We start from the raw sequence: 115,343 nt of genomic DNA on the forward strand, positions 1-115,343 counted from the left end.
TTAGCAGAGCAAGATTATCGCCTTTCAGGTGTTTTTCTGAAAAAGTTTGATGAGCCTAAACCAACTGTTAAACAACAGTCGAAAATCATCGGCAAAAGTGAAGATGGAGGGGTCGACTTTAGAATATGAAAAAAGAAAATCGTAAAGAAGCTGTCGCCTTATCATTTAATCCTGAACAATCAGAAGCACCAAAAGTCATTGCGAAGGGAAAGGGGCTTGTTGCGGACTCTATTTTGAACAAAGCACAAGAAAGTGGTGTGCCAATTCAAGAGGATCCAAATCTAGTACAGTTATTAGGACAGTTAAATCTAAACGAATCTATCCCTGAAGAACTGTATCAAGCTGTAGCGGAAGTATTTGTATTTATTTACAAAATAGACCAAATAAATGGTAAAAATAAATAAAAAAAAACACTGATTTTTTATGCGAAAATCAGTGTTTTTTTACATTAACTTAGAAAAAAGACGTATATCGAATGATATTTTAGTATAAAATAGATTGTGGACAACTTTTTGAATATTTAATACAATGGAGAAGAAGTAGCAATGCTTTACAATTGAGATGGGAGGCAATTTGATGAATATCCATGAATATCAAGGTAAAGAAATTCTTCGCCAATACGGGGTGGCGGTTCCGAAAGGACGCGTAGCTTTTTCTCCAGAGGAAGCAGTGAATGTGGCGAAAGAACTGAGCTCAGATGTTATGGTAGTAAAAGCTCAGATACATGCGGGGGGTCGAGGTAAAGCAGGCGGCGTTAAGATTGCGCGCAACCTTGAAGAAGTACGTGCTTATGCAAAAGAGTTATTAGGAAAAGTTCTTGTAACCCATCAAACAGGTCCACAAGGTAAAGAAGTGAAACGACTGTATGTTGAAGAAGGTTCAGACATTAAGAAAGAATATTACTTAAGTTTAGTCGTAGACCGTCAAACATCACGCGTTACATTAATGGGTTCCGAAGAAGGCGGTATGAACATAGAAGAAGTTGCTGAAGAAACACCAGAAAAAATCTTCACAGAAGTAATTGATCCAGTGGTAGGTTTAACAGGTTTCCAAGCACGTCGTTTAGCGTTCAATATCAACATTCCAAAACACCTAGTAAATAAAGCTGTGAAATTAATGCTTGGTATTTACGAAGCATTCATTGATAAAGATGCATCAATTTTAGAAATTAACCCACTTGCTGTAACAGGTGATGATGAGGTAATCGCATTAGATGCGAAATTTAACTTTGATAGCAACGCATTATACCGTCATAAAGATATCGTTGAGTTACGTGACTACGATGAAGAAGATGAAAAGGAAATTGAAGCATCAAAATACGATTTAAGTTACATCGCATTAGATGGTAACATTGGTTGTATGGTAAATGGTGCTGGTTTAGCTATGGCTACTATGGATACAATTAGTTACTACGGTGGTTCACCGGCTAACTTCTTGGACGTTGGGGGCGGTGCTTCTGCTGAAAAAGTAAAAGAAGCATTTAAAATTATCCTTTCTGACCAACAAGTTAAAGGTATTTTCGTTAATATCTTTGGTGGGATTATGAAGTGTGACGTAATTGCTGAAGGTGTAGTAAAAGCAGCTTCAGAATTAGGCTTAGAAGTACCGCTTGTTGTGCGTTTAGAAGGTACAAACGTAACAAAAGGTAAAGAAATTCTAAATGAATCAGGCTTAAATATTACTGCAGCTTCATCGTTAGCAGATGGCGCAGAAAAAATCGTAAAACTTGTTGGATAAGAGAGGCGGACTATAAAATGGCTATTTTTATTGATAAAGATACAAAAGTGTTAGTTCAAGGGATTACAGGCTCTACAGCTCTTTTCCATACGAAGCAAATGCTTGAATATGGAACAAAAATTGTAGCTGGTGTTACACCAGGTAAAGCAGGTACAGTAGTTGAAGGTGTTCCGGTATTCAATACGGTTTCAGATGCAGTTGCAGAAACTGGTGCAAACGTATCCGTAATCTATGTACCAGCACCATTCGCAGCAGATGCAATTTTAGAAGCTGTAGATGCAGAATTAGATATGGTGATCTGTATTACAGAACATATTCCTGTAATCGATATGGTAAAAGTGAAACGTTATATGGAAGGCAAGAAAACACGTTTAATCGGACCAAACTGCCCAGGTGTTATTACAGCAGATGAGTGTAAAATCGGTATTATGCCAGGATACATCCATACAAAAGGTCATGTAGGTGTTGTATCTCGTTCTGGTACATTAACGTATGAAGCAGTACATCAATTAACTGAAGCTGGAATTGGCCAAACGACAGCAGTTGGTATTGGTGGAGACCCAGTAAACGGTACAAACTTTGTAGATGTTTTAAAAGCATTTGAAGAAGATCCAGAAACATATGGTGTTGTAATGATTGGTGAGATTGGCGGTACAGCTGAGGAAGAAGCAGCTGAATTCGTTAAAAATCACATGACTAAACCAGTTGTCGGTTTCATCGGTGGTCAAACAGCACCTCCAGGAAAACGTATGGGTCACGCAGGCGCGATTATCTCAGGTGGTAAAGGTACAGCAGCTGACAAAATCAAGGCTTTAAATGAAGCAGGTATTGAAGTTGCACCAACACCAGCAGCAATTGGTGAAACATTTATTAAAGTTATCAAAGAAAAAGGTCTATACGAAAAGTGTAAAACACATTAAGATATAAATAGATGAGCTAGTTATTTTAGCTAGGAGTAAACAGGAATCTTGCGCAAGCGGTTCCTGTTTTTCATTGCTAGAAATCAGGTCATCTTTATATGAAGAGGAGGCGAATACCATGCAATTTGACGCGGCACTTCACGCACTACATTATGTGCGTCAGTACCCACTGAATCGCTTGTACCCCCTATTACAAGTAGATCCAGAACTTGAAACCCTCCCTCATATGAAACCCTCACAACTTGCATACTATTTTCAAATTACATTAAAACAAGCAATACAACTTCATGCAGAGTTCCATCAAGTTTACCAAACAGACTGGCATGCTTTTTATGCAAAACAGCAGATAGTCCCAATCCCATTTTATAATGAACACTATCCTATTTCTTTACTAGATGTGTATGATCCACCCGCGATGCTTTACTGTAAAGGTGACATAACGTTATTGCAAAAATATCAAAAAGTCGCTATAGTTGGTTCAAGAAAAGCTACCAATTATTCACAAAAATGTTTAACAGCTATCATACCACCCCTTATTTCGCAAAATATCGCGATTGTAAGCGGTTTAGCGAGAGGGGCAGATAGAATGGCTCATGAGACAACAATCGCTCATTTAGGCAATACTATAGCTGTTTTAGGAAATGGTTTACATTATCACTATCCGAGGGAACATAAAACATTGCAGCTAGAAATGGAAAAAAATCATCTCGTTTTAACAGAATATCCACCGCATATGCCACCTCAAAAGTGGCAGTTTCCGAAAAGAAATCGCATCATTAGTGGATTAAGTGATGGTATTGTACTAACTGAAGCAGAATTAAAGAGTGGAACAATGAGTACAGTTGAATATGGTTTGGATCACGGTAGAAATATTTTTTCAGTTCCTGGAGATATTTTCTCCCCCCTCTCTGCAGGTCCGAATAAGTTGATATATGAGGGCGCAACGCCTGTTTTACATGGGCAACAAATAATAGAAGAAATGAAGAATAATTCATCACGAAAATGAAAAATGGTTGCAAAACTTGATTTTCTGTTATACATTTTGCAACAGGTAATTGTTTTCAAAATATGAAACTTCACCTCTACAAGGGGGCAAACACATGTCGGATTATTTAGTTATAGTGGAATCGCCCGCAAAAGCAAAAACAATCGAGCGATATTTAGGAAAAAAATATAAAGTAAAAGCTTCCATTGGTCATGTGCGTGATTTACCACGTAGCCAAACAGGAATTGATACAGAGAACAACTATGAACCGCGTTATATTACAATTCGAGGCAAAGGCCCTGTCTTACAGGAATTAAAAACAGCTGCTAAAAAAGCAAAAAAAATCTATCTCGCAGCCGATCCAGACCGCGAAGGAGAAGCGATTGCTTGGCATTTAGCAACTGCTTTAAATATTGATATTGAATCAGATTGTCGCGTTGTTTTTAATGAGATTACAAAAGATGCAATCAAAGAATCATTCAAACATCCACGTCCAATCGATTTAGACTTAGTTGATGCACAACAAGCACGTCGTATTTTAGACCGTCTTGTTGGATATAATATTAGTCCTTTACTATGGAAGAAAGTCAAAAAAGGTTTGTCAGCAGGTCGTGTTCAATCAATTGCACTGCGTCTGATTATTGACCGCGAAAACGAAATTAAAAACTTCCAACCAGAAGAATATTGGTCAATCGAAGCTTCTTTTGAAAAAGGCAAAAAAGTATTCGATGCAGCATTCTATGGTACGACAAGCGATAAAATTAAATTAACAAATGAAGCCGAAGTTCAAAACATATTAAAACAAATCAAAGGTGAAGATTTTGAAGTAGCAAAAGTTCTAAAGCGTGAGCGTAAGCGTAATGCAGCGCCGTCATTTACAACCTCTTCTTTACAACAAGAAGCAGCGCGTAAATTAAACTTTAGAGCAAAGAAAACGATGATGTTAGCACAGCAATTATACGAAGGAATTGACCTTGGTAAAAAAGCAGGTGGCATTGTCGGGTTAATTACCTATATGCGTACAGACTCAACGCGTATTTCAGAAACAGCGAAAAAAGAAGCGCATGAATACATTCTCGAAAATTATGGTGAAGAATATACAACACCTGTTGAACAACAAGCGAAAAAATCTGAAAAGGCACAGGATGCCCATGAAGCGATTCGTCCAACATCAACAATGCGTCATCCGGATACATTAAAAACAGTTTTATCTCGTGACCAACTTCGTTTATACCGTTTAATTTGGGAACGATTCATCGCCAGTCAAATGGCTTCTGCTGTATTAGATACAGTAACAGCGGACTTACAAAACGGTGATTTACTATTCCGTGCAACTGGTTCACAAGTGAAATTCCCAGGTTTCATGAAAGTATATATCGAAGGTTCAGATGACCAAAAAGAAGAAAAATCTAAAGATAAGTTATTACCACCGATGGAACAAGGCGATCTTGTTAAAACGGTTGAAATTGAACCGAAACAACATTTCACGCAGCCACCACCACGTTTTTCAGAGGCACGTCTTGTTAAAACGTTAGAAGAGCTAGGTATAGGGCGTCCATCTACGTATGCACCAACATTAGATACGATTCAAAAGCGTGGTTATGTCACACTTGAAACAAAGCGCTTTGTACCAACAGAGCTAGGTGAAATTGTGCATAGTCTAGTGCTTGAATTCTTCTCAGACATTGTGAATATTGAATTTACAGCGAAGATGGAGAATGATTTAGACTTAATTGAAGAAGGAAAAAAGCAGTGGGTAGAAGTCATTGATGCATTCTACAAAGAATTTGAAAAAGACTTGAAACATGCGGAAGTAGCAATGGAAAAAGTCGAAATTAAAGATGAACCTGCAGGGGAAGACTGTGAACTATGTGGTCATCCGATGGTATTCAAATTAGGTCGATACGGTAAGTTCATGGCATGTAGCAACTTCCCAGAATGTCGTAACACAAAAGCGATTGTGAAGGAAATTGGTGTGAAATGTCCAACATGTAAAGAAGGCGAAATTGTTGAGCGTAAGAGCAAAACAAAACGTATCTTCTATGGTTGCAATCGTTATCCGGACTGTGACTTTGTATCATGGGATAAACCAATCAGTCGTCCATGTCCAAAATGTAACGAAATGCTTGTTGAAAAGAAAATCAAAAAAGGTGTTCAAATTCAATGTACGTCTTGTGACTACAAAGAAGAACCGACACAATAAAACAAATGAAGGAGTCGTTTTTAAACGGCTTCTTTTTCTATGCTGGAAACAATCTTTCGCGTAAATAACACTTTCAAGCTAAGCTATTTTTATGATACAGTAAGCAAGAACATTTTATTTTAAGAAGTAGAGAAAGTAGGTCGTACAATCCATGACATATGTAAATGTAATTGGTGCTGGTTTAGCAGGTAGTGAAGCAGCATGGCAAATTGCCAAACGTGGTATTCAAGTAAAACTTTATGAGATGCGTCCAGTAAAACAAACACCGGCACATCATACAGATAAATTCGCAGAGCTTGTATGTTCAAACTCATTGCGCGCAAATAACTTAACAAATGCAGTTGGCGTAATTAAAGAAGAAATGCGTAAACTTGATTCAATTATTATCGAAGCAGCAGATTCTTGTTCAGTACCAGCAGGTGGCGCTTTAGCAGTTGACCGTCATGAGTTTGCTGGCTATGTAACAGAAAAAGTGAAAAATCACCCGCTTGTTGAAGTGATTCATGAGGAAGTAACTGAGATTCCGAAAGATGGTATTACCGTAATTGCAACAGGTCCGTTAACATCACCAGAACTTGCAAAATCTATTCAAGAGGCGACAGGACAAGACTATCTATACTTTTATGATGCAGCAGCTCCAATCATTGAAAAAGATAGCATTGATATGGATAAAGTGTATTTAAAATCACGCTATGATAAAGGCGAGGCAGCATACCTAAACTGCCCAATGAACGAAGAAGAATTTAATGCTTTCCAACAAGCTTTAATTGAAGCAGAAGTAGCACCTTTAAAAGAATTTGAAAAAGAGAAGTATTTTGAAGGGTGTATGCCAATTGAAGTAATGGCAGCACGTGGTCCGAAAACGATGCTATTTGGTCCAATGAAGCCAGTAGGTTTAGAAGATCCTAAAACGGGCAAACGTCCACATGCCGTTGTTCAACTTCGTCAAGATGACGCAGCTGGAACACTATATAATATAGTAGGTTTCCAAACGCATCTAAAATGGGGCGAGCAAAAACGTGTATTCCAAATGATTCCGGGTCTTGAGAATGTTGAAATTGTTCGTTATGGTGTCATGCATCGTAATACATTCATCAACTCACCAAAAGTATTAGCACCGACATATCAATTAAAATCACAACCGAACGTGTTCTTTGCAGGTCAAATGACAGGTGTTGAAGGATATGTAGAGTCAGCTGGTAGTGGTCTAATTGCAGGGATTAATGCGGCGCGTATGGCAATGGAACAAGATTTAAAAATCTTTCCTGCCGAAACAGCGCTTGGTAGTATGGCGCGCTATATTACAGAAGCAGATTCAAAACACTTCCAACCAATGAATGTAAACTTCGGTTTATTCCCAGCACTTGGTGAAAAAATTCGTTCAAAACAAGAACGCGGCGAAAAACATGCTGAACGTGCTTTAGCGAGCATTGAAGCATACATTGAGTCCGAAAAATTGTAAAAAAGTCCACCTAGTACGGACATTTGTTTGTATTAGAAAAAAATTTGATAAAGCCGAGCAAAGTTGATATACTTTGTTAGGCTTTTTTATTGTGTTTTTGACTTGTGTGCTATTTAATGGTATGTCCTTTTTTAGTACAGTTCACGAAAACGTCGTAAATCTACAGAAAATTAGCATAGTCAATATAATTTGAAGTGCTTTGACTTTCTTTTATTTTCTGATAATGCGAAAATAAAAGAAAGTATGGAAAATGAGGTGTTCAAATGCGTATTAGTCAACATGAAGCACTCCAACAATTTATTACATATATTCAGTTGGAGAAAAACTATTCTTCTCTAACATCTGAAGCGTATCAACAAGACTTACAAGAATTCTTTTCATTTTTAAAACAAGAACAAGTAACTACGCTAGAAGAAGTAGAATATGTACATGCGCGTTTGTTTGTCACACAACTATACAACGAAGAAAAAGCAAGGGCGACAATCTCACGAAAGATTTCGTCTATTCGTTCGTTCTTTCGCTTTTTAAACCGTGAGTTTCAGTTGAATGATGCATCTTTCCAATCGCTTTATCATCCTAAAAAAGAAAGTCGACTACCACGCTTTTTTTATGAGGAAGAATTGAAAATGCTATTTGAAGCAAACGAAGGGGAAACACCTAAAGAGAAAAGAGAACTCGCAATTTTGGAGTTATTATATGCAACAGGCATTCGCGTAAGTGAATTAACATCGATTCAATTAAAAGATGTTGATTTTTCATTAAGTATTTTACGCGTAATGGGGAAAGGGAGAAAAGAACGATATGTTCCTTTTGGACAATTTGCACACGAAGCTTTGCAACTGTATGTGACCGATGCGCGTCCTATTTTAATGAAGAAACAGCAACATGATTCGCTTTTCGTTAATATGAGAGGTGAGCCACTGACTGCTCGTGGTGTACGATATATTTTGAATGAAATGGTAAAAAAAACAGAATTAACGACGATTTATCCACACATGATCCGTCATACATTTGCCACACATTTATTAAATCAAGGGGCAGACTTACGTACAGTGCAAGAGCTACTTGGACATGCAAGCTTATCATCTACACAGGTGTACACCCATGTCACGAAGGAACATCTTCGCAATACCTATATGAACGCTCATCCAAGAGCGTAAAATGACGAGGAGTGAGCAATATGGAATTACATGCAACAACGATTTTTGCAATCCAACATAAAGGGCAGAGTGCAATGGCTGGTGACGGTCAAGTAACACTCGGAAATTCAGTTGTAATGAAGCATACAGCAAGAAAAGTAAGACGATTGTTTAATGGACAAGTACTTGCTGGATTTGCAGGTTCTGTAGCAGATGCTTTTACGCTCTTTGAAATGTTTGAGGGTAAATTAGTTGAGTACAATGGTAACTTACAACGTGCAGCTGTAGAAGTAGCCAAGCAATGGCGTGGCGATAAAATGTTACAAAAATTAGAGGCGCTTTTACTTGTGATGAACAAGGATACTTTATTACTGGTATCTGGTTCTGGAGAAGTAATTGAACCAGATGATGGAATTTTAGCAATCGGTTCAGGTGGGAATTATGCGTTATCAGCAGGTAGAGCTTTAAAACAATATGCAGGTGAACAAATGACAGCAAGAGAAATTGCAGAGGCTTCGCTGAACATTGCTGCAGATATTTGTGTCTTTACAAACCATAATATTATTTTGGAGGACTTAGACGTATGAATGAACAAACACCAAAACAAATGACAGAGTACCTCGATCGTTATATTGTCGGTCAAACGAATGCAAAAAAATCTGTAGCGGTTGCATTACGTAATCGTTATAGAAGACAACTACTATCTGAAGAAATGCGCGAAGAAGTTGTACCGAAAAATATTTTAATGATTGGACCAACAGGTGTTGGTAAGACAGAGATTGCACGACGAATTGCAAAATTAGTTAAAGCACCTTTTTTAAAAATTGAAGCAACAAAATTCACAGAAGTCGGCTATGTAGGACGCGATGTGGAATCGATGGTGCGTGATTTAGTTGAGGTGTCTGTTCGCCTTGTAAAAGAAGAAAAGCGTGCAGAAGTAAAAGAAGAAGCAGAAATATTAGCGAACGAAAAAATCGTGAAATTACTTGTACCAAGTCTCAAAAAGAAAAAGCAAGCAAATACGGCTAATCCATTCGAAATGTTATTTGGTGGTCAACAACCTCAAGAAGAGACAACGGAAGATGATCCACAAATTCGTGTTAAACGTTCTCAAGTGGCAGAAGATTTAAAAGCCGGAAAACTTGAACAAGAGATTGTAACAATCGAAGTGACAGAGCAACCTTCCAATATGCTAGGTGCTTTTACAGGTATGCCGGGTATGGATATGGGTGGTAATAATATTGGGGACTTACTGTCAAATATGATGCCATCACAGAAGAAAAAACGTAAAGTGACAGTGGAAGAAGCACGTCGTTTATTAACAATTGAAGAAGCAAATAAATTAATTGATGAAGATGAAGTATCGGCAGAGGCTGTTCGACGCGCAGAACAATCAGGGATTATCTTCATTGATGAAATCGATAAGGTTGCTGTAAAAGGTAATAATGGTGGTCCTGGTGTGTCACGTGAAGGCGTACAACGTGATATTTTACCAATCGTTGAAGGCTCAACTGTGAATACAAAATACGGTAGTGTCCGTACAGACTTTATGCTATTTATCGCAGCAGGTGCATTCCACATGTCAAAACCGTCTGATTTAATTCCAGAATTACAAGGACGATTCCCGATTCGCGTTGAATTAGATAAACTGACAAAAGAAGATTTTGTACGTATTTTAAAAGAACCGCATCATTCACTGATTACACAATATAAAGCACTTTTAGCAACTGAAGGTGTGGAAATTGACTTTACAGATGAAGCGGTTGATAAGTTAGCTGAAATTGCTTCAAAAGTAAATCAAGAGACAGATAATATTGGTGCACGCCGTCTGCACACTATTTTAGAAAAGTTATTAGAAGAATTATCATTTGAAGCTTCAGATATCTCACCGGCACATATTGATATCACGCCAGCTTATGTGGAGCAAAAATTAGGTGATATTGCTGAGGACAAAGATTTGTCAGAGTTTATCTTATAGTTTATAATGTTAATTGAACAAACAATTAAAAAACTTTTGAATTTTCTGTAAATAACAGAAAATTCATGGGAGGACATAAATCAATGAATTTATTAGAAAAAATCCGTAAAATTAACTCGATGTTACAAGCATCAGCTGGTAAAGCGGTTAACTTTAAGGAAATGGCGAATACTTTAGGAATGGTAATTGAAAGTAATGTATTCATCGTTAGCCGTAAAGGTAAGTTATTAGGTATTGAAATTAATCAACAAATTGAGAATGAGCGTACTGCAAAAATGTTTGAAGAACGTCAATTCCCAGAAGATTATACAAAAAAACTATATGATTTTAGCGAAACTGTATCGAATATCGGTGTTGACGATGAACATACAGCATTCCCAGTTGAAAATCGTGATGTATTTAAAAACGGTTTAACAACAATCGTACCAATCAATGGTGCTGGTGAACGTTTAGGTACATTAATTCTTGCACGTATTGATAACCGTTTTGAAGATGAGGATTTAATCCTTGCTGAATACGGTGCAACTGTAGTTGGTATGGAGATTCTTCGTGAAAAAGCAGAAGAAATTGAAGAAGAAGCGCGTTCAAAAGCTGTTGTGCAAATGGCAATTAATTCATTGTCTTACAGTGAATTAGAAGCAATTGAACATATCTTTGAAGAGTTAGATGGTTCTGAAGGTTTATTAGTTGCCTCTAAAATTGCAGATCGTGTAGGGATTACACGTTCAGTAATCGTAAACGCATTACGTAAGTTAGAGTCAGCAGGTGTAATCGAATCACGTTCTTTAGGTATGAAGGGAACATATATTAAAGTATTAAACGCAAAATTCCTAACAGCATTAGCAGAAATTAAAATGCGTTAATTAAAAGAATAAAAGCTTGAGGCGCAAACATGTTGTCTCAAGCTTTTTTTATTCCAAAGATATACAAATTTTTATTTTTGCGTTATATTTTGTTAGAAGGTAGAAGAATGGATTTTAAAAAAACAATATATCCCTTTAAAGTTCATATTTTCAATATTAAAATATGTATTTTTTGTGAAGTTAAAAAAAGGGATAATAAATAATAGTTGATATACCAACCTTCTTTATTGTTTTTTTTGATAATTATTAAAATTTCTGAGATAAAAAAGCGAAAAAATATACTTTTTGAAAAAGCTTTGAAATGTTATAGTATTCACTTGAGGACGAGGCAACAGTAATTTTCTCATATCTTACAAATCGAAAAAAATTCGTCTAGTAAAAAAGTCTTTCTAATTTTATGATGAGGTTTTTCAAACAATTTAATTTAGAATTTGAAGATTATTTTTAATTGTTTCTAAACGAATTGAAAAGGACTTAAGATGGGTGTATAAAGTAACATGGTGATAGTGTAAACTTCTGAAAACAACATTGAGATGATGGAAAAACTTTTGTATGCAATAAAACTAGCTCCTAAACAATAAAATAAGTATTTATACCTATTCTAATGTATCTAATATCAATAGACACTTTGGATTATCTTTATTACAATTATAATAGCTAAAGAAAAATTTCCTACGTAAATGAAAAAGTAATGAGGTGAGTTAATTGGATCTTTTTGGGGGAACAATTAAAAATCTGGAAAATGGATTAAATTATGCAACGGTCAGACAAAAAACAATTGCACAAAATATCGCAAATGTAGATACACCGAACTATAAAGCAAAATCAGTTAGTTTTAAAGATTTACTACAAGAAGCAAATAATGAAGTTTTAACAGCAAATCGTACAGATGCAAGACATATTAACTTCACTGGTGAATCGACAACACCAGGCGTATATAGTTATGCAAATTTAAAATACCGTCAAGATGGTAATGGTGTTGACATGGATACAGAACAAGCTAATTTAGCTAAAAATGCAATTTACTATAATGCTCTAATTGAACGAGTAAGTAGTAAGTTCAATACGTTACAAACTGTGCTCAAAGGAGGTAACTAGAAATGTCGATTTTTCAAAATTTAGATACGACTGGTTCAGCCTTAACAGCGCAACGTTTAAGAATGGATGTTATTTCATCGAATATGGCAAATGCTGAAACAACTCGCGCACGTCAAGTGAATGGTGAGTGGGAACCATATAGAAGAAAATCAGTTGTCCTGACAGCGCAAGAAGGTTCAGGGTCTTTTGCGAGCCATTTGAATGCAGCGATTGGCTCAAGTAGTAAGTCAGCAGGAAATGGCGTAAAGGTAACACGAATTTCAGAAGATAATGAAACACCTTTTAAATTATCATATGATCCAAGTAATCCAGATGCTGATGAACAAGGCTATGTGAGATTACCAAACATTGATTCTTTAAAAGAGATGACAGATTTAATGTCAGCAACACGATCGTATGAAGCAAATGTAACCGTATTTAATGCAAATAAAGCAATGTTAACAAAGGCTCTTGAAATAGGAAAATAATAAAAATAGAAGGGGTGAATCCGATGGATGTTTCACAAGTAGGTCTTACACAACCGATTGCACCAACATTGAATCAAGCTGCACCAACCAATCAAGTTGAATCAAAAGTAAGTTTTGGAGACACATTGAAACAAGCGATTAATTCGGTAAACGAAGTACAACAAAAATCCGATTTAATGACGAATAAACTAATTGCAGGCCAAGAGGTTGAATTATCAGATGTTATGATTACTGCTCAAAAAGCAAGCGTCACATTAAATACAGCATTGCAAATTAGAAATAAAGCAGTAGAAGCTTATCAAGAAATTATGCGAATGTCTGTTTAATTTGTAGCAAAGACGTATTTAACGTAATCGGAGGCCAAACATGATATGAATGAAAGAATAACCAAACTAAGAACCGATTTGACTAAATTTTGGAAGAGTAGGTCAAAACGACAAAAAGGAACAATGATTGGTTTATTAGCAGCCATTATTATTGGTGCAGCACTCATTACATACTTTATGACACGTGTAACGTATTCACCATTATATTCAAATTTGACAGCGGCAGAAGTGGGTCAGATCAAAGCACAATTAGATACACAGGGTGTGAAGTATGAAATTACTGCAGGTGGTACAGCTATTTCAGTACCATCAGACAAAGTAGATGAATTGGTAGTAAACTTAGCTGCTCAAGGTCTTCCAAAGAGCGGTGAAATTGATTATTCATTTTTCTCACAAAATGCAAGTTTTGGTATGACGGATAATGAATTTAATGTTATTAAAGTAGCATCTATTCAAACTGAATTAGCGAATTTAATGAAAAACATCGATGGCGTTAAAGATGCTAAAGTTATGTTGAATTTACCAGAACAAAGTACATTTGTTAGTGAAAGTGATAAAAATAAAGATGCGAGTGCTTCTATTGTTTTAAATACAGCACCTGGACAGCAGTTTAGTGAAGAACAAATTCGTACATTATACAACCTAGTGGCTAAAAGTGTGCCGAATCTAAGTACTGATAATATTGTCATTACGAATCAATACAATGAATATTTTGATTTAGCAGGTGGCGATGCTGAATCATCGAATGTAGCGAATGCAGGAAATCAATTGGCAGTTAAAAAACAAATTGAAAGAGATTTACAACGCCAAGTACAAGGTCTACTAAGTAATATTATGGGTAACGGAAAAGCAATTGTAACCGTTACTTCTGATATTGACTTTACAAAAGAGAATCGTGAAGAAAATTTAGTTGAACCAGTAGACAAAGAGAATATGTCCGGTATCGAAATTAGCGCTCAAAAAATCAATGAAACATATACGGGGAATGCAGCTGGTGCAACTGGAACACCAGAAGCTGAAACAAATACAGATAATTTTACAAATTATCAAGAAGGAACAAGTAATGGTAATGGTGATTACGAAAAAACTTCTGAAACAGTGAATAAAGAAGTGAACCGAATTAAACGTCAAATTGTAGAAAGTCCTTATCGTATTCGTGATTTAGGTATTCAAGTGGTGGTTGAACCACCAACAGCTGATGATCCAGCCTCATTAGATCCAGCAACGCAAAATGATATTAAAACGATGCTTGATTCAGTTGTTCGAACATCGATTGATAAGAGTTCGGCAGGAACATTATCTGACGAAGCAGTTGATCAAAAAGTAACCGTTTCTGTGCAACAATTAAACGGTAAACCAGATACAACACCGAATACAACACCAGCAATTCCTTGGTGGGTATGGGTAATCGGTGGTATTTTAGTTGTTGTGATTGCATTATTAGCATTCTTCATTATTCGCTCACGTCGTCGTCAAGATGAAGATGAATACGAGGAGTATGATGAAGAATTTGATGAGATTAATGTAGATGATATATCAGATGAAAAAGAGACAGAAGGCACTGTGAGAAGAAAACAACTTGAAAAAATGGCGAAAGAAAAACCAGAAGACTTCGCTAAGTTACTTCGATCATGGATTTCTGAAGAATAGGAATGGGAGGTTAATGCAGTGGCAACAAAGAAAGAGAAAGAATTATCTGGCAAACAGAAAGCTGCACTCTTGTTAATTTCTTTGGGACCTGAGGTGTCGGCATCGGTTTATAAACATTTAAATGAAGAAGAAATCGAACGTTTAACATTAGAAATTTCGAGTGTAAAGCGTGTTGAACCCGAAATTAAAGAAGAAATTATAGAAGAGTTTCATAATATTGCATTAGCGCAAGATTATATTTCACAAGGCGGTATTGGTTATGCCAAAACCGTATTAGAAAAAGCGCTTGGAAACGATCAAGCACAGGCGATTATTAATCGCCTAACTTCTTCTTTACAAGTACGACCTTTTGATTTTGCTCGTCGTACAGATCCAGCGCAAATTTTTAACTTTATTCAAAATGAGCATCCACAAACAATCGCTTTAATTTTATCTTATCTCGAACCACAACAAGCGGGAACGATTTTATCGTCGTTACCACAAGAAGTGCAGGCAGACATTGCGAAGCGTATTGCAACGATGGAATCGACTTCACCAGAAGTAATTAGTGAGATTGAGTCTGTTTTAGAAAGAAAGCTATCGTCTACAATGACACAAGACTACACAGAAACGGGTGGCGTAGATGCAGTTGTAGAAGTTCTGAATGGTGTAGATCGTCAAACAGAAAAAACAATTTTAGATGCACTCGAAATTCAAGATCCAGAACTTGCAGAAGAAATCAAGAAGCGCATGTTTGTATTCGAAGATATCGTCACATTGGACAACCGTTCGATTCAACGTGTTATTCGTGATGCAGAAAATGCTGATTTAATGTTAGCGATGAAAGTATCGAGTGAGGATGTAAAAAGTATTCTATTTAAAAATATGTCACAACGTATGGCAGAGACATTCCAAGAAGAGATGGAAGTTATGGGACCTGTTCGTTTACGTGATGTTGAAGAAGCACAAACAAGAATTGTTGCGATTACAAGACGTTTAGAAGACGCAGGCGAAATTATTATTGCTCGTGGCGGAGGAGATGACGTCATTGTCTAGAATTATTCGTTCCACAGCTGAAGAATCCAATATACGTGAAATTAAAATTCGTAAATTTTCTTTTACAGAAGAATTGGAAACAGGTGAAATAGAAGGGAATATGTCTGTGCCCTCTATTTTAGATGAACAAAATCGTATTCGGCAAAGCTTTGAAGAGGAAGTAGCAAGTACGCGTGCACAAATGGCACAAGAACAACAAGCGCTTCAAGAAAGCTTGGCACAACAACGTCAAGATTGGGAACTAGAAAAACAACAATTACAACAACAGGCATATGAAGAAGGTTTTCAAAAAGGTTATGCAGATGGCGAGATGAAAATTCGTGAAGACCTGCAACAAAAAGTAAATGAAGCAAATGAATTAGTTCATGCAGCCGTTGAAAATGGAAATGTATACTTACAAGAACAAGAACGTATTATTTTAGATTTAGCAATTGAATCTGCAAATCGAATACTCGGACGCAAAATTGAAGAAAATCCAGATGTGTTTTTAGATATTGTGAAGCGTGCATTAATAGAAGTAAGAGAATCTGAGTTTATTAAAGTATTTACTTCAAGTACATACTATTCATATGTAACAAGTAAGCGAGATGAACTCGAAACACTGTTACCACCGAACTTATTATTCACAGTGTTTGTTGATGATCAATTAGACGAAACAGCATGTTATATCGAAAGTAATCATGGGCGTATGATTGTTACGCTAGATGAACAGTTAAATGAATTAAAAAAAATATTATTAGCAATTTTAGAAAGTGAGGATTGAACGTGAATGAAAGCAGTCGACTTATTAAAACGAATTACCGAAGTACCGACGTTTAAAAAGTACGGTCGTGTGTCAAGAGTTGTCGGCTTAATGATTGAATCCAATGGACCAGCTAGTTCGATTGGGGATGTCTGCAAAATTCACGTACATTCTTCTCATACAGGTCATCAAGAAATTTTGGCTGAAGTTGTCGGTTTTAAAGATGACATCGTTGTTCTAATGCCATTTACATCATTAAAGGATATCTCGATTGGTTGTTTGGTAGAAGGTACGAACCAACCACTTGAGATAAAAGTAGGTCCAGAACTCATCGGGAAAATTTTAGATTCGATGGGGCGACCGATTGACGGTTCATTATTACCACGAGGCTTAGCTACGGTACAAACGGAAGGAGAGCCACCTAATCCGTTAACAAGACCACCAATTAATGACACATTAGAAGTTGGCGTAAAAGCGATTGATGGAATGTTGACGGTTGGGAATGGTCAGCGTATCGGTATCTTTGCTGGCTCTGGTGTTGGTAAAAGTACATTATTAGGTATGATTGCACGCAATACAAAAGCTGATTTGAACGTTATTGCGTTAATTGGTGAGCGTGGTCGTGAGGTGCGTGAATTTATTGAGCGTGATTTAGGGCCTGAAGGTTTAAAACGTTCCATTGTGGTGGCTGCAACGTCAGACCAGCCTGCATTGATGCGTATTAAAGGTGCTTTTACAGCAACAGCTATTGCAGAATATTTTAGAGAACAGGGCTTAAATGTAATGCTCATGATGGACTCTGTTACACGTGTAGCGATGGCGCAGCGTGAGGTTGGACTGGCAACAGGGGAACCCCCAGCGCAAAAGGGTTATACCCCTTCTGTTTTTGCGATTTTACCAAAACTCTTAGAACGAACGGGTACAAATGAAAAAGGCTCAATCACAGCTTTTTATACGGTCTTAGTAGATGGTGATGATATGAATGAGCCGATTGCTGATACTGTACGAGGTATTCTTGATGGACATATCGTATTAGACCGGAATTTGGCAAATAGAGGGCAATATCCTGCGATTAATATTTTAAAATCAGTTAGTCGTTTAATGAATCATATTGCAACACCTGAACACGTAGTAGCCGCAACAAAATTGAGAGAACTTTATTATACGTATATGAAAAATGAAGATTTAATTAATATTGGTGCATATAAAAGAGGCTCTTCACAAGAAGTTGATCAAGCGATTCAATATGAACCAATTATTACGTCGTTTTTAAAACAAGGTTTTATGGACCCCGTTTCAATGGAACAAACTGTGAATGAATTAACGAATCTTGCAAGAGGTGTTATGTAGTGGCGAATGCTTATCAATATCGTTTTAGTCAAGTAATGGACATAAAAGAGCAAGAAAAGAATGAAGCCGAAATGGCTTATAAAGAATCAGTTACTTCTTTTGAGGAAATAGCTACACATATGTATGACGCATTAAAAAAGAAAGAAGACTTACTCGCATTTCAACAAGAAAAAATGCAATCGGGACTTAGTATTTTAGAAATGCATAATTATGCGAACTTTATTGATAGTATGGAAAAAAAGATTGCTGATTTACAAGAAAAAGTTATTCAAGCACGTTCGAAAATGCAATGGTTTGAAGAAAAACTTTTAGAAGTATCGCTTGAATTTAAAAAATATGAAAAAATGCAAGAGCGTGATTATGAGGCCTATCAAAAAGAAGAAGATCGTTTAGAAATGATTCAATTAGATGAGATTTCGCAAATTGCATTTTATAACAAGGAAGTATGGTGAAGTCATGGCAAAGAAACCTGTAGCGTCTAAAAAACCGCGTAAAAAACAGTCTGTGATGGATCCGAATGAGCAAAATTCTGAACCAAAAGGACCTGGGAAATTACAAAAACTATTCTTTTGGGTCATTATTCCTGTACTATTTGCATTGGCCGTTGGATTAATTGTAGCGGAAGTAACAGGTACGAACGTATTTGAAAAAGCAAAAACACTCGTGGGGAAAAATTCGGACCAAACAGAGCAAACAACAGAGCAATCAATTGAAGATTATAATAAAGAAATTGTGAAGTTGCAGGCGCAAGTAAAAGAAAAAGAAGCTCTTGTAACGAAATTACAATCACAAATTGATGCCAATAAGACAGATACATCAAAATTAGAAGTAGAGAAAAAGCGATTAGAAAAAGAAGTCAAGAAATTGCAAGATGGTAAAGCAGATAATAAAACTGACTCCACACTTTTAACGAAAACATACGAGCAAATGGCTCCTAAATCAGCGGCAGCAGCGATTTCTGCAATGAAAAATGAAGAAGCATTAAGTATTTTAAATAATTTAAAGCCTGCAACACTGGCACCAATTTTAGAGAAAATGACACCTGAAAAAGCAGCTTATTATACAGAAGCAATGTCTAAAGGTGAAAAATAAAATGGTTTGAAGGGAGGTGAATATATGGTAATGGTCGGGTCTTTAGATCGTGTTGCAATAGGAAAGTCAGATGCGAAATCGGTTGCGAAGTCTAGAAGCAATACAACAGATTTTTCATCTACACTAAATAAAGCGCAACAAGCGTCAAAAAACGAAACAAATCAAAGTACTTCTTCAAAAAGCGGTGTGACAACTGCACAAAAGCAAAAAAATGAGGTTCAAACACTCGTAACAAATACAGAAAGTCAAAAAAATAAAGTAGAAGAAATAAAAGAAGATGTAGTAAATGAGCAGTCTTCATCTCAACTAACACTTGAGTTTTTATTACCCACTCAAAAAGTAGATGAACAAGTAACTAAAGTAGAAGAAGTTGATTTTTCATCTTTACTACAAGCAACGTCTGTTCAGCAAATTATTGAGATGATGGGTGGACAATCTTTAGTTGAAGGCGAACAATTAAATTTAGATCAAGTAGCAAAAGCTTTAGGGATGCAAACACAAGATTTACAAAATTTAATTACCAAGCTCATAAATACAAATCAACAAACACAGCCATCAGGGGCTAACGATTTGTGGACAGAGTTAGGAAAAGTAGATCAAAAAGTAATGGCCGCTCTACAACAAATTGCTGCTGCAATTAATGGGCATGGAGATGCAAAATTAACAAAAAAAGAAGCGCAACAAGCAGTTGCTTTGTTTAAGTTAATTGATTTAGCAGCACCTAAAACAGATTTGACTTTAAAACAAGAATCACAAGCAGCACAAATGAAGAATTGGTTATCAAATTTGGCAGGACAAATTTCTGAAAAGACGGCTGAAAAAGAAACCATGTTACCTTTTGCGAAAGCAACCATTCGATTCTCAGCACCTAAAGCAGTAGAAGTACCTACAAATCAAGTTACGACTGCCGCAACGTTACAAAGCACAAAACCTTCTGTTGTTACAATACAATTGCCAAGCAACGGAACTTCACAAGCACAATCTGCTAAATTCGTAGAAGAATTTCAGAATGTACTAAATCGTGCTCAATTTGCAAGTAATGCAGCTGGAACAAGATTATTAATTAAGTTGTATCCAGAACATCTAGGAACGATTCGAATTGAATTAGTTCAAAAAGATGGGATGTTATCTGCTAAACTTTTAGCTTCTAACACAGCAGGAAAACAAATGATTGATAGTACATTACACCAGTTAAAACAAGGTTTTGTAAATCAAAATATCCAATTGGATCGCCTAGATGTAGCGCAGGCACTTACAGAACCAAATAAGAGTGATCGTGGCAATCAATTCGGGCAACAGTCATCTCAATCACAGCAAACTGAACAGGATGAAATAAACGAAGGTAAACAAGACGAGTTGAAAAGTTTTGAGGAAATATTAGCAGAAATGGAGGAGTAGGCAATGGCAGACATTAAGGGAATTACAGCGGACTATTATCTACCTACAACGGAAAAAAGAACAGGTAATAGTAATCTAGGTAAAGATGACTTTTTAAAAATTCTTATTACACAACTACAAAACCAAGACCCTACAAGTCCGATGGATGATAAAGAATTCATTGCGCAAATGGCTCAGTTTTCTTCATTAGAACAAATGAGTAATATTGCGACGAATATGAATAATTTGACTGCTATAACGCAGCAATCGCAATTAATTCAATTCAATTCATTCATTGGTAAAACTGTGACATGGCATGAAGCTTCAAAAGAGTTAGATGAAGCAGGTAAGCCAATTGTGAATACAGGAACTGAGAAGGTAGTCAAGGTTCAATATGATGGTGCAGAAGCAAAATTTGTTTTAGAGAGTGGTAAAGTAATTAGCGCTTCAAATATCTCAGAGGTAACAGGAGCAGCAAATGCTGGTGGCTCTAATTCATTGATTGACGCGAGTATGTTAATTGGTAAGAAAGTAAGCTTTTTAGATGATGAGGGGAAAACAATAACAGATACAGTAACCTCTGTATCAAAAAAAGATGGCAAAATTCAATATGCTTTATCGAATGGTCAAATAATTACAGCAGACCAAATGACAGCTATTTCAGCTTAATCGAGGAAGATTTTGAATCCTATTAGAATTGTCCAACCACCCATCATATATAATAATAAGCTTACACAACAAAAAAATAATGAAACAGCAAATACGCAGTTTCAAAATTTACTAAATGAAGCACAACAAAAACTCAAAATTAGTAAACATGCATCACAGCGAATTACACAACGTAATATTAACATCAGTGATGTGGAGTGGAATAAGATTGAAGAAAAGATGCAAGTTGCTAAAAGTAAAGGTTTAAATGAATCCTTATTTTTAACACAAAATGCAGCTTTAATTATAAATGTAAAAAATGCGATTGTTGTAACTGCATTGAATCGAACAGAAGCCAGTAATCAAATATTTACGAATATTGACAGTGCTATTTTAATTTAAATCTGGCGGGACCTTGTAAAAGGGCGCCTTCTGTACTATCGACTGACTGAGATAGTACACTTGAAAATCGAAGGGAGAAAATCAATTATGTTACGTTCTATGTATTCAGGTATCAGTGGTTTAAAGAATTTCCAAACTAAGTTAGATGTCATCGGGAACAATATCGCAAATGTTAACACATATGGCTTTAAAAAAGGTCGTGTTATTTTCAAAGACTTAATTTCACAAACTGTTGCAGGTGCCAGTGCCCCAACAGATAATCTAGGGGGGACGAATGCAAAACAAATCGGTTTAGGATCGAGTTTGGCTGCAATCGATACAATCCATGATAAAGGTTCAACACAAAGTACAGGACGTACGCTAGACGTCGTAATTAACGGTGATGGCTATCTATCATTTACAGATGGAGATAATACGTATTATACACGTGCAGGTAACTTATATTTAGAACGCGATGGAACACTTATCGCACCAGACGGTAAAAAATTAGTTTCTGCAGACGGGAACCAAATTCAAATTCCTGCTGATGCTACGAATTTGACAATTGGTCAAGATGGTACAGTTTCTTATACGCAAGCAGGAGCAATTGTAGCCGCTGGTCAAATTGGTATCACACGCTTCCCTAACCCAGAAGGTTTAACAAAAGTGGGCGGTAACTATTACCAAGTGTCGAATAACTCAGGGGATCCATCAGATACAAAAACACCTGGAGCAGATGGTAATGGTACAATTGAATCTGGTTTCGTTGAGATGTCAAACGTTGATTTATCAGAAGAATTTACAGAAATGATTGTTGCACAACGTGGTTTCCAAGCAAACTCTCGTATTATCACAACATCAGATGAGATCTTACAAGAGTTAGTTAACTTAAAACGTTAATTTTTGATATTGTTTAATTAAAAAGGAGGGGGGCTGGGCTGGCTCTATCCAGACTAGCCCTATATTCCTATGATTCATGTAACAAGATTAAATGGAAAAACATTCACTTTAAACGCATTATACATAGAATCGGTCGAGGAGTTTCCTGATACAACCATCACGTTAACGACCGGACGAAAATATGTTGTGTTGGAAAAAGCGATGGAAGTAGAAAAACAAATAGTCGCATTTTATAGACAAGTACAACTCCTATCAAACCCGCATTTAAGAGGTGAAAATGAAGATGAAGAAGAATAAATTATTAACCATTATGCTTATAATTTTAGTATCTATTACATTGATTGGTGTGGTTGCGCTTGTTGTAGTAACACAGCTTTCAAAAGATGGTGGTGCTAATGCTGAACCAACTATCGACGAAATAATTGAACAATCTGTAGATGTACCAGAGATTAGTACAAATCTAAATGACCGTCGTTATGTGAAATTATCTTTAAAAATTCAAACTGATAGTAAAGAAGCAGCTGAAGAATTAACAAAACGAGATTTTCAAATTAAAGATATTCTTGTAGAAGTTCTTTCAGATATGAGTAGTAAAGATTTACAAGGTACAAAAGGTAAGGAATTATTAACGAATGCATTAAAAGCTAAGTTTAATGGCTTAATGCAAAACGGGGAAGTACAAAAAGTATATATCACCTCATTTGCAGTATCGTAATCGATGAATTAAACAAGAAGAGGAGGTGAGCAGATGGCTGGAGATGTTTTATCACAATCCGAGATTGATGCGCTCTTATCCGCATTGTCGACAGGAGAAATGTCAGCAGATGATATTAAAAAAGAAGAAGAAACAAAAAAAGTAAAAGTATATGATTTTAAAAGAGCTTTACGTTTTTCAAAAGATCAAATTCGTAGTTTAACTCGTATTCATGAAAATTTTGCTCGCTTATTAACTACATTCTTCTCTGCTCAACTTAGAACATATGTACAAATTACAGTAGCATCTGTCGATCAAATACCTTTTGAAGAATTTATTCGTTCTATTCCAAATATGACATTAATTAATGTCTTCGAAGTACCGCCTTTAGATGGAAATGTCTTGATGGAGATTAATCCTAATATTGCCTACTCTATGTTGGATCGTTTAATGGGGGGAGAGGGGTCAAGTCATAGTAATGTTGATAATTTAACAGAAATTGAAACAAAAATTATGACGAATCTTTTTGAGCGCTCTTTTGATAATTTGAGAGAAGCATGGGTAAATATAGCGGATATTGATCCAATCATGACGGAATTAGAAGTTAACCCACAGTTTTTACAAATGATTTCACCAAATGAAACAGTGGTTGTCATTTCTTTCAACTCTATTATTGGTGAGACGAGTGGTATGATTAATATTTGTATTCCTCATGTTGTATTAGAACCTATTGTACCGAATTTATCTGTACGCTATTGGATGCAAGCTAATACGAAAGAGGTATCGCCAGAACAAAAAGCAATTATCGAAAATAGTGTAAATAAATCTGTACTGCCATTAGTTGCTGAGTTAGGTACTGCACAAATAAGTATCGAGGATTTCTTATTATTAAGAGAATCGGATGTTTTACAGTTAGATAAATTAATTACAGACCCACTTTATTTAAAAGTAGATGAAGTTCCTAAATTTATTGTGCAACCTGGTAAAGTGAAAAAGAGAATGGCTGTTCAAATTTTAGAGTCTCTGGAAGGAGGAGATGGTGATGATGAGTGATGAGATGTTATCACAAGAAGAAATTGAGGCACTATTACGTGGTGAATCATTAGATAAAAAATCAGATGAGGATGTTGAAGATCCTTTAAACAGTAACTCAGAAGAATATAAAATAGAAGACTATTTAGATGACATGTCACGCGATGCGCTAGGTGAAATAGGAAATATTTCATTTGGTAGTTCTGCTACAGCATTATCGTCGCTTCTTGGTCAAAAAGTTGATATTACAACACCTTCACTTAGTATGATTAATCGTAATAAGTTAGAAGAAGAATTTCCGCATCCGTATGTGGCTGTACAAGTCGAGTATACAACAGGATTAATGGGAATGAATTTATTAGTTATTAAACAATCAGACGCTTCGATTATCGCAGATTTAATGCTTGGAGGAGATGGATTAAATCCTGCAGAAGAATTGAATGAGATTCACTTAAGTGCTGTACAAGAAGCGATGAATCAGATGATGGGGTCGGCAGCGACGTCAATGTCTACAATCTTTAATAAAAAAGTGGATATTTCACCACCTTCAATTGATTTGATGAATTTTTCAAATAATGAAGGCACTGAAAATATTCCAGATGATGACTTATTAGTAAAAGTTTCGTTTAGATTAAAGATTGGTACACTAATTGATTCAAATATAATGCAATTATTACCTTTAAATTTTAGTCAAAACTTAGTAAAATCATTGATGAACCCTGATGCGGAAGAACCAGTTGAATCTGTTGAAGAACAACCGACTCCAGAGCCAGAGCAGCAAATAAGCCCACAAGCTTCAGCAAATGGACAAACTACTTCACAAGAGCAACAGGTACAACAACCGATGTATCAACAACCTGATCCAATGCAACAAGCACAACAACCAATGTATCAGCAGCCAATGCAGCAGCAACAGCAACAACCGATGCAACAGCAACCGATGCAACAGCAACCGATGCAACAGCAACCGATGCAACAGCAACCGATGCAACAGCAACCGATGCAACAGCAACCGATGCAACAGCAACAATCTGTACAACAGCCACAAATGAATGTACAGCAAGCGCAGTTTGTTGATTTTGAACAGGCTAATTTAAAACAAACTGAAGCGCGTAACTTAAATATGTTGATGGATATTCCATTACAGGTAACAGTAGAATTAGGTCGTACGAAGCGTTCAGTAAAAGAAATTCTTGAATTAGTAAGTGGTTCAATTATTGAATTGGATAAATTAGCAGGTGAACCTGTAGATGTGTTGGTAAATAGTCGTCTAATTGCAAAAGGAGAAGTAGTTGTAATTGATGAAAACTTTGGGGTTCGAATTACGGATATCTTGAGTAAAGAAGACCGTTTAAATAATTTAAGATAGATTTTATTGGAGGAATATACAGATGGCAAAAAAAATATTAATTGTAGATGACGCAGCATTTATGCGTATGATGATCAAAGATATACTAACAAAAAATGGTTTTGAAATTGTAGGAGAAGCAGCCGATGGTGCACAAGCAGTTGAAAAATATGCAGAATTAAAACCAGATTTAGTTACAATGGATATTACAATGCCAGAAATGGACGGAATTGCAGCCTTAAAAGCAATTAAAGAAACAGATCCAGGTGCTACAATTATTATGTGTTCAGCTATGGGACAACAAGCGATGGTAATTGATGCAATTCAAGCAGGTGCAAAAGACTTTATCGTAAAACCATTCCAAGCAGATCGCGTAATTGAAGCAATTCAAAAAGCGTTAGGTTAAATTCAATGTTCAAGCAATCATTCAAAAAACGCTATTTATTGGCTTTAATCGTAATGATTTCTGTATTCTCTTTTTCAGCATGGAGCACACCTGTTGCTTATGCTGAAAAAGATGGTATGGTAAGCGATAATTTCGAGCAAAATAACAAAGAAAATCAAAATAAAGCTGAAGTAAATAAGGCGGACTCATCTGAAGATTCGACAATTAGTTCTGGGATGACTGCATGGGAATACTTGAAAATTTTGTTAGCCTTAGCTTTTGTTGTAGGGCTTTTATTCTTTGTGCTTAAATTAGTCAATCGTAATAATAAAAAGTACCAATCGAACCAAATGTTACAAAATTTAGGTGGAGTATCTTTAGGCCAACAAAAATCAGTGCAATTACTCAAAGTGGGAAATTCGCTATTTTTAGTGGGTGTTGGTGAAGATGTTCAAATGATTAAAGAGATTACAGATCCAACAGAGCAAGAGGCTTTAATAAAAATGCATGAAGAGAAGCATAATCTAGCTGTACAAACACCTTATATCGCTGAAATGTTTCAAACAGTCAAAGATAAATTTTCAAAGCAGCCTGTAGAACCAGCTACAAGCGATTTTAAAGAAGCATTAGATGAAAAACTTAACAAAATAAAAAAGAATCGTCAGCAACAATTAGATGATTGGAGTCAAAAGGAGAAGAAAGACGATGAGTGATTTACTTCAAGCTTTTTCCGATGGTAGTGGCTCAACCGTCTCAACTTCTGTGAAATTAATGCTGTTGTTAACTGTTCTATCATTGGCACCGAGTATTTTAATTTTAATGACATCGTTTACGCGAGTTGTTATCGTACTATCCTTTGTTCGAACATCTTTAGCAACACAACAAATGCCACCGAACCAAGTCATTGTCGGTTTAGCCTTGTTTTTGACATTTTTTATAATGGCTCCTACATTCCAAGAAGTAAATAAAGAAGCACTACAGCCGTTATTTAAAGAAGAAATTACATTAGATGAAGCATATGATAAAGCAAGTGTTCCATTCAAAGAATTTATGAGTAAACATACGCGTCAAAGTGATTTAGATTTATTTTTAAGTTATGCAGGTGAAGAACAGCCTAAATCTGTACAAGATATCTCTTTAACGACGCTTGTTCCAGCTTATACTCTCAGTGAATTAAAAACAGCATTCCAAATGGGATTCATGATTTTTATTCCATTTTTAGTTATTGATATGATTGTCGCCAGTGTTTTAATGTCGATGGGTATGATGATGTTACCACCGGTTATGATTTCATTACCATTTAAAATTTTATTATTTGTACTTGTAGACGGATGGTATCTCGTAATGAAGTCTCTATTACAAAGCTTTTAAAGAAAGGGGAAGGATTATATGTCACAAGAGTTTGTTATATCAGCAGCTGAAAAAGCAATCACAGTTATTTTAATGGTTTCCGGCCCCTTACTATTAGTTGCTTTGATTACGGGATTACTGGTTAGTATCTTCCAAGCTACAACACAAATTCAAGAGCAAACACTTGCTTTTGTACCTAAAATTGTTGCTGTATTAGTTGCCTTAGTTTTCTTTGGTCCTTGGATGTTAACGCATATGTTATCTTATACACGTGATATTTTTGCAAATTTAACGCGGTTTATAGGGTGAGTATATGACAGAGATTATACCTAAGCTTCCGGTATTCTTTTTAGTTCTAATTCGTTTAAGTGCCTTTTTTGTGACAGTACCTTTCTTCTCATATAAAACAATACCTGTAAAAGATCGCATCTTTTTAGCTGTAGTTCTTGCTTGGATTATGAGTTATACGATGGAAGAAACGGTTATTAAAATTGATGATGCTTACGCGATGCTTGTTTTAAAAGAAGCGGTAGTAGGACTTTCACTTGGTTTACTTGCATATATTATTATATCGGCAGTGCAAATTGCTGGTAGTTTTATCGATTTTCAGATTGGCTTTGCAATTGCTAATATTATTGATCCAATGACAGGGACACAAAGTCCGTTAATTGGTCAGTTTTTCCAAACAATTGTACTTTTATTATTAATTACAACAAATGCACATTATATGTTGCTAGATGGAATATACTATAGTTATGAATACATTCCATTACAAAGTGTATGGCCGAACTTTGGTGATCCGGCAGCAAGTACATTTATTATGAAGACATTTACAGCCGTATTTGCAATTGCTTTTCAAATGGCAATTCCAGTTGTTGCAACGGTATTTTTAGTCGATTTAGCTTTAGGGATTACAGCAAAAACAGTACCACAATTAAACATTTTCGTTGTAGGTTTTCCGATAAAAATTGGTGTTAGCTTTATCATTATGATTGTTACAATGGGCGTTATGGTAGCAGTTATGCAAAAGCTATTCCGCGTGATGTTTGAAGCAATGCGAGATTTTATGGTGATATTAGGTGGTGGATAGTCAATGTTTTTAAAATTAGATCTACAGTTTTTCGCAGGTGAAAAAACAGAGAAAGCAACACCGAAGAAAAGGCAAGATGCACGAAAAAAAGGTCAAGTTTTAAAAAGTCAGGACGTAACCAGCGCGTTTGTCTTGCTTGCCATCTTTATGTACCTCTTAATAATGGGGTCATATTTAAGAGAAAATTTATTAACATTTTTTAGAGAAACATTTACGCATACCGTGTTAATTGAATCGATTTCTGTTGAGTCGGTTATGGAAATGTTCAAAGATATTTTAGTCGAAATGGCTATAATCCTCTTACCTATTATGGCAATAGCAATGATTGCCGCAGTTGCAGCGAACTTTTTTCAATTCGGTTTGCTTTTCACAACTGAAACGTTAAAGTTTGATTTGAAAAAAATTGATCCTATTAAAGGATTTAAACGTATTTTTTCAATGCGTGCGATTATTGAATTGCTTAAATCAATTTTAAAAATCTCTTTTATCGGAACAGTTACAACAGTTATTATCATTTTAAATTTGAGTGATGTACTTAGTTTATCGTTTAAGACACCAGGAGATTCTTTAACTACAATCGCTAAGTTGACGGTATTAATGGGATTAACAGCAAGTGTTGTATTAGCATTTATCGCTGTTTTAGATTATTTTTACCAAAAATTTGACTATGAAAAAAATCTGAGAATGTCGAAGCAAGATATTAAAGATGAATATAAGAATACAGAGGGAGATCCCCTCATTAAATCAAAAATTAAGCAACGCCAACGTGAAATGGCGATGCGTCGAATGATGCAAGAAATACCAAACGCAGATGTCGTTATTACGAACCCGACACACTACGCAATTGCATTAAAATATGACGATGTGACAATGGAAGCACCAAAAGTAGTTGCTAAAGGTACAGATTATGTAGCGCAAAAAATTAAATTAATTGCGAAAGAGCATGATATTGTGATGGTAGAAAATCGACCATTAGCTCGTGCAATGTATGATCAAGTTCAAATTGATCAACGCATTCCAGATGAGTTTTTTAAAGCAGTTGCTGAGGTACTCGCATATGTTTATCGTATTAAACAAAAAATTTAGGGAGGTACAACAATGAAAATTCGCGATATCGGTGTTTTAAGTGCAGTCATCATGATTGTCGCAATGCTTGTAGTACCTTTGCCACCTTGGTTAATTAGTTTTTTAATCATTGTGAACTTAACATTGGCCTTACTCGTATTACTAACTTCTATGACGATGAAAGAAGCTTTACAGTTCTCGATTTTCCCATCCCTACTACTATTATTAACCCTATTTCGATTAGGTTTAAACGTCTCTACAACACGAGCTATTTTATCACATGGTGACGGGGGTAACGTGGTAGAAACATTTGGTACATTCGTTGTCGGCGGAAATATTCTTGTTGGTCTCGTTGTGTTCGTCATTCTCGTAATTATTCAATTTATTGTTATTACGAAAGGGTCAGAGCGTGTTTCAGAAGTTGCGGCTCGTTTTACATTGGATGCGATGCCAGGGAAACAAATGGCCATTGATGCTGATTTGAATGCGGGATTAATTTCTGAAAAAGATGCACGCGAACGACGTGAAAAAGTAAGTAATGAAGCAGATTTCTATGGTTCAATGGATGGTGCGACAAAATTCGTAAAAGGTGATGCCATTGCTGGTATTATCATTGTATTAATCAACTTAATCGTTGGGATGATTATTGGGATTGTTCAAATGGATATGGATTTTACAGAAGCAATTACACATTTCTCTACATTAACTGTAGGTGATGGTCTTGTTTCTCAAATTCCAGCTTTACTTATTTCAACTGCTACAGGTATTGTGGTAACACGTGCTGGGTCAAAAGGTGACTTAAGTGAAGATATCACAGGTCAGTTATTATCAAACCCTAAATTGTTATACATAGCAGCAGCTACAATTTTACTTCTTGGTTTTGTAACACCGATTCAAATTATCTTTACAGTTCCGGTAGCGGCAGTTGTGGCATTTATAGGCTACCGTATTCAAAGTATGAATAAAGAAACAGAAGAAGCTATTGAAGAAATTGAAGAAGAAGTAACAACTGATAACTTAAAGAGCCCAGAGAATGTGGTCAATTTATTAAATGTAGATCCGATTGAATTTGAATTTGGTTACGGATTAATTCCATTAGTAGATGCATCACAGGGTGGCGATTTACTAGATCGTGTTGTGATGATTCGTCGTCAATTAGCGTTAGAGTTAGGTATTGTCATTCCGGTAGTGCGCATTCGAGATAACATTCAATTGCAGCCGAATGAATATCGAATTAAAATTAAAGGGAATGAATTAGCAAAAGGTGAATTATTATTAGATCACTATTTAGCTATGAGTCCTGGTGATGATGATTCAATTGATGGAATTGATACAATTGAGCCTTCATTTGGTTTACCTGCTAAATGGATTAATGAACAAGTAAAAGAAGATGCAGAAATGTTAGGTTATACAGTAGTCGATCCGCCTAGTGTCGTATCAACTCATTTAACTGAAATTATTCGTGCGAATGCCTCTGAACTATTAGGTCGTCAAGAAACAAAACAATTAATTGACCACTTACGAGAAACTTCTCCAATTTTAGTTGAAGAATTAACACCTACACCAATGAGTATAGGGGAAATTCAAAAAGTATTATCTAAATTATTGGATGAAAATGTATCTGTACGTAATTTGCCAATTATTTTTGAAACATTAGCAGATTATTCGAAATTAACATCAGATGTAGATGTGTTAACTGAGTATGTACGTCAATCTTTAGCACGTCAAATTACGACACAATATGCTGGAAATCAACAAGAATTGAAAGTATTAACGGTTTCAGCAAAGATTGAAAAAGCGATTGCAGATAGTATTCAACAAACAGATCATGGGAATTATTTAGCGCTCGACCCACAAATGTCACAAGCCATTTTAGAATCGATTGCAGCTGAATTAGAGCGTGTATCATTTATTGATCAGTCACCGGTTATTTTATGTTCACCAGCAGTAAGAATGTATGTACGCCAATTAACTGAACGTTATTTCCCACAAATTCCGATTTTATCTTATAATGAATTAGATGCTTCAATTGAAATTCAAAGTGTTGGAGTGGTGAATGTAGAATGAAAATGAAGAAATATATAGCTCAAACAATGCCAGAAGCCATGAAAAAAGTTAAAAATGATTTAGGAGATGACGCAGTTGTCGTCAGCTCCAAAGTCATTTATACAAAAGGTTTTTTAGGTCTATTTAAGAAAAAACAATTTGAAGTGCTTGCAGGTGTTGATGCGGTTGAAGTAGCCGATACAAGCCCTGATTTAGATGTGTTTGAAAAACAACGTGATTTTGAAGAAAAATACGCGTTGAGTCAACAAAACGAAGCGATTCAAAAGCAATTAAATGAACTGAAGAAAATGATTAAGCAAACATCAGTTCAGCAAACGGTTAATCATATCCCTGCGATTATTCACCCAATTTATATGCACTTACAAAAGCAAGAATTGAATGAAGAACTCATCACAGAAATTTGTGATGAGCTTTTTGACATCGTGCGAAATGAGCCGGCTACAACATATGAGCAATTATTAATGCATGCACAAGAATCAATGTATAAGAAATTATCGAAGTACCCAATGGGTGGCGTTAATTTTGAACGGAAATTTGTAAATATTTTAGGTCCAACAGGTGTAGGGAAAACAACAACAATTGCAAAAATTGCTGCGCGTGCCGTATTAGAAAAAAAGAAGAAAGTGGCGTTTATTACAACAGACACGTATCGCATTGGAGCAATTGAACAGTTAAAAACGTATGCCAATTTATTGCATGCGCCCGTAGAAGTTGTTTATACAAAGGAAGACTATGAACGTGCAATTAAGCAATTCTCAGGTCATGATCTCGTATTGATTGATACGGCGGGGCGAAATTATAAAGAAGCGAAATTTATCGCCGATTTAGAAGAATTAATTGATACAAAACAAAATGTTCAAAATTATTTAGTACTCGCTTTAACGGCGAAACAGCTTGATATGGCAATGATTATTGAACAATTTTCGACATTTGACATCCAACAAGTCATTTTTACAAAGATGGATGAAACAAATACTATTGGCTCAATGGTGAATTTAATGGTTAAATATAATAAAGGACTTGCTTACTATACAGATGGTCAAGAAGTACCAGAGAATATTGAAGAAGGCTCTGTGTCTAAACTCGTGGAATTAATTTTTCAAGGAGTTGAATCATAATGGATCAAGCAGCCCTATTGAGAGAAAAAATGCAACAACAACAGACGACAGTTTGTAAAACAATTGCTGTCGTCAGCGGTAAAGGCGGTGTGGGAAAAAGTAACTTTACTACAAACTTTGCACTTACTCTAGCACAACAAAATTATCGTGTCCTAATTGTAGATATGGATATTGGTATGGGGAATATCCATATCTTATTAGGAAAAACAGCTAGAAATAGTTTAACGAACTATTTACAAGGAGAGTGTTCCATACAAGAGGTTATTCATCAAGATGAAAAGAATTTAGATTTTATCGCTGGTGGTTCCGGAATGTCTTCGTTATTACAATGGTCAGACTTTATGTTTGAGCGTCTTATTTTTGCTTTTAATGAGCTACAAAAGAACTACGACTTTATTCTCTTTGATATGGGAGCGGGTGCTACAGAATGGTCATTGCAATTTATGATGTCTGTCCATCATATCGTAGTAGTGTCTACAACAGAACCGACATCCATTACAGATGCTTATTCCATGATGAAGTATATACATATGAAGGATGAAGAAAAAGATTTTTACCTAGTATGTAATCGTGCATTATCAAAAGATGATGGACTCTTAACGTTGGAAAGGCTGAAAACAACGATGTCTCGTTTTTTAGCAAAAGAGGTATTAGAATTAGGAATGATTCCAGAAGATTTACAAGTTCGTAAAGCAATTAATCAACAGATTCCTTATAAAAAACGATATCCTACTTGCCAAGCCTCGAAAGCAATGGACGGAATTGTCGAACGCTATTTGACGAATGATATAAATAATCCAATTCAATTGACGCAAGAAAATCAATTTATTTCAAAATTAAGAGGTCTATTTTCTAAAAGGAGGTCCTGAGTCCATGAAAAAATTGCTCATCGTAGATGATTCAGCCTTTATGAGAAAACTAATTACAGAATTTTTTTCAGAAAATGCATATATAGAAGTGGTTGGGACTGCACGTAATGGTAGAGATGCTTTAGAAAAAGTGAGAATACTAAATCCAGATGTTTTGACAATGGATGTTGAAATGCCAGAAATGACAGGTGTTGAGGCCGTAAAGCAGTTAATGATTGAAAATCCAAAACCAGTCGTCATGCTTTCATCTACTACGACAGCAGATGCAGCTATTACGATGGAAGCAATAGCAAATGGTGCAGTAGATTTCATTGCCAAGCCAAGTGGTACAATTTCACTTGATTTAGACAAAATTAAGGATGATTTAATTGAAAAAGTCATTGCTGCATCAAATATACCAATAGAGAAGTTACGAAGAAAAGAACGTATATCAAAAATACCAATCAAGAAACCGATATTTGAAAAACCTATAATAGTAGAAAAGAGAAGACAAGAAAAGACAAATCAAGTTTGGCATAAAAACCATAAAAAAATTATTTTGATTGGTACATCTACAGGTGGGCCAAGAGCACTTCAAGAAGTTTTAACACGATTACCAAAAGATATAAAGGCACCCATCCTAATCGTACAGCATATGCCACCAGGTTTTACAAAATCTTTAGCAAAAAGATTGGATCAATTATCCGATATAACAGTTAAAGAAGCAGAGCAGGGTGATTTATTACAACCAGGCACAGCTTATATTGCACCTGGAGGTTATCAAATGACCGCTAGAAAAGTAGGTATGACATATTCAATTCATATTGATGAACATGCTCCAGTCGTAGGTGGGCATAAACCAGCAGTAGACGTGTTATTTGATAGTGTAGCTACATTAACAGACATTGATTGTATTGCTGTCATTATGACTGGTATGGGTGCAGATGGTTCTAAGGGAATTAAAATGTTAAAGCGATCTGGGAATACACGTGTTATTTCAGAAGATGAGCGTACGTGCGTAGTATATGGTATGCCGAAATCGGCAGAAAAAACGGGGTTAGTTGATTGCGTTGTACCATTAGACGAAATACCTCAAGCTATTTTGAATTATTTATACTAGGAGGGGAACTATGGATACAAATCAATATTTAGAGGTATTCATTGATGAAAGTAATGAGCATCTACAATCATGTAGTGAAAGTTTATTAGTATTAGAACAAAATCCAGACAATATCGAGATTGTAAATGATATTTTCCGTAACGCACATACATTAAAAGGTATGTCAGCTACGATGGGATTTGAAGATATTGCCGATTTAACACACAAAATGGAGAATGTTTTAGATGCAATACGTAATCATAAAATTCAAGTAACAGCTGAGTTATTAGATGTAGTTTTCGAATCAGTAGATCACTTAGAAGAAATGGTGTCTGATATTTCAAATGGTGGAGACGGTAAAAAAGATGTAACACAAACAGTTGAAAAGTTAAAACGCTTAGAATCAGGCGAATCAATCGAAAATATTGAAACAGTCGTAGCTGCACCTTCTGAAACTGTAACTGAAGTAGCTGAATCAAAACTCATCTTTGATGACTTTGAACAAACAGTTTTAGAACAATCAATGGAACAAGGATTTTCAGCTTATGAAATCAATATCTCATTACGTGAAGACTGCCTATTAAAAGCAGCGCGTGTATATATGGTATTTGAGATTTTAGAAAAGTTAGGTGAGGTTATTAAATCTACACCGACAGTTGAAAAATTAGAAGAAGAAAAGTTTGATACGGACTTTTCAGTTGCTTTTGTAACAAAAGAAAATCAAGACGATTTAAAACAAAAGCTTATGAAAGTTTCAGAAGTAGATGTTGTTAATGTACAACCTGTTCAATTGAAGAAGATGGAAATGCCAAGTGATATAGAAGAAAAGAAAGTGGAAGAAGTAGCGGCAGTAGAGACGCCAAAGCCAACTCCTACAAAAGCAACACCGACAAAAACAGAAGCGCCAAAAACCGTGAAAAATAATAATTCAAGTAAAACAATTCGTGTCAATATCGAGCGTTTAGATATCTTAATGAATCTATTTGAGGAATTAGTTATTGATCGCGGACGTTTACAATCCATTTCAATGGAATTAAACCATAACGAATTAAACGACACAGTAGAGCGTATGACACGCGTATCAGGCGATCTTCAAAATATTATTTTAAATATGCGTATGGTTCCTGTGGAAACGGTATTTAACAGATTCCCTAAAATGGTTCGTCAATTATCGCGAGATTTAAAAAAGAAAATCAATTTAGAAATTATTGGTGCTGAAACAGAATTAGATCGTACAGTGATTGATGAAATTGGTGATCCACTTGTTCACTTAATCCGTAATGCATTGGATCATGGTATCGAATCGCCAGAAGAGCGTTTAGCAGCTGGAAAACCAGAAACAGGCTCAGTCGAATTGCGCGCATATCATAGTGGTAACCACGTATTTATTGAAATTGAAGATGATGGTGCTGGTATTGATCGTGAACGTGTATTACAAAAAGCAATTTCTAAAGGTGTCGTAACTGAAGAAGCAAGTCATTCTATGACAGATAATCAGATTAATGAGTTGATTTTAGCTTCTGGTTTCTCAACAGCTGAAGTTATCTCAGATGTATCAGGACGAGGCGTTGGTTTAGATGTTGTGAAATCAACAATTGAGTCATTAGGTGGAAGTATTAGTATTGAGTCTGAACATGGTAAAGGTTCATTATTTTCAATTCAGTTACCATTAACATTATCAATTATCTCGGTTATGCTTGTTGAAATCGAAAAAGAAGTGTATGCAGTGCCGCTATCTTCAATTATTGAAACATCGATTATTAAACGTAGCGATATTTTAAATGCACATAATCAAAAAGTGATTGATTTCCGAGGTAAAGTTGTGCCACTTGTTTTCTTAGATGAAATCTTTGAAGTACCGCGTGAAGATTATGAAGATGATGGATTCCTATCTGTTGTTTTAGTGCGTAAGGGCGATCGTATTGCAGGTTTAGTTGTGGACTCATTTATTGGACAACAAGAAATTGTATTAAAATCTTTAGGAAACTACTTAACGAATGTATTTGCGATTTCTGGAGCAACAATTTTAGGAAATGGACAAGTTGCATTAATTGTTGATTGTAACGCACTTATTAAATAGAAAGAGGTGTCAGCTATGACAGAATTATTAGATACAGAAGTCGTAAAAGTCATCGTCTTTCAATTAGGCGATAAGGAATATGCTATTCCAGTATCACAAGTACAGGGAATCGAAAAAACGGTCTTTATTACACGTGTGCCAAGTACCGTACATTATGTAAAGGGTGTTATTAATTTACGTGGTGTAGTAACACCGATTATCGATTTACGTGAGCGTTTTGGTATTCATTCAGATGTCCAAGGTGAGGAAACACGTATCATTATTATTTCATACGCAGATATGGAAGTTGGATTAATCGTTGATGCAGCAAACGATGTAATGGACTTACCTAAAAATGCAATCGAACCACAACCAGAAGTGGTTGGATCATTAGAAGAAGAATTCATTGCTGGCGTAGCAAAAATTGATAAACGTTTGCTTATTTTATTAAACTTAGAAAAAGTACTAAATACCTTAAAGTAAAGAAGGTAGATGAATATGACAAATATTACTTCATTTCATTTAGATGTCTTAAAAGAGATTGGCAATATCGGTGCAGCACACGCAGCAACTGCATTATCAGGATTATTAAATACAAAAATTGATATGCGTGTACCAGCAGTTGAGATGGTTTCGTTTGAGGAAATGGTTGAACGTGGCGGTGGTGTTGAACAAGTAGTTGCAGGAACTTATTTACAAATTGATGGAGATGCAGAAGGTGGTATGTTCTTCATCTTACCAATTGAACAAGCAAATCGTTTTATACGTCGTTTAATTCAGGATGAACGTTTTGATTTACAGAAACAAAATAACTTGGAGCTAGGCGTATCAGCAATGCAAGAGTTAGGAAATATTTTGTCGGGTTCATATCTATCTGCTTTGTCAGATTTTACAGGGCTTAAAATTTATCCCACTCCACCCGCTTTAAGTGTTGATATGTTTGGTGCAATCATTAGTTTTGGCTTAATTGAGCTGTCACAAGTAAGTGATCATGTAATTGTGATTGATACATCGATTTTTGAAGAAACGATGACAGAAGCTGAACAAGTTAATGGACATTTCTTTTTACTACCAAACCCAGAGTCTTTTAAAGCCATTTTTAAAGCATTGGGAGTGTCGTAAAATGATTATTGGAAGTCAAAGTGTTGTCAAAGTAGGCATTGCCCAAATGGACATTGTAAAAGCACCCTCAACAATTCGAACATCAGGGCTTGGTTCATGCGTTGGGGTGGTTGTTTACGATCAATCTAAAGGTATTGCAGGACTTATTCATATTATGTTACCAGATTCAAAAGTAGCTAAAAGTAGAACGATGAATATTGCGAAATTTGCAGATACAGGTATTCCAGCATTAATTGAAGCATTAAAAAAAGCCGGAGCTTCATCTTATAAACTAAAAGCAAAAATTGCAGGCGGCGCGCAGATGTTTCAGTTTACATCTTCAAATGATACGATGCGTATCGGACCTCGTAACGTAGAAGCGGTAATCGAGCAATTAAGAAAATATATGATTCCTATATTGGCACAAGATACAGGTGGGAATAGTGGAAGAACAATTGAATTTAATCCTGAAACGGGTTTGTTAAATATTAGAACAGTAAATCAAGGGGTGAAAAATCTCTAATGTTTGGTTCAATATTTTATAACTTTTGGTTTGCTTTAGCAGGTTTCACAATTTACTTTTTTGCGCGATTTCAAAGTAATCAAGCTCCTCTAACAACTATTTTATACGGTTTAATGTGGGCAGCTATTGCTTTTATAGTGGCTTATATTGTACGTGCACTAATTGCTTATATTATAGCGACACCTTCAGATCAGTTAGAACAGTCTGAGGAAGGTGTTGAATCAGGTACAGAAGCTATAGCAAAAGAGGAAAGAAGTAGCGAAGAGTCATTACCTTCACCAGAACCGACTGTTGAGTTTTCAGACGAACAGTCAGAGGAGATTGCTAAAGCGATTCAAACGATGATGCAAGATGGAAAATAAAAAAGAAGGAATTGCGCTTGATTTTGCGCGATTCCTTCTTTTTTTATTATGAATTAGTTGCAGTTTGTTTTGAGACATTTGCTTGTTGAGCTAGCCACTGCATCGCAATGTGTGCGTGTAATGCTGCACCGTATTTAAAAATTTCTTCCTGCTGTTGCATACGTGGGTTATGGACAGGCGCATTTCCTTCTTTTCCTGTTCCTAACACGATGAATGTAGTAAGTACTTCTTGTGAGATATGTGAGAAGTCTTCTGAACCACTCAACATACCTAAATCCCCAATGTTTTTTTCTCCTACAATTTCTTCGACAAAGGGTGTGAATAATTGAACCATTTCTGGATCATTACAAGTTGTCGTTGTATGGAAATCGGTTACTGTGTAATTACCACGTCATGCTTTTCCTGTATGGTCAATTATTTCAGGGATTCGTTTACATAGGTAATCACGAATTGCTTGATTATAACTACGCATATTTCTTTGTAATAAAGTTTTATCAGGAATAACATTCGTGTCAGTCAAACCGCTCATCGCACTAACCGAAAAAGTAACGTGCGCGCTCGAATCAGTCTCTCTTGTAAAGAATAGATTTAAACTTGTATACAGTTGATTCATAATCATATTCGTATCAATTGTATTATGCGGTTGTGAGCTATGACCACCATTCCCTTGAATATCTACAATATAAGAATCCGTCGTTTGAGAGACGATCCCCTCGTGAATTGAAACTGTACTTGCTTCTTGGTCAGGTATGATATGAATAGCAAAAGCGGCGTCTACTTTTGGATATTCAATCAATCCATCATCTAACATGAGTTTAGAACCGAATCCCCATTCTTCACCAGGTTGGAACATCAATTTAACAATACCTGCAATTAAAATGGCTAGACAGAAGCACTAAAAAGATAGAGATAAAAATGTTCTCCTTTGTGAAACTCCTGATACAGATTTGTGAGCATTGTTATTTGTTGGTATAGCATTCGCACTTAAAGGTAACAACCCTTTGCTTTCAGGTGTAAGTGTGATAATGAAGAGTGTAAATGGAATAATCGCTACAATGATGATTCCGATTGTTAAGTAAGAAGTAAGCTGTGCATCACCCGAAGTCTGTCATTAACCAAGAGGTAATCGGACTTAAGATTGCGCCATCTAAACCTATACCTACTAAAGTAACATCAAGTGCTAGACCTCGTTTTTCAACGAATCAGTTTGTAATTAATGCAGACACAAGAATCGTTGCAGTACCAGTAAGAGCAGCGACCATTAATGCGAGCGCCATAATCGTGTAATGATTCATAAAATCAGCACGTTCCATTTTTAAACCTTCTGTAACAGGTTTGATAAATAAGAATACTAAGTTTGCAATTGGTGCATATAAAAAAGTTATAATCATAATTGAAATAAGTAAAATCCACCAACCGTAAAAAATCTTCCCATCTTTTTTCATAAGTGTTTTCCTCTTTGTATTAAAATAGTGAACATTCAGTTTTTTTAATTACAATTATGTTTTAAGAAAGGATTGCTTTATAATATCAACTAAATTATATATTATTTTGTAAAATAACTACTTGAAATAGAAGATTTGTTAAAATTAAATTATCTTTAACGTAAGAACGAAAAAATGAAGGGCTGACAAGCTGTGGAATTAAAAAATTATTATATGTTAGATGATGGCCGAATTCGCCATTTGATAACAGAAGTAGCAGATAATTTAGCATTTAAAAAGATGTACAATGATATTTCTTGTATCACACTAACATACTGCCGTGTGTATTGGACGGATTTCAATCGTTTAGAAGGGCGTTATGAAAGTTTATTACAAACAATCGAAGCGATTGAAAAAATGATATTGAGATGGCAAAAGAACAAGTGGAAATTTTCATTCGAAAGCAAGAACCTTCACTATATCGTTATAAAAAAGTATAGAAGGTTAAGAAGTTCCTTGTTTAAGTTCCCATTTGTAAAAAGTATTTGTTATAATATTTCATAAGTATTGAACGAAGAAATGGAGGGCGTAGCAGATGCAATCGGCTTCAACGCAAGAAACGAAACTATGGCAAGATTGGTCCGCTCACAAAGATCCTCGTGCTGGCGATTTGCTCATGAAAAAATATAAGTCTTTAGTGTCATATCATGTGCAACGAATTAGTACAGGATTACCTAAAAGTGTATCAAGAGATGAACTAATGAGCCTTGGAATGATGGGACTTTTTGATGCGCTTAATAAATTTGACATTACACGCGACTTAAAATTTGATACCTATGCATCTTTTCGTGTGCGTGGTGCAATCATCGATGGTTTAAGAAAAGAAGACTGGTTACCAAGATCAGCACGTGAAAAAACAAAAAAGTTAGATGCGAAAATTGAAGCGATGGAACAGCGTCTAAAGCGTCATGTTACACCAGAAGAAGTAGCAAAAGAGTTAGATGTACCAATCGAAGAAGTATATCAAACGATGCAAGAGCATCTTTTTTCGAATGTCTTATCAATCGATGAACAACTACAAGACTTTGATGAAGTCGATAATAAAAGTTTCGTCATTCGAGATGAAGTAACAAAAACACCCGAACAGCAAGTGGTTCAAACAGAGTTGTTGCAAGATTTAGCAGAAAGTATTAAGAATCTTAACGAAAAAGAACAGCTTGTATTAAGTATGTTTTATACAGATGAATTAACATTAACTGAGATTGGTGAAGTATTAGGTTTGTCGACATCACGTATTTCTCAAATTCATTCTAAAGCGTTATTTAAACTAAAAAATTTATTACAAGATGAAATGAATAATACGTGATTTTTAGTTTGTGGAGGAGAGATATGCGATGAGTTTAAAAGGCATTGAGTTACAAATTGCGATACCTAAAACTTTTGATGCGGGAAAACAAGTTGAACAAGCGCAGCAACAAGTACATGCCGGACAAGACTTGGCAAATACAGCTTTGAATAAACAAATCGAAAAGAATCACACCTCTTTGTTAGAATCTGAAAAGCTCAAAGAATTGCGACAAGATGAACCGAAAGATCAAGAGAAAGAAAGAAAAGAAAAAGAAGAACGCGAAGGAAATGAAAAATTAAATAAAAATCGAACAAAGCACCCCTATAAAGGAAACTTTTTTGATTTTAGTGGATAAGGAGGAGAGAATGAGATGGTAATCATAGTGACGATTCTATTCATTCTCCTTTTACTTTGTTTTTATTTTTTAGTATTACTCAATATGAAGATGAATCGTTTTAAACAAAATGAACAACGACAAGAGCGATTAATTGAAGAGATGGAAGCATCAATCTCATCGTTCTTAGTGGATATTGAAGATGAAAATGCGCGGTTGATTGAAGCATTAAAGAAACAAGCATCACCTTCTAAACAAACGCCGAATAATCAAGTAACTGAAAAACGACAAGTAAAAGAAGAAGTAATAATTGACGTGCAAGAAAAATATACGAAAGAACCAACGTTCACACTACCAAAATTTTATGCAAAAAAAGCATATGGCGTACAAACTTCAAAACAGCCAGTACTAGAAGAAAAGGTTCAAACGATTGATGAACGGGTAAAGGAAATGTATATGCGAGGTAAGTCAATTGATGAAATTGCAAAAGAACTAAACCGAGGTAAAACCGAAGTGGAGTTAATGATTAAGTTCCATGAAAAAAACAAGTAAAATAACTTGTCACACTGTTAATATTATGGTACTATTACAAACGGTGTTAAATACACACGTATTCTGATGCAATGAGTGGTGCTCTTTCAATGAAGGAGTTCTCATGCAGTGGATGAATGCGGAGGAAATCAAATACAAAACCTTTAGGAGGCAATACAAATGTCAGTAATTTCAATGAAACAATTACTAGAAGCTGGTGTACATTTCGGTCACCAAACTCGCCGTTGGAACCCAAAAATGAAAAAATTCATCTTTGTGGAACGTAACGGTATCTACATCATCGATTTACAAAAAACAGTTAAAAAATTAGAAGAAGCTTACGACTTCATGCGTCAAGTTGGTGCAGACGGTGGTAAAGTTCTTTTCGTTGGTACTAAAAAACAAGCTCAAGAAGCAATTAAAGATGAAGCTGAACGTTCAGGTAACTACTACATCAACCAACGCTGGTTAGGTGGTACTTTAACTAACTTCGGTACAATCCAAAAACGTGTTGCTCGTATGAAACAAATCGAGCAAATGGAAGAAGACGGTACTTTCGCTGTACTTCCTAAAAAAGAAGTTGTTCAACTTAAAAAACAACATGAACGTCTTGTGAAATTCTTAGGCGGTATCCGTGATATGAAAGCTATTCCAGATGTAATGTTCGTGGTTGACCCACGTAAAGAACGCATCGCTGTAGCTGAAGCTCACAAATTAAACATTCCACTTGTGGCAATGGTTGATACTAACTGTGATCCAGACGAAATCGATTACGTTATTCCTTCAAACGATGACGCAATCCGCGCTGTAAAATTAATCACTTCTAAAATGGCTGACGCTTTAATGGAGTCTAAACAAGGTGAAGATGAAGCTCAAGTTGAAGCTGAAGAAGCTGCTGAGTAATTTCTAGGTAAGTTTGAAATAGGTGATAAGCGGCTAAACCCTCTTATCACCTTTTTTTGAGAATATAATAGGATAGATATTAGGAGGAAAATATCATGGCAATTACTGCTCAATTAGTAAAAGAATTACGTGAAAAAACTGGTGCTGGTATGATGGATTGTAAAAAAGCATTAGTTCAAACTGATGGTGACATCGACGCTGCTGTAGACTTCCTTCGTGAAAAAGGTCTTGCTGCTGCAGGCAAAAAAGCTGACCGTGTAGCTGCTGAAGGTACTACTTTCATCGCAGAAAAAGGTAACACAGCTGTATTATTAGAAGTAAATGCTGAAACTGATTTCGTTGCTAAAAATGAAGGTTTCCAAGTTTTAGTAAAAGAATTAGCTGACCACTTACTAGAAGTACAACCTGCTGATGTAGAAGCTGCTTTAGAATCTACAATGTCTAACGGTGCGAAAGTATCTGACCACATTTCTTCTGCAATCGCTACAATCGGTGAAAAAATCAGCTTACGTCGTTTTGTTATCCAAACTAAAACAGACGCTGACGCTTTCGGCGCTTACCTACACATGGGCGGACGTATCGGTGTATTAGCACTTGTTGAAGGTACTACTGATGCAGAAGTAGCAAAAGACGTTGCAATGCACATCGCTGCTTTAAACCCTAAATACATCTCTCATGACCAAATCTCTGCTGAAGAAGTAGAACATGAGCGTAAAGTATTAACTGAACAAGCACTTAACGAAGGTAAACCAGAAAACATCGTTGCGAAAATGGTTGAAGGTCGTCTTAACAAGTACTTTAAAGAAATTTGTGTTCTTGACCAACCATTCGTTAAAAACCCAGATGTAACTGTTGGAACTTTCTTAACAACTGCTGGTGGTAAATTAACTTCTATGGTTCGCTTCGAAGTAGGCGAAGGTATTGAAAAACGTGAAGATAACTTTGCTGAAGAAGTAATGAGCCAAGTTAAAGGTAACTAATTTCAATCAACATACAATATGTCATTTCTAGGGAGCACAAGCTAAACTTCGTGTTCCCTATTTTTCAATAAAAAAGTATGATGGAGGTCCAGAAAATGCCGCAATATAAACGCGTTGTCATTAAATTAAGTGGGGAAGCTTTAGCAGGAGATCAAGGTTTTGGCCTATCGCCACAAATCGTTAAATCGGTTGCCCAACAAATTAAAGAAGTAGTAGATCTAGATGTGGAAGTTGCACTAGTAGTAGGTGGCGGAAACATTTGGAGAGGTAAAATTGGTGCCGAAATGGGCATGGAACGAGCAAATGCCGATTATATGGGTATGTTAGCAACCGTAATGAATGCACTAGCACTTCAAGATTCATTAGAGAACCTAGGAGTCGAAACGCGCGTTCAATCATCGATTGTGATGACGCAAGTTGCAGAGCCGTACATTCGTAGAAAAGCAGTTCGTCATTTAGAGAAAAAACGCGTTGTCATTTTTGCTGCAGGTACTGGGAATCCATATTTCTCAACAGATACAACAGCTGCATTACGTGCTGCTGAAATTGAAGCAGATGTCATTTTAATGGCTAAAAATAATGTAGATGGCGTATATTCAGCAGATCCAAAATTAGATACAACTGCTGTGAAATATGATCAACTAACATACTTAGAAGTTATCCAACAAGGTCTACAAGTAATGGATTCTACAGCATCTACTCTATGCATGGATAATAATATCTCATTAGTTGTATTCTCATTGATGGAAGATGGAAACATTAAGCGTGCTGTATTAGGTGAACCAATCGGTACAGTTGTAAGTAAATAATTATTAGGAGGAATTCAAATGTCTAAAACAGTTGTCGATTTAGCTTCAGAAAAAATGTCAAAATCAATCGCTGCTTTTTCACGTAATCTAGCAAGTATTCGTGCTGGCCGTGCAAATGCATCTTTACTTGATCGTATTAATGTTGAGTACTATGGTGCACCAACACCTTTAACTCAAATGGCAAGTATTACAGTGCCAGAAGCGCGTCTATTAGTTATTACACCATACGATAAAACAATCTTAGGTGAGATTGAAAAAGAAATTATGCGTTCAGATATCGGTATTACACCAACAAATGACGGTAATGTTATTCGTTTAACAATTCCAGCGTTAACGGAAGAACGTCGTAAGGAATTAGTAAAACAAGTAAGCAAAGAAGCAGAAGAAGCGAAAGTTGCAGTTCGTAATATTCGTCGTGATGCAAATGATGAGTTCAAAAAACTTGAAAAAGCAGGCGAAATTACAGAAGACGATTTACGCGGATACGGTGAAGACGTTCAAAAATTAACAGATCAGCATATCGCAAAAATCGATGAATTAACTGCTGAAAAAGAAAAAGAAATTCTTGAAGTATAATCATTAGAACTTTGTGGGTTTATAAGACGTCCTATTGACAAAGGGACGTCTTTTTTAAATCAATTGGAAAATACTTTTTAAAAGAGGAAATATATTCGTATTTTTGTTATGATAAGTTCAGTATACGTTCCGATTTGTAAGCTAGTGGAGGATTCTAAATGTTAGATAAACTTGGATGGAAGAAATCAGAAAAAGCAATTCAGTCAATCGATGAACGAGTGGCGAGTTTAAGCCAACAAGATGTACCGAATCATATTGCAATTATTATGGATGGAAATGGTCGCTGGGCAAATAAACGTGCGCTGCCAAGATTTTTAGGGCATCGTGAAGGCATGCAAAATATTCGACGTATTACGCGCGCAGCGAATCGTATGGGTGTTGGTGCGATTACTTTGTATGCTTTCTCAACGGAAAATTGGAAACGACCATCTAAGGAAGTAGAATTTCTTATGCGTTTACCGGAAGAGTTTTTAAATTCTTTTATTCCTGAACTTATGGAGTTGAATATTCGTGTTGAAATGATTGGTGAGATGGATGGTGTACCAGAATACACAAGTCGCGCGATTCAACATGCAATGAAAGAAACAAAAAACAATACAGGTATGATACTGAATTTTGCATTCAATTATGGAAGTAGACGTGAAATTGTTTTAGCGATGCAACGTCTAGCGCAACTTGTCAAACAGGGCGATTTGCAACCCGAAGAAATTACAGAAGAAGTCATTTCGAATTATTTAATGACATCTAAGCTACCAGAGCCAGATTTATTAATTCGAACAAGTGGCGAAATTCGTCTAAGCAACTTTTTATTATGGCAGCTGGCGTATACTGAATTTTGGTTTACAGATGTACATTGGCCAGAGTTTACAGACGAAAAATTATTAGATGCAATTGAAGATTTCCAAAAGCGTAATCGTCGTTATGGTGGGTTGAAAGGAGAATAAAAAGTGAAACAGCGTATTATCACAGCCGTAATCGCTGCCGCTTTGTTTATTCCATTTGTCGTATATGGTCATTTACCATTTACGATTTTGGTCTATGCGATGGCAGCGATAGGGCTTTTTGAAATGCTAAGAATGAAAGGACTTTCCTTTTTCTCAATTCCGGGCTTACTCGGTTTTTTAGCAATGTGTGTTATATTAATGCCTCGTGAATGGGCAATAAAAGTAGAGGGTACAACATCCTTTTCGCAGCTAGAATATCTTTCGATTTTTGTACTTTTACTACTGATTTATACAGTTGTAGTGAAAAATAAAGTGACCTTTGATGCGGTAGCATTTATTGTAGCCAGTGTATTCTATGTTGGTGTCGGTTTCCATTACTTTATTTCAACAAGAACAGAAGGTATTGCCTATATTGTATTTGCTTTAGTCATTGTATGGTCTACAGATTCAGGAGCATACTTTGTTGGACGTAAAATAGGAAAACATAAATTATGGCCTGAAATTTCACCAAAAAAGACAATTGAAGGTTTTGTTGGTGGTATTGTCATTGCAGTGATTGCGACAGTAATTTTCCAATACTTTGCGCAATTAGATGTGAATTATGGTCTATTACTACTTGTTGCTGTTGTAGCATCGATGATTGGCCAACTCGGTGATTTAGTAGAGTCAGCAATTAAAAGACAATATGGCGTGAAGGATTCGGGTAATATTTTACCGGGACATGGTGGTATTTTAGATCGTTTTGATAGTTTGATTTTTGTTCTACCATTGTTACACTTCATTCATTTTGTTGGATAGGGGAATGAAACATGAAATCAATTAGTTTATTAGGTGCGACAGGATCGATTGGTCAACAAACACTTGATATCGTAAAAGAACATCCAGAGTCATTTCAAATTTCAGCATTGTCAGTTGGACAAAATATTGAAAAAACAAAAGAGATTATTCGAGAATTTCAACCGAGATTAGTCTCTGTTTTAAAAGAAGAAGATGCACGCGCATTACAAAAAGAGTTTCCAAAAACGGATTTTACATTCGGTAATCAAGGTTTAATTGATGTAGCTACATATGCAGACTCAACGTATTTGCTGAATTCTATTTTAGGTTCAGTAGGTTTAGAGCCTACGTTAGCAGCAATCCGTCAAAAAAAAGCGATTGCGATTGCCAATAAAGAAACACTTGTGACAGCAGGACATCTTGTGATGGCAGAGGCGAAGAAATATGGTGTGCCAATCTTGCCCGTCGATAGTGAACATTCGGCGCTATGGCAAGCGATGGTTGGAGAAAATCCAAAATCGATTTCAAAACTGATTTTAACAGCTTCTGGCGGTAGCTTCCGTGACCAAACACGTGAGCAATTAAAAGATGTAACTGTAAAAGAAGCGCTGAACCATCCAAACTGGTCGATGGGTGCGAAAATTACGATTGATTCAGCTACATTAATGAATAAAGGTCTTGAAGTAATTGAAGCAGCAGTATTATATGATATGTCTTATGATAATATTGATGTTTTAATTCACCGTGAGAGCATCATCCATTCAATGGTTGAATATCATGATACATCGGTCATGGCACAACTTGGTACACCGGATATGCGTACACCAATTCAATATGCACTAAGTTATCCAGAACGTTTACCACGTCCTAACGCACAACGTCTAGATTTAGCGAAAATAGGTCAACTTCATTTTGAAAATGTAGACTTTGAGCGTTTCCGTTGTCTTGGATTTGCTTATGAAGCAGGGCGTATGGGTGGCACGATTTTAACTGTAATGAATGCTGCAAATGAAGCGGCAGTAGATGCCTTTTTACATGAGAAAATTAAATTCTTGGAGATTGAAGATGTGATTGATCGTATGATGCAGTCGCATGAAAATATGTTAAATCCTGATTTAGAAACCATTTTACATGTAGACCAAGAAACAAGAAAATTTGTTCGAAGCATGATAAAATAAAAATGTAATACAACTTTTTAACTCGAAGAAGGTGGGAGAACATGCAAGCAGCAATTGCGTTTATTTTAGTGTTCGGCTCCATCGTATTCTTCCACGAATTAGGCCATTTTATTTTCGCAAAACGTTCAGGTATTTTAGTACGTGAATTTGCGATTGGCTTTGGACCAAAAATTATTGGGATTACAAAGGGAGAAACACTCTACACAATTCGTTTACTGCCGATGGGTGGATATGTACGAATGGCTGGAGAGGATATGGATACGACCGAGTTACAACCAGGTTACCGCATTGGTTTTTTATTAAATGATCAAGACGAAATGTCACGTATTGTGTTAAATCAGAATAAACAACTGCCCGATATGCTCTTTTTAGAAGTTGAAAAAGCAGACCTTTTAAAAGGATTATGGGTAGAAGGCTATGATGAAGATGAGAATTTAGTACGTTATAATGTAGCGCGCGATGCTGTCATTGAAGAAAATGGTCAACAGACGATTATTGCGCCTTATGACCGTACATTTAATGCAAAGTCATTAGGAAAGCGTGCAATGACGATTTTTGCAGGTCCTTTATTCAACTTTATTTTAGCGATTGTCTTCTTTATGATTATTGGTCTTGTTCAAGGTATTCCAACGAATGAACCAATTATTGCAAATGTTGTAAAAGATAGTCCAGCGCAGCAAGCAGGCATGCAAAAGGATGATTTAGTCGTCTCTGTAGATGGTAAGTCCATTTCAAAATGGGAGCAACTATCAGAAGTGATTCAAAGCAGTGCGAATAAACCAATCGATTTAGAAGTAAAGCGAGATGGCAAAATCGTACCGATTGAAGTAACGCCAAAAGCAGCTGAAGTAAATAAAGAAAAAGTAGGGCAAATCGGTATTCAATATGCGAACACGTATGAAAAAAATCCGCTAAAAGCTATTCCTTATGGATTTGAACAGACGTATAATTGGATAGTGAAGATTGCTGAACTTCTAGGTCTGTTAGTGACAGGTCACTTTACGCTGGATGCTTTATCAGGACCGGTTGGAATTTATAAAGCAACAGAAGAAGTTGCAAAGTATGGCTTTATGACATTAATGAACTGGGCAGCCGTATTAAGTATTAACTTAGGTATTATGAATTTATTACCGCTACCAGCATTAGATGGCGGACGCTTATTATTCTTTGGATATGAGGCAGTTCGAGGGAAGCCAATTGATAAACAAAAAGAAGGTATGGTTCATTTTGTCGGTTTTGCATTGTTGATGGTATTAATGATTGCTGTGACATGGAACGATATACAAAAATTCTTCTTTTAATTAAAGAGAGAAAATAGAATAGCCAAAAGGTGAGGTTAACGAATGAAACAATCAAAAACATTTATTCCAACTTTACGCGAAACACCAGCAGATGCTGAAGTAAAATCGCATCAGTTGTTATTACGCGCAGGATTTATCCGTCAAAATACAAGTGGAGTATACTCTTATTTACCGTTAGCTCGTAAAGTGCTTTCTAAGATTGAAAACATTGTACGCGAAGAAATGGATGCTATTGGTTCAAATGAAATTTTAATGCCTGCTTTACAATCAGCAGAGCTATGGGAAGAATCAGGTCGTTGGGAAGCATATGGTCCAGAACTAATGCGTTTAACAGACCGTCATAACCGTCAATTTGCATTAGGACCAACACATGAAGAAGTTGTTACATCACTTGTTCGTGACGAGTTGAAATCGTACAAAAAATTACCATTAACGCTATATCAAATTCAAACAAAATTCCGTGATGAAAAACGCCCTCGCTTTGGTTTATTACGTGGACGCGAATTCATCATGAAAGATGCTTATTCATTCCACGCATCATATGACAGCTTAGATGAAACATATAACGACATGGTACAAGCATATACAAATATCTTTAACCGTCTTGGTTTGAACTTCCGTGCAGTAATCGCTGACTCTGGTTCAATTGGTGGTACAGCAGGTACACATGAGTTCATGGTACTTTCTGAAATCGGTGAAGATACAATTGCTTACTCAGATTCTTCAGATTATGCAGCAAATATTGAAATGGCTGAAGTAAAAGTAGAATATAGCCACTCAGATGAAGAAATGAAAGAATTAGAAAAAGTAGCAACACCAGAGCAAAAAACAATCGAAGAAATATCAGCTTTCTTAGATATCGTATCTGAAAATATTATTAAAACATTAGTATTTAAAGTAGACGAAGAATTAGTTGTTGTTTTATGTCGTGGCGACCACGAAGTAAATGACATTAAACTAAAAAATGCATTAGGTGCAACTTCTGTTGAACTAGCAGAAGATGCTGAAATTCATGAATTACTTGGTAGTCATGTTGGTAGCCTAGGTCCAATCAAATTACCAATCGGTGTGAAAGTCGTTGCAGACCACGCGATTAAGTCAATTCGTAACGGTGTAGCTGGAGCGAACGAAGATGGTATGCATTATATCAATGTAAATCCAGGTCGTGACTTTGCGATTGATCGCTATGAAGATATCCGATTTATTCAAGTTGGAGACCCATCTCCAGATGGTGAAGGTACAATTAAGTTTGCAGAAGGAATCGAAGTAGGACATGTCTTCAAATTAGGCACAAAATACTCAGATTCAATGAAAGCAACATTTTTAGATGAAAATGGTCGTGCGCAACCATTCATTATGGGTTGTTATGGTATTGGTGTATCACGTATTCTATCTGCAGTAGCAGAACAATGCCAAGATTCATACGGGTTTGTATGGCCAAAACAAATTGCGCCTTACGATGTGCATTTAATCTCAGTTAATCCAAAGGATGAAGCACAATTAGAACTAGGTGAAGAACTGTACAAATTATTAAAATCATATCGTTATGAGGTATTATTTGATGAACGTGCAGAACGTGCGGGCGTTAAATTTACAGATGCAGATTTAATTGGTTTACCTGTTCGTATTACAGTAGGTAAAAAAGCTTCTGAAGGTATTGTAGAAGTGAAAATTCGTCATAGCGGCGAAACATTCGAATGTGCAAAAGAAGAAGTTGTGGATCGTATCAACAACATTTTTCAAACACTATAAGTCGATTGAAAAATACGTTATAAACGAATGAAGGAGAAAGGTTGTCTCTAAAAGTCATGTGTATAGATGACTTTTCAGGGCAGCCTTTTCGACTTTTAAATGAAAGGAGATTTATATGTCACAAGAAGCAGCAGAAGCACGTCAACAGTTTCATATTTTGTTACAACAAATTGGTTTAACTGAAGACCAAGATCTTCACTATGTAGAAGGCGGTGAATTACAGCGCTTAACGGTTCAAAAATCAAAACGTGTATGGTTATTTGCTTTAAAGCTACCCCGTATTTTACCGTATAGTTATTTCGCGCGTTTTGAGCAACATGTGATGAATGCTTTTAAAAGTATTGCAACAACACAATTAGCCATTACAGTTGCACAACCTGAAATAGATGAGGAGCTTATTCGTTCTTATTGGACGCGCGTCGTACAAGACCAAGATGAATTATCGCCCCCATTACGTGAAATTTTATCGAAGCAAGTACCTGAAATGATGGGACAGAAGCTGGTTCTATACTGTAACCAAGACTTTGAACAAGCAACACTCCGTAATAAATATGCAGAAAAGTTAAGTGAAACTTATCAGCAATATGGATTCCCACCATTACATTTTGATTTCCAAGTGAAGGATGTTACGCAGGAGATGGCGGAAGCACAGCAAAAATTCTTAGAACAGCGTCGTATTGAAGAAGAAGAAATTTCGAAAAAAGCAGTGGAAGACTTACAAAAACGTGAGAAGGAACGTCAACAAAATCCAGATGGTATTGATGTATCAAATCAACCATTCCAACTAGGCATTCCAATTAAAAATGATGAAAACTTTATGGAGATTCATCAAATCCAAGATGAAGAACGTCGCATTATTATTGAAGGTTTTGTATTCGATGCAGAAGTGAAAGAGCTGCGAAGTGGTCGTTCATTATTAACATTGAAAGTATCCGATTATACAGACTCGATTCTTGTGAAGATGTTCTCACGTGATAAAGAAGATGCAGCTATTATGCAGATGGCGAAAAAAGGGATGTGGGTAAAGGTACGAGGTTCTGTACAAAATGATACATTCGTGCGTGATTTAATTGTGATGGCACAAGATATCGTTGAAACAAAACCGGTTATTCGACAAGATACAGCACCTGAAGATGAAAAGCGTGTTGAACTGCATCTACATACACCGATGAGTACGATGGATGCCGTTACACCAACAGCTGATTTAATTGCAGCAGCTGCAAAGTGGGGACACCCAGCCATTGCAATTACCGATCACAACGTAGCACAATCATTCCCTGATGCACATAATGCAGGGAAAAAGCATGGCGTAAAAGTAATTTACGGTGTCGAAATTAATCTTGTAGAGGATGGTGTACCAATCGCTTATGATGAACAACATATCGCGTTAGAAGATGCGACATATGTCGTCTTTGACGTTGAGACAACAGGTCTATCTGCAGCCTATGATACAATCATCGAATTAGCTGCTGTTAAGATTGTAAATGGTGAAGTAGTGGATAAATTTGAAAGTTTTGCAAATCCACATCATAAATTATCTTCTACAACGATTGAATTGACAGGTATCACAGATGATATGGTACAGGATGCGCCGGAAGTCGTCGATATGATTGCGAAATTCCATGACTTTATTGGTGATGGTATTGTCGTTGCACATAACGCATCATTTGATATTGGTTTCTTGTATGAAGCATATAAACAAGCGAATATTGATGATTTCCATCACCCTGTAATTGATACATTAGAGTTGGCACGTTTTTTACATCCAACGATGAAGAACCACCGTTTAAATACATTATGTAAAAAATTCAATATCGAATTAACACAGCATCACCGTGCGATTTATGATACGGAAGCGACAGGTTACTTACTACTTCATTTAATGAAGGAAGCAACTGCAAAAGGAATCGTATATCATGATGACTTTAATAAATATATCGGTGGTGGAGATGCTTACAAACGTGCACGACCAACACATTGTACGGTACTTGCAAAAACAAATGATGGTCTAAAAAATATGTTCAAAATGTTGAGTGAATCTTATACAGAGACATTCTACCGTATGCCGCGTATTAAGCGTTCAACACTACAGCGTTATCGCGAAGGTTTAATTGTAGGGTCAGGATGTAGTAAAGGGGAATTCTTTACAGCAGTCATGCAAAAGTCATTAGATGAAGCGATGGAAATTGCGAAGTTCTATGATTATTTAGAAGTACATCCACCAGCAGTCTATGCGCCACTCATTGAATCCGAGTTAATTAAAGATGAGTGGAACATGCAAGATATTATCCGTAAAATTATTAAAGTTGGGAAGAAGCTAGATAAGCCTGTTATTGCGACAGGGAACGTACATTACCTACACAAAGAAGATGCGATTTTTAGACAGATTCTGATTCGTTCACAGGGCGGTGCGAATCCTTTAAACCGAAATACACTGCCAGACGTACATTTTAGAACAACGAATGAAATGCTCGACGAATTTGCTTTTTTAGGTGATGATGAGGCAAAACGCATTGTTGTAGATAATTCGCGTGCCTTAGCTGAACAAATGGATGAAGTTATTCCATTAAAAGATGATTTATATACACCAAAAATTGATGGTGCAGAAGATGAAGTACGTCGCATGACATATGAGATGGCGCATCATATTTATGGTGAGGAATTACCTGAAATTGTCGAAAAACGAATTGATAAAGAGTTGAAGTCGATTATCGGTCATGGTTTCTCTGTCATCTATTTAATTTCGCATAAGCTTGTAAAAAAATCATTGTCTGATGGTTATTTAGTAGGTTCGCGTGGTTCTGTAGGTTCGTCACTCGTTGCGACCTTTATGGAGATTACAGAAGTAAATCCATTGCCGCCGCACTATGTCTGTCCAAACTGTAAAAAATCAGAGTTCTTCGATGATGGTTCTGTAGGTTCAGGTTACGATTTACCAAATAAAGATTGTCCAGATTGTCATGTTCCATACAGTAAAGATGGACAAGATATTCCGTTTGAAACCTTCTTAGGGTTCAAGGGAGACAAGGTACCCGATATTGACTTGAACTTCTCAGGTGAGTATCAACCACAGGCGCATAACTATACAAAAGTATTGTTCGGTGAAGACTATGCGTTTCGTGCTGGAACAATTGGTACAGTAGCTGAAAAGACGGCATATGGTTATGTAAAAGGATATGGAACAGACCATAATATTAACTTTAGAGGAGCAGAAGTAGACCGCCTCGTTCAAGGTTGTACAGGCGTGAAACGAACAACAGGACAGCACCCTGGTGGTATCATTGTTGTACCGAACTATATGGATATTTTCGATTTTACACCGATTCAATATCCAGCAGATGATCAAGGTTCAGAATGGCGAACAACACACTTCGACTTCCATTCAATTCATGATAATATTTTAAAACTCGATATACTTGGACACGATGATCCGACTGTTATTCGTATGTTACTTGATTTAACAGGGATTGACCCAAAAACCATTCCAACAGACGATCCAGAAGTAATGGCAATCTTCCAAGGACCCGAACCGCTTGGTGTAACACCTGAACAAATTAAAGCCAAAACAGGAACGTATGGTATTCCTGAGTTTGGTACGAAGTTTGTACGTGGCATGTTAGAAGAAACGAAACCATCTACTTTCTCAGAGTTAGTTCAAATTTCAGGGCTTTCACATGGAACAGATGTATGGCTTGGCAATGCAAGTGAGCTGATTGAAAATGGAACGTGCGTATTATCTGAAGTAATCGGTTGTCGTGACGATATTATGGTTTATTTAATCTATCAAGGATTAGAACCTTCACTAGCCTTTAAAATTATGGAACATGTGCGTAAAGGTAAAGGCTTAACAGAAGATATGGAAGAAGCGATGATGGCTGAAAATGTACCGAAATGGTATATCGAATCATGTAAGAAAATTAAGTACATGTTCCCGAAAGCCCATGCGGCTGCCTATGTCTTAATGGCGGTGCGTATTGCGTATTTTAAAGTTCATTTCCCAATCGTTTACTACTGTGCGTACTTTACAGTTCGTGCCTCTGATTTTGATTTACTTGCGATGGTGAATGGCTCTGAAACAATCAAAGCACGTATTGAAGAAATTGAGAGCAAGGGATTAGAGGCATCGGTTAAAGAGCGCTCTTTACAAACAGTTTTAGAACTTGCTTTAGAAATGACAGAACGTGGTTTAACGATTCAAAAAGTGGATTTATATCGCTCAAAAGCAACAGAATTTGTCATTGATGGGGATTCTTTAATTCCACCATTCAATGCAATTCCAGGTTTGGGAAATAACGTAGCTGAAGCGATTGTACGTGCAAGACAAGATGGTGAATTTTTATCAAAAGAAGATTTACAAATTCGTGGTCGCGTATCGAAAACATTGATTGAGTATATGGATAAATTAGGTTGTTTAGAAGGTATGCCAGATGCCAATCAATTATCGTTATTCTAGGGTTTACTTGCATAAATCGTGAATTGATGCTAAAATAAAAACAATTACTTTGTTGATAGAACAGACGGCAAAAGAGTGGGGATTCCTCACTCTTTTCTGTTTGTATTTATCAGTAACTCTAAAGTCAGGAGGATTGTATGAGCAAAATTACTACGGAAATCGAAGAACTTGTAAAGCCAATCGTTGAGGAGCTTACATTGGAGCTAGTAGAGGTTGAGTTTGTAAAAGAGGGGCGCGATTGGTTTTTACGTGTATATGTTGATACTCCTGAAGGCAATATTGATATCGATCAATGCGCACAAGTGAGTGAGCGTTTAAGCGAAAAGTTAGATGAAAAAGATCCGATTTCACAAAATTATTACCTTGAAGTATCTTCTCCAGGAGCGGAACGCCCTTTAAAAAAGGAAGCTGATTACATTCAAGCAATTGGCCAATACGTTCACATCAAGACATACGAAGCAATTGATGGCAAAAAAGTATTTGAAGGTTACTTAACATCTTATACAGATGAAGGTGCCGCATTAGACATGTTAATCAAAACAAGAAAAGTAAAAGTATTAATTCCGAAAGAGAAAATTGCGGCAGCTCGCTTAGCAATTGATTTTTCTAAAGAACAATAATCTAGGAGTGAAACAAAAATGGGCAAGGAACTAGTAGGTGCTCTTAAAGCGCTTGAAGAAAAAGGAATCTCACGTGAAATTATCGTAGATGCAATTGAAGCGGCATTAATTACAGCATATAAGAAGAACTATGACGAAGCGAATGTACGTGTGGACTTAAACCTTGATAAAGGAACAATGCATCTCTATTCACGCAGAGAAGTTGTTGAAAAGTCAGAGGACGATTTATTAGAAATGTCGTTAGAGGATGCACGCCAAATCAACCCAGCGTATGAGATTGGTGACATTGTTGAAACAGAGGAAGTGCCACGCGACTTCGGACGTATTGCAGCAACAACAGCAAAACAAATTATGACACAACGTTTCCGCGAAGCAGAACGTGGCTTAATTTATGAAGAGTATGTAGATCGTGCAGACGATATTATCAACGGTGTTGTAGAACGTCTGGATGCACGTAATATCTATGTAGGAATTGGCAAAATCGAAGCGGTATTATTACCGAACGAGCAAATTCCAGGTGAATCATATGAGCCACACGATCGTATTAAAGTGTACATTACAAAAGTAGAACGTTCTTCTAAAGGACCTCAAGTATTCGTTTCAAGAACACACCCAGGTTTATTACGCCGTCTATTTGAATTAGAAGTACCAGAAATTTTTGAAGGTACAGTTGAAATCAAAACAATTGCACGTGAAGCAGGAGATCGTTCAAAAATCTCTGTTATCGCGCATAACGATGAAGTAGATCCAGTTGGTGCATGTGTTGGTACAAAAGGTGCACGTGTCCAAACAATTGTAAATGAATTAAACGGTGAGAAAATTGACATTGTAGAATGGTCAGAAGATCCAGTTGAATTCGTAGCGAACGCACTTAGCCCATCAAAAGTATTAGATGTTCAAGTAAATGAAGAAGAAAAATCAACATTAGTTGTCGTACCAGATTACCAACTATCATTAGCAATTGGTAAACGTGGTCAAAATGCACGTTTAGCAGCGAAATTAACAGGTTGGAAAATCGATATTAAATCTGAAACAGACGCAATAGAGCAAGGCCTATATGACCCAGCGAATGCAACAATCGTTGTAAAAGAAGAGCCATCTGTAGAAGAAGATGTAGAAATCGATTTATATCACGACGAAGATTAATTGAAAGGTGTTTAGAAGATGCCAGTCAATCGAAAAGTACCATTAAGAAAATGTTGTGCAACAGGTGACATGTTACCAAAAAAGGACATGGTACGTGTTGTACGTTCAAAAGAAGGTGAAGTATCCGTAGACGAGACTGGTAAAAAGTCTGGTCGCGGTGCTTACGTATCGAAATCAGAAGCTGCAGTAGAAGCAGCAAAGAAGAAGAATGTTTTGAAAAATCAATTAGAAGTTGAAATTCCAGAACACATCTATGATGATTTGCTAGCAGTTATTCGAAAGGGTAAATAACATGACAACTGAACAAGCCATTTTAAATTTACTAGGAATTGCAGCGAGAGCAAGACAAGTAGTATCAGGCGAAGAACAAGTGGTGAAGGAAGTTCGAGGACAATCGGCTAAACTTGTGATTTTATCCACAGATGCTTCAAAGAATACGCAAAAAAAGTTGCGCGATAAATGTAACTCATTTCAAGTTGAATTGCATGAATTTAGTACACGTGAAGTACTAGGTCATGCGACAGGTCGAGAAACACGTGTATCCTTAGCAATTATGGACCGCGGTTTTGCGAAAAAACTGTCGGAGTTATTCCAACAACTTGAATCACAATAATGCAGTACATGAGGAATCAAGACAGAAGCTGTCAAATAAGATCCAAGTGTGAAAGTCCTTATTTCACCAAGTCATCAATGAGCGCCAAGGGACAGCCAGGAACTCGTCCTGCTATTAGTTCGATGACGATGTAAGAAATTAATAGCGAACACTCAAAAATTTCATATGAATAAGGATGTACTATGACAAATAACTCATCTAATAATAATAATAAAACAAATACTTCACGCCCGTCTTCAGGCGGCAATAACGCAGGTCGTGGCGGACAACAAAATCGTGGCGGACAAAACCGCGGAGGACAAGCAGGTGGTCGTCCACAACAACGTCGTCGTCCAGGAATTAACGGAGGTCAACGTCGTAAAAACCGTCCAGCTCCACAACCTGTAGCACCAAAAGCATTACCAGAAAAAATCACGTTCTATGAATCATTAACTGTAGGAGAGTTAGCGAAAGAGCTAGGTCGCGAGCCTTCAGAAATCGTTAAAAAATTATTCTTACTTGGTGTAATGGCAACAATTAACCAAGAATTAGATAAAGATACAATCGAATTAATCGCTACAGACTACGGTGTAGAAGTAGAAGAAGAAATTCGTATTGACCGTACCGATTTAGAAACATATTTCGAAGATGAAGAAGTAGTAGAAGATGCTGAAGCAGTAGAGCGTCCTCCAGTTGTAACAATTATGGGTCACGTTGACCACGGTAAAACAACATTACTAGACTCAATTCGTAACACAAAAGTAACTGCGGGTGAAGCAGGTGGTATCACACAACATATCGGTGCTTACCAAGTAGAAGTAGAAGGCAAAAAAATCACATTCCTTGATACACCAGGACATGCTGCATTCACAACAATGCGTGCACGTGGTGCAAAAGTTACTGATTTAACAATTCTAGTTGTAGCAGCTGATGATGGTGTTATGCCACAAACAGTTGAAGCAATCAACCATGCGAAAGCTGCAGAGGTTCCAATCATCGTTGCAGTAAACAAAATGGATAAACCTTCAGCGAACCCAGATCGTGTTATGCAAGAATTAATGGAACATGGTTTAGTAGCAGAATCTTGGGGTGGCGAAACAATCTTCGTACCAATTTCTGCACTAAAAGGTGAAGGAATTGACCAACTTCTTGAAATGATTTTATTAGTTTCAGAAGTAGGCGAATTAAAAGCAAATCCAAAACGTAATGCAATGGGTACTGTAATTGAAGCACAACTTGATAAAGGTCGCGGTTCAGTTGCAACACTTTTAGTACAGAATGGTACATTAAAAGTAGGTGACCCAATCGTTGTAGGTCATGCTCACGGTCGTGTACGTGCGATGATTAATGACCATGGTCGTCGTGTAAAAGAAGCAGGTCCATCAACACCAGTTGAAATCACAGGTTTAAGTGATGTGCCACAAGCGGGTGATCGTTTCGTTGTATTCGATGATGAGAAATCTGCACGTCAAGTAGCAGAAGCACGCGAAATGACAGCAATCCAAGAACAACGTGGTGAAGGTCAACGTGTAACTTTAGATAACCTATTCGACCAAATGAAACAAGGCGATATGAAAGAATTAAACTTAATCGTAAAAGCTGACGTACAAGGTACAGTAGAAGCGATGGCTGCTTCATTAATGAAAATTGAAGTAGAAGGCGTTAACGTGAAAATTATTCACACAGGTGCAGGTGCGATTACAGAGTCTGATATTTCATTAGCAGCAGCATCAAATGCAATCGTAATTGGTTTCAACGTACGTCCAGATACAAATGCAAAACGTGCAGCAGAACAAGAAGGCGTTGATATTCGTCAACACCGTATCATCTACAAAGTAATCGAAGAGATTGAAGCGGCGATGAAAGGGATGCTTGACCCAGAATACGAAGAAAAAGTTGTGGGTAATGCAGAAGTACGTGAAACATTCAAAGTATCAAAAGTGGGTACAATTGCAGGTGGTTATGTTACAGACGGTAAGTTAGTACGTGACGCAGGTGTACGTGTTATCCGCGATGGTATCGTTATTTTTGAAGGTGAATTGTCTTCATTAAAACGATTCAAAGATGATGCAAAAGAAGTAGCAAAGGGTTACGAATGTGGTTTCACAATTGCAAACTTTAATGATATTAAAGTGGGCGATGTAATTGAAGCATACGTAATGGAAGAAATTAAACGCTAATGATTGTTTATGTGGAATGTGAATTTATGATTCCAGCCGCACATTCATTAAAAGAAAAAAGAGCTGTGTTAGAAAAGATGAAAGTCCGGACCAAACAGCGTTATAATATAGCTATCTCAGAGATTGATCATCAAAATGTTTGGCAAAGAACACGCTTAGCAATCGTGACCGTTTCCTCGAATAAGCAAGCTGCTAATCGGGAAATGGATCACGCCATTGCACATTTAGAGTCGAATCCTGAGTGGGAACTTCTTGATTTATATCGAGAATATTTATGAAACTGAGGTGAATCGATTATGTCATTACGTTCAAATCGAGTAGCTGAGCAAATTAAAAAAGAGCTTGGCGATATTATTGGTCGTAAGCTAAAAGACCCTCGTGTAGGATTTGTTACAGTTACAGATGTAGAAGTAACAGGCGATTTACAACAAGCGACAATTTATATTACTAGTTTAGGTACAGAACGAGAAAAACAGGAAACATTAAAAGGGCTCGAAAAAGCAAAAGGCTTTATTCGCTCTGAAATTAGTAAGCGTATCCGTTTACGCATTGCTCCTGAACTATTTTTCGAATTTGATGCCTCAATTGAGTACGGTAATCATATTGACGATTTGTTACGCAAACTGCACGAATCTGATAGATAACAATCGTAAAAAAGAGGCTGTCCTTTATTGGATCAGCCTCTCTTTTTTATGTAAATGGAGGTATATGAATGCACGGGATTTTACCATTATGGAAAGAAGCAGGCATGACATCTCATGACTGTGTATTTAAATTAAGAAAAATTTTAGGTACGAAAAAAGTAGGGCATACAGGTACACTTGATCCAGCAGTAGAAGGTGTACTACCGATTTGTGTAGGTAATGCAACACGTTTAGCAGAATATATTACAGACGCAGGAAAAGTATATGAAGCGGTTGTATCGATTGGAACTGCAACAACGACAGAAGATGCAGAAGGTGAAGTCGTTACACAAAATCATACGCATAAAGTGATTACACGTGAAGCAATTGAACAAGCTTTGCACTTATTAACAGGTACAATTGAACAAACACCGCCAATGTACTCTGCTGTTAAAGTAAATGGTCGTAAACTATATGAGTATGCACGTGCTGGTCAAACAGTGGAACGTCCGACACGACTTGTCGAAATCAAAGAATTAACATTACTTGAGCCGCAAGAAGTATATGAAGGTGAAGAAGTGATGTTCTCTATTCGAATTGCTTGTGGAAAAGGTACTTATATTCGTACGCTTTCCGTTCAAATTGGTGAGATTCTTGGATACCCAGCTCATATGAAAAAACTTATACGTACGATGTCAGGAAGTTATACACAAGATGAATGTAAAACGCTTGGTGAATTACAAGAGATGAAAGAACAGGGAACATTAAGTGAAGCGATTCGTCCACTTGAAACAGCATTAACAGAATACCCACAAATTGCGATTACAGATGCAAATCGAAAAGAAATTTCGAATGGACAAGTGCTTCCAGTACACCCTTCTCTAAAAGAATCTGATAAGATAGTGTACGTGGAAAATAATCAGGCTGTAGCTATTTATGTAGTACATCCAACTAAAACAGGATTAATGAAACCCGAAAAGATGTTTCCTAAAGTAAACTAGGAGGTTACGACATGCAAGTTGTACAATTATCATATCCAAACCAAATTACTTCAGAACAATTAACAGGTCCTTATTCACTTGCGCTAGGATTTTTTGATGGCGTACATAGAGGGCATCAAGCGGTGATTAATAAAGCGAAAAAAAAAGCAGAAGAAACGGGGACAAAATTAGCGGTTATGACATTTGACCCTCACCCTTCGATTGTTCTTGGTCAAAGTAAAGAAAAAGTATTTTACATTACACCCCTACAACAAAAAATCACGATTTTAGAAGAATCGGGTGTTGATACGTTATTCGTCGTTCGGTTTACATCTGACTTTGCACAATTATCACCAGAGGAATTCGTCCAACTATTTATTAAAGACTTAGGTGTACAACATGTCACAGCAGGTTTTGATTATACATTTGGACGAAAAGGTAGTGGAACGATGGCGGATATGCCAGCGCTATGTGGTGAGGACATTACCGTGCAAGTAGTTGAAAAACAAATAGAAGATGATGAGAAAATTAGCTCTACTCGTATTCGTGCATTATTAAAAGAAGGTAATATAAAAGAGGTTCACGCATTATTAGGTAGACCATATCGCACACCGGGAGTAGTTGTACATGGTGATAAACGTGGACGCACAATTGGATTCCCGACGGCGAATGTACAAGCAGATGAAGGTAGTTTTATTCCTGCAAACGGTGTCTATGTAGTCAAGGTACGTGTACAACAAGAATGGTTTATCGGTGTATGTAATATTGGGTACAAACCGACATTTAAAAATCCAAACGAGAAAAACTTAACAATTGAAGTGCATATCGTAGGTTTCGATAAAAATATTTACGGAGAAGCAGTAGCGATTGATTGGTATGATTGGGTACGCCCAGAGCAAAAATTCGACGGAATTGAGGCGCTTGTTGCACAACTCACAAAAGATAAACAAGCCGCAATCGATTTCTTCAAAGAAGTATAGTAATGTAGAGAGAATCGTTTATTTTACAGTGATTTTAGTTGCGTAGAGACCTTCTTTATGTTACTATTTCATAAGTGACTTGATAAAAGCACAGAACCTTTACTTGGTATTTCGATTCTCCAACGAATCACTCAGTAACAGGGGATATTTTATAATTTGGGAGGTGTATTCAAGATGGCATTAACACAAGAACGTAAAAATGAAATCATCGCTGAATACCGTACACATGAAAGTGATACTGGATCTCCAGAAGTACAAATCGCTGTACTAACTGAGGATATCAACAACTTAAACGAGCACTTACGTACTCATAAAAAAGATCACCATTCACGTCGCGGTTTATTCAAAATGGTAGGTCGTCGTCGTAACTTACTGAAATATCTTCGTGAAAACGATGTTCAACGTTACCGTGAATTAATTGGTAAACTTGGCTTACGTCGATAAAATGCAACTTGAAAAAGCGGGCTGGTCCCGCTTTTTCTTTATGTTACAGAAAAAAAGAATCACACGCCAATCCCAAAATATGAAAAATTGCTTCATCAAGTATGAAATGTTTCGCAATGAAAACACATTTTTGATAAACTAGCTAGTGATTACATAAATAAAATAAATGGCAATACGGTTTTTGAGAGAGGAGTTCAATAAATGAACGAAAAAAAGGTATATAGCTATGAGTGGGCAGGTAAGCCATTAGTTGTAGAAGTAGGTCAATTAGCAAAACAAGCAAACGGTGCAGTTATGGTACGCTACGGTGACACAGCAGTACTTTGTAACGCAACAGCTTCAAAAAAACCAAAGCAAACAGATTTCTTCCCATTAACAGTGAACTACGAAGAAAAAATGTATGCTGCTGGTAAAATTCCAGGTGGATTCGTTAAACGTGAAGGTCGTCCTTCAGAAAAAGCAGTTTTAACATCTCGTTTAATAGACCGTCCAATCCGTCCACTATTCCCTGATGGTTTCCGTAATGAAGTACAAGTAATCTCTATGGTCATGTCGAATGATCCAGATTGTAGTTCAGAAATGGCTGCAATGCTAGGTTCTTCACTTGCATTAATGGTATCAGATATTCCATTTGATGGCCCAATCGCAGGTGTAACAATCGGTATGATCGATGGTGAATTCATTGTTAACCCAACAGTGGAACAATTAAAAAATTCAACAATTGATTTAACAGTTGCAGGTACAAAAGATGCGATTAACATGGTTGAAGCTGGCGCACTTGAAGTACCAGAAGAAACAATGTTAGAAGCGATTGTTTTCGGTCATGAAGAAATCAAAAAAGTAATTGCCTTCCAAGAGCAAGTTGCTGCTGAATGTGGTAAAGAAAAAATGGAAGTACAGTTACAAACAATCAATGAAGAATTATATGAAGAAATTAAAGCTGCGCACGAAACAGAAATGAATGCAGCCATTCAAACACATGAAAAACATGCACGCGATGAAGCAATCGAAGCTGTTAAATCAGTTGTAGTAGCTGCATATGAAGAGAAATTAGCAGACGCAGAAGATCGTGATACAACATTAAAACAAGTAAATGAAATTTTAGATAAAATGGTGAAAGACGAAGTACGTCGTTTAATCACAGAAGATAAAGTACGTCCTGATGGTCGTAAATTAGACGAAATTCGTCCTCTATCATCTGAAGTTGGTTTATTACCACGTACACACGGTTCGGGTCTATTCACACGTGGTCAAACACAAGCACTATCAATTTGTACACTAGGTTCATTAAGTGATGTACAAATTATCGATGGTTTAGGTGTAGAAGAAAACAAACGCTTCATGCACCACTACAACTTCCCACAATTCTCAGTTGGTGAAACAGGACCAATGCGTGGACCAGGTCGTCGCGAAATTGGTCACGGTGCATTAGGTGAACGTGCATTATTAGCAGTTATTCCAGATGAAGCAGACTTCCCTTACACAATCCGTTGTGTATCTGAAGTATTGGAATCAAACGGTTCAACTTCTCAAGCGTCAATCTGTGGTTCAACACTAGCGATGATGGATGCAGGTGTACCTTTAAAAGCACCGGTAGCTGGTATTGCAATGGGCTTAATCAAAAAAGGTGAACACTACTCAATTTTAACAGATATTCAAGGTATGGAAGACCACTTAGGCGATATGGACTTCAAAGTAGCAGGTACAGCTAAAGGTGTAACAGCACTACAAATGGATATTAAAATCGACGGTTTATCACGTGAAATTTTAGAAGAAGCATTAACACAAGCAAAACACGGTCGTATGGTGATTCTTGAGTCAATGTTACAAACAATTGCTGAACCACGTGAACAGTTATCTGCATATGCACCAAAAATTAAATCAATTCATATTAAACCAGATAAAATCCGTGATGTTATTGGACCTGGTGGTAAACAAATCAATAAAATTATTGATGAAACAGGCGTAAAAATTGACACGGAACAAGATGGTACAATCTTTATCTCATCAGTTGATGAAGAGATGATTCAACGTGCACAAGATATGATTGAAAGTATCGTACGTGAAGCAAAAGTAGGGGAGTACTACTTAGGTAAAGTAAAACGTATCGAGAAATTCGGTGCTTTCCTTGAAATCTTCCCAGGTAAAGATGGTTTATTACACATTTCTGAGATTCAAGATGAGCGCACGAAAAATGTTGAAGACGTATTAAAAATCGGTGACGAGCTATTTGTAAAATGTATCGAAATCGACCGTCAAAATCGTGTCAACCTTTCTCGTAAAGTCGTTGTTCAAGAAGAAAAAGAAAAAGCAGCTGATTAATTTTTAATGTAATGAGTTGAATGCAGAAAGAGGTATGCCTTGTCGCTTTTCGAACGTAATTGAAAAGCAAAGGGTATACCTCTTTTTTAAAATAGGAGTGAAAAAATGTTAGAAAAATATACAGCTAAAAATGGTTTGCGTATTGTAGCAGAAAAAATGCCTCACGTTCGTTCTGTATCTTTTGGTATTTGGGTAAATGTTGGTTCGCGTTATGAAACACCAGAAGAGAATGGTTTAACACATTTTATTGAGCATATGCTATTTAAAGGAACGAAAACACGTAGTGCTAAACAAATTGCAGAAGACTTTGATCGCATCGGTGCCCAGACAAATGCTTTTACATCAAAAGATCAAACATGTTATTACGTTGTCGCGATGGATCAACAAATTGAAGAAGCTGTGACGATATTAGCGGATATGTTTTTCCATTCTGTATTTGATCCAGAAGAAATGGAAAAAGAAAAACAAGTAATTGCAGAGGAGATGGCAATGACAGAAGATGCGCCTGATGATGATGTAGATGAACGTTTGTGGGCAGCGATGTTTGAAGGACATCCACTTGGCGCACCAATTTTAGGAACTGAGGCGACATTACAATCTTTCACGCAGCAACAAGTAAAGGATTTTATTCGTACGCATTATACTCCAGACCAAGTAGTGTTATCAGTTGCAGGGAATTTTGATGATGCACTCATTTCAAAACTACAAATATTGTTTGACCAATTTGAAAATGAAGAATCACGTGGTGTGATTACATTCGATCAGCCTGTTTTCCATGCAGTAGAAACAACGAAGAAAAGCCAAGTTGAGCAAGCACATGTTGTCATTGGTTTCCCGGGTCTTGCTGTAACAGATGAGCAAACAATCCCGTACCTTGTCATGAATAATATCTTTGGTGATTCGATGTCGTCGCGTTTATTCCAAAAAGTACGTGAAGAAAAAGCGCTGGCTTATACAGTATATTCATATTACGCAGCTTATCAAGATACAGGTGCATTCATGATTTATGGTGGTACATCGGTGAAACAGCGTGAACTAATGGAAAAAACAATCTTTGAAGTAATTGAAGAGTTTAAACAAACAGGTATTACAGAAGAAGAATTAATTTCAGCGAAACGTCAGTTGGAAAGTGATTTATTATTAGGGCTCGAAACATCATATGATTACATGACACGCAATGCGAAGAATGAAATTATTTATGGTCGTGAACGCACAATTGAAGAAGCGCTAGAACTATTAAGCCATGTAACGGTTGAGCAGGTGAATGAACAAATCGCAGCAACTTTTAATCAACCACATGCGAAATCAATCATTAGCAGTGAATTTTAAAAAATCTCCCTGATTGGGAGTTTTTTTATTTGGATATGAATCGATTGTATTTTAAAAATCATTTAATACTTAAAAATAAAAAAAGAGAGAAAATGGTATTTCAATAGCCTTTTAAGTTGAAAAAAGATTTAATATACTAAATAATTGAATTATTATACACAATTTAATTGGGGTATGGTACAATTACGCCATTATATATTGGAATAGGGAGAGATGTTTGAATGGCTAAAGAATTAACAGTAGCTGTTGTAGGAGCTACAGGTGCAGTAGGAACAAAGATGATGGAGCAGCTTGTGAAGCGAAAGTTTCCAGTTGGTAAGCTGAAATTACTTGCATCAAAGCGCTCAGCAGGGAATACACTGGATTTTGCTGGTCAAACATACACAATTGAAGAATCAACACCAGAAGCTTTTGAAGGCGTAGATGTTGCGTTATTTAGTGCAGGAGGTTCGGTTTCAAAAGTATTAGCAAAAGAGGCTGCAAAACGTGGTGCGGTTGTGATTGATAATACAAGTGCATTCCGTATGGACCCAGAAGTACCACTTGTTGTACCAGAAGTAAACCGCGCAGATTTAAAAGAACATAATGGAATCATCGCGAATCCAAATTGTTCAACAATCCAAATGGTTGTCGCACTAGAGCCAATTCGTCAAGCATTTGGTTTGAAAAATATTATTGTATCTACATACCAAGCCGTATCTGGTTCAGGTGTCAGTGCAATTGAAGAATTACATCAGCAAAGTCTTGCGTGGGATGAAGGTAAAAATGTAGAAGCAAATATTTTACCTGTAAAGAGCGACAAGAAGCACTTCCCAATCGCACGTAATGTACTACCACAAATTGATGTCTTCACAGAAAATGGTTTTACGTACGAAGAAATGAAAATGATTAACGAAACGAAGAAAATTATGCATGATGATGCATTAGCAGTTGCAGCAACTTGTGTACGTGTACCAGTTGTAGCAGGTCATTCTGAGTCTGTATTTGTAGAAGTAAATAAAGCGGGTGTAACAGTAGAAGAATTCCGTAAAGCATTAGAAAATGCACCAGGCGTTGTTGTACAAGATGATGTCACGAATCAACAATATCCAATGCCATTATTTGCAGAAGGCGAAGATCCAACATTTGTTGGACGTATTCGTAAAGATTTAGCAAATGATTGCGGATTCCATCTATGGATTGTTGCAGATAACCTATTAAAAGGAGCTGCACTGAATTCAATTCAAATTGCAGAAGCCATGTTAGAAGACGGACTACTATAATATAAAAATAATAAAGGGGTTGGATTTTTTATGAATATTGGTAATATTGGGACGGCAATGGTAACACCATTTACAAAAGATGGTGGGATGGTTGACTATAAACATTTAGCAGGTATGATTGAACATTTAATTAAAACAGGTACAGATACAATTGTTGTATTAGGTACAACAGGGGAAGTGCCAACGCTTTCAACGGAAGAAAAATTAGATGTCTTAAAATACACAGTCGATCAAGTAAATGGACGTGTACCAGTTATCGCGGGTGTAGGTGACAACGAAACATACTACTCAAAAATTATGGCACAAAAAGCTGAAGTTGCTGGGGTAGACGGGGTTATGCTTGTAGCACCTTACTATAATAAGCCAAACCAACGTGGTATTTATGCTCACTTTGCTGATATTGCGCAGTCTGTTTCAGTTCCTGTCATGCTTTATAATATTCCAGGACGTACTGGAATTAATATCGAGCCAGATACAGTAGCAAAATTAAGTAAAATTCCAAACATCCAAATTATTAAAGAAGCAAGTGGCGATTTAGACCAAATGACTGAAATTCTTTCTTTAACAGATGATGATTTCACAGTATATAGCGGTGATGATGGTATTACATTACCACTTCTTGCAGCAGGCGGTCATGGCGTTATTTCTGTAGCAGCACATGTTGTTGGGGAAGATATGCAGCGTATGATTTCTTTATTCAAAGAGGGACGCCATGCAGAAGCAGCAAAAATTCACCAAGCATTATTACCATTAATTCGTGCTCTATTTGCACAACCAAGTCCAGCACCTGTTAAATATGCATTATCGAAACTAGGTTTATGTAACGAAAATGTTCGTTTACCAATTGTTAATTTAACAGATGAAGAAAAAGCAGCATTTGATCAAGTTTGGGATCACTATTTCCAAACACAAAAAACATTTGCTTAATTCAATAATTATAATGAGCTATTCATCTGAGACGCATAGATGAACGGCTTGTTTTTTATTTTTTAGAAATAGAGGCTAGATTTCTTCTGAAATAAAAATAGAAGGAACCGTCATTTCTTAATTGTGAAAAACGGTTTCAAGCCTTATAATGAATGTAAGTGGTTGCTGTACGGGATTATTTTAGGAGGAAAAGAAGTGGCTAAAACTAAAAATGAAGTTATACGCGTCATTCCACTAGGTGGCGTTAGTGAAATTGGCAAAGCGATGTACGTCGTAGAAATTGACGAAGATCTATTTGTCGTAGATAGTGGATTAATGTTCCCAGAAGATGATATGTTAGGAATCGATTATGTTATTCCAGATATGTCGTTTTTAGTAGAGAACAAAGAACGTGTGAAAGGTATTTTCTTAACGCATGGTCATGAAGATGCGATTGGCTCAATTGCTTATTTATTAAATAAAGTAAATGCACCAGTTTATGGCTCTAAATTGACGATTGCTCTTGCAAAAGAACATTTAAAAGAGAAGCCTGCTCCACATCAAGTGAAGTTCTTTGAAGTAACAAATAAAAGTCGTATGAATTTTAAAACAACCTATGTAACATTCTTTAATACAACACATAGTATTCCAGATTCATTAGGTATTGTGTTCCACACATCAGAAGGTGCAATTGTACACACAGGTGAGTTCAAATTCGACCAATCTGCACAAGGGAAGTATCGTCCAGATATTTCAAAAATGGCGCAACTAGGAGACGAAGGCGTATTTATTTTGATGTCAGATTCTACAGAAGCAGAACGTCCTGGTCATACAATTTCTGAAAATGTTGTAAAAGAAAGACTAGAAAAAACATTCCATCAAGCAGAAGGACGTATTTTAGTTGCTTGTTATGCTTCAAACTTTATTCGTATTCAACAAGTCTTTAATCAAGCAATAGCGCTTGAGAAAAAAGTAGCGATTGTAGGTAGAAGTTTAGAAAATACATTTGAAGTTGGCATGCGCTTAGGTTATTTATCAATCGACCCAGAATACGTAATCCCAGTAAGTAAGATGAACGATTATGAAGACCAAGAAATTGTAGCAATTATTACAGGAAATCAAGGTGAACCACTAGAAGGTTTAGAAAAAATTATCCGTAAACATCACCGCGATATCCGTTTAAAACCATCAGATACGGTTTTAATTACATTCACTCCATCTCCAGCAATGGAAGTGCAAATTTCTGAAACAATGAACACATTAGCAAAAATGGGCGTAAAAGTAATGGCTGCTGATAAAAAAGTACATGTATCAGGTCATGGTTCTCAAGAAGATTTAAAAATGATGATCAACTTAATGCGACCAAAATATTTCATTCCAATTCAAGGTGAATACCGCATGTTAATTTCACATTCGAAACTAGCACAAGAATTAGGTATGAATAAAAAACAAATTTTTATCGCAGATAAAGGCGATATCGTTGAATATAAGAACGGTAAGATGCGTATGGCAGGTCGTGTCAATGCAGGTAATGTTCTAATTGATGGTATTGGTGTCGGTGACGTAGGTAATATCGTATTACGTGACCGTAAACTATTAAGTCAAGATGGTATCTTTATTGTCGTTGTGACAATCAATAAAAAATCAAAACAAATTGCTTCAGGTCCAGAAATTTTATCTCGTGGTTTCGTATATGTACGTGAATCAGAAGAATTAATGGATGAGTCTGCGAAATTAGTTCGTGGCGTTGTAGAGAAGTATGTAAGTAAAGGTTCATATGAATGGACTGCAATCAAACAAGAGATTCGTGATACGTTGAATAGTTATCTATTCCAACAAACGAAGCGTCGTCCAATGATTATCCCAATTATTATGGAATACTAAGAAGCAACGAATAAAAGGATTTCCTTACCAATACGGGTAGGAAATCCTTTTTTGTTTTATAATAGAGAAAAGGAGGTGGAATCATGGCAACTTCAAGAAAAACAACAAAAAAACCAACTACAACAAAAAGGCAAACTACGCGAAAGAAAGCGGCACCTACTAAACGAAAAGTGACGGCAAAGAAGAAGGTACTTTCGCCTTTAATATATGAAATTATAGGACTCGCCATTATTGCGATTGCAATTGTTTCTTTTTTTAGATTAGGAATTGTTGGTGATAGTCTACAAGCGGTCATGAAATTTTTATTTGGTAATTGGTATGTGGTGGTTCCGTTTCTAATGACGGGATATGCTGTATATATGATGATTATTCGCGCATTACCAGAATTTAAAAATCGTTTTGTATGGGGATTTTCAATTTTATTAGCAAGTGCAACATTATTTAGTCAAATTGCTTTATTTAAAGAGAATATGTCTGAAAAACAATCTGTACTAGTTCAAACATGGCGTGTATTAGTAAGTGAGCGAGGTGTACTTGAACTAGATGCATCGCTTGGTGGTGGCATGGTAGGTGGTTTATTATTTGCATTTTGCCATGTTTTATTTGATACAACGGGTGCTACAATTATGGCGTGGTTACTCGGTGTTGTAGCATTTATTCTGATTACAGGACGTGCATTAGTACCCTATCTTATGCAGCAATGGCCTATTTGGAAAGAGTCTATTGTAAGTCGTCGCAAAGAAGTAAGAGAAGCAAGAAAATATCGACGTGCTGTCAAAAAACAATTACAAAATCAAAAAGTAGAAAAAGAAACAAAAACTACAATCATTCCAATGCCTGAACGAGAATCAGAGCTAGTTGTAGAAGAAGTAGTAGAAGAACAACCACCTTTACCGAAAAAAGAACCGAAAATCTCTGCTTTTACGCAGCGCGTAGAGGAGACGCTTACGGAAGAACCAACAGCTGAGCAATTAGTAGAAGAAGAATTAACGGATGGTGTGGTGCTACAAGAAGAGGGAGAGCTTGAAAATAAACAATATAAATTACCTCAAATGACACTACTAAAAATGCCGAAACCAACGGATCAAAGTGGCGAATTCTCTGTTATTCAAGAAAATGCGATGAAGCTAGAGCAAACATTCCAGTCTTTTGGTGTGAAAGCAACTGTAACAGAAGTACATCTCGGCCCTGCTGTAACAGAATATGAAGTATTACCAGATCGCGGTGTAAAAGTCAGTAAGATTGTTAATTTACAAGATGATTTGGCTTTAGCACTTGCCGCAAAAGATATTCGAATTGAAGCACCGATTCCAGGAAAATCTGCTGTAGGAATTGAAGTGCCGAATAAAGAAGTGGCGATGGTCGGTTTACGCGAAGTATTAGAGGCAAAAGAAAACAATCAACCAGATGCCAAATTATTGATTGGTTTAGGACGTGATATTTCAGGTGAAGCGAAACTTGCGCAACTCAATAAGATGCCCCATTTACTTGTAGCAGGGTCTACAGGTAGTGGTAAATCGGTTTGTATTAATGGGATTATTGTTAGTATTCTAATGCGTGCAAAACCACATGAGGTTAAATTAATGATGATTGATCCAAAAATGGTGGAACTGAATGTGTATAATGGTATTCCTCATTTACTTGCACCTGTTGTAACAGATGCACGAAAAGCTTCACAAGCATTAAAAAAAGTTGTGTCAGAAATGGAACGTAGGTATGATTTGTTCTCACATACGGGTACAAGGAATATAGAAGGGTATAATAATCATGTGGATCGATTTAATGCAGAAAATGATGAAAAGCATCCACACCTACCTTTCATTGTTGTTATTGTAGATGAATTGGCAGATTTGATGATGGTGGCTTCCAATGATGTTGAAGATTCTATTACACGTTTAGCACAGATGGCACGTGCAGCAGGAATTCATTTAATCATTGCGACACAAAGACCTTCTGTAGATGTCATCACAGGTGTTATTAAAGCCAATATTCCATCGCGAATCGCTTTCGCTGTATCTTCAGCGATTGATTCGAGAACGATTTTAGATATGGGGGGTGCTGAGCGCTTACTTGGACGAGGAGATATGTTGTTTTTGCCGGCAGGTGAATCGAAGCCTGTACGTGTACAAGGTGCTTTCGTATCGGATGAAGAAGTAGAAGAAATCGTGAATTATGTAATCGGTCAACAAAAGGCACAGTATCAAGAAGAGATGATTCCAAGTGAGGAAGAGGAAGCAACGGATCACGAAGATTTAGATGAGCTTTATTTACAAGCGGTGGACTTAGTGATTGAACAAGATACAGCAAGCGTCTCATTCCTACAACGTAAATTAAAAGTAGGTTATGCACGTGCAGCACGTATCATGGATCAAATGGAAGAACGAGGCATCGTTGGACCAGCTGAAAAAAGTAAGCCGAGACAAGTATTGCAAAATCGATATTAATACAGATGTTTGTATGTAATATGCGAGATGTATGGTTAAGGAAAATAAAAAATCAAAAAATCGAGTAAGTATTTTCGAGCATAAACGGAACTTTAAGCAAGGAAACGCGTAGTGAGAGTGAGTAGTATAGATGTATAAAAAGTGAATTATAAATAACTAAAAATATACATCTGTGACAAATAAATAGTAAAACCATGACAGCTTTAAGAAAAAAACGACTGTTTTAACACAGATTTTTTTGAAATCTATTTATTTCATGTTTTAAAAATGGTATAGTAATGTCTGATTAGCAGGAATGTTTTACGTCTGATGTCTGATGTCTAATTGGTGGTGATTTGAATGTCTATAAAATCAGATCATCGTCATTTGTATCTACAGGTGATTGATCACTTGAAGGCTGATATAGAAAATGGAGTTTTTAAAGAGAATGAAAAACTACCATCTGAATTTGAGCTTTCAAAATCACTTGGAGTCAGTCGTGCAACACTCCGTGAAGCACTGAGACTGTTGGAAGAGGAAAATATCATTGTTCGTCGACACGGAGTTGGTACGTTCGTCAATCCTAAGCCAGTATTCACTTCCGGCATTGAACAACTTAGAAGTATTTCATCCATGATTCAAGATGCAGGAATGGAACCAGGGACCATTTATTTGAATTCAACAAAGACCCTTTCGAATGAAGAAGATATTAAACGCTTTCAATGCGATGAAGGTGATTATATATTAACGATTAAACGTGTTCGTACTGCAAATGACGAGCCAGTCGTTTACTGTGTAGATCAAGTACCTAGTCAACACATGCCTAGGGATTTTGAGAACCGACATGATTCTTCCATTTTTTCAGCTTTAGAAGAAACAGGGGAAATTCATGTAGCCTATGCGGTAACATATATTAACCCAGTCGGAGCACATCCAGAAGTATCTGCAATACTCAAGAGTGGACAAGACGTTCCACTGCTCTTATTAACACAGCTCCATTACGATGATAACGATCGTGTGGTACTGTATTCTAAAAACTACTTTAGAGCTGATAAATTCAGTTTCCACGTAGTTCGAAAACGCGTTTAACATCAACTATTCGTTCCTGCTATCGAAAATACAACTAATTACTTTTTGGGAGGACACCAAAATGAAAAAGCGTAACTTAGGTTTAGCATTAACAGCTGTTTTAGCTTCAAGTACTTTATTAGCTGCTTGTGGTTCAGATGATGCAAAAAAAGGCGATACAAAAAAAGAGGACAAAGACAACTTCACAGTTGCTATGGTAACTGATACAGGCGGCATTGACGATAAGTCATTCAACCAATCTACTTGGGAGGGTATCCAAGAGTACGGTAAAGAAAACGGCCTAACAAAAGGTGACGGTGGAATTGACTACCTACAATCGAACCAAGATTCAGAATTTACTACAAATCTTCAAAAATTAGTTCGTCGTGACTTCGACTTAATTTTCGCTGTAGGTTATAAACTACACGATTCAGTATCACAAGTTGCAAAACAACAAAAAGATTCTAAATTTGCAATCATTGATGAAGTTGTTGAAGGTCAAGATAATGTAGCATCAATTATGTTTAAAGCAAACGAAGCTTCATTCTTAGCAGGTGTTGCAGCAGCATTACAAACAAAAACAGATAAAGTTGGATTCATCGGCGGTATTAAGAGTGAAGTAATCGACGGTTTCCAAGCTGGTTTTGAAGCTGGTGTTAAAGCAGCTAACCCGAAAGTAAAAGTTGACGTTCAATACGCTGGTTCATTCGGTGATGCAGCAAAAGGTCAAACAATTGCAAAACGTATGTATGATTCAGGTGCAGATATTATCTTCCACGCAGCTGGTGGTACAGGTACAGGTCTATTCACTGAAGCAAAAGAACGTAAGAAAAAAGATCCTAATGCAGACGTATGGGCAATCGGTGTAGACCGTGACCAATACGACGAAGGTAAAGTTGGCGACAAAAACATCGTATTAACTTCAGTGTTAAAACGTGTTGATATCGCTGCAAAAGACGTTTCTAACTTAGGTAAAGACGGTAAATTCCCTGGCGGTAAAACAATCACTTACGGTCTAAAAGACGATGGTGTTGGTTTAGCTGATTCTCACGGTGCAATCACTGCAGAAACACAAAAGAAAATTGACGAATATAAAGAAAAAATCATCAAAGGCGAAATCACAGTTCCTGAAAAACCAGGTAAATAATTTTGCATTACTGCATCATGGAGGAATACTCCTCCATGATGTTTTTAACATTAAAATTAATAGAGGGAAAAATATACTTTTCTGTATTTTTCGTTGTGTTAATTTTTTAACCTTTGTTAACTTATTTATTACTATATAGAGCCTGAAGGAGTGAGCACATTGGAATATGTGATTGAGATGCTGGGAATTCGCAAGCAGTTTGGGGATTTCGTTGCAAATGATGATATCACCCTTCAACTGCAAAAAGGTGAGATCCATGCCTTACTTGGTGAGAATGGAGCAGGTAAATCAACTTTGATGAACGTACTTTTTGGTTTATACCAACCAGAAGCGGGCCAAATCAAAGTAAACGGTAAAGAAGTTCAAATTACCGACCCGAATAAAGCTAATGAACTTGGCATCGGGATGGTTCACCAACACTTTATGTTAGTTGAAAATTTTACGGTGACGGAAAACATCATTTTAGGTAGTGAACCTACGAAGATGGGGTTAATCAATATTCGCAAAGCTGCGAAAAAAGTAAAAGCCCTATCGGAGCAATATGGATTGAATGTTGATCCATACGCAAAAATTGAAGATATTTCGGTTGGTATGCAACAACGTGTTGAGATTTTAAAAACGTTGTATCGTGGCGCTGAGATGTTAATCTTTGATGAACCAACCGCTTCTCTTACACCACAAGAGATTGAAGAGTTGATTCAAATCATGAAGCGTTTAATCGCTGAAGGTAAGTCAATTATCTTAATCACACATAAATTAAAAGAAATCATGGAAGTATCAGATCGCGTAACGATTATTCGTAAAGGTAAGGGAATTGGAACAGTAACAACTGCTGAGACGAACCCAGACCAATTAGCTGAGATGATGGTTGGACGACAAGTTGTTTTCAAAACTGAAAAAACACCTGCACATCCAAAAGAAGTGATTTTACAAGTGGAAAATTTAACTGTAACTGATAACCGTAATATTGAGCGCGTTAAAAACTTAAACTTATCCGTTCGAGCTGGGGAAATTGTGGGGATTGCCGGAATTGATGGAAATGGTCAATCTGAGCTAATCGAAGCAATTACCGGTCTTCGCAAGGTATCAAGTGGTAAAGTTACCTTAAAAGGAAAAGATTTAACGAATTTAAAACCGCGTAAAATTACTGAAACGGGTGTTGGACATATTCCACAAGATCGTCATAAACATGGTCTTGTACTTGATTATCCAATTAGCTATAACATTGCATTACAAACATACTATCAAAAGCCGATTTCGAAAGCCGGCATTATTGATTACAAAAAAGTAAACAAGTTAGCAGAAGCAATTATCGAAGAATATGATGTGCGTACACCAAGTCCTTCAACAGAAGCACGCGCATTATCAGGTGGTAACCAACAAAAAGCAATTATTGGTCGTGAAGTAAATCGTGACCCAGAATTATTAATTGCCGCACTACCAACGCGTGGTCTAGATGTAGGTGCGATTGAATTTATTCACAGACGTTTAATTGAACAACGTGATAAAGGAAAAGCAGTATTACTTATTTCATTTGAATTAGATGAGGTTATGAACGTATCAGATAGCATTGCCGTTATTCATGATGGTTCAATCATCGATACAGTAAAACCACAAGAAACAACAGAACAAAAGCTTGGTTTATTAATGGCTGGTCAGTCACTACATGCTGAGCAAGATAAGGTAGGTGACGAATAATGTCTAGTCGTTTTAATGCGATTATGATTCCAATTATCTCGATTATTTTAGGTTTAATTGTTGGTGCAATCGTTATGGCTTCTACAGGCTTTAACCCAGTCGATGGTTACCTAGCATTATGGGAAGGTATTTTTGGTGACACATATAACATGGGTGAAACTGTTCGTACAATCATTCCATATGTATTTGCCGGTTTAGCGGTTGCATTTGCATTCCGTACAGGTATGTTCAACATCGGTGTTGAAGGTCAATTAATCATGGGTTGGTTAGCAGCAGCATACGTAGGTTATGCATTCAACTTACCAACAGGTTTACATGCAGTTGTGGCTATTTTAGCAGCAGCAGTAGCAGGTGGTTTATGGGCATTCATTCCGGGTCTATTAAAAGCAAAGTTACAAGTGCATGAAGTAATCGTAACAATTATGATGAACTACATCGCACTTCATGTAGTCAATGCGTCGATTAGTGCAATGTCAAATGGTGGCGAAAAGACGCCAGATATTCATGATTCAGCTCGTATTTCTTCTGAATTTTTATCAAGTATTACACAATATTCACGTTTACACTGGGGCTTCATTGTCGCAATTTTAGCCGTTATTATTATGTGGTTCATTCTAGAAAAAACAAAGACAGGTTACGAATTAAAAGCAGTTGGATTCAACAAGAATGCTTCTGAATATGCAGGTATGAATGTAAGTCGTAATATCATCATGGCAATGGTTATCTCAGGTGCCTTTGCTGGTCTAGGTGGTGCGATGGAAGCGTTAGGTACATTTGGCAATATCTCACGTATGACAGCCTTCACAGGAATTGGATTTGACGGGATCGCGGTTGCATTATTAGGTGCAAACCAACCATTTGGTGTATTGCTTGGCGCAATCTTATTCGGTGGTTTGAAAAATGGTGGTACAAACATGCCAAGTGCAGCAGGTATCCCAGACGAAATCGTAACAATTGTTATTGCATTAATTATTTTCTTCGTAGCTTCAGGCTACATCATCCAATTAGCTTTATCTAAAATTGCAAAAAATAAAGCTGCTAAGAAGACTGTAAAGGAGGAGAAATAATATGAGCTTTTTAGATGTGTTGGAGTTCATTATTCCTTCTGCGATTCTATATGCTTCTCCATTAATTATCACAGCAATCGGTGGCGTATTCACTGAGCGTTCTGGTGTTGTAAATATCGGTCTTGAAGGTATTATGGTAATCGGAGCATTTATCAGTATTGTATTCAACTTAAGTTTTGCAGATCAACTAGGTACGTGGACCCCGTGGGTAGGTCTACTTGTAGCAATGGTTGTTGGTTTACTTTTCTCATTAATTTTAGCAGTCGCAGCTGTATCACTTCGAGCTGACCAGACCGTATCTGGGGTAGCGCTGAATATGCTAGCTTTAGCAGTTGCAGTGTTTTCAACAAAATTAATTTATGAAAAAGGTCAAACGGATTCGATTAGTCAACGTTTTTCACGTTTTGATATTCCAGTATTAAGCGATATCCCTGTTTTAGGGAAGATGTTCTTTACAGACGTATATGGTACATCGATTTTAGCGATCGTCGTAGCGATTCTAGCATGGTTTGTTCTATTTAAAACACCATTTGGTTTACGTATTCGTTCTGTAGGTGAACATCCAATGGCAGCAGATACAATGGGTGTTAAAGTAACACGTATTCGTTACTATGCGGTTATGATTTCAGGCGCATTAGGTGGTATTGGTGGTGCGATTTATGCACAAGCAATCACTGGTAACTTTGCAGCTAACACTATTAGTGGTCAAGGTTTCATCGCGATTGCAGCGATGATCTTTGGTAAGTGGCATCCACTAGGTGCATTAGGAGCAGCTCTATTCTTCGGTTTAGCGCAATCACTAAGTATTGTTGGAACGTCGATTCCATATGTAAGAGATGTACCAGAAGTAGTATTATTCATCCTTCCATACGTATTAACAATCTTAGCTTTAGCTGGATTCGTTGGAAAAGCGACAGCACCAAAAGCATCAGGTAAGCCTTACATTAAAGGTAAAAGATAATAGTTGAATGACTAATTATTCTATGAAGCGTAACGATTCAAGACGAGTCGTTACGCTTTGTTTTATTTTAAAATAAAAATCATCCATAATATTTTCCTATTTAATATGAAAGGCTTACAATAAACATTATATAACTATATTTTTAAATACAATTAGTTGCCAAATAGGGAATTAGACAGGTATGATGAAAATAGCGCTTTATTTACGACAGGAGGGTTTTTATGTTTAACACAACCGAAATTGCTAAAGGTGTTAACGTTTTTACGAGAAAGACAGACCAATTTAAAACGGTGAATTTTTCAATTAAATTTAAAAAAGAATTATCAACAAAAGATACAGCCGTACGAACGGTTTTAACAAATGTTTTACAACATAGTAATGCGGTATATCAAACTGCTGCATCACTTCGTATGTATTTAGATGATTTATATGGAACGGTCATGTATTTAGATACAACGAAAAAAGGTAACGAACAAATTGTTTTATTGAATGTAGAAACTGTAAACGATCACTATTTAAAAAGTGGTGACGTATTAAATAAAGTACTCGATTTAGTGCATACAGTATTGTTTAAACCAAACTTTACAAACGATTTATTCCAATCGAGTATTGTAGAGCGTGAGAAGGCGATGGTTATTGATCGTATTCAATCTATTTTCGATGAAAAATCACGCTATGCACAAACGCAATTACAAAAAATCTTCCGTCCAAATCATCCAGCTTCTATTTCAGTAAACGGAACAGTCGCGGATGTAGAGGCGATTACACCTCAAACTTTGAAAGATGCGTATGAAGCGATGCTTCAATATGATGATGTGGATATTTTCGTTGTAGGTGATATCAATGAAGAACAGATGGTGGCGTCATTAAAAGAAGCGTTACCTCTTGCTGACCGCCCAAACCCATATGAAAAAGTAACATTCAAAGATACAGAGCCACTAACAGATTATAAAAAAGAACAGGTAGAAATGCGTCAGGCGAAGCTTCATATTGGCTATAAAGCACCTGTACGTTTTGACAATCCGAAATTCTTTACAATGCAAATTTTTAACGGTATTTTCGGTGGCTATCCACATTCAAAGTTATTTATGAATGTACGTGAAAAAGAAAGCCTAGCATACTACTGTGGAAGTTCGTATGTGTCACAGTATGGTGTATTATATGTGACGTCAGGAATTGAAGCAGAGAATGAGGGAAAGGTAGTTCGTTTAATTGATGAGCAATTACAAGCGATTCAACAAGGGGATGTTTCAGATATGGAATTGAATCAGACGAAAGCCATGTTAAAAAACCAATTAAAAGAGGCTTTGGATTCTGCGCGTGGACAGATTGAAGTATTTGATCAATATCGTGAGTTACCAATTCCATTTACTGTAGAGGCATTAAGTGAGCAGTGGGATGCTGTTACAAAAGAAGATGTACAAGAAATAGCAAAACAAGTTGAAAAACAAACGGTATTCTTCTTAACAGGAATGGAGGAAGCATAGATGGAAAAAGTACAATTTGAACAATTAGGTGAAGAACTTTATTATGAAAAGCTAGACAATGGCTTAGACGTATATATTTTGCCGAAAAAAGGCTTCTCAAAGACCTTTGTAACTTTTACAACGAAGTATGGTTCAGTTGACCGTACTTTTGTGCCATTAGGCGAAACAGAGCCTGTAACTGTACCAGATGGCATTGCGCATTTTTTAGAGCATAAAATGTTCGAAAAAGAAGATGGCGATGTATTCCAAAAGTTCTCGCAATATGGAGCATCAGCAAATGCTTTTACATCATTTACGCGTACAGCATATTTATTCTCAGCAACGAATCATATTTACGAAAGTACAACTACTTTATTAGACTTTGTTCAGCAACCATATTTTACAGAGCAAACAGTCAATAAGGAAAAAGGGATTATCGGTCAGGAAATTACAATGTATGATGACCAACCAGATTGGCGTGCATACTTTGGTTCGATTGAAAATCTATACAAAAATCATCCTGTGAAAATTGATATCGCTGGTACCATTGAAACAATTGATGAGATTACAGCAGAACATTTATATACGTGCTACAACACATTCTATCATCCTTCAAATATGCTGTTATTCGTCATTGGCTCAGTAGAACCTGAAAAAATGATGGCGCATATTCGTGAGAACCAAGCACAAAAAACATTTGCAGAAGCGACACCAATTCAACGCATCGAAGTTGATGAGCCATTAGAAGTGAACTGTGTAGCGAATGAGTTACGTATGGATATTCAAAAACCAAAAGCATATGTATCGTTCAAAGCGCGTGAAACACATTTACAAGGGCGCGACATGTTAAAACAAGAGTTAGCCATTCAATTAGCTTTAGACCTCATGTACGGACGTTCATCAGCGTTTTATGAAGAAATGTATGAAAAAGGGTGGATTGATGAATCCTATTCATATGATTTCTCTTTAGAAAAAGGGTTTGGCTTTGCAATGGTTGGGTCAGATACGAATCATCCAGTTGAATTAGAGAATGCCATTAAAACAGTTATGAATGAGTCAGAAGTGGCACTACCGTTCGATGCAGAAAAGTTAGAACGTGTAAAACGACGCAAGATCGGTTTCTTCTTACGTGCGATGAATTCAATTGAGTTTATTGCGAATCAATTCACACGTTATAAATTTAATGATATGAATTTATTCGATACAGTTCCAGTTATTGAAGAATTAACAATGGCAGATGTCGAACAAGCAATGAAATCCATTCAAGGCATTACACAACAGTCGACATTTACAGTGAAACCATTGAAAGAAGCGAAATAAAAGAATGAAGAAGTTTAGTTTAATACTTGGGGCTTCAGGTGCAATTGGTTCAGCGATTGCACAAAAGTTAGCCGCAGATGGTTGGTCGCTCTATTTACAATATAATTCGCAAGTAGAGCCAGTTCAGTCATTGCTAAAAGAATTAGAAATGATGTATCCACAACAAGAATTTTTAATTATACAAGCTAATTTACTAGAAGAAGGTGCAGCTGAACGGATTGCACAATCTGTTTTTTCGCTGCAATCCATTGTCGTAGCAAGTGGCCAATCTCTTTATAAATTAGTAGAAGATACAACACCAGAAGATATGCAAGCACTTTGGCGTGTACATGTTCAAACGCCAATCGAATTAATTACAAAATTAGGGTATAAGTTAAGACAACATGAAACATCCTACGTTACGATGATTGGTTCAATTTGGGGCGAAGCGGGTGGTGCTGGTGAAGTACTTTACTCTACAGTAAAAGGTGCCGTTCACGCATTTGTGAAAGCTTATGCGCAAGAAGTAGCGTATAACGGAATTCATGTAAATGCTGTAGCACCTGGACTTATTGATACGAAGATGAATGGACATTTGTCGCATGAAGAACTAGCGAGTGTATTAGCAGAGATTCCGATGGAACGTGCTGGAAGGCCAGAAGAAGTAGCCGATTTAGTTCAGTTTTTACAATCAGGAAAAGCAGATTATATGACGGGACAAGTATTACGTTTGAATGGTGGCTGGTATATTTAATATTTCCTGGGGAATGATTTTTTGTTTTTTTACGATAATAAATAAGTCATTTGTTTATTTTTCAAAATAAAGGATAAAAAAACAGTGAATTCATTGTACACATTCCCCATTTCCCCTTTAAATGTAAGCGAAAATCAGCTATCATGGAACATAGAAATGTTTTATTCGTTGTATAAGAGAAGGGATCGTTGTATGTGAAAGAATGGTATTTTGAATACGAAATTCAAGTCAATCGTCCAGGGTTATTAGGAGATATTTCTTCATTGTTAGGTATGCTGCGAGTAAATATTGTTACAATCAATGGTGTAGACCAAGTACGTCGAGGCATGTTACTACGTGCAGAAAAAGAAGAACAAATCGAACGTTTTATGAATATCGTTTCCATTATGGAAATGATTAAGGTAACAAAATTTAGACCACCAACAACACGTGATCGTTTAGCGATTCGTCATGGGCGTTATATTCAACGAGAAGCAGACGAAAAGAAAACGTTTCGCTTTGTACGCGATGAACTAGGTATTTTAGTGGACTTCATGGCTGAGATTTTTAAAAAAGAAGGACATAAATTAATTGGTATTCGTGGTATGCCGCGTGTCGGTAAAACGGAATCAATTGTAGCTGGAAGTGTTTGTGCGAACAAAAAGTGGTTATTTGTATCTTCAACAATGATTAAACAAACAGCTCGTAATCGATTACATGGAGATGAGTACGGCAATCAAAATATTTTTGTGTTAGATGGTGCTGTAACACGTCGCTCAAACGATGAACGTCATCATCAGCTTGTACGAGAAATCATGAAGTTACCGACAATTAAAGTCGTGGAGCATCCGGACATCTTCGTACAACATTCGGAATACACAATTGATGATTTCGATTATATGATTGAATTAAGACATCATCCAGATGAAGAAATCACATATGAATTATTGGAACGTGAAAATAGTTTTCAAGGTTCAGACGGTTTTGGCGGTTTTGGAGGATTTAATTTTTAAGAGATAGGTAGGTGTGTAAAATTGACTGAATTAGGTGTGCGCTTGAAAGAAGCGAGAATAGCTAAGGGCTATAGTCTGGATGATTTACAAGAAAAAACAAAGATTCAAAAAAGATATCTTTCTGCAATTGAAGAAGGTAATTACGGTGTGATGCCAGGTACGTTCTATGTAAGAGCGTTCATTAAACAATATGCAGAAGCAGTCGATTTAGATCCAACGGAACTTTTGGAAACGTATAAAACGGAGCTCCCTACTAACAAGACTGCAGAAACACTAGGTTCAGGTGTATCAATACAAAAAGGGGACCAAGTGTCTGGAAATAAACGTCGCTCGAATGTTGCACGTTCTTCAGGTCCAAATAAGAAATTTGGAGATGTAATGCCCAAATTTGTTGTTGCTCTATTTATCGTTGTGATTATTGCTGGTTTTGCATTCTTAATGTTAAAACAACCGAGCAATACTGTCGAAGAGCCAAAAGAGACGCCAAAAACACAAGAAAATACAAATGTAGATACAAGTAAAAATAATGCAACAGATGCTACAGACAAAAAAGAAGATACAACAAAAGAAGAAACGAAAAAAGAAGATCAACCAAAACAGAAATTATCAGATGGTGAAGTAAGTGCTGATAATATTACAACAACATATACTTTATCAGGTACGAAGAAGTTTAGTATTCGCGTGGACGTAACAGGTGAAAACTGGGTGGGCATTACAGATGAAAATGGAACAACACTTGGAGAATCTGGTATGTTCGCAGCAGGCGACCAAATTAAAGAGAATGCAAAAGGTAAGAAAAGTGTTCGTATTCGACTTGGAGCAGCTGCAAATGGTAAAGTATTTGTAAATGGTGAAGAAGTGAAGTTTGTCACATCACCATCGGAACAACCGACACAAAATATTGTAATCAAATTGGCTGAAGAAGAGTAACAGCGAATAACAGGAGCTTAGTATGATAGAACTATGCTCCTGTTGTTGTGCTTATAAAAATGAACGTCAGCGTTAAGAAGGGTGAAAAATATGAACATTCCTAATAGAATTACACTATCCCGCATCGCCTTAATACCTGTATTTGTCATCTTAATGGTCATGAATTTTGGGTGGGGAAATATGACACTATTAGGTGCTACATTACCGGTAGAACATTTTGTAGGTGCAATGATTTTCATTGTGGCTTCATTAACAGACTGGATTGATGGTCACTATGCACGCAAACATAATTTAGTTACAAATATGGGTAAGTTTTTAGACCCATTGGCTGATAAGCTACTTGTATCAGCAGCTTTTATTTTACTTGTAGAGTTGGACAAGGCACCAGCATGGATTATTATTATCATTATTAGTCGTGAATTTGCAGTAACAGGTTTACGTTTAATTTGTGCAGAACAAGGTGAAGTTGTGGCAGCCAACCAATTGGGCAAAATCAAAACGTGGGCACAGATTTTAGCGATTGTATTATTATTGCTAAATAATATGATCTTTGACATGTGGCATATACCAGCTGATATCATCATGTTATGGGTAGCTCTTGTATTTACTGTTTGGTCAGGAATCGAGTATTTCTGGTTGAATCGTCGCGTGCTATTAGAATCAAAATAAATTATGTATGACTCATTTTGTGACGAATTTTCACAACCTTTTAAAAGGCGCTTTTGCGAATGAGTCTTTTTTTGTCGATTAACTATGGAAATGGGAGTGTATGAAATGAATGCAGAAATTATTGCAGTAGGGTCAGAATTATTATTAGGACAAATTGTAAATACGAATGCTCGTTTTATCTCAAGTCAATTATCAGAGTTAGGCATTAATGTGTTTTATCATACTGTTGTAGGGGATAACCCAAAACGTTTAGAAGAAGTAATTGAACATGCTGAAAAACGCGCAGATTTAATTATTTTTTCAGGAGGACTTGGGCCAACGAAAGATGATTTAACAAAAGAAACGATTGCAAAACATTTAGGCGTACCACTTGAACAAAATGATGATGCGATGGAATACATTACGACTTTCTTCGAAAAGCGTAATCGCAAAATGACAGAGAATAATCGTAAACAAGCACTTGTGTTAAAGGGCTGTGAAGTACTGCGAAATGAGAATGGTATGGCTCCAGGGATGCTTTTTGAAAATGATACACATACGTACATTTTATTACCAGGACCACCAAAAGAGATGCAACCAATGTTTCAATTTGAAGCGAAACCAAAGTTAGCAAAACGTGTATCTGATGGTGGATTAATCGTGTCACATGTACTGCGTTTTTACGGTATCGGCGAAGCTGAGTTAGAAGATCGCGTACAGCATTTATTAGATGCACAAACAAATCCAACAATTGCCCCATTAGCAGGTGATGGGGAAGTAACACTTCGTATTACAGCAAAAGCTGATACAGAAGAAGAAGCTTGGGAACTAATTACACCAACACGTCAAGAAATTTTAGATTTAGTAGGCGAGTATTTATATGGTGTAAATGATGACTCGCTTTCTTCTAAATTGGCGGACATGTTAATCGAGAATGAGATTACAATCTCTGCTGCTGAGAGCTTAACAGCTGGTTTATTCCAATCAGAACTAGCTGCTAACCCAGGAATTAGTGAAGTCTTATATGGTGGTATGGTCACATATAATGAAGATGTGAAAGTGAATCAACTAGGTGTATCGCGTGAGTTAATCGATAAATATTCTGTTGTCAGTGCGGAATGTGCAGCAGAAATGGCTGTTCGTATTAAAGAGAAGTTTGGAACGGATTTAGGGGTTGGTTTAACAGGCGCAGCTGGTCCAGCAGAACATGGTGGGCGTGCAGTTGGCACAGTATGGATTGGGATTGTGTATGGCCAAGATGAGCCACTTACGTATCAATTGAATTTACAAGGTATGCGTAATACGAATCGAATTCGCGCCGTTAAAACGGCAATTCACCATATTATTCAATTATTAAGTTCAAAAGGCTACCGTAAAATCTAATAATAAAAATGAGAATGTATATGTTTTTTGAAAATATATATTAAAAATAGCTTAAAATAAAAAAACGAATAAATGTTCCCTTTTTACTTGAGATTTTCTCAAAAATAAAGTATAGTTATGATATAAAAAGAGAACGTACTTTCTGAAGGAGGAAATGATTTGAACGAACGTAAAGCGGCATTAGATAATGCTTTAAAGCAAATCGAAAAACAATTTGGTAAAGGATCTGTTATGAAGTTAGGCGAACAGGCAGACCGCAAAATCCAAACATCACCAAGTGGCTCTTTAGCACTTGATACAGCACTTGGGGTAGGTGGCTATCCTAAAGGACGTGTAGTAGAGATTTATGGGCCTGAGAGTTCAGGTAAAACAACAGTAACACTACATGCAATTGCTGAAATTCAAAAAGCAGGCGGTCAAGCAGCTTTCATTGATGCAGAGCATGCGCTAGATCCTGTATATGCACAAAAATTAGGCGTTAATATTGATGAATTATTACTTTCACAACCTGATACAGGTGAACAAGCACTTGAAATTACAGAAGCGCTTGTACGTAGTGGCGCAATTGACATTATTGTTATTGACTCTGTAGCAGCACTTGTACCAAAAGCTGAAATTGAAGGCGAGATGGGTGACTCACACATGGGTCTACAAGCGCGTTTAATGTCTCAAGCTTTACGTAAATTATCGGGTATTATTAATAAGTCGAACTGTATCGCAATCTTCATTAACCAAGTACGTGAAAAAATTGGTGTTATGTTTGGTAACCCTGAAACAACAACAGGTGGACGTGCATTAAAATTCTATTCTTCTGTACGTTTAGAAGTTCGTCGTGCTGAATCAATTAAGCAAGGTAATGATATCGTTGGTAACCGCACAAAAATCAAAGTTGTTAAAAACAAAGTAGCTCCACCGTTTAAAACAGCTGAAGTTGATATTATGTACGGTGAAGGGATTTCAAAAGAAGGAGAAATCATCGATATCGGTGTTGAAAAAGAGATTGTTCAAAAATCAGGTTCTTGGTATGCATATGGTGACGAGCGTTTAGGTCAAGGTCGTGAAAATGCAAAAGAATTCTTAAAAGAAAATCCAGAAGTTCAAGCTGAAATCGCACAAAAAATTCGCGAAAAATCAGGTATTGCAACAACTGAGTTCGTAGCAACTCCTGAAGAAGATGAAGTAATGGATGAAGAATTAACATTACTATTAGACGAAGAAAAATAAACTTTATACTATACAAAAGAATTGTGTCGTTACGGCACAATTCTTTTTATATGCTTAATTTATGTGAAAAGAAAGTACATGTGAATAAATGCTTGATTTTGCATACCTAAAAAAACTTTGATGTTAAAAAATGTATGTAACTAGATGGTAAAACAATGTCGTAAAAGTCTTATAAAGTGAGGAATGAAAAGGCTTAGAGACCAGTGAATAAAAGGCTTACAATAACTGTGAAACCTTGACATCGTTACATGACATCTATACAATTAAGGATGTATTCTTTTAAATTTCTAAAATCGAAATGAAATAGGCAGTATATTGTCAAAACAATTCACAGCCGACTAAAAATCACAAACATTAGAGCTAGAGGAGGTGTTCGAATGAGTAGTTACATCATCCCCGCTTTGATTGGTCTGATCGTCGGTGCCGTTGTTAGCTATGTCATAATTAAACGAGTGAATGATTCAAAAGTGACTGGTGCAAAAAGCTCCGCAGAACTAATCGTTGAAGAAGCGAAACGAGAAGCGGAAGCCTTGAAAAAGGAAGCTATCCTAGAAGCAAAAGATGAAACTCACGTACTTCGAACTGAAGCAGAGAATGACATTCGTGATCGTCGTTCTGAACTTCAGAAACAAGAGAACCGTTTATTACAAAAAGAAGAAAATCTAGATCGTAAAGATGACGCTCTTAATAAAAGGGAAGCTGGTTTAGAACGCAAAGAAAGCGGTCTAGCTGATCGACAACAGCATATTGAACAGATGGAAAGCAAAGTGGATGAACTTCTACAAAAGCAGGAGTCAGAGTTAGAGCGAATTTCGGCATTAACACGTGATGAAGCACGTACGATCATCTTAAAAGAAGTAGAAGATGAACTGACAACAGATGTTGCAGTGATGACGAAAGAAGCAGAACTTCGTGCAAAAGAAGAATCGAACAAAAGAGCACGTGAAATTTTATCACTTGCGGTACAACGCTTTGCTGCAGATCATGTCGCAGAAACGACAGTATCTGTTGTAAACTTACCAAATGATGAAATGAAGGGCCGTATTATTGGTCGTGAAGGTCGAAATATTCGAACACTCGAAACATTAACAGGTATTGATTTAATTATTGATGATACACCTGAAGCGGTTATTTTGTCAGGCTTCGATCCAATTCGTCGTGAAACAGCACGTTTAGCACTTGAAAAATTAGTACAAGACGGTCGTATTCACCCAGCACGAATTGAAGAAATGGTCGAAAAATCACGTCGTGAAGTAGATGAACAAATTCGTGAAACAGGCGAACAAACAACATTTGAATTAGGTATTCATAATTTACATCCAGATTTAATGAAAATTTTAGGTCGTATGAAATATCGTACAAGTTATGGTCAAAATGTGTTGAAACACTCAATTGAAGTAGCACATTTAGCAGGTTTACTTGCGGCTGAACTTGGTGAAGATGTGACGCTTGCGAAGCGTGCAGGTTTATTACATGATATCGGTAAAGCAATTGACCATGAAGTAGAGGGTAGTCACGTTGAGATTGGCGTAGAGCTTGCGACAAAATATAAAGAACATCCTGTTGTCATTAACAGTATTGCTTCTCACCACGGCGATACTGAAGCAACATCAGTTATTGCGGTATTAGTAGCAGCAGCAGATGCTTTATCAGCAGCTCGCCCAGGTGCTCGTAGTGAAACACTTGAAAACTACATTCGTCGTTTAGAGAAGTTAGAGGAAATCTCAGAGTCTTATGAAGGCGTTGAAAAATCATTTGCGATTCAAGCAGGTCGTGAAGTACGTATTATCGTTCGTCCGGATGCAGTAGATGATTTAACAGCCCATCGTTTAGCGAGAGATATTCGTAAGCGTATTGAAGAAGAACTGGATTATCCAGGGCATATTAAAGTAACGGTAATCCGTGAAACACGTGCAGTAGAATACGCAAAATAACTATAAAATAAGAGGAGAGGGTATTTCTTAAAGTGATTACTTCTAAGAAGCCCTCTTTTTTTCATAGAAAAGGGAGTTCAAATGAAAGTATTATTTATTGGTGACATTGTAGGAGATTTAGGAATTGACGCAGTAGAAAAGTATTTACCGCGTTTAAAGAAGAAATATCAAATTGATGTAGTTATTGCCAATGGTGAAAATGCAGCGAAGGGTCGCGGTATTACAAAGCGCATTTATCAAGACTTATTAATGATGGGCGTTGATGTAATTACAATGGGGAATCATACATGGGATCAACGTGAGATCTATGATTTCATCGATGATACGGACTATTTAATTCGTCCAGCTAACTTCTCAAAGGAAGCACCAGGTAAGGGAATAACAACGATTACGAAAAATGGACAGGCAATCTCTGTAATCAATTTACATGGTCGTGTATTCTTACCTGCACATGATGAACCATTTGCGATGGCGGAAGAATTAATTGCAGAAGCGAAGAAACAGTCACCGATTGTTTTCGTTGATTTTCATGCAGAAACAACATCAGAAAAAATTGCACTCGGTTGGCACTTAGCAGGACAAGCTTCTGTTGTTGTCGGCACACATACACATGTACAAACAGCTGACGAACGTATTTTGCCAGGTGGCACAGCATATATTTCAGATGTAGGTATGACAGGGCCGTATGATGAAGTGCTAGGTATGAAAAAAGAAAGTGTCATCTATCGTTTTAAAACGAATATGCCCGTACGCTTTGAAGTGCCAGAAAGAGGCGCGGAAGTACTCAGTGCATTCTTTGTAGAGATTGATGATAAGAATGGTCAAGCAACGCACTGTGAGCGTATTTTAATTAATAAGGATCATCCATTTAAAGGCTAATGAAATGACCGGATTCTGAATATAGGTAATAGGCTTGAACATAAGTATAAAAACACAATATTATATTCACGAAAAAACGAAATTGCGCTATTGCGTGGTTTCGTTTTTTCGTTACGAACACTTAAAAAGAAATGTTTTGTCCGAGTCTGTTTTGAAAATATATTGAACTTAAATTCGTATATTTTCTATTCAAAATACTTTTTACGACAAGCTATTTTGTCCAATGTATGTTTAATACGATTCAGAGTTAAATTTTATGAAGAACAATTTTGTTAAATAAAGTATTATGTTACATCCTATTAATATGAAATATCTTCCTTTTTCCTGAGAAATAAATAGCGTATAGTATAGATATAATTGTAATGAAGCTAGAAAAGCAGGTGAATGGAACGATGAATGTATTAATTGTAGATGATGAAGAAAAAATTACAGAAATTTTAGCTTTGTATTTTAAGAAAAATGGTGACACTCCTTATATTTCTCATACAGGTGAAAAGGCAATTCAAATTATAGAAGAAACATCGATAGACCTTATTATTTTAGATTTGATGTTACCAGATATGGATGGAGAAGATATTTGTGAGTATGTCAAACGGTATTATAATATTCCGATAATCATGTTAACTGCCAAAATAGCAATTGATGATAAATTAAAAGGTTTTCGCATGGGTGCAGATGATTATGTTGTGAAACCTTTTCATCCAAAAGAAGTGGTCGTGAGAGCAGAGAGATTACGACCAAATCAATCTCAAAAAGAAATACTTCAATTTGGAGATATAAAAATATATACAAATGAAAACAACATATGTTTAAAAGGTAAAACTATACACTTAACACAACATGAATTTATCATTATATGCTTATTAATTGAAAATCCAAGACAGGTGTTTAGTCGAGAAGATTTAATTAACAAAATAGAGGGGATTGATTCAGAAACGAATCCACGAGTTATTGATCAACATATTAAGAATATAAGAAAAAAAGTGGGCGCTGATGTAATTCAAACGATTTTTGGTCTGGGTTATAAAATGAATGAAAAGGTTATGAAAAATGAAATTTAATATAAAAATAGCGTTTATTGTTGCTGCCTTTACAATGAGTATGTTGTTCATTATTACAGTGATTTTATTATATAAAGGTCATGAGCACTTAATGATGCTCAACATTACAAACTCCCAAGAAGTAATTCATCATTTCGATTTAGCGTTAAGAGAAACAGCACTTTGGTCTATTGCACTCTTATTAATCGTGATTATGATTTCAAGCCTATTAATTGCAAGAATTTTGACCAAGCCCATACATGAAATGAATAAATTTGCTCTGTCATTAGTAAAAGGAAAGCGAAATTTAAAAATCAACTACACAATTGATGACCAAATCGGACAACTAGGACAATCTCTACTAAAGTTAGACCAGACGTTAACAGTTTATGAGAGACGTCGAAAAGAGATGACGCAAGAACTTGCTCATGAGATTAGGAATCCGTTGGCATCTGTGAAAAGTTATCTAAGTGCATTTCAAGACGGTATCTTGAATCCGACTACTAAAAATTTACAAGCTTGTACAGAGGAAATGGACCGATTAATCACTTTGATTGGTGAGTTAGATACATTAAATGATATTAATCATCCGACATTTAAAATTTCGAAAAATGACTGTAATATAGCTAAACTCATTGAAAAAGCTGTTACAGGAGTAGCAAGTGAATTATTAGAAAAAGAAATTCATTTAAAATTAGAAGTAGATGAAACAATCTATGCAGAAGTTGATGAGTTAAGAATTAACCAAGTTCTCCATAATATTATTAAAAATGCCATGTATCATGTGAGCAAAGAAGGAACCATTAAAATTACATTATTTCGTGAGGAAACGCATTTTTGCATTTTGATTTATGATAACGGTGTAGGCATGGATTTAGAAACAAGGAATCGAATTTTTGAATGGAATTATAGAGGGAAAAATGCATATGAAGGTAGAGGGATTGGTATGACCATCGCGAAAAAGTTAGTTGAAGCACATGGAGGAGAAATTACAGTTAAAAGTAAATTAAACGAAGGTACAACGTTTCATATACAAATACCGTTTTCTACATAATTTCTACATAACTATTCTGTATGATTATTTATACAGAAAGGACGTGTTTATATGAAGAAAATGAGAATAGTAGGTATTTTGATTCTTTTAGGGTTACTGACTGCTTGCAGTATGGATAATCGTAATAATTCTTCTATGAATAGTACAGAGATGAATCATTCAAATCATCGCATGGACGAGGAGATGGGTCACGAGACAACTGCTAATTTAAAAAGTAGTAAGGGCGAACATGAATTAACGTTTCCAAAAGTACTAAAACCCGATAGCCTGACAGATAATGCGGTTGTATATACCATAAAAGCGCAACAAGGAAAAACAAAATTTTTGAATGGGTTTGAAACGGAAACATATGGATATAATGGTCGTTTTCTTGGACCCGTCGTACGGATGGAAAAAGGAATGAATGTTACAATCCATTTAGTTAATGAGTTGAAAGAAGATACTACTTTTCATTGGCATGGACTCGAAGTACCAGGGAATGAAGATGGTGGACCGCACAAGGTGTTAAAAGCAGGGGAAAAAGAAACCATTCAATTCAACGTAAAACAGGATGCTGCTACACTCTGGTTTCATCCACATCCAATGCATCAAACTGCAAAACAAGTATTTAAAGGTTTGACGGGATTACTTTATATTGACGATAAAAATCTAAATTTACCAGATCGCTATGGTGTAGATGATTTGCCGATTATTTTACAAGATAAAAAATTTACTGATGAAAATCAACTTGATTATGACCAAGTAATGAATGCAGATGGTACAACAGGAGATATCTTGTTAATTAATGGTGTCATTGATCCAAAACTAACTGTCGATAGAAAAAAAGTTCGTCTACGAATTTTAAACGGTTCAAATGCGAGAAACTATATACTACGCTTTAACAATGATATGGAATTTCAACAGATTGCAAGTGATGGGGGTTTACTGAATAGACCATATAATACTAAGACGATTCAGCTTTCCCCCTCAGAACGAGCAGAAATAATTGTAGATTTTACGAAAGTAAAAACAAATGAGGTAACACTCATAAATGAAGATGGTGTCAATGTTTTGCCAATTCATGTAAAAGAAGAAAAATTACCTTCTAAACAAATAAAACAGAACTTAAATCAACTTCAAGTGTCAGATGAAATAAAAAATAAAAAAGTTACAAAGAAAATCAAATTGGCTGGTATGATGCAGCATGTAACGATTAACAATAAAAAATTTGATCCTAATCGCATTGATTTTACCCAAAAGCAAAATAAAATGGAAGTTTGGGAAATCGAAAACGTAAAAGACGCTATGGGTGGAATGAGACATCCTTTCCATATTCATGGGACACAGTTTCAAGTCGTATCAATTGATGGTAAAGAACCACCTGCCAATTTATCAGGTTTGAAAGATACAATTTCATTAGAGCCTGGGCAAAAGGCAAAAATAGCAGTTAAATTCAAAGGAAAAGGTATATATATGTACCATTGTCATATTCTTGAACATGAAGATAATGGCATGATGGGGCAAATTGAAGTGAATTAATAGTCATATAGATGAGTGAAGTAAAGAGGCTGGGACAGAACAAAATAATATGGCTCAAATGCGAATAATCAAATCAATTGAATGCGTAGAAAACGACTCCTGCGGGAATAGCATGAGCTGAAAACCCCACAGGAACGTAGTGACGAGGAGTTTGAAGCCATGCCCGAACGCTACGTGATGTAGTGGGGCAAGATTTGCAACAGGATGTTGCGTTCTTTTCTTGCCTACCTCTATTCGTTTTTCGAAGCGAAAATTGATCTGAACGAACAAATCCCGTATGATTTTTAAAAATCATACGGGATTTGTTATGTTGAAAATACTTTTGTCTCAGGCTCTTTACTTTCTATTTTTTCGTCCAAATGAATAAATAACCATTTTTAAACGAACTTTATCTTTTTAATATTATAAAACGTTCGTTTTTATGTTTCTTTTATTGGTTTAAAAGGCGTATAAAAATATGATTTCAGCAGAAAAGACCGAAATGTTTTGAATTCTGTCAATTTTTATTCCGTCAAAGGTCTGAAATTCCTAAAAAAGTATGATTAACAATAGTGAAACGATAGCCTTCATGATAAACTGATGAAGTAGAAATGAATTTAAAAATAACCTGTTTTAAGGAGATGTTTATATATGTTACATCAGCTTTCATGGAAAGTCGGTGGGCAACAAGGGGAAGGTATTGAAAGTACCGGCGAAATGTTCTCTACTGCCATGAACCGTCTAGGATACCACTTATACGGATATCGTCACTTTTCTTCACGTATTAAAGGTGGTCACACAAACAATAAAATCAATGTTCGTACAACAGCCGTTCACACAATTCCAGATGATTTGAATATTTTAGTTGCATTCGATCAAGAAACAATCGACGTCAACTATAAGGAATTAGATGAAACAGGTGTTATTTTAGCGGACGCAAAATTCAAGCCAGTGAATCCAGAAGATTCAAAAGCAACATTATATATTGTACCGTTCACAGAGACAGCAAAAGAACTAGGTACAACATTAATGAAAAACATGGTAGCGATCGGTGCAACTGCGGCATTGATGAACTTGAAAGATGAAGTATTCCAAAGTGTTGTAAGTGAAATCTTCGGACGTAAAGGTGAAGAAGTTGTCGCAAAAAACATGGAAGCAATCGCACAGGGACATCAAATTATGCATGACTTACTTGTGGGAGCAGGTTTAGAAGAAGGACAATTTGAATTAGCACCTGGTGATGGAAAACATCGTATGTTTATGATTGGGAATGAAGCATTAGCGATGGGCGCGCTTGCAGCAGGCGTTCGACTAATGGCAGCATATCCAATTACACCGGCTACTGAAATTATGGAATATCTAACGAAGAAGTTACCAAAATTCGGTGGCGCTGTTATTCAAACAGAAGATGAGATTGCAGCAGCAACAATGGCAATCGGCGCAAACTACGGCGGTATTCGTGCATTTACAGCCTCAGCTGGTCCTGGTCTTTCGTTAATGGTGGAAGCACTTGGTCTTGCAGGTATGACAGAAACACCTCTTGTAGTAGTTGATACACAACGTGGTGGCCCATCAACAGGTTTACCAACAAAACAAGAACAATCGGATTTAATGGCGATGTTATACGGTACACATGGTGAAATTCCAAAAGTAGTCATCGCGCCATCAACGGGTGAAGAAGCTTTCTATGATATGATTCAAGCATTTAATATCGCAGAAGAGTTACAATTACCTGTTATCGTCTTATCAGATTTACAATTATCACTTGGTAAACAAACAGTTGAACCATTTGACTTTAATAAAATTGAAATTAAGCGTGGTAAACTAAACTTAGGAGAGTTACCAGAAGCAGAAGATAAAGCATACTTTAAACGCTATGAAGTAACAGAAGACGGCGTATCACCACGTGTTGTACCAGGGCAAAAACATGGTATTCATCACGTAACAGGTGTAGAGCACAGTGAGATTGGTACACCATCTGAATCAGCGTCAAATCGTCAAGCGCAAATGGACAAACGTATGCGCAAATTAGAGCATGTACACTTTGATACACCTGTATTTACAGATGCACCGCATGACGAAGCAGATGTATTAATCATCGGCTTCGGTTCAACAAAAGGTGCAATTGAAGAAGCACGTCCATTATTAGATGAAGCAGGAATGAAAGCGAATCATGCACACGTTCGTCTAATTCATCCGTTCCCAACAGAAGAATTACAGCCACTTGTTGACGGTGCGAAAAAAGTAATCGTTGTGGAAAATAACGCAACAGGTCAATTAGCAAGCATCTTAAAAATGAACATGGGTGCACATCATAAAGTTGTCAACTTAGTGAAGTATGATGGTACACCATTCTTACCACTAGAGCTTTTAAATCGCGTAAAGGAGTTGCTAAAATAAATGGGAACATTTAAAGATTTTCGTAATACAATCAAACCAAACTGGTGCCCAGGATGTGGCGATTTCTCTGTACAAGCAGCGATTCAACGTGCCGCAGCCAACCGCGGTATTGAACCACATGAATTAGCAGTGGTTTCAGGGATTGGCTGTTCAGGTCGTTTATCAGGTTATATTAATGCATACGGTTTACATGGTATTCATGGTCGTGCATTACCAATTGCACAAGGTTTAAAAATGGCAAATCGTGATTTAAATGTTATCGCAACAGGCGGTGACGGTGACGGTTTCGCAATTGGTATGGGACATACTGTACACTCAATTCGTCGTAATATCGATGTCACATATGTTGTTATGGATAATCAAATCTATGGTTTAACAAAAGGGCAAACGTCACCACGTTCAGCTGCTGGTTTTGTCACAAAATCAACACCAGGTGGCGCAATTGAACCATCATTAAAACCATTAGAAGTAGCTTTATCTTCAGGTGCAACATTTGTCGCACAAAGCTTCTCTACAGATTTAAAAGAATTAACAGCGATTATTGAAGCAGGTATGGCACATAAAGGTTTTGCGTTCATCAACGTATTCAGCCCATGTGTAACATATAATAAAGTAAACACATATGACTGGTTCAAAGAGCACTTAACGAAGTTAGCTGATATCGAAGGCTATGATCCTTCAAATCGTCAAATGGCGATGAAAACAGTTATGGAGCATGAAAGCCTTGTAACAGGCATCATCTACCAAGATACAGAAACAACTTCTTACCAAGACAAAGTAATCGGCTACGATGAAGCACCACTTCATGAAGCAGATATTAACTTAAAAGAAACAGACTTAGACAGCTTAATGAAGGAATTCATGTAAGTAAAAGATATAGGGAGCATCACATGCCTAATGCGTGTGATGCTTTTTGTCTAAAAATGAAACTTTTATACAATCACTCGGTATAAATAAGAATAAAAGGAGTGATCGAATCAATGAACAGGTGGTTAATCAAAACGTATTATAAGATGTACATAAAACTGCATTTATTAGGTATGGCAGTGTTAGTTGAAGTCTTTTTAGCATTAGATGTATCACTATTTTTAGCTTTTCCCCAGTTACTCATTATGTTGTTTCTGATTGCTTTGTATCGAAAATTTGGTAAAGCTATGTTAGAAAAAGCATATGAATGGGCGGGGAAATATCGTCCACTCTTTTACATTATGTTATTTCTGATTGCTTCCAACTACGCATTTTATATAGGAATCAATCTCGACGTATTTTAATGGATGAAATCAGTGAGTATTCGTTCGATTTTTGGTATGATAGATTAGATATGTTCAAATTGAAAGAACATCTAACTGATGTAAAGATCAGTGCGTAGATGAGGGGAGTTATACCGAAGATGAACGAAGAACAACGATTACAAGGTCAACAAGTGAAGCCTTTTAAACCATTACAACCAGTGAAAGAAAAAGATTATAGTCAATTTTTCCAAAAGACACCTTCTTTAAAAGATGCGAAAAAGCGTGGTAAAGAAGAAATTGAATATCATGCAGATTTCAAAATTGATGAGCGTTTTGCAGAAATGGGTAGAGGACGTAAATTCTATATCCGCACATATGGCTGTCAAATGAATGAACATGATACAGAAGTAATGGCAGGTATTTTTGAGCAATTAGGATACGAAGCGACAGATGAAGTGACAGAGGCGAATGTCATTTTAATGAATACATGTGCAATTCGTGAAAATGCTGAAAATAAAGTGTTCGGTGAATTAGGACACTTCAAGCCTTTAAAATTACAAAATCCAGATTTATTAATCGGTGTTTGTGGCTGTATGTCGCAAGAAGAAGCTGTGGTTAATAAAATTTTAAAAACATATGATCAAGTAGATATGGTATTTGGTACACATAATATTCACCGTCTGCCAGAAATTTTAAATGAAGCATACTTATCAAAAGAGACGGTTATTGATGTATGGTCTAAAGAAGGCGATGTCATCGAAAACTTACCGAAAGTGCGTAAAGGACAAACAAAAGCTTGGGTTAATATTATGTACGGTTGTGATAAATTCTGCACATATTGTATCGTTCCTTATACACGCGGGAAAGAGCGTAGCCGCTTACCACAAGATATTATTCAAGAAGTACGTGAGTTAGCAGCAGCAGGATATCAAGAGATTACATTACTTGGACAAAACGTGAATGCATACGGTAAAGACTTACCTGATTCATCTATTGGTTTAGGTGATTTAATGGATGAATTACGTAAGATTGATATTCCACGTATTCGCTTTACAACAAGTCATCCACGTGATTTTGATGATTATTTAATCGAAGTATTAGCGAAAAAAGGAAACTTAGTTGAACATATTCACTTACCTGTTCAATCAGGTTCAAGCGATATGTTAAAAATTATGGCACGTAAATATACGCGTGAAAGCTATTTAGAATTAGTGCGTAAAATTCGTACAGCTATTCCAGATGTCGCATTAACAACAGATATTATTGTTGGTTTCCCGAATGAAACAGAAGAACAATTTGAAGAAACATTATCTCTTTATAGAGAAGTCGGTTTTGAAATGGCATTCACATACATTTATTCACCGCGTGAAGGTACACCGGCAGCGAAAATGAGGGATAATGTACCAGCAGAAGTGAAGAAACAACGTCTACATCGTTTAAATGAAGTCGTTGCTGAATATTCAGCAAAAGCGTTGAAAAAGTTAGAAGGCGAAATTGTTGAAGTACTTGTTGAAGGTGAAAGTAAACGAAATGACCAAGTATTAGCAGGCTATACACGTAAAAACCGTTTAGTGAATTTTGTTGCACCGAAAGAAGTCATTGGACAATATGTACATGTACGTATTACAGAAGCAAAAACACACTCATTAGCAGGAGAATTCGTTGAGGTTGTGTCAAAAACCGCTGAGGTGAAATAATATGAGCCACACAAAAGAAGAAGTATTAGCAAAAGCGCGCCAAATTGCACAGATGATGGAGGAAACAGAAGAAGTTGAATTTTTCAAACGTGCAGAAAAACAAATTGATGCCAATGGTAAAGTAAGTGAGATCATCGCACAGATGAAAGCTTTACAAAAGCAGGCAGTCAACTTACAACATTTTGGTAAGAAACAAGCTTTAGCAGAAGTAGAAGCAAAAATTGAAGCATTAGAAAATACATTATATGCGATGCCGATTGTTGAAGAATTTCAAGTTGTGCAGCAAGAAGTGAATGAATTGTTGCAAATGGTCTCGCAAACAATCGTTCAACGAGTTGATGAAACAACTAAATAATTTATTTGTCAAAAAATACCATGTTTTAGAAAGCTCTTTTTTGGAAATTAAATGAAAAAGGAGATGTTTCTATTGTTAGCATATAAAAAGCAAGGAACTGGTCCAGCAATTGTTTTTGTACATGGGTTTTTAAGCGGCGGTCATAGTTTTGATTTTATCATTGAAGACTTAGCCGCAACACATACTGTATATGTTGTTGATTTACCAGGTATTGGCGAGAGTCAAATTGAAAAATCAGATTATCAAGTTGAAGATTATGCAAAAGAAGTGGCCGAAGTATTAGAGCAAGAAGGTGTAGAGGAAGCTGTCTGGGTAGGACATTCAATGGGTGGCTACGTTGCCTTAGCAGCTGTAGAGGAAAAGATTGCGCCTGTTTCACAACTTGTTCTATTATTCTCATCAGATTTAGCTGATGGGGAAGAAGCGCGTGAAAAGCGTGAAAAGCAAAAAGGTGAGATTCGTGAAAAAGGAGTTGACGTCTTTGTTGATTCTATGATTGAAAATTTCTTTCCAGAAGGTTCTTCAGAAGAGTCAATTGATTACATGCGGAAAGTGGCGAAGTATGCGACACCTGAAGGGATGGTCTATCAATTAACAGCGATGCAGCAAAGACCTGAACGTACAACGGTTATTACTGAAGGGTCGATACCTGTTGCAATCATTGAAGGGACAAATGATTCAATTATGAAACCAATTGAAACGGATGGGCCGAATGTACAAAAAGTGCGTATTCCAACAGGACATATGGGCATGGTTGAAAAGCCAGCGCTTGTCATTGATGCGATTCGTATGGTTTTGACAAAAGATGATTAAAATAAGATAGACACACTAAAATTCCGTATGATTTTTCGAAATCATACGGAATTTTCTATATTTAAAAAGTATATGTTTTTTGCATTGGTGAACGGAAGCGTTTTGTATCTGGTGTGCGAAAAGCTACGTGTTTTGGCTTTCGGTTATGCATACGTTTACGCCACATTTTAAATGTAGCAAAACAAGGAGAAGATTATGATCCAAGAGCGCAATACGCGAAACGATGGTTGCCAATTTTGAAAGACGTTCCAGCACATCGAGTCTACACAACAGAGCCTTTAACAGATGATGAGCAAAAGCAATATGGTGTGATATTAGGCATCGATTATGCAGCACCAATCGTTGACTTATTTTCCTCTGCAAATGAACAAAAACAGAAGTATTTACGTGCAGTGAAAAAAGATTAGTTATACGTAAACTATAAATTTTACATCATCCATTATTATATGATGAACAAAAGTTCAGCTTATTATAAACCAATATTGGAGACATAAAAAAGTCTTGCCACATCAATGCATGCGGAAGGACTTTTCTTATATTATTTACTTTTCTTAATTATATCATACGCTTCAAGCGCGCGTTTTCGACCTGTTTTATGGTCAACAATCGGAAATGGATAGGTTCTTCCAAGTTCTACGCCAGCTTCTTCTAATACACGTTCAGGTGCTTCGAATGGTGCGTGAATATATTTGTCTGGTACATTTTCTAGTTCGGGTAACCATTTACGAATATAATCGCCTTTTCCATCAAATTTTTCTGATTGTAAAATCGGATTAAAGACGCGGAAGTAAGGAGCAGCATCTGCGCCACAACCAGCAACCCATTGCCATCCCATACCATTATTCGCTACATTAAAGTCTACAAGCGTCTCTTTAAACCATTCATATCCTTTTTGCCATTCAATCAATAGATGTTTGACTAAGAAAGATGCACTAACCATTCGCACACGATTGTGCATAAAGCCTGTCGCATATAATTCACGCATGCCCGCATCAATTAATGGATAGCCCGTTTGTCCTTTTTGCCACTCCACAAGTGCTTGGACATTATTTAACCAAGGGAATGCTTCGAATTCTTTTCGTAGCGGGACAGCATCTAAATCAGGATTGTAATGCAGTTGATAATACGAGAATTCACGCCATACGAGTTGACGTAAGAAGTTATCAATTTCATCGCTTTTTGCTGTATATTGTTCAGTTTGCATCATACTACGACCCGAAGCCCATAAAGCACGTGCGCTAATACTACCGCAAGCAAGATGTGGTGAAAGTAAGGATGTACTCATTTTTGCAGGGAAATCGCGGTCTTCTACATAGTTTGCAATCGTTTCTTCTCTAAAATGAAGCCATTGGTCAATCGCAGCACGCTCACCAATTTTCCAATGCGCGAGTACATCATCATACCAGTTAACAGAGTCGAGTAGACCGAGGTCATCTACAGAGAGTGAAGGCGCTGATTCACCTTGCTCAATTGTTTCAGGCTCTGGTAGAGAAGAAGGAATATGTTCACCGCGATATCTTTTCCAAAACGGTGTAAACACTTGATAATGTTCTTTTTTGCCGTTCACGATTTCTTCAGGTTGTAATAAGAGCGTTCCTTCAAATTCATGCACTTGTACGCCTTTTTGTTCAAGTGCTTGACGTAATTTTTGCAGTGCCTCGATACGTTCTTTTTCATATGAACGATGCCAATGAACTGCATCGCACTTCAGTTCATCTATTAACTTTAGCACCTCATCAACGAAGTCACCTTGTCGTAAAATAAGCGTTTGATTTTTCTTCTTTAAGGCGTGTTGTAAATCAAGTAGTGCATGGTGTCGCCACACATCTGAAGCTGTTGGACGCCTTTTTAGTGGTTGAGCAATATAAGCAGTCGCTACACGACCGTTTTCTGCGGCATGAAAAAGCGCAGGATGGTCATGTAGACGAAGGTCTTGTTGAAAAAGCACCAATGTAAACATCTCAGATCATCTCCTACATAAATTCAATCTAACTTATCGTATAATTCACTATAAAACTTGTCAAAAATAGTGCTTTTAACCTTTTCTCTCGTGTAAAACAAATACGATGATACTAAAAGTAAGCAGTGTAACACCTGTAAATAAAAAGCCAGGTTGATTAATCAAGTCGAGTGTTCCGAGTACAAAAGAGCCAGCAACGGTTCCGATGGAGAAGAACGCATAAAAATAGCCGTAAGCTTTTCCACGAATCTCTTTTTCAGTTGCTTCCGCAAGTAATTTGTTAATAGCTGGGAATGTGAATGAGAACCCAATTCCATAAAGCGATAGTACACCGTATAGTGGAATCGTCGTCGTCGCTTCACCTAATAAGATTTGACTGACACCAAGCAAGACAATCCCGATGAAAAGAGATGAAGAAGCTGATAGATAATCGAAAATTCGGTTGAGTGGTGTAATGAAAATGATGACAGCAACAATCCCGAACATACTTAATAAAGTTCCCGACATGCGCGAAGTATAACCTAACTCTTGTACATAAATAGGTAATAAATAAGCAAGGCTACCTTGCGAAAACATTAAAAAGAATGCGCCGACATAAGACTGAACGAGCTTTTTAGACCAAATAAGTGGGGCACGTTCTTTCATTACATTTTGACTGCGCTGCTGTTTTGTTCGTTGTAAAAATAACAGTGCAATTAATAGAAGTGCTCCAATTCCACCAACAATACTTAAAACGTTTGGAACAGACATCTTCGTCGCTAAAATACCACCTGTTGCAGGTCCAATAATTGCTGCAAGTCCGACAAATGCACCTGTAAAGGCACTACCACTTCCTTGTGTATCTTCTCTGCGTAAATTCGCGAGTAATGCAAAAGCAGCAGGAGTAATAAAGCCACTGCTAAAGCCATGAAGTGAGCGAACGATTAATAACATGGTTGGATTTTCAATGAATTGATAACTAAAAAGAGACGCGACAGATAAAAGCAGTCCGAGCATGAGCATTTTATATGCGCCAATTTTATCTGTAAAAATACCTGAAAAAATATTACCGAATGTATTCGTAAATGAGTACAGACCAACAACAATCCCGACAACGAATGTCGAAGCGCCAAGTGAAAGTGCGTATGTACTCATAACAGGTAGTTGTACAAATAAATCAAAGAATGAGAAGAAGATAATCCCATACACAATCCAAATTTTTTGGAATGGTTGCGTCGTTGTTGTGTATTCCATCTTTTTTAATTGCCAGTCGAGCGCAAAGTTTCCAAGCGGGATAAAAGCAGCAAGGAACGATAAGAACGTCCAATGACCGCGCCATTGAATACGTATTTGAACATATAAAATCGCTAAACAGTAGAGAATGAAAATTCCACCGTGAAGCGCACCATTAATCGTAACAAATTGTGGATGGTCCCATATATATTTGAGCGGCATGGAGATACAAAGTAAAACAAGTAAAGACAAACCGTCAAGAATGCCCATGATACGTAAAATTCTAATTGGATGAGCTTGCATAAAGAGACTCCTTTGTTCATAGTAATCTAATTCTAAGTGTAACATATTCAAAGCCTGAAACAATTCAATTGCTTAGAACGATTTATGAACATATTTTTGTTATAATAGAATGAAATGAAAAGCACGAATGTGAGGTTTTAATAATGGCATATACGCCCATGATTCAACAATATTTAGCTGTAAAAGCAGATTATAAAGATGCCTTTCTTTTTTATCGTTTAGGTGATTTTTACGAGATGTTTTTTGATGATGCGACGCGTGCATCACAAATTTTAGAGATTACATTAACAAGCCGCGATGCAGGGACGAAAGAACGTATTCCAATGTGTGGTGTACCCCACCATTCGGCTAAGAACTATATTGATACATTAATTCAAAAAGGATATAAAGTAGCAATTTGTGAGCAAACAGAAGATCCAAAGCTGGCAAAAGGTGTTGTAAAGCGAGAAGTTGTACAAGTGGTTACACCAGGTACTGTAATGGAAGGGAAAAATGTCGACCAGAAGAGTAATGTGTACATTGCAGCTGTTGAACAACTAGCGCAGCAATATGGTTTTGTATATTTAGATTTATCGACAGGGGAAGCAGTTGCTACATATATTGATGGTGACGTGAAGGATGTATTCCAACAACTTCAATCACTCCAAATTCGTGAAGTTGTCGTTAGCCCTGAACTATATGATGAATGGTTGGAGTTAGCAGATCGTTATGCGATTGTTTTATCCATTGCTGAAAAACAAGTTGCTGATGCCAAAGAATATATAGAAGATATTCCAACACATTTACATGCAGTAGCCAAGCGTTTACTCCATTATTTAGAAGAAACACAATTGCGCGCTCTATCGCATATTCAGCCCTTCACGTTTATTGAAGTGCAGTCGATTTTAAAAATTGATGCCAATTCAAAGCGTAATTTAGAGTTGATTCAAACATTGCGCGGCGAATTAAAAGGCTCGTTACTATGGCTTTTAGATGAGACGGTTACAGCGATGGGTGGACGTAAACTCAAACAATGGATTCACCAACCATTAGCGAACCGTACTGCGATTGAGAAAAGACTGCAAACTGTTTCGCATTTAATGGACAGTTACTTTATTCGTTTAGAATTACAAACACTATTAAAAGAAGTATATGACTTAGAACGCTTAGCAGGACGTATTGCTTTCGGTAGTGTGGGAGGACGTGATTTAGCACAACTACGTGCATCATTGCGCCAAATTCCGTTCATTCGTGAACAATTAGAAGAATCAGGACATGAGCAACTAATTACACTGAGTCGTCAAATGGATGATTGCCAAGACATCGAATCCTTTTTAAGCCAAGCCATTACAGATCATCCGCCTATTTCGGTTAAAGAAGGCGATGTCATTCGAGAAGGCTATAATGCGCAATTAGATGATTATCGCTATGCTTCTCGTAATGGGAAAGACTGGATTGCACAACTAGAACAAAAAGAACGTGAACGAACAGGCGTTAAAAATTTAAAAATTGGTTATAATCGTGTCTTTGGTTATTACATTGAAATGACAAAATCGAATGTCCATTTAGCTGATTTAACACGCTATGAACGTAAGCAAACATTAGCAAATGCTGAGCGATTTATTACAGAAGAATTAAAAGAAAAAGAGGCAATCATTTTAAATGCGGAAGAAAAAAGTTTAGAGTTAGAATATACATTATTCACTGAAATACGTGAAAAAATTAAACCATTTATTCCACGTATTCAGCAACTCGCTTCTCAAATTAGTGAACTCGATGTATTCGCAAGCTTTGCGACGGTGGCAGAGAACTATCAGTTTGTACAACCAACATTCCATGATGAGCAAGCATTAAAAATTGTGAATGGTCGTCATCCAGTCGTTGAAAAAATGATGAATAAATCACTCTATGTACCGAATGATTGTATCTTAGCAACGGATGAAAATATGTTATTAATTACAGGACCGAATATGTCGGGTAAATCAACTTTCATGCGTCAAGTGGCATTGATTACAATCATGGCGCAAATGGGCTGTTATGTGCCAGCAGATGAAGCGGTATTACCTGTAACGGACCAAATCTTTACACGTATTGGTGCAGCCGATGACTTAGCAGGCGGGCAAAGTACATTCATGGTAGAGATGATGGAATCACAACACGCTATCATGCATGCGACAGAGCGGAGTTTATTACTGTTTGATGAGATTGGTCGTGGCACATCCACATATGATGGGATGTCTTTAGCACAAGCAATGATGGAATATATTCATGATGAAATCGGTGCGAACACGTTATTTTCAACACATTATCACGAACTAACAACACTTGAACAAGCACTACCTCGTTTACGCAATGTCCATGTAGCTGCCACAGAGCAAGACGGTAAAGTTGTATTTTTACACAAAGTAAAAGAAGGACCTGCTGACCAATCATATGGTATTCACGTAGCGGAACTTGCAGAATTACCAGAAGCAATTATTTCACGTTCACGTGAGTTACTTGCGAATTTCGAGTCAAATGCTCAAAGTGGCGAAACGCAGGTGATTGAAAAAATTGTAGAGAAGATTGTTGAAGTACCAGTTGAAGTGCCTGTAAAAGAGCAGGTCAAAGAAAGTTCAGATCAACTTTCCTTCTTTGAAGCGCAGGAAGCTGTACCAGCATTAACAGAAGAAGAACAAGAAGCATTAAATAAGCTTCGTTCACTGAATGTATCTGGCACAACGCCGATGGATGCACTGCAACTTGTGTATCAACTACAGCAAACATTATTAAAATAAAAAAGGAGGTCTTTTGCATGGGGCAAATTCAAATAATGGATGATTTTTTATCAAATAAAATTGCAGCGGGTGAAGTAGTAGAGAGACCAACATCTGTTGTCAAAGAGCTTGTTGAAAATGCCATCGATGCAGGTAGTACCTCCATTGAAGTCATTTTAGAAGAAGCAGGCCTAACATCCATTCAAGTCATCGATAATGGGTATGGTATGGACGAGGAAGATGCGCTCATCTCATTCCAACGTCATGCGACAAGTAAGATTCATCATGAACACGACTTGTTTCGTATTCGTACATTAGGTTTTAGGGGAGAGGCACTCGCGTCCATTGCATCTGTTTCAAAAGTGCATCTCATGACTTCAAATGGTGAAACAGGTTTAGAAGTATATTTAGAAGGTGGACATGTGAAAGAGAAAAAGCCAGGGCCACTTCGTCGTGGAACGGACTTGCAAGTGAAGCAACTCTTTTATAATACACCTGCACGCTTAAAATATATGAAAACCATTCAAACAGAGTTGGGACATACAATTGATTTGATGAACCGTTTAGCGCTCTGCTATCCGAATATTGCATTTAAATTGCGTCATCATGATCATATGCTACTTCAAACTAATGGTCGTGGCGATTTACAACATGTTTTGGCGGCGATTTACGGTGTATCCAACGCGAAAAAAATGGTCGCATTTGAAGGGGAATCGCAAGACTATAAGATTTATGGTTTTACAACAATTCCAGAAATCACGCGCGCATCTAAAAATTATATGTCCATTTTTGTGAATGGTCGTTGGGTGAAGCATTATACAATTCAAAAAGCGATTTTAGAAGCATACCATACGTATTTACCTATAGGACGTGCGCCGATTACGGTTATTCATATTGAAGGGGACCCTCATTTAACAGATGTGAATGTGCATCCAGCAAAGCAACAAATTCGTCTTAGTAAAGAAGGAGAATTGATGCAGTTAATTGAAAAAACAATCCATGAAGCCATTCGTTCACATATGCATGTACCTGAAATTGCTAAGCCGAAAAAGAAGTTAGCTCCTTTAACAGAACAAGTGAATTTTTGGAAACAAATAGACTATGCGAATACAAAAATCGAACAGTTTGGTGAGTTGCCAAGAAAAGCACAGCAAGTAAAAGAGAAAGTTGAAGAGCCTTTTGTTGATTCAGTAAGTTTGGACCCCGCAGAAATGTGGGAAGATATAATAGATACACCTTTTGAAAACCTCGATGTAAAAGAGATTGAAAAAGATGAATTGGTGGAAAAAGAAATAGAGAAAGACCCTTTTCCAGAATTAGAAATGATTGGACAAATTCATGGGACGTACATTGTGGCACAAAGTGAAGATGGTTTTTACTTAATTGACCAACATGCAGCGCAGGAGCGTATTAAGTATGAATTCTTCAAGGAAAAAGTAGGTGAAGTTCATGCAAATGAGCGTCAAGCACTTTTATTACCACTGACTTTTCATTATTCAGCAGACGAGGCACTTACGCTTCGTTCTGCGAAAGGTGAACTCGAACAAGTCGGTGTATTTTTAGAAGAATTTGGTCAACATTCATTTGTGGTAAGAGAATATCCCACATGGTTTCCAAAAGATTTAGAACAGGAGATTATTGAAGATTTAATTGAACAAGTGTTAGATGAAGGCAAAGCAAATATAAAAAAGTTAAGAGAGGATGCAGCAATTATGATGAGTTGTAAAAAATCCATTAAAGCGAATCATTATCTCGATCACGCACAAATGGTACGATTAATTGCCGACCTAAAGCAATGCCATCAACCATTCACTTGCCCTCACGGCCGACCTGTAATTGTCCATTTTAGAACGTATGAAATCGAAAAGATGTTTAAACGTGTGATGTAATTAAAAGGAGGACGACAGAATGTTTTCAGCAGCTCGTAGACAAGATCAAATTGATCAATTGAACCGACAAAGTTTTGATGTAGTTATTATTGGTGGAGGAATCACAGGAGCAGGTATTGCATTGGATGCCATATCACGTGGTTTAAGTGTAGCAATTATTGATATGCAAGATTTTGCAGGAGGAACATCGAGTCGTTCAACGAAATTAGTACATGGAGGACTTCGTTATTTAAAACAAGCACAAGTAGGAATTGTAGCAGAGGTGGGGCGTGAACGAAAAATCGTTTATGAAAATGGTGTGCATATTACAACACCACTTGGCATGCTACTCCCTTTCTATAAAGGTGGGCAATTCGGTCCTATAACAACTTCAATTGGACTGAAGGTTTATGATAGTTTAGCAGGTGTAAAAAAGTCAGAGCGTCGCGTTATGCTTAGTCCAGAAGAAACGCTTCAAAAAGAACCACTTTTAAAGAAAGATGGCTTACGCGGTGGCGGTTTATATGTAGAGTACCGTACAGATGATGCACGTCTAACAATTGAAGTATTAAAAAGAGCTGTTGAGCTAGGTGCAGTGGCTTTGAATTATGTAAAAGCTCTATCATTCATTTACGATGACAATAAAAAAGTAGCAGGTATTTATGCAATTGATCAAATAACAAAGCGTGAAATAACAATTCGTGGAAAAGCAGTTGTCAATGCAGCGGGCCCTTGGGTGAATGAAGTAATGGAACGTGATCCATTAGCTTCAAGTAAAAAAGCATTGTTACGTACAAAAGGTGTTCATATCGTAATTGATCAATCTATTTTCCCATTAAAACAATCTGTGTATTTTGATACGGAAGATGGACGTATGATTTTCGCTATTCCACGAGAAGGAAAAGCATACGTAGGTACAACGGATACAATTTATCATGATGACCCCGTTGAACCAGTTGCTACAAGTGAAGATGTAGCTTATATTTTAGACGCAGTTCACTATATATTCCCAGATGTTGATGTTTCATTCAAAGATGTGGAGTCTACTTGGTCAGGAGTACGTCCATTAATTTATGAAAAAGGTAAAGACCCTTCTGAAGTCTCACGAAAAGATGAAGTGTGGGAATCTGAGTCTGGACTCTTAACAATGGCAGGCGGAAAGTTAACAGGTTACCGTCGAATGGCGGAAGAAGTAGTAGATCGTTTAGTAAAACGAAAAGAATTTAAAGGAACAGGTCCATGTGTTACGAAAGAGTTATCTTTATCAGGTGCAACTATGCTAACACCAGAAAATTTTGACGCATATGTCGCATTTAAAGGCGATGAAGGTGTGCAGTATGGCTTGACGAAAAAAGTTGCAGAAGAACTTGTACACAAATATGGTACAAACATTGAAGACATCTATCGTATTTTACGTGTAACAAAAAATGACTATAAAGACCGCGGTCTACCAGTGGATTTATATTTAGAAGTGATTTATGGTATGCAGTTTGAAATGGCTTATACACCAGCTGACGTATTCATTCGTCGTACAGGTAAATTGTATTTCGATATTCAACAAGTGCGTAAGTATAAAGATGAAGTCATCTCTTTAATGAGTGATTACTTGGAATATACAGATCATGAAAAAGCACTTCATCAACAAGAATTAGAACAACTTCTTGAAGATGCAACACATTTTGCAAAGGAAGGTTCACATGGATAAAATACAAAAAGAAATACGCGTACAACATGACCATATCATTGTAGCGAATGTCTACATGCCCGAAAAAGAAATACGCGGGCATGTACATATTTTTCATGGTATGGCGGAACACCAAGAACGTTATGAAAAGTTTGCCCGCTTTTTAAATGAACATGGATACGTCGTATCTACCCATGACCATCGTGGACATGGTCAGACAGCTAGTAAAAATAATGCGCCTTATGGTTTCTTTGCCGAAGAAGATGGTTTTGAAGTTGTCGTACAAGATGCCCATGATGTCATTCAAGCGATTCGACAAGAACATGATTGGCCAATGCCAATTTTAATTGGTCATAGTATGGGGTCGTTTATTTTAAGACGTTATATCGAATTTTATAGTCATGAAGTGAAAAAAGTAATTTTGATTGGTACAGGTGCTTTTTCTTCCTTACATCGTGTGGGGCTTTATACTGCACGTTTATTAGCAAGTCAAAAAGGCAAAACGAAGCCCGCAAAATTACTTGAACAGATGTCGTTTGGCTCGTATAATGCCAAAGTAGAAAATAGTAAGACATCTTCGGATTGGCTCTCAACGGATTCAAGAGAAGTGCGAAAATATATTGAAGATGAATTATGTGGATTCACATGCACCAATCAATTTTATGTCGATTTATTAACGGGGCTTGCGACATTATCAAAAGAAGCCGAAGTGAATCGAATTCGTAAAGACTTGCCAATTCTACTAATTAGCGGTAAAGAAGACCCTGTTGGTGATTATGGTAAAGGAGTATGGCGCGTTGCACGCCAATACTATCATGCTGATTTTACACATGTGACTGTACACTTATTCGAACATAAGCGACATGAGATTTTAAATGAAAAAAATAATACAATGGTTTATAAAACAATATTAAAATGGTTGGAGAAAAAAAGTCATGAGCGAGCAACAGCAGTATGATGTATTGGCGATTGTCGGACCTACAGCAGTAGGGAAAACAGCGCTTAGCATCGAACTTGCCAAACAGTTAAATGGTGAGATTATTAACGGTGATTCCATGCAAGTCTATAAAGATTTAGATATTGGAACCGCTAAAATACGAGAAGATGAAAAAGAGGGCATTGTGCATCATCTCATTGATATTAAAGAAGCAACAGATGAATTTTCAGTTGCAGAATATCAGCAGTTAGTACGTGAAAAAATTGAAGAAATTCAACACCGAGGTAAGATGCCCATTATCGTTGGTGGAACAGGTTTATACGTGCAATCGGTCTTATATGATTTCCGTTTTACCGATGAGAAGATTGATGACACTGCACGTAAAGCCTATTACGAGGAACTTGAAAAAGTAGGTCCTGAGAAGATGCATGAAAAATTGATGGCTGTTGATCCCGAAACAGCGAAAACTATCCATCCGAATAATACGCGTCGTGTTATTCGTGCGCTTGAAATGGCAGAACATAGTGTGCAAAAGAAGTCAGATGAAGCGTCGAAACAAGGGAATAAACCACTATATCATCATTTTATTATTGGTTTAAATATGGACCGCGATACACTCTATGAACGCATTAATCTTCGTGTGGATATCATGCTAGAGCAAGGTTTAGAAGAAGAAGTACGAGGACTTTATGAGCGCGGTGTACGCGATTGTCAATCGATTAAAGCGATTGGCTATAAAGAACTCTATCAATATTTTGATGGGAGTGTGACGAAAGAAGAAGCGATAGAGAATTTAAAGCAAAATTCACGTCGCTACGCAAAACGTCAATTAACGTACTTCCGAAATAAGTTGGATGTGAACTGGTTTGATGCGAAAGAAGAAAAAAGTAGTTTAGTTGAGTTAATTTCATAATTCCAATCCCTTTGTTATCAAGGGGTAAAATTAAATAAAAATGAGGCACCTCCCCAAATTCGGTATAATGGTAGCGACTAAACAACCCACCCGAAAGGAATGATGCCTCATGACTATTGTAAAACAAATTAGCCTGTTTGACATCCAAGAATTATTCGAAATGGAAAGTTCGCACCGATTTGATGCCATTTTCTCCACTTTCGATGTACAACCTATCTTTCATCTCTTTTCTAAAAAGACAATGCGTGGTGCTCCACGCGAATGTAATTACGGGGCCATGATTCAATCATTAATAGTACGTATCGTCGAACGTATTCCAACAATAAAGGACTTAGTCAAACGTTTAGTCAACGACCCTTTATTCCGTTTGGATTGCGGATTTCTTGTTTCGGATTCAGTTCCGTCAGAAGCGTCATATTCTCGTATGATTGATGTCATTAGTCAATCTGATGTACTAGATTTCATGCAGGATCAACTTATCCTAGCCGCTTTGACGGAAGGATTTCTCGAAGACGAGTGTCTCGGTTTTGATGCAACACACTTCGAATCACGTGATGCCTCAAAGCCTTCAGAGAAAAAAGAAGCAGCTCCACCAAAAAAACGTGGTCGAAAAACGTCTGAAGAACAAGCGATTTGGTTAGCTGAACAATCTGAGATTGAGGTCAATCAAACAACCTATGAAAAGAAGCTAGAAGCTCAGTTGACGATTCCGACGAACACACTTTGGCAAGATATCCCCATTGAACCGAAGTGGGGAATTAAGAAAAATAGTAATGGCAAAAATACGTTCTGGTATGGCTTTAAGGGACATTTAGCTGTTTCAACTAAAAGTCAATACATTGTCGCTCGCATCATGTCCTCAGGGAATTTAAGCGATAGTAAAGCAGCTATACCCTTGTTGAAAAAAATCGCAGACTTCTTGCCAAATCATTTCGCTACCGCAATTTTTGATGCAGGATATGATTACGAGCCAATTTACCGTCAAATATTAAATCAAACAATGCGTGCTGTTATTCCGTATAATGTCCGACGAGAGAGCGAAGTAATTGGATTTGACCAACATTTCCGCCCAACCTGTGTGCGCGAACATAGTTATCGTTATGACAGCTTTGATGAAAAATATCAGACACTCAAATTCACAAGACCAAAGGAATGTGAAACTTGTCCATTACGCGATGATTCCCTATGTCAAAAGGTTTTCAAAATAAAATGCGAAACAGATATTCGTAAGTATACGTCTCCAGCACGTGGCTCAGATTTATGGAAGAAACTCTATAAAGAACGTACGGCAGTAGAACGTGTAAATGCTTATTTAAAGCAATATTTCCAGTTAAATAACATCCGTCACAGAACAGGTCGCAAAGCAAAATTGCATTTCAATCTAGTGACGTTTATTTATAATGCCTGTAAGTTAGCAGTTGACCGCATCAATTCGCAATTAAGTCATGCAAAAGTACCTGCATAAATTTTAAAAACGATAGTTTTTACATCGGAGCAATCTAAGCTCTTGAAAAAATCGAATTATGAAATTGATTCAGTTAGTAATATTTTGAAAAAAACAGGGTATAAAGATTGGTAGTTAGAAAAGTTTAGCCAAATCTAAGGGGGATCTATATGAAAACGATGAATCTACAAGATTTATATTTAAATCAACTCCGTAAAAACTCTATTTTTTTAACCGTATTCTTATTGAACGGTTTCCAGTTAAAGGGAACGGTTAAATCATTCGATAACTTTACGGTATTACTAGAAGCAGATGGTAAGCAACATTTAATTTTCAAGCATGCTATCTCAACCTTCTCACCGTCAAAATCAATTGGCTTAGAAGGCCCAACAGAAGAATAAGAGAAAGAGGAATTGTGCAGTCGTACAATTCCTCTTTGTTTTTACTAGAATTTAAGTCAATCGACTATTCAATCGCTATAAAAAACTTTATACTGAAGAAAGGTAAAATCAAAGGAGGATTTTTTAAGACATGAAATCAATTACAACAGATGAAGTACTTGCATTACTAGATGCAAATGAAGATTTACATATTATTGACGTGCGCGAAGATGAAGAAGTGGCAAATGGCATCATTCCAGGTGCGGTTCATATTCCACTAGGTCAAATTCCAGAACGTTTTGAAGAGTTAGATCCAGAAACACCATACATTATTGTTTGCCATGCAGGTGGACGTAGCTTTAGCGCTTGCACATACCTAGAAGGAAAAGGTTATGATGTAACGAACCTTGAAGGTGGCATGAGTGTTTGGGATGGCGAATTAGAGTTCTAATTTAGTTGCATATAAAATGGCTGGGACATACGTGTAAAAACATTCCCTCATATGAGCCTAAGAAAAACTGGAATCACGCTTTGGCGTGGTTCCAGTTTATTTTGTGCTTAAAAATAAAAATCTTTTTTCGCTTGTACGCGCTTCTTTTTACTTTCATCGAAGTACGAATGCCACGTAACGTAATGGAAATCTCGTTGTTTTTCATCTTTCTTTACATGTTTAACTTTCTCGACTCATCGTCTTTTTTTCATCTAAATACGTTGGTGCAATATTCACATCGATTTTATAAACACCTGGAATTAAATTGTTTATATCGGTATTTTTAATCGAAAGTTCAATATTTGCTGTTGGTTGAACGAGAGCCGTCTTTTTCGCACGTATTTGATAAGGTTTGAAGTAAGAATTATTTTTCGCCGCTTTAAA

General features: G+C 36.7%; 112 protein-coding genes and 1 pseudogene (2 of these 113 only partly in view). 106 read left to right on the forward strand and 7 right to left on the reverse strand.

The window, feature by feature from the left end:
* From MHB75_RS01885 to MHB75_RS02095, 43 genes are all read left to right on the forward strand, one after another.
* Positions 1-129 carry the final stretch of a hypothetical protein gene (locus MHB75_RS01885; protein ID WP_340995585.1) on the forward strand. It extends 1,875 nt beyond the left edge of the window, so the window shows 129 of its 2,004 coding nt (coding positions 1,876-2,004); its start codon lies off the left edge, out of view; its stop codon occupies positions 127-129.
* Positions 126-404: an EscU/YscU/HrcU family type III secretion system export apparatus switch protein gene (locus MHB75_RS01890; protein WP_141272976.1), complete on the forward strand. Its 279-nt coding sequence runs from the start codon at positions 126-128 to the stop codon at positions 402-404. The genes MHB75_RS01885 and MHB75_RS01890 overlap by 4 nt, the downstream gene beginning before the upstream one ends.
* A gap of 172 nt (positions 405-576) precedes the next feature.
* The gene (gene sucC / locus MHB75_RS01895; RefSeq protein WP_068454917.1) at positions 577-1,737 is read left to right on the forward strand and encodes an ADP-forming succinate--CoA ligase subunit beta; all 1,161 of its coding nucleotides are present in this window, start codon (positions 577-579) and stop codon (positions 1,735-1,737) included.
* Positions 1,738-1,754: 17 nt separating this feature from the next.
* On the forward strand, positions 1,755-2,657 hold the full coding sequence (sucD, locus tag MHB75_RS01900; RefSeq protein WP_068454914.1) for a succinate--CoA ligase subunit alpha: 903 nt from the start codon (positions 1,755-1,757) through the stop codon (positions 2,655-2,657).
* 118 nt (positions 2,658-2,775) lie between these two features.
* Entirely contained in the window at positions 2,776-3,663 is an 888-nt protein-coding gene (gene dprA, locus MHB75_RS01905) for a DNA-processing protein DprA (protein WP_340995591.1), read from the forward strand.
* A gap of 94 nt (positions 3,664-3,757) precedes the next feature.
* Entirely contained in the window at positions 3,758-5,845 is a 2,088-nt protein-coding gene (topA, locus tag MHB75_RS01910) for a type I DNA topoisomerase (protein ID WP_340995594.1), read from the forward strand.
* 151 nt (positions 5,846-5,996) lie between these two features.
* The gene (gene trmFO, locus MHB75_RS01915; RefSeq protein WP_068454905.1) at positions 5,997-7,307 is read left to right on the forward strand and encodes an FADH(2)-oxidizing methylenetetrahydrofolate--tRNA-(uracil(54)-C(5))-methyltransferase TrmFO; all 1,311 of its coding nucleotides are present in this window, start codon (positions 5,997-5,999) and stop codon (positions 7,305-7,307) included.
* Positions 7,308-7,570: 263 nt separating this feature from the next.
* A complete protein-coding gene (gene xerC / locus MHB75_RS01920) occupies positions 7,571-8,467 on the forward strand; it encodes a tyrosine recombinase XerC (RefSeq protein WP_340995597.1) in 897 nt (298 codons plus the stop codon).
* Positions 8,468-8,487: 20 nt separating this feature from the next.
* Positions 8,488-9,033, forward strand: a complete 546-nt coding sequence (gene hslV / locus MHB75_RS01925; protein WP_141272984.1) for an ATP-dependent protease subunit HslV — start codon at positions 8,488-8,490, stop codon at positions 9,031-9,033.
* On the forward strand, positions 9,030-10,424 hold the full coding sequence (hslU, locus tag MHB75_RS01930) for an ATP-dependent protease ATPase subunit HslU (RefSeq protein WP_340995600.1): 1,395 nt from the start codon (positions 9,030-9,032) through the stop codon (positions 10,422-10,424). Before hslV ends, hslU begins: the two co-directional genes overlap by 4 nt.
* Before the next feature lie 83 nt (positions 10,425-10,507).
* Positions 10,508-11,287 carry a GTP-sensing pleiotropic transcriptional regulator CodY gene (codY, locus tag MHB75_RS01935; protein ID WP_141272988.1) on the forward strand — a complete coding sequence of 260 codons (780 nt, stop codon included), beginning with the start codon at positions 10,508-10,510 and terminating at the stop codon, positions 11,285-11,287.
* 705 nt (positions 11,288-11,992) lie between these two features.
* Positions 11,993-12,385, forward strand: coding sequence for a flagellar basal body rod protein FlgB (gene flgB, locus MHB75_RS01940; RefSeq protein ID WP_141272990.1), 393 nt, complete (start codon positions 11,993-11,995; stop codon positions 12,383-12,385).
* 2 nt (positions 12,386-12,387) lie between these two features.
* Positions 12,388-12,852, forward strand: a complete 465-nt coding sequence (gene flgC / locus MHB75_RS01945) for a flagellar basal body rod protein FlgC (RefSeq protein WP_340995604.1) — start codon at positions 12,388-12,390, stop codon at positions 12,850-12,852.
* A 23-nt stretch (positions 12,853-12,875) separates the two neighbouring features.
* Entirely contained in the window at positions 12,876-13,178 is a 303-nt protein-coding gene (gene fliE / locus MHB75_RS01950; protein ID WP_141272994.1) for a flagellar hook-basal body complex protein FliE, read from the forward strand.
* A gap of 45 nt (positions 13,179-13,223) precedes the next feature.
* A complete protein-coding gene (gene fliF, locus MHB75_RS01955; protein WP_141272996.1) occupies positions 13,224-14,828 on the forward strand; it encodes a flagellar basal-body MS-ring/collar protein FliF in 1,605 nt (534 codons plus the stop codon).
* Between the two features lie 18 nt (positions 14,829-14,846).
* On the forward strand, positions 14,847-15,863 hold the full coding sequence (fliG, locus tag MHB75_RS01960; RefSeq protein WP_068454878.1) for a flagellar motor switch protein FliG: 1,017 nt from the start codon (positions 14,847-14,849) through the stop codon (positions 15,861-15,863).
* Positions 15,856-16,626, forward strand: coding sequence for a flagellar assembly protein FliH (gene fliH, locus MHB75_RS01965; RefSeq protein ID WP_170214703.1), 771 nt, complete (start codon positions 15,856-15,858; stop codon positions 16,624-16,626). The genes fliG and fliH overlap by 8 nt, the downstream gene beginning before the upstream one ends.
* A 6-nt stretch (positions 16,627-16,632) precedes the next feature.
* A complete protein-coding gene (fliI, locus tag MHB75_RS01970; protein ID WP_068454872.1) occupies positions 16,633-17,955 on the forward strand; it encodes a flagellar protein export ATPase FliI in 1,323 nt (440 codons plus the stop codon).
* Complete coding sequence (fliJ, locus tag MHB75_RS01975; RefSeq protein ID WP_276309720.1) at positions 17,955-18,407, forward strand: flagellar export protein FliJ; 453 nt, start codon at positions 17,955-17,957, stop codon at positions 18,405-18,407. Before fliI ends, fliJ begins: the two co-directional genes overlap by 1 nt.
* A 4-nt stretch (positions 18,408-18,411) precedes the next feature.
* Complete coding sequence (locus MHB75_RS01980; RefSeq protein WP_087680167.1) at positions 18,412-19,047, forward strand: MotE family protein; 636 nt, start codon at positions 18,412-18,414, stop codon at positions 19,045-19,047.
* Between the two features lie 24 nt (positions 19,048-19,071).
* A complete protein-coding gene (locus MHB75_RS01985; RefSeq protein ID WP_340995623.1) occupies positions 19,072-20,445 on the forward strand; it encodes a flagellar hook-length control protein FliK in 1,374 nt (457 codons plus the stop codon).
* A gap of 3 nt (positions 20,446-20,448) precedes the next feature.
* Positions 20,449-21,093: a flagellar hook assembly protein FlgD gene (gene flgD, locus MHB75_RS01990; protein ID WP_340995626.1), complete on the forward strand. Its 645-nt coding sequence runs from the start codon at positions 20,449-20,451 to the stop codon at positions 21,091-21,093.
* A 12-nt stretch (positions 21,094-21,105) separates the two neighbouring features.
* Positions 21,106-21,474 carry a TIGR02530 family flagellar biosynthesis protein gene (locus MHB75_RS01995; RefSeq protein ID WP_170214705.1) on the forward strand — a complete coding sequence of 123 codons (369 nt, stop codon included), beginning with the start codon at positions 21,106-21,108 and terminating at the stop codon, positions 21,472-21,474.
* Between the two features lie 87 nt (positions 21,475-21,561).
* Positions 21,562-22,353: a flagellar basal body rod protein FlgG gene (flgG, locus tag MHB75_RS02000; RefSeq protein ID WP_340995631.1), complete on the forward strand. Its 792-nt coding sequence runs from the start codon at positions 21,562-21,564 to the stop codon at positions 22,351-22,353.
* Positions 22,354-22,422: 69 nt separating this feature from the next.
* Complete coding sequence (locus tag MHB75_RS02005; RefSeq protein ID WP_068454857.1) at positions 22,423-22,650, forward strand: flagellar FlbD family protein; 228 nt, start codon at positions 22,423-22,425, stop codon at positions 22,648-22,650.
* A complete protein-coding gene (gene fliL, locus MHB75_RS02010; RefSeq protein ID WP_285215991.1) occupies positions 22,637-23,068 on the forward strand; it encodes a flagellar basal body-associated protein FliL in 432 nt (143 codons plus the stop codon). The genes MHB75_RS02005 and fliL overlap by 14 nt, the downstream gene beginning before the upstream one ends.
* A 33-nt stretch (positions 23,069-23,101) precedes the next feature.
* Positions 23,102-24,100 (forward strand): flagellar motor switch protein FliM, encoded by a 999-nt coding sequence (gene fliM / locus MHB75_RS02015; RefSeq protein ID WP_338838686.1) that lies wholly within the window; start codon positions 23,102-23,104, stop codon positions 24,098-24,100.
* The gene (gene fliY / locus MHB75_RS02020; RefSeq protein ID WP_340998528.1) at positions 24,093-25,448 is read left to right on the forward strand and encodes a flagellar motor switch phosphatase FliY; all 1,356 of its coding nucleotides are present in this window, start codon (positions 24,093-24,095) and stop codon (positions 25,446-25,448) included. Before fliM ends, fliY begins: the two co-directional genes overlap by 8 nt.
* A 22-nt stretch (positions 25,449-25,470) precedes the next feature.
* Positions 25,471-25,833, forward strand: a complete 363-nt coding sequence (locus MHB75_RS02025; RefSeq protein WP_068454851.1) for a response regulator — start codon at positions 25,471-25,473, stop codon at positions 25,831-25,833.
* Between the two features lie 5 nt (positions 25,834-25,838).
* Positions 25,839-26,525 carry a flagellar biosynthetic protein FliO gene (locus MHB75_RS02030; RefSeq protein ID WP_068454848.1) on the forward strand — a complete coding sequence of 229 codons (687 nt, stop codon included), beginning with the start codon at positions 25,839-25,841 and terminating at the stop codon, positions 26,523-26,525.
* Positions 26,518-27,183: a flagellar type III secretion system pore protein FliP gene (gene fliP, locus MHB75_RS02035; RefSeq protein WP_087680164.1), complete on the forward strand. Its 666-nt coding sequence runs from the start codon at positions 26,518-26,520 to the stop codon at positions 27,181-27,183. Before MHB75_RS02030 ends, fliP begins: the two co-directional genes overlap by 8 nt.
* Before the next feature lie 18 nt (positions 27,184-27,201).
* A complete protein-coding gene (fliQ, locus tag MHB75_RS02040) occupies positions 27,202-27,471 on the forward strand; it encodes a flagellar biosynthesis protein FliQ (RefSeq protein ID WP_068454841.1) in 270 nt (89 codons plus the stop codon).
* Between the two features lie 4 nt (positions 27,472-27,475).
* On the forward strand, positions 27,476-28,252 hold the full coding sequence (gene fliR / locus MHB75_RS02045; protein ID WP_068454838.1) for a flagellar biosynthetic protein FliR: 777 nt from the start codon (positions 27,476-27,478) through the stop codon (positions 28,250-28,252).
* 3 nt (positions 28,253-28,255) lie between these two features.
* Positions 28,256-29,338 carry a flagellar biosynthesis protein FlhB gene (gene flhB, locus MHB75_RS02050; protein ID WP_340995646.1) on the forward strand — a complete coding sequence of 361 codons (1,083 nt, stop codon included), beginning with the start codon at positions 28,256-28,258 and terminating at the stop codon, positions 29,336-29,338.
* 12 nt (positions 29,339-29,350) lie between these two features.
* On the forward strand, positions 29,351-31,384 hold the full coding sequence (flhA, locus tag MHB75_RS02055) for a flagellar biosynthesis protein FlhA (protein WP_340995650.1): 2,034 nt from the start codon (positions 29,351-29,353) through the stop codon (positions 31,382-31,384).
* A complete protein-coding gene (gene flhF / locus MHB75_RS02060) occupies positions 31,381-32,502 on the forward strand; it encodes a flagellar biosynthesis protein FlhF (protein ID WP_340995652.1) in 1,122 nt (373 codons plus the stop codon). The genes flhA and flhF overlap by 4 nt, the downstream gene beginning before the upstream one ends.
* Entirely contained in the window at positions 32,502-33,371 is an 870-nt protein-coding gene (locus tag MHB75_RS02065; RefSeq protein ID WP_255314711.1) for a MinD/ParA family protein, read from the forward strand. The genes flhF and MHB75_RS02065 overlap by 1 nt, the downstream gene beginning before the upstream one ends.
* A gap of 4 nt (positions 33,372-33,375) precedes the next feature.
* Complete coding sequence (locus tag MHB75_RS02070) at positions 33,376-34,470, forward strand: protein-glutamate methylesterase/protein-glutamine glutaminase (protein WP_141273022.1); 1,095 nt, start codon at positions 33,376-33,378, stop codon at positions 34,468-34,470.
* Between the two features lie 10 nt (positions 34,471-34,480).
* A complete protein-coding gene (locus tag MHB75_RS02075) occupies positions 34,481-36,529 on the forward strand; it encodes a chemotaxis protein CheA (RefSeq protein WP_141273024.1) in 2,049 nt (682 codons plus the stop codon).
* Positions 36,530-36,544: 15 nt separating this feature from the next.
* On the forward strand, positions 36,545-36,991 hold the full coding sequence (locus MHB75_RS02080) for a chemotaxis protein CheW (RefSeq protein ID WP_340995661.1): 447 nt from the start codon (positions 36,545-36,547) through the stop codon (positions 36,989-36,991).
* Positions 36,992-37,000: 9 nt separating this feature from the next.
* Complete coding sequence (locus MHB75_RS02085) at positions 37,001-37,630, forward strand: chemotaxis protein CheC (RefSeq protein WP_141273026.1); 630 nt, start codon at positions 37,001-37,003, stop codon at positions 37,628-37,630.
* A 1-nt stretch (position 37,631) separates the two neighbouring features.
* Complete coding sequence (locus MHB75_RS02090) at positions 37,632-38,132, forward strand: chemotaxis protein CheD (protein WP_340995664.1); 501 nt, start codon at positions 37,632-37,634, stop codon at positions 38,130-38,132.
* Complete coding sequence (locus tag MHB75_RS02095) at positions 38,132-38,494, forward strand: hypothetical protein (RefSeq protein WP_141273030.1); 363 nt, start codon at positions 38,132-38,134, stop codon at positions 38,492-38,494. Before MHB75_RS02090 ends, MHB75_RS02095 begins: the two co-directional genes overlap by 1 nt.
* Positions 38,495-38,540: 46 nt before the next feature.
* Here the strand turns inward: MHB75_RS02095 and MHB75_RS02100 are convergent.
* The 3 genes and pseudogenes from MHB75_RS02100 to MHB75_RS02110 all read right to left on the reverse strand — a co-directional run.
* A pseudogene (locus MHB75_RS02100) lies at positions 38,541-38,858 on the reverse strand (M20/M25/M40 family metallo-hydrolase); the annotation flags it as partial.
* Positions 38,859-38,885: 27 nt separating this feature from the next.
* Entirely contained in the window at positions 38,886-39,350 is a 465-nt protein-coding gene (locus tag MHB75_RS02105) for a M20/M25/M40 family metallo-hydrolase (protein WP_340995668.1), read from the reverse strand.
* 346 nt (positions 39,351-39,696) lie between these two features.
* On the reverse strand, positions 39,697-39,939 hold the full coding sequence (locus MHB75_RS02110; RefSeq protein WP_340995670.1) for a hypothetical protein: 243 nt from the start codon (positions 39,937-39,939) through the stop codon (positions 39,697-39,699).
* Between the two features lie 213 nt (positions 39,940-40,152).
* Here MHB75_RS02110 and MHB75_RS02115 point away from each other — a divergent pair, with 213 nt between their 5' ends.
* The 54 genes from MHB75_RS02115 to MHB75_RS02380 all read left to right on the forward strand — a co-directional run bounded on the left by MHB75_RS02115 (position 40,153) and on the right by MHB75_RS02380 (position 101,033).
* Positions 40,153-40,482 (forward strand): hypothetical protein, encoded by a 330-nt coding sequence (locus MHB75_RS02115; protein WP_340995672.1) that lies wholly within the window; start codon positions 40,153-40,155, stop codon positions 40,480-40,482.
* A gap of 31 nt (positions 40,483-40,513) precedes the next feature.
* Positions 40,514-41,284 carry a FliA/WhiG family RNA polymerase sigma factor gene (locus MHB75_RS02120; RefSeq protein WP_340995674.1) on the forward strand — a complete coding sequence of 257 codons (771 nt, stop codon included), beginning with the start codon at positions 40,514-40,516 and terminating at the stop codon, positions 41,282-41,284.
* A 28-nt stretch (positions 41,285-41,312) separates the two neighbouring features.
* Positions 41,313-41,621 carry a hypothetical protein gene (locus tag MHB75_RS02125; protein WP_141273036.1) on the forward strand — a complete coding sequence of 103 codons (309 nt, stop codon included), beginning with the start codon at positions 41,313-41,315 and terminating at the stop codon, positions 41,619-41,621.
* A 15-nt stretch (positions 41,622-41,636) separates the two neighbouring features.
* The gene (locus tag MHB75_RS02130) at positions 41,637-42,152 is read left to right on the forward strand and encodes a hypothetical protein (protein WP_340995677.1); all 516 of its coding nucleotides are present in this window, start codon (positions 41,637-41,639) and stop codon (positions 42,150-42,152) included.
* A 159-nt stretch (positions 42,153-42,311) separates the two neighbouring features.
* A complete protein-coding gene (rpsB, locus tag MHB75_RS02135; RefSeq protein ID WP_068454789.1) occupies positions 42,312-43,034 on the forward strand; it encodes a 30S ribosomal protein S2 in 723 nt (240 codons plus the stop codon).
* A 95-nt stretch (positions 43,035-43,129) separates the two neighbouring features.
* Positions 43,130-44,014: a translation elongation factor Ts gene (tsf, locus tag MHB75_RS02140; protein ID WP_141273040.1), complete on the forward strand. Its 885-nt coding sequence runs from the start codon at positions 43,130-43,132 to the stop codon at positions 44,012-44,014.
* A gap of 95 nt (positions 44,015-44,109) precedes the next feature.
* Entirely contained in the window at positions 44,110-44,823 is a 714-nt protein-coding gene (gene pyrH, locus MHB75_RS02145) for a UMP kinase (protein ID WP_068454784.1), read from the forward strand.
* Between the two features lie 18 nt (positions 44,824-44,841).
* The gene (gene frr, locus MHB75_RS02150) at positions 44,842-45,399 is read left to right on the forward strand and encodes a ribosome recycling factor (protein ID WP_068454781.1); all 558 of its coding nucleotides are present in this window, start codon (positions 44,842-44,844) and stop codon (positions 45,397-45,399) included.
* A 158-nt stretch (positions 45,400-45,557) separates the two neighbouring features.
* The gene (locus tag MHB75_RS02155; protein ID WP_141273042.1) at positions 45,558-46,343 is read left to right on the forward strand and encodes an isoprenyl transferase; all 786 of its coding nucleotides are present in this window, start codon (positions 45,558-45,560) and stop codon (positions 46,341-46,343) included.
* Between the two features lie 3 nt (positions 46,344-46,346).
* Positions 46,347-47,141, forward strand: coding sequence for a phosphatidate cytidylyltransferase (locus tag MHB75_RS02160; protein ID WP_141273044.1), 795 nt, complete (start codon positions 46,347-46,349; stop codon positions 47,139-47,141).
* Between the two features lie 11 nt (positions 47,142-47,152).
* The gene (dxr, locus tag MHB75_RS02165) at positions 47,153-48,298 is read left to right on the forward strand and encodes a 1-deoxy-D-xylulose-5-phosphate reductoisomerase (RefSeq protein ID WP_340995692.1); all 1,146 of its coding nucleotides are present in this window, start codon (positions 47,153-47,155) and stop codon (positions 48,296-48,298) included.
* Positions 48,299-48,339: 41 nt separating this feature from the next.
* Positions 48,340-49,599: an RIP metalloprotease RseP gene (gene rseP / locus MHB75_RS02170; protein ID WP_068454769.1), complete on the forward strand. Its 1,260-nt coding sequence runs from the start codon at positions 48,340-48,342 to the stop codon at positions 49,597-49,599.
* 42 nt (positions 49,600-49,641) lie between these two features.
* Entirely contained in the window at positions 49,642-51,351 is a 1,710-nt protein-coding gene (locus tag MHB75_RS02175) for a proline--tRNA ligase (protein ID WP_141273048.1), read from the forward strand.
* A gap of 115 nt (positions 51,352-51,466) precedes the next feature.
* On the forward strand, positions 51,467-55,804 hold the full coding sequence (locus tag MHB75_RS02180; protein ID WP_340995695.1) for a PolC-type DNA polymerase III: 4,338 nt from the start codon (positions 51,467-51,469) through the stop codon (positions 55,802-55,804).
* Between the two features lie 137 nt (positions 55,805-55,941).
* Complete coding sequence (gene rimP, locus MHB75_RS02185) at positions 55,942-56,424, forward strand: ribosome maturation factor RimP (RefSeq protein ID WP_141273056.1); 483 nt, start codon at positions 55,942-55,944, stop codon at positions 56,422-56,424.
* A gap of 18 nt (positions 56,425-56,442) precedes the next feature.
* A complete protein-coding gene (gene nusA / locus MHB75_RS02190) occupies positions 56,443-57,570 on the forward strand; it encodes a transcription termination factor NusA (protein WP_141273058.1) in 1,128 nt (375 codons plus the stop codon).
* Between the two features lie 18 nt (positions 57,571-57,588).
* A complete protein-coding gene (gene rnpM, locus MHB75_RS02195) occupies positions 57,589-57,861 on the forward strand; it encodes an RNase P modulator RnpM (RefSeq protein WP_068454754.1) in 273 nt (90 codons plus the stop codon).
* Between the two features lies 1 nt (position 57,862).
* A complete protein-coding gene (locus MHB75_RS02200) occupies positions 57,863-58,183 on the forward strand; it encodes a YlxQ family RNA-binding protein (protein ID WP_068454751.1) in 321 nt (106 codons plus the stop codon).
* 182 nt (positions 58,184-58,365) lie between these two features.
* Positions 58,366-60,342, forward strand: a complete 1,977-nt coding sequence (infB, locus tag MHB75_RS02205) for a translation initiation factor IF-2 (protein WP_340995701.1) — start codon at positions 58,366-58,368, stop codon at positions 60,340-60,342.
* Positions 60,342-60,620, forward strand: coding sequence for a DUF503 domain-containing protein (locus MHB75_RS02210; RefSeq protein WP_141273061.1), 279 nt, complete (start codon positions 60,342-60,344; stop codon positions 60,618-60,620). Before infB ends, MHB75_RS02210 begins: the two co-directional genes overlap by 1 nt.
* 18 nt (positions 60,621-60,638) lie before the next feature.
* Positions 60,639-60,986, forward strand: coding sequence for a 30S ribosome-binding factor RbfA (rbfA, locus tag MHB75_RS02215; protein ID WP_068454743.1), 348 nt, complete (start codon positions 60,639-60,641; stop codon positions 60,984-60,986).
* Between the two features lie 68 nt (positions 60,987-61,054).
* Entirely contained in the window at positions 61,055-61,966 is a 912-nt protein-coding gene (truB, locus tag MHB75_RS02220; RefSeq protein WP_141273063.1) for a tRNA pseudouridine(55) synthase TruB, read from the forward strand.
* Between the two features lie 11 nt (positions 61,967-61,977).
* On the forward strand, positions 61,978-62,925 hold the full coding sequence (locus tag MHB75_RS02225; protein WP_141273065.1) for a bifunctional riboflavin kinase/FAD synthetase: 948 nt from the start codon (positions 61,978-61,980) through the stop codon (positions 62,923-62,925).
* A 174-nt stretch (positions 62,926-63,099) separates the two neighbouring features.
* Positions 63,100-63,369 (forward strand): 30S ribosomal protein S15, encoded by a 270-nt coding sequence (rpsO, locus tag MHB75_RS02230; RefSeq protein ID WP_087680152.1) that lies wholly within the window; start codon positions 63,100-63,102, stop codon positions 63,367-63,369.
* A gap of 201 nt (positions 63,370-63,570) precedes the next feature.
* On the forward strand, positions 63,571-65,691 hold the full coding sequence (gene pnp, locus MHB75_RS02235) for a polyribonucleotide nucleotidyltransferase (protein ID WP_141273067.1): 2,121 nt from the start codon (positions 63,571-63,573) through the stop codon (positions 65,689-65,691).
* Between the two features lie 105 nt (positions 65,692-65,796).
* Positions 65,797-67,020, forward strand: a complete 1,224-nt coding sequence (locus MHB75_RS02240; RefSeq protein ID WP_141273069.1) for a M16 family metallopeptidase — start codon at positions 65,797-65,799, stop codon at positions 67,018-67,020.
* A gap of 221 nt (positions 67,021-67,241) precedes the next feature.
* On the forward strand, positions 67,242-68,282 hold the full coding sequence (locus MHB75_RS02245; RefSeq protein WP_340995714.1) for an aspartate-semialdehyde dehydrogenase: 1,041 nt from the start codon (positions 67,242-67,244) through the stop codon (positions 68,280-68,282).
* A 30-nt stretch (positions 68,283-68,312) separates the two neighbouring features.
* Positions 68,313-69,209 (forward strand): 4-hydroxy-tetrahydrodipicolinate synthase, encoded by an 897-nt coding sequence (gene dapA / locus MHB75_RS02250; RefSeq protein ID WP_141273073.1) that lies wholly within the window; start codon positions 68,313-68,315, stop codon positions 69,207-69,209.
* A 195-nt stretch (positions 69,210-69,404) separates the two neighbouring features.
* Positions 69,405-71,072 carry a ribonuclease J gene (locus MHB75_RS02255; RefSeq protein ID WP_141273076.1) on the forward strand — a complete coding sequence of 556 codons (1,668 nt, stop codon included), beginning with the start codon at positions 69,405-69,407 and terminating at the stop codon, positions 71,070-71,072.
* An 83-nt stretch (positions 71,073-71,155) separates the two neighbouring features.
* On the forward strand, positions 71,156-73,516 hold the full coding sequence (locus tag MHB75_RS02260) for a DNA translocase FtsK (protein WP_340995717.1): 2,361 nt from the start codon (positions 71,156-71,158) through the stop codon (positions 73,514-73,516).
* 339 nt (positions 73,517-73,855) lie between these two features.
* Positions 73,856-74,584 carry a GntR family transcriptional regulator gene (locus MHB75_RS02265; protein WP_340995720.1) on the forward strand — a complete coding sequence of 243 codons (729 nt, stop codon included), beginning with the start codon at positions 73,856-73,858 and terminating at the stop codon, positions 74,582-74,584.
* 61 nt (positions 74,585-74,645) lie between these two features.
* Positions 74,646-75,710 (forward strand): BMP family lipoprotein, encoded by a 1,065-nt coding sequence (locus MHB75_RS02270; protein WP_340995723.1) that lies wholly within the window; start codon positions 74,646-74,648, stop codon positions 75,708-75,710.
* 159 nt (positions 75,711-75,869) lie between these two features.
* Entirely contained in the window at positions 75,870-77,408 is a 1,539-nt protein-coding gene (locus MHB75_RS02275) for an ABC transporter ATP-binding protein (protein WP_141273085.1), read from the forward strand.
* Complete coding sequence (locus MHB75_RS02280; protein WP_340995726.1) at positions 77,408-78,475, forward strand: ABC transporter permease; 1,068 nt, start codon at positions 77,408-77,410, stop codon at positions 78,473-78,475. Before MHB75_RS02275 ends, MHB75_RS02280 begins: the two co-directional genes overlap by 1 nt.
* A gap of 1 nt (position 78,476) precedes the next feature.
* A complete protein-coding gene (locus MHB75_RS02285) occupies positions 78,477-79,436 on the forward strand; it encodes an ABC transporter permease (RefSeq protein ID WP_068454702.1) in 960 nt (319 codons plus the stop codon).
* A gap of 221 nt (positions 79,437-79,657) precedes the next feature.
* Positions 79,658-80,923 carry an EF-P 5-aminopentanol modification-associated protein YfmF gene (gene yfmF / locus MHB75_RS02290; RefSeq protein ID WP_340995728.1) on the forward strand — a complete coding sequence of 422 codons (1,266 nt, stop codon included), beginning with the start codon at positions 79,658-79,660 and terminating at the stop codon, positions 80,921-80,923.
* Entirely contained in the window at positions 80,924-82,222 is a 1,299-nt protein-coding gene (yfmH, locus tag MHB75_RS02295; protein ID WP_340995730.1) for an EF-P 5-aminopentanol modification-associated protein YfmH, read from the forward strand.
* Positions 82,223-82,226: 4 nt separating this feature from the next.
* Complete coding sequence (ymfI, locus tag MHB75_RS02300) at positions 82,227-82,955, forward strand: elongation factor P 5-aminopentanone reductase (protein ID WP_340995732.1); 729 nt, start codon at positions 82,227-82,229, stop codon at positions 82,953-82,955.
* A 194-nt stretch (positions 82,956-83,149) separates the two neighbouring features.
* Complete coding sequence (locus tag MHB75_RS02305) at positions 83,150-83,947, forward strand: DUF3388 domain-containing protein (RefSeq protein WP_340995735.1); 798 nt, start codon at positions 83,150-83,152, stop codon at positions 83,945-83,947.
* Positions 83,948-83,968: 21 nt separating this feature from the next.
* Positions 83,969-84,877: a helix-turn-helix domain-containing protein gene (locus MHB75_RS02310; protein ID WP_340995737.1), complete on the forward strand. Its 909-nt coding sequence runs from the start codon at positions 83,969-83,971 to the stop codon at positions 84,875-84,877.
* Between the two features lie 90 nt (positions 84,878-84,967).
* Positions 84,968-85,546: a CDP-diacylglycerol--glycerol-3-phosphate 3-phosphatidyltransferase gene (gene pgsA / locus MHB75_RS02315; protein WP_141273099.1), complete on the forward strand. Its 579-nt coding sequence runs from the start codon at positions 84,968-84,970 to the stop codon at positions 85,544-85,546.
* Between the two features lie 105 nt (positions 85,547-85,651).
* Entirely contained in the window at positions 85,652-86,908 is a 1,257-nt protein-coding gene (locus MHB75_RS02320) for a competence/damage-inducible protein A (protein WP_141273101.1), read from the forward strand.
* 159 nt (positions 86,909-87,067) lie between these two features.
* The gene (gene recA, locus MHB75_RS02325) at positions 87,068-88,132 is read left to right on the forward strand and encodes a recombinase RecA (RefSeq protein ID WP_340995743.1); all 1,065 of its coding nucleotides are present in this window, start codon (positions 87,068-87,070) and stop codon (positions 88,130-88,132) included.
* A gap of 377 nt (positions 88,133-88,509) precedes the next feature.
* Complete coding sequence (rny, locus tag MHB75_RS02330) at positions 88,510-90,066, forward strand: ribonuclease Y (protein ID WP_068454677.1); 1,557 nt, start codon at positions 88,510-88,512, stop codon at positions 90,064-90,066.
* 81 nt (positions 90,067-90,147) lie between these two features.
* The gene (locus tag MHB75_RS02335; protein WP_141273106.1) at positions 90,148-90,945 is read left to right on the forward strand and encodes a TIGR00282 family metallophosphoesterase; all 798 of its coding nucleotides are present in this window, start codon (positions 90,148-90,150) and stop codon (positions 90,943-90,945) included.
* A gap of 362 nt (positions 90,946-91,307) precedes the next feature.
* On the forward strand, positions 91,308-92,006 hold the full coding sequence (locus MHB75_RS02340; protein WP_340995746.1) for a response regulator transcription factor: 699 nt from the start codon (positions 91,308-91,310) through the stop codon (positions 92,004-92,006).
* Complete coding sequence (locus tag MHB75_RS02345; protein WP_340995748.1) at positions 91,996-93,039, forward strand: sensor histidine kinase; 1,044 nt, start codon at positions 91,996-91,998, stop codon at positions 93,037-93,039. Before MHB75_RS02340 ends, MHB75_RS02345 begins: the two co-directional genes overlap by 11 nt.
* A 51-nt stretch (positions 93,040-93,090) precedes the next feature.
* Positions 93,091-94,557 (forward strand): multicopper oxidase family protein, encoded by a 1,467-nt coding sequence (locus MHB75_RS02350; protein ID WP_068454664.1) that lies wholly within the window; start codon positions 93,091-93,093, stop codon positions 94,555-94,557.
* Between the two features lie 630 nt (positions 94,558-95,187).
* Complete coding sequence (locus tag MHB75_RS02355; protein ID WP_340995753.1) at positions 95,188-96,936, forward strand: 2-oxoacid:acceptor oxidoreductase subunit alpha; 1,749 nt, start codon at positions 95,188-95,190, stop codon at positions 96,934-96,936.
* Entirely contained in the window at positions 96,937-97,803 is an 867-nt protein-coding gene (locus MHB75_RS02360; RefSeq protein ID WP_340995754.1) for a 2-oxoacid:ferredoxin oxidoreductase subunit beta, read from the forward strand. It abuts the gene before it with no gap.
* A 113-nt stretch (positions 97,804-97,916) separates the two neighbouring features.
* Positions 97,917-98,207 (forward strand): hypothetical protein, encoded by a 291-nt coding sequence (locus tag MHB75_RS02365; protein ID WP_141272447.1) that lies wholly within the window; start codon positions 97,917-97,919, stop codon positions 98,205-98,207.
* A 119-nt stretch (positions 98,208-98,326) separates the two neighbouring features.
* Positions 98,327-99,865, forward strand: a complete 1,539-nt coding sequence (gene miaB, locus MHB75_RS02370; RefSeq protein ID WP_141272449.1) for a tRNA (N6-isopentenyl adenosine(37)-C2)-methylthiotransferase MiaB — start codon at positions 98,327-98,329, stop codon at positions 99,863-99,865.
* Between the two features lies 1 nt (position 99,866).
* On the forward strand, positions 99,867-100,220 hold the full coding sequence (locus MHB75_RS02375; RefSeq protein WP_141272451.1) for a RicAFT regulatory complex protein RicA family protein: 354 nt from the start codon (positions 99,867-99,869) through the stop codon (positions 100,218-100,220).
* Between the two features lie 72 nt (positions 100,221-100,292).
* Positions 100,293-101,033: an alpha/beta fold hydrolase gene (locus tag MHB75_RS02380; RefSeq protein ID WP_340995761.1), complete on the forward strand. Its 741-nt coding sequence runs from the start codon at positions 100,293-100,295 to the stop codon at positions 101,031-101,033.
* A gap of 61 nt (positions 101,034-101,094) precedes the next feature.
* Here MHB75_RS02380 and MHB75_RS15065 read toward each other — a convergent pair whose 3' ends face one another.
* On the reverse strand, positions 101,095-101,184 hold the full coding sequence (locus MHB75_RS15065) for a hypothetical protein (protein WP_170214689.1): 90 nt from the start codon (positions 101,182-101,184) through the stop codon (positions 101,095-101,097).
* Between MHB75_RS15065 and MHB75_RS02385 the strand changes: the two genes are divergently transcribed.
* Positions 101,147-101,440 (forward strand): FAD-binding domain-containing protein, encoded by a 294-nt coding sequence (locus tag MHB75_RS02385; protein ID WP_340995764.1) that lies wholly within the window; start codon positions 101,147-101,149, stop codon positions 101,438-101,440. The two genes, MHB75_RS15065 and MHB75_RS02385, sit on opposite strands and share 38 nt — an antisense overlap.
* Before the next feature lie 131 nt (positions 101,441-101,571).
* On the opposite strand, the gene MHB75_RS02390 is transcribed toward MHB75_RS02385, so the two are convergent.
* Both MHB75_RS02390 and MHB75_RS02395 read right to left on the reverse strand, forming a co-directional pair.
* Positions 101,572-102,993, reverse strand: a complete 1,422-nt coding sequence (locus tag MHB75_RS02390; protein WP_340995767.1) for a cryptochrome/photolyase family protein — start codon at positions 102,991-102,993, stop codon at positions 101,572-101,574.
* Positions 102,994-103,068: 75 nt separating this feature from the next.
* On the reverse strand, positions 103,069-104,553 hold the full coding sequence (locus MHB75_RS02395) for an MFS transporter (protein ID WP_340995769.1): 1,485 nt from the start codon (positions 104,551-104,553) through the stop codon (positions 103,069-103,071).
* A 113-nt stretch (positions 104,554-104,666) separates the two neighbouring features.
* On the opposite strand from MHB75_RS02395, the gene mutS reads away from it, so the two are divergent.
* From mutS to MHB75_RS02435, 8 genes are all read left to right on the forward strand, one after another.
* Positions 104,667-107,264, forward strand: coding sequence for a DNA mismatch repair protein MutS (mutS, locus tag MHB75_RS02400; RefSeq protein ID WP_340995772.1), 2,598 nt, complete (start codon positions 104,667-104,669; stop codon positions 107,262-107,264).
* Between the two features lie 17 nt (positions 107,265-107,281).
* Positions 107,282-109,132 (forward strand): DNA mismatch repair endonuclease MutL, encoded by a 1,851-nt coding sequence (mutL, locus tag MHB75_RS02405; RefSeq protein WP_340995773.1) that lies wholly within the window; start codon positions 107,282-107,284, stop codon positions 109,130-109,132.
* Between the two features lie 19 nt (positions 109,133-109,151).
* Positions 109,152-110,816 carry a glycerol-3-phosphate dehydrogenase/oxidase gene (locus tag MHB75_RS02410; RefSeq protein WP_340995775.1) on the forward strand — a complete coding sequence of 555 codons (1,665 nt, stop codon included), beginning with the start codon at positions 109,152-109,154 and terminating at the stop codon, positions 110,814-110,816.
* A complete protein-coding gene (locus MHB75_RS02415; RefSeq protein ID WP_340995776.1) occupies positions 110,809-111,753 on the forward strand; it encodes an alpha/beta fold hydrolase in 945 nt (314 codons plus the stop codon). The genes MHB75_RS02410 and MHB75_RS02415 overlap by 8 nt, the downstream gene beginning before the upstream one ends.
* Positions 111,731-112,645, forward strand: a complete 915-nt coding sequence (gene miaA, locus MHB75_RS02420) for a tRNA (adenosine(37)-N6)-dimethylallyltransferase MiaA (RefSeq protein ID WP_340995777.1) — start codon at positions 111,731-111,733, stop codon at positions 112,643-112,645. Before MHB75_RS02415 ends, miaA begins: the two co-directional genes overlap by 23 nt.
* A gap of 109 nt (positions 112,646-112,754) precedes the next feature.
* Positions 112,755-114,110 carry a transposase gene (locus MHB75_RS02425; RefSeq protein WP_109350943.1) on the forward strand — a complete coding sequence of 452 codons (1,356 nt, stop codon included), beginning with the start codon at positions 112,755-112,757 and terminating at the stop codon, positions 114,108-114,110.
* Between the two features lie 149 nt (positions 114,111-114,259).
* Positions 114,260-114,490: an RNA chaperone Hfq gene (hfq, locus tag MHB75_RS02430; protein WP_141272467.1), complete on the forward strand. Its 231-nt coding sequence runs from the start codon at positions 114,260-114,262 to the stop codon at positions 114,488-114,490.
* A 130-nt stretch (positions 114,491-114,620) separates the two neighbouring features.
* On the forward strand, positions 114,621-114,920 hold the full coding sequence (locus tag MHB75_RS02435; RefSeq protein ID WP_068454617.1) for a rhodanese-like domain-containing protein: 300 nt from the start codon (positions 114,621-114,623) through the stop codon (positions 114,918-114,920).
* A gap of 219 nt (positions 114,921-115,139) precedes the next feature.
* Here MHB75_RS02435 and MHB75_RS02440 read toward each other — a convergent pair whose 3' ends face one another.
* Positions 115,140-115,343, reverse strand: partial view of a TcaA second domain-containing protein gene (locus tag MHB75_RS02440; RefSeq protein ID WP_340995779.1) — the end only. The gene runs 366 nt beyond the window's last position; 204 of the gene's 570 nt are visible here — the last part of the coding sequence; its start codon lies off the right edge, out of view — the gene reads right to left on this strand; its stop codon occupies positions 115,140-115,142.

The organism is Kurthia sp. FSL E2-0154 (assembly GCF_038003625.1).
GTDB lineage: Bacteria > Bacillota > Bacilli > Bacillales_A > Planococcaceae > Kurthia > Kurthia gibsonii.

Excerpts from the sequence above, each read along its gene's own strand:
- MHB75_RS01890 (WP_141272976.1), top strand. The coding sequence starts at position 126 with ATGAAAAAAGAAAATCGTAAAGAAGCTGTCGCCTTATCATTTAATCCT.
- sucC (WP_068454917.1), top strand. The coding sequence starts at position 577 with ATGAATATCCATGAATATCAAGGTAAAGAAATTCTTCGCCAATACGGG.
- sucD (WP_068454914.1), top strand. The coding sequence starts at position 1,755 with ATGGCTATTTTTATTGATAAAGATACAAAAGTGTTAGTTCAAGGGATT.
- dprA (WP_340995591.1), top strand. The coding sequence starts at position 2,776 with ATGCAATTTGACGCGGCACTTCACGCACTACATTATGTGCGTCAGTAC.
- topA (WP_340995594.1), top strand. The coding sequence starts at position 3,758 with ATGTCGGATTATTTAGTTATAGTGGAATCGCCCGCAAAAGCAAAAACA.
- trmFO (WP_068454905.1), top strand. The coding sequence starts at position 5,997 with ATGACATATGTAAATGTAATTGGTGCTGGTTTAGCAGGTAGTGAAGCA.
- xerC (WP_340995597.1), top strand. The coding sequence starts at position 7,571 with ATGCGTATTAGTCAACATGAAGCACTCCAACAATTTATTACATATATT.
- hslV (WP_141272984.1), top strand. The coding sequence starts at position 8,488 with ATGGAATTACATGCAACAACGATTTTTGCAATCCAACATAAAGGGCAG.
- hslU (WP_340995600.1), top strand. The coding sequence starts at position 9,030 with ATGAATGAACAAACACCAAAACAAATGACAGAGTACCTCGATCGTTAT.
- codY (WP_141272988.1), top strand. The coding sequence starts at position 10,508 with ATGAATTTATTAGAAAAAATCCGTAAAATTAACTCGATGTTACAAGCA.
- flgC (WP_340995604.1), top strand. The coding sequence starts at position 12,388 with ATGTCGATTTTTCAAAATTTAGATACGACTGGTTCAGCCTTAACAGCG.
- fliE (WP_141272994.1), top strand. The coding sequence starts at position 12,876 with ATGGATGTTTCACAAGTAGGTCTTACACAACCGATTGCACCAACATTG.
- fliF (WP_141272996.1), top strand. The coding sequence starts at position 13,224 with ATGAATGAAAGAATAACCAAACTAAGAACCGATTTGACTAAATTTTGG.
- fliI (WP_068454872.1), top strand. The coding sequence starts at position 16,633 with ATGAAAGCAGTCGACTTATTAAAACGAATTACCGAAGTACCGACGTTT.
- MHB75_RS01980 (WP_087680167.1), top strand. The coding sequence starts at position 18,412 with ATGGCAAAGAAACCTGTAGCGTCTAAAAAACCGCGTAAAAAACAGTCT.
- MHB75_RS01985 (WP_340995623.1), top strand. The coding sequence starts at position 19,072 with ATGGTAATGGTCGGGTCTTTAGATCGTGTTGCAATAGGAAAGTCAGAT.
- flgD (WP_340995626.1), top strand. The coding sequence starts at position 20,449 with ATGGCAGACATTAAGGGAATTACAGCGGACTATTATCTACCTACAACG.
- flgG (WP_340995631.1), top strand. The coding sequence starts at position 21,562 with ATGTTACGTTCTATGTATTCAGGTATCAGTGGTTTAAAGAATTTCCAA.
- MHB75_RS02005 (WP_068454857.1), top strand. The coding sequence starts at position 22,423 with ATGATTCATGTAACAAGATTAAATGGAAAAACATTCACTTTAAACGCA.
- fliL (WP_285215991.1), top strand. The coding sequence starts at position 22,637 with ATGAAGAAGAATAAATTATTAACCATTATGCTTATAATTTTAGTATCT.
- fliM (WP_338838686.1), top strand. The coding sequence starts at position 23,102 with ATGGCTGGAGATGTTTTATCACAATCCGAGATTGATGCGCTCTTATCC.
- fliY (WP_340998528.1), top strand. The coding sequence starts at position 24,093 with ATGAGTGATGAGATGTTATCACAAGAAGAAATTGAGGCACTATTACGT.
- MHB75_RS02025 (WP_068454851.1), top strand. The coding sequence starts at position 25,471 with ATGGCAAAAAAAATATTAATTGTAGATGACGCAGCATTTATGCGTATG.
- MHB75_RS02030 (WP_068454848.1), top strand. The coding sequence starts at position 25,839 with ATGTTCAAGCAATCATTCAAAAAACGCTATTTATTGGCTTTAATCGTA.
- fliP (WP_087680164.1), top strand. The coding sequence starts at position 26,518 with ATGAGTGATTTACTTCAAGCTTTTTCCGATGGTAGTGGCTCAACCGTC.
- fliQ (WP_068454841.1), top strand. The coding sequence starts at position 27,202 with ATGTCACAAGAGTTTGTTATATCAGCAGCTGAAAAAGCAATCACAGTT.
- fliR (WP_068454838.1), top strand. The coding sequence starts at position 27,476 with ATGACAGAGATTATACCTAAGCTTCCGGTATTCTTTTTAGTTCTAATT.
- flhB (WP_340995646.1), top strand. The coding sequence starts at position 28,256 with ATGTTTTTAAAATTAGATCTACAGTTTTTCGCAGGTGAAAAAACAGAG.
- flhA (WP_340995650.1), top strand. The coding sequence starts at position 29,351 with ATGAAAATTCGCGATATCGGTGTTTTAAGTGCAGTCATCATGATTGTC.
- flhF (WP_340995652.1), top strand. The coding sequence starts at position 31,381 with ATGAAAATGAAGAAATATATAGCTCAAACAATGCCAGAAGCCATGAAA.
- MHB75_RS02065 (WP_255314711.1), top strand. The coding sequence starts at position 32,502 with ATGGATCAAGCAGCCCTATTGAGAGAAAAAATGCAACAACAACAGACG.
- MHB75_RS02070 (WP_141273022.1), top strand. The coding sequence starts at position 33,376 with ATGAAAAAATTGCTCATCGTAGATGATTCAGCCTTTATGAGAAAACTA.
- MHB75_RS02075 (WP_141273024.1), top strand. The coding sequence starts at position 34,481 with ATGGATACAAATCAATATTTAGAGGTATTCATTGATGAAAGTAATGAG.
- MHB75_RS02080 (WP_340995661.1), top strand. The coding sequence starts at position 36,545 with ATGACAGAATTATTAGATACAGAAGTCGTAAAAGTCATCGTCTTTCAA.
- MHB75_RS02085 (WP_141273026.1), top strand. The coding sequence starts at position 37,001 with ATGAATATGACAAATATTACTTCATTTCATTTAGATGTCTTAAAAGAG.
- MHB75_RS02090 (WP_340995664.1), top strand. The coding sequence starts at position 37,632 with ATGATTATTGGAAGTCAAAGTGTTGTCAAAGTAGGCATTGCCCAAATG.
- MHB75_RS02095 (WP_141273030.1), top strand. The coding sequence starts at position 38,132 with ATGTTTGGTTCAATATTTTATAACTTTTGGTTTGCTTTAGCAGGTTTC.
- MHB75_RS02110 (WP_340995670.1), bottom strand. The coding sequence starts at position 39,939 with ATGAAAAAAGATGGGAAGATTTTTTACGGTTGGTGGATTTTACTTATT.
- MHB75_RS02115 (WP_340995672.1), top strand. The coding sequence starts at position 40,153 with ATGTTAGATGATGGCCGAATTCGCCATTTGATAACAGAAGTAGCAGAT.
- MHB75_RS02120 (WP_340995674.1), top strand. The coding sequence starts at position 40,514 with ATGCAATCGGCTTCAACGCAAGAAACGAAACTATGGCAAGATTGGTCC.
- MHB75_RS02125 (WP_141273036.1), top strand. The coding sequence starts at position 41,313 with ATGAGTTTAAAAGGCATTGAGTTACAAATTGCGATACCTAAAACTTTT.
- MHB75_RS02130 (WP_340995677.1), top strand. The coding sequence starts at position 41,637 with ATGGTAATCATAGTGACGATTCTATTCATTCTCCTTTTACTTTGTTTT.
- rpsB (WP_068454789.1), top strand. The coding sequence starts at position 42,312 with ATGTCAGTAATTTCAATGAAACAATTACTAGAAGCTGGTGTACATTTC.
- tsf (WP_141273040.1), top strand. The coding sequence starts at position 43,130 with ATGGCAATTACTGCTCAATTAGTAAAAGAATTACGTGAAAAAACTGGT.
- pyrH (WP_068454784.1), top strand. The coding sequence starts at position 44,110 with ATGCCGCAATATAAACGCGTTGTCATTAAATTAAGTGGGGAAGCTTTA.
- frr (WP_068454781.1), top strand. The coding sequence starts at position 44,842 with ATGTCTAAAACAGTTGTCGATTTAGCTTCAGAAAAAATGTCAAAATCA.
- MHB75_RS02155 (WP_141273042.1), top strand. The coding sequence starts at position 45,558 with ATGTTAGATAAACTTGGATGGAAGAAATCAGAAAAAGCAATTCAGTCA.
- dxr (WP_340995692.1), top strand. The coding sequence starts at position 47,153 with ATGAAATCAATTAGTTTATTAGGTGCGACAGGATCGATTGGTCAACAA.
- rseP (WP_068454769.1), top strand. The coding sequence starts at position 48,340 with ATGCAAGCAGCAATTGCGTTTATTTTAGTGTTCGGCTCCATCGTATTC.
- MHB75_RS02175 (WP_141273048.1), top strand. The coding sequence starts at position 49,642 with ATGAAACAATCAAAAACATTTATTCCAACTTTACGCGAAACACCAGCA.
- MHB75_RS02180 (WP_340995695.1), top strand. The coding sequence starts at position 51,467 with ATGTCACAAGAAGCAGCAGAAGCACGTCAACAGTTTCATATTTTGTTA.
- rimP (WP_141273056.1), top strand. The coding sequence starts at position 55,942 with ATGAGCAAAATTACTACGGAAATCGAAGAACTTGTAAAGCCAATCGTT.
- nusA (WP_141273058.1), top strand. The coding sequence starts at position 56,443 with ATGGGCAAGGAACTAGTAGGTGCTCTTAAAGCGCTTGAAGAAAAAGGA.
- rnpM (WP_068454754.1), top strand. The coding sequence starts at position 57,589 with ATGCCAGTCAATCGAAAAGTACCATTAAGAAAATGTTGTGCAACAGGT.
- MHB75_RS02200 (WP_068454751.1), top strand. The coding sequence starts at position 57,863 with ATGACAACTGAACAAGCCATTTTAAATTTACTAGGAATTGCAGCGAGA.
- infB (WP_340995701.1), top strand. The coding sequence starts at position 58,366 with ATGACAAATAACTCATCTAATAATAATAATAAAACAAATACTTCACGC.
- MHB75_RS02210 (WP_141273061.1), top strand. The coding sequence starts at position 60,342 with ATGATTGTTTATGTGGAATGTGAATTTATGATTCCAGCCGCACATTCA.
- rbfA (WP_068454743.1), top strand. The coding sequence starts at position 60,639 with ATGTCATTACGTTCAAATCGAGTAGCTGAGCAAATTAAAAAAGAGCTT.
- truB (WP_141273063.1), top strand. The coding sequence starts at position 61,055 with ATGCACGGGATTTTACCATTATGGAAAGAAGCAGGCATGACATCTCAT.
- MHB75_RS02225 (WP_141273065.1), top strand. The coding sequence starts at position 61,978 with ATGCAAGTTGTACAATTATCATATCCAAACCAAATTACTTCAGAACAA.
- rpsO (WP_087680152.1), top strand. The coding sequence starts at position 63,100 with ATGGCATTAACACAAGAACGTAAAAATGAAATCATCGCTGAATACCGT.
- pnp (WP_141273067.1), top strand. The coding sequence starts at position 63,571 with ATGAACGAAAAAAAGGTATATAGCTATGAGTGGGCAGGTAAGCCATTA.
- MHB75_RS02240 (WP_141273069.1), top strand. The coding sequence starts at position 65,797 with ATGTTAGAAAAATATACAGCTAAAAATGGTTTGCGTATTGTAGCAGAA.
- MHB75_RS02245 (WP_340995714.1), top strand. The coding sequence starts at position 67,242 with ATGGCTAAAGAATTAACAGTAGCTGTTGTAGGAGCTACAGGTGCAGTA.
- dapA (WP_141273073.1), top strand. The coding sequence starts at position 68,313 with ATGAATATTGGTAATATTGGGACGGCAATGGTAACACCATTTACAAAA.
- MHB75_RS02260 (WP_340995717.1), top strand. The coding sequence starts at position 71,156 with ATGGCAACTTCAAGAAAAACAACAAAAAAACCAACTACAACAAAAAGG.
- MHB75_RS02265 (WP_340995720.1), top strand. The coding sequence starts at position 73,856 with ATGTCTATAAAATCAGATCATCGTCATTTGTATCTACAGGTGATTGAT.
- MHB75_RS02270 (WP_340995723.1), top strand. The coding sequence starts at position 74,646 with ATGAAAAAGCGTAACTTAGGTTTAGCATTAACAGCTGTTTTAGCTTCA.
- MHB75_RS02280 (WP_340995726.1), top strand. The coding sequence starts at position 77,408 with ATGTCTAGTCGTTTTAATGCGATTATGATTCCAATTATCTCGATTATT.
- MHB75_RS02285 (WP_068454702.1), top strand. The coding sequence starts at position 78,477 with ATGAGCTTTTTAGATGTGTTGGAGTTCATTATTCCTTCTGCGATTCTA.
- yfmF (WP_340995728.1), top strand. The coding sequence starts at position 79,658 with ATGTTTAACACAACCGAAATTGCTAAAGGTGTTAACGTTTTTACGAGA.
- yfmH (WP_340995730.1), top strand. The coding sequence starts at position 80,924 with ATGGAAAAAGTACAATTTGAACAATTAGGTGAAGAACTTTATTATGAA.
- ymfI (WP_340995732.1), top strand. The coding sequence starts at position 82,227 with ATGAAGAAGTTTAGTTTAATACTTGGGGCTTCAGGTGCAATTGGTTCA.
- pgsA (WP_141273099.1), top strand. The coding sequence starts at position 84,968 with ATGAACATTCCTAATAGAATTACACTATCCCGCATCGCCTTAATACCT.
- MHB75_RS02320 (WP_141273101.1), top strand. The coding sequence starts at position 85,652 with ATGAATGCAGAAATTATTGCAGTAGGGTCAGAATTATTATTAGGACAA.
- rny (WP_068454677.1), top strand. The coding sequence starts at position 88,510 with ATGAGTAGTTACATCATCCCCGCTTTGATTGGTCTGATCGTCGGTGCC.
- MHB75_RS02335 (WP_141273106.1), top strand. The coding sequence starts at position 90,148 with ATGAAAGTATTATTTATTGGTGACATTGTAGGAGATTTAGGAATTGAC.
- MHB75_RS02340 (WP_340995746.1), top strand. The coding sequence starts at position 91,308 with ATGAAGCTAGAAAAGCAGGTGAATGGAACGATGAATGTATTAATTGTA.
- MHB75_RS02345 (WP_340995748.1), top strand. The coding sequence starts at position 91,996 with ATGAAATTTAATATAAAAATAGCGTTTATTGTTGCTGCCTTTACAATG.
- MHB75_RS02350 (WP_068454664.1), top strand. The coding sequence starts at position 93,091 with ATGAAGAAAATGAGAATAGTAGGTATTTTGATTCTTTTAGGGTTACTG.
- MHB75_RS02355 (WP_340995753.1), top strand. The coding sequence starts at position 95,188 with ATGTTACATCAGCTTTCATGGAAAGTCGGTGGGCAACAAGGGGAAGGT.
- MHB75_RS02360 (WP_340995754.1), top strand. The coding sequence starts at position 96,937 with ATGGGAACATTTAAAGATTTTCGTAATACAATCAAACCAAACTGGTGC.
- MHB75_RS02365 (WP_141272447.1), top strand. The coding sequence starts at position 97,917 with ATGAACAGGTGGTTAATCAAAACGTATTATAAGATGTACATAAAACTG.
- miaB (WP_141272449.1), top strand. The coding sequence starts at position 98,327 with ATGAACGAAGAACAACGATTACAAGGTCAACAAGTGAAGCCTTTTAAA.
- MHB75_RS02375 (WP_141272451.1), top strand. The coding sequence starts at position 99,867 with ATGAGCCACACAAAAGAAGAAGTATTAGCAAAAGCGCGCCAAATTGCA.
- MHB75_RS15065 (WP_170214689.1), bottom strand. The coding sequence starts at position 101,184 with ATGCATAACCGAAAGCCAAAACACGTAGCTTTTCGCACACCAGATACA.
- MHB75_RS02390 (WP_340995767.1), bottom strand. The coding sequence starts at position 102,993 with ATGTTTACATTGGTGCTTTTTCAACAAGACCTTCGTCTACATGACCAT.
- MHB75_RS02395 (WP_340995769.1), bottom strand. The coding sequence starts at position 104,553 with ATGTTACACTTAGAATTAGATTACTATGAACAAAGGAGTCTCTTTATG.
- mutS (WP_340995772.1), top strand. The coding sequence starts at position 104,667 with ATGATTCAACAATATTTAGCTGTAAAAGCAGATTATAAAGATGCCTTT.
- mutL (WP_340995773.1), top strand. The coding sequence starts at position 107,282 with ATGGGGCAAATTCAAATAATGGATGATTTTTTATCAAATAAAATTGCA.
- MHB75_RS02410 (WP_340995775.1), top strand. The coding sequence starts at position 109,152 with ATGTTTTCAGCAGCTCGTAGACAAGATCAAATTGATCAATTGAACCGA.
- MHB75_RS02415 (WP_340995776.1), top strand. The coding sequence starts at position 110,809 with ATGGATAAAATACAAAAAGAAATACGCGTACAACATGACCATATCATT.
- miaA (WP_340995777.1), top strand. The coding sequence starts at position 111,731 with ATGAGCGAGCAACAGCAGTATGATGTATTGGCGATTGTCGGACCTACA.
- MHB75_RS02425 (WP_109350943.1), top strand. The coding sequence starts at position 112,755 with ATGACTATTGTAAAACAAATTAGCCTGTTTGACATCCAAGAATTATTC.
- hfq (WP_141272467.1), top strand. The coding sequence starts at position 114,260 with ATGAAAACGATGAATCTACAAGATTTATATTTAAATCAACTCCGTAAA.
- MHB75_RS02435 (WP_068454617.1), top strand. The coding sequence starts at position 114,621 with ATGAAATCAATTACAACAGATGAAGTACTTGCATTACTAGATGCAAAT.